The sequence below is a fragment of the Aminobacter sp. 01T433 genome (assembly GCF_056398585.1).
This window is the reverse complement of record NZ_JBFTPR010000006.1, coordinates 57,398-171,985: the sequence shown is the minus strand read 5'-3', so window position 1 is coordinate 171,985 and position 114,588 is coordinate 57,398. Positions and strand designations below refer to the sequence as shown.

The 114,588-nt window shown below is 62.5% G+C and carries 103 protein-coding genes (2 of these 103 only partly in view); 45 read left to right on the top strand and 58 right to left on the bottom strand.

Annotated features, from left to right (window positions below; genetic code table 11):
* On the top strand, positions 1-1,214 hold the end of the coding sequence (locus tag AC1DLV_RS13055) for a DNA translocase FtsK (RefSeq protein WP_476799977.1). 1,258 nt of this gene lie to the left of the window's left edge; 1,214 of the gene's 2,472 nt are visible here — the last part of the coding sequence; its start codon lies off the left edge, out of view; the stop codon is at positions 1,212-1,214.
* Positions 1,215-1,223: 9 nt separating this feature from the next.
* Here the strand turns inward: AC1DLV_RS13055 and pta are convergent, their stop codons facing one another.
* The 7 genes from pta to tauA all read right to left on the bottom strand — a co-directional run bounded on the left by pta (position 1,224) and on the right by tauA (position 8,815).
* Entirely contained in the window at positions 1,224-2,222 is a 999-nt protein-coding gene (pta, locus tag AC1DLV_RS13050; protein WP_476799976.1) for a phosphate acetyltransferase, read from the bottom strand.
* A 76-nt stretch (positions 2,223-2,298) separates the two neighbouring features.
* Positions 2,299-4,074 (bottom strand): sulfoacetaldehyde acetyltransferase, encoded by a 1,776-nt coding sequence (xsc, locus tag AC1DLV_RS13045; RefSeq protein WP_476799975.1) that lies wholly within the window; start codon positions 4,072-4,074, stop codon positions 2,299-2,301.
* A gap of 47 nt (positions 4,075-4,121) precedes the next feature.
* Entirely contained in the window at positions 4,122-5,522 is a 1,401-nt protein-coding gene (locus AC1DLV_RS13040) for an NAD(P)/FAD-dependent oxidoreductase (RefSeq protein WP_476799974.1), read from the bottom strand.
* A 21-nt stretch (positions 5,523-5,543) separates the two neighbouring features.
* Positions 5,544-5,936: a nuclear transport factor 2 family protein gene (locus AC1DLV_RS13035; protein WP_476799973.1), complete on the bottom strand. Its 393-nt coding sequence runs from the start codon at positions 5,934-5,936 to the stop codon at positions 5,544-5,546.
* A 142-nt stretch (positions 5,937-6,078) separates the two neighbouring features.
* On the bottom strand, positions 6,079-6,906 hold the full coding sequence (locus tag AC1DLV_RS13030; RefSeq protein ID WP_476784014.1) for an ABC transporter permease subunit: 828 nt from the start codon (positions 6,904-6,906) through the stop codon (positions 6,079-6,081).
* Positions 6,899-7,711 (bottom strand): taurine ABC transporter ATP-binding protein, encoded by an 813-nt coding sequence (locus tag AC1DLV_RS13025; protein ID WP_476784015.1) that lies wholly within the window; start codon positions 7,709-7,711, stop codon positions 6,899-6,901. Before AC1DLV_RS13025 ends, AC1DLV_RS13030 begins: the two co-directional genes overlap by 8 nt.
* A gap of 84 nt (positions 7,712-7,795) precedes the next feature.
* Positions 7,796-8,815 carry a taurine ABC transporter substrate-binding protein gene (tauA, locus tag AC1DLV_RS13020; protein ID WP_476799972.1) on the bottom strand — a complete coding sequence of 340 codons (1,020 nt, stop codon included), beginning with the start codon at positions 8,813-8,815 and terminating at the stop codon, positions 7,796-7,798.
* A 160-nt stretch (positions 8,816-8,975) separates the two neighbouring features.
* On the opposite strand from tauA, the gene pdxR reads away from it, so the two are divergent.
* Positions 8,976-10,454, top strand: coding sequence for a MocR-like pyridoxine biosynthesis transcription factor PdxR (gene pdxR / locus AC1DLV_RS13015; protein WP_476799971.1), 1,479 nt, complete (start codon positions 8,976-8,978; stop codon positions 10,452-10,454).
* A gap of 8 nt (positions 10,455-10,462) precedes the next feature.
* Here pdxR and AC1DLV_RS13010 read toward each other — a convergent pair whose 3' ends face one another.
* From AC1DLV_RS13010 to AC1DLV_RS13000, 3 genes are read right to left on the bottom strand one after another with little or no spacing between them, the layout of a single operon-like run.
* Positions 10,463-11,377 (bottom strand): DMT family transporter, encoded by a 915-nt coding sequence (locus AC1DLV_RS13010; protein ID WP_476799970.1) that lies wholly within the window; start codon positions 11,375-11,377, stop codon positions 10,463-10,465.
* Positions 11,361-13,766: a PIG-L family deacetylase gene (locus AC1DLV_RS13005; protein WP_476799969.1), complete on the bottom strand. Its 2,406-nt coding sequence runs from the start codon at positions 13,764-13,766 to the stop codon at positions 11,361-11,363. The genes AC1DLV_RS13010 and AC1DLV_RS13005 overlap by 17 nt, the downstream gene beginning before the upstream one ends.
* 25 nt (positions 13,767-13,791) lie before the next feature.
* Positions 13,792-15,006 (bottom strand): ROK family protein, encoded by a 1,215-nt coding sequence (locus AC1DLV_RS13000; RefSeq protein ID WP_476799968.1) that lies wholly within the window; start codon positions 15,004-15,006, stop codon positions 13,792-13,794.
* 288 nt (positions 15,007-15,294) lie between these two features.
* On the opposite strand from AC1DLV_RS13000, the gene AC1DLV_RS12995 reads away from it, so the two are divergent.
* Genes AC1DLV_RS12995 through AC1DLV_RS12970 form a run of 6 tightly spaced genes read left to right on the top strand, consistent with a single transcriptional unit; the run spans position 15,295 to position 21,834 of the window.
* Positions 15,295-16,563, top strand: coding sequence for an extracellular solute-binding protein (locus tag AC1DLV_RS12995; RefSeq protein ID WP_476788926.1), 1,269 nt, complete (start codon positions 15,295-15,297; stop codon positions 16,561-16,563).
* An 18-nt stretch (positions 16,564-16,581) separates the two neighbouring features.
* Positions 16,582-17,520 (top strand): carbohydrate ABC transporter permease, encoded by a 939-nt coding sequence (locus AC1DLV_RS12990; protein ID WP_476800081.1) that lies wholly within the window; start codon positions 16,582-16,584, stop codon positions 17,518-17,520.
* Positions 17,517-18,368 carry a carbohydrate ABC transporter permease gene (locus tag AC1DLV_RS12985; protein WP_476799967.1) on the top strand — a complete coding sequence of 284 codons (852 nt, stop codon included), beginning with the start codon at positions 17,517-17,519 and terminating at the stop codon, positions 18,366-18,368. The genes AC1DLV_RS12990 and AC1DLV_RS12985 overlap by 4 nt, the downstream gene beginning before the upstream one ends.
* 3 nt (positions 18,369-18,371) lie before the next feature.
* A complete protein-coding gene (gene argH / locus AC1DLV_RS12980) occupies positions 18,372-19,886 on the top strand; it encodes an argininosuccinate lyase (protein ID WP_476799966.1) in 1,515 nt (504 codons plus the stop codon).
* Positions 19,886-20,923, top strand: coding sequence for an ABC transporter ATP-binding protein (locus AC1DLV_RS12975; protein ID WP_476799965.1), 1,038 nt, complete (start codon positions 19,886-19,888; stop codon positions 20,921-20,923). Before argH ends, AC1DLV_RS12975 begins: the two co-directional genes overlap by 1 nt.
* Positions 20,920-21,834 carry a carbohydrate kinase family protein gene (locus tag AC1DLV_RS12970; protein ID WP_476799964.1) on the top strand — a complete coding sequence of 305 codons (915 nt, stop codon included), beginning with the start codon at positions 20,920-20,922 and terminating at the stop codon, positions 21,832-21,834. The genes AC1DLV_RS12975 and AC1DLV_RS12970 overlap by 4 nt, the downstream gene beginning before the upstream one ends.
* A 33-nt stretch (positions 21,835-21,867) precedes the next feature.
* Here AC1DLV_RS12970 and pcaF read toward each other — a convergent pair whose 3' ends face one another.
* The 10 genes from pcaF to AC1DLV_RS12920 form a co-directional block, all read right to left on the bottom strand.
* Complete coding sequence (gene pcaF / locus AC1DLV_RS12965) at positions 21,868-23,070, bottom strand: 3-oxoadipyl-CoA thiolase (RefSeq protein ID WP_476799963.1); 1,203 nt, start codon at positions 23,068-23,070, stop codon at positions 21,868-21,870.
* A complete protein-coding gene (locus tag AC1DLV_RS12960; RefSeq protein WP_476799962.1) occupies positions 23,067-25,046 on the bottom strand; it encodes a 3-hydroxyacyl-CoA dehydrogenase NAD-binding domain-containing protein in 1,980 nt (659 codons plus the stop codon). Before AC1DLV_RS12960 ends, pcaF begins: the two co-directional genes overlap by 4 nt.
* Before the next feature lie 5 nt (positions 25,047-25,051).
* Positions 25,052-25,447: a RidA family protein gene (locus AC1DLV_RS12955; protein ID WP_476788930.1), complete on the bottom strand. Its 396-nt coding sequence runs from the start codon at positions 25,445-25,447 to the stop codon at positions 25,052-25,054.
* Positions 25,440-25,856, bottom strand: a complete 417-nt coding sequence (locus AC1DLV_RS12950) for an acyl-CoA thioesterase (protein ID WP_476799961.1) — start codon at positions 25,854-25,856, stop codon at positions 25,440-25,442. The genes AC1DLV_RS12955 and AC1DLV_RS12950 overlap by 8 nt, the downstream gene beginning before the upstream one ends.
* Before the next feature lie 11 nt (positions 25,857-25,867).
* Complete coding sequence (locus AC1DLV_RS12945) at positions 25,868-27,061, bottom strand: acyl-CoA dehydrogenase family protein (RefSeq protein WP_476799960.1); 1,194 nt, start codon at positions 27,059-27,061, stop codon at positions 25,868-25,870.
* A 3-nt stretch (positions 27,062-27,064) separates the two neighbouring features.
* A complete protein-coding gene (locus tag AC1DLV_RS12940; RefSeq protein WP_476800080.1) occupies positions 27,065-27,895 on the bottom strand; it encodes an enoyl-CoA hydratase family protein in 831 nt (276 codons plus the stop codon).
* 42 nt (positions 27,896-27,937) lie between these two features.
* Positions 27,938-28,390 carry a cupin domain-containing protein gene (locus AC1DLV_RS12935; protein ID WP_476799959.1) on the bottom strand — a complete coding sequence of 151 codons (453 nt, stop codon included), beginning with the start codon at positions 28,388-28,390 and terminating at the stop codon, positions 27,938-27,940.
* A 101-nt stretch (positions 28,391-28,491) separates the two neighbouring features.
* Positions 28,492-29,283, bottom strand: coding sequence for an SDR family NAD(P)-dependent oxidoreductase (locus AC1DLV_RS12930; protein WP_476799958.1), 792 nt, complete (start codon positions 29,281-29,283; stop codon positions 28,492-28,494).
* Entirely contained in the window at positions 29,280-31,607 is a 2,328-nt protein-coding gene (locus AC1DLV_RS12925) for a bifunctional salicylyl-CoA 5-hydroxylase/oxidoreductase (RefSeq protein WP_476799957.1), read from the bottom strand. The genes AC1DLV_RS12930 and AC1DLV_RS12925 overlap by 4 nt, the downstream gene beginning before the upstream one ends.
* Positions 31,608-31,793: 186 nt before the next feature.
* Positions 31,794-32,342: a cysteine hydrolase family protein gene (locus AC1DLV_RS12920; protein ID WP_476799956.1), complete on the bottom strand. Its 549-nt coding sequence runs from the start codon at positions 32,340-32,342 to the stop codon at positions 31,794-31,796.
* Between the two features lie 104 nt (positions 32,343-32,446).
* Here AC1DLV_RS12920 and AC1DLV_RS12915 point away from each other — a divergent pair, with 104 nt between their 5' ends.
* Entirely contained in the window at positions 32,447-33,421 is a 975-nt protein-coding gene (locus AC1DLV_RS12915) for a GlxA family transcriptional regulator (RefSeq protein WP_476799955.1), read from the top strand.
* Between the two features lie 15 nt (positions 33,422-33,436).
* Here AC1DLV_RS12915 and AC1DLV_RS12910 read toward each other — a convergent pair whose 3' ends face one another.
* The 3 genes from AC1DLV_RS12910 to AC1DLV_RS12900 form a co-directional block, all read right to left on the bottom strand.
* Positions 33,437-33,961, bottom strand: a complete 525-nt coding sequence (locus AC1DLV_RS12910) for a MarR family winged helix-turn-helix transcriptional regulator (RefSeq protein WP_476799954.1) — start codon at positions 33,959-33,961, stop codon at positions 33,437-33,439.
* A 97-nt stretch (positions 33,962-34,058) separates the two neighbouring features.
* Positions 34,059-35,027: a pyridoxal-phosphate dependent enzyme gene (locus tag AC1DLV_RS12905; protein ID WP_476799953.1), complete on the bottom strand. Its 969-nt coding sequence runs from the start codon at positions 35,025-35,027 to the stop codon at positions 34,059-34,061.
* Entirely contained in the window at positions 35,024-35,800 is a 777-nt protein-coding gene (locus tag AC1DLV_RS12900; protein ID WP_476799952.1) for a GntR family transcriptional regulator, read from the bottom strand. The genes AC1DLV_RS12905 and AC1DLV_RS12900 overlap by 4 nt, the downstream gene beginning before the upstream one ends.
* 151 nt (positions 35,801-35,951) lie before the next feature.
* Here AC1DLV_RS12900 and AC1DLV_RS12895 point away from each other — a divergent pair, with 151 nt between their 5' ends.
* From AC1DLV_RS12895 to kynU, 4 genes are all read left to right on the top strand, one after another.
* Complete coding sequence (locus AC1DLV_RS12895; RefSeq protein ID WP_476799951.1) at positions 35,952-36,938, top strand: ABC transporter substrate-binding protein; 987 nt, start codon at positions 35,952-35,954, stop codon at positions 36,936-36,938.
* Positions 36,939-37,003: 65 nt separating this feature from the next.
* Positions 37,004-37,783, top strand: a complete 780-nt coding sequence (locus AC1DLV_RS12890; RefSeq protein ID WP_476799950.1) for an ABC transporter ATP-binding protein — start codon at positions 37,004-37,006, stop codon at positions 37,781-37,783.
* A gap of 5 nt (positions 37,784-37,788) precedes the next feature.
* Positions 37,789-38,712, top strand: a complete 924-nt coding sequence (locus tag AC1DLV_RS12885) for an ABC transporter permease (RefSeq protein ID WP_476799949.1) — start codon at positions 37,789-37,791, stop codon at positions 38,710-38,712.
* A gap of 18 nt (positions 38,713-38,730) precedes the next feature.
* A complete protein-coding gene (gene kynU, locus AC1DLV_RS12880; RefSeq protein WP_476799948.1) occupies positions 38,731-39,978 on the top strand; it encodes a kynureninase in 1,248 nt (415 codons plus the stop codon).
* A 48-nt stretch (positions 39,979-40,026) separates the two neighbouring features.
* Here kynU and AC1DLV_RS12875 read toward each other — a convergent pair whose 3' ends face one another.
* The 7 genes from AC1DLV_RS12875 to AC1DLV_RS12845 all read right to left on the bottom strand — a co-directional run bounded on the left by AC1DLV_RS12875 (position 40,027) and on the right by AC1DLV_RS12845 (position 47,156).
* Positions 40,027-40,713, bottom strand: a complete 687-nt coding sequence (locus tag AC1DLV_RS12875) for an ABC transporter ATP-binding protein (protein WP_476799947.1) — start codon at positions 40,711-40,713, stop codon at positions 40,027-40,029.
* Positions 40,710-41,459, bottom strand: a complete 750-nt coding sequence (locus tag AC1DLV_RS12870) for an ABC transporter ATP-binding protein (protein ID WP_476799946.1) — start codon at positions 41,457-41,459, stop codon at positions 40,710-40,712. The genes AC1DLV_RS12875 and AC1DLV_RS12870 overlap by 4 nt, the downstream gene beginning before the upstream one ends.
* The gene (locus AC1DLV_RS12865) at positions 41,452-42,423 is read right to left on the bottom strand and encodes a branched-chain amino acid ABC transporter permease (RefSeq protein ID WP_476799945.1); all 972 of its coding nucleotides are present in this window, start codon (positions 42,421-42,423) and stop codon (positions 41,452-41,454) included. Before AC1DLV_RS12865 ends, AC1DLV_RS12870 begins: the two co-directional genes overlap by 8 nt.
* 8 nt (positions 42,424-42,431) lie before the next feature.
* Positions 42,432-43,352, bottom strand: a complete 921-nt coding sequence (locus tag AC1DLV_RS12860; protein WP_476799944.1) for a branched-chain amino acid ABC transporter permease — start codon at positions 43,350-43,352, stop codon at positions 42,432-42,434.
* A gap of 166 nt (positions 43,353-43,518) precedes the next feature.
* Positions 43,519-44,655, bottom strand: coding sequence for an ABC transporter substrate-binding protein (locus AC1DLV_RS12855; RefSeq protein ID WP_476799943.1), 1,137 nt, complete (start codon positions 44,653-44,655; stop codon positions 43,519-43,521).
* 42 nt (positions 44,656-44,697) lie between these two features.
* The gene (gene kynA / locus AC1DLV_RS12850; protein WP_476799942.1) at positions 44,698-45,534 is read right to left on the bottom strand and encodes a tryptophan 2,3-dioxygenase; all 837 of its coding nucleotides are present in this window, start codon (positions 45,532-45,534) and stop codon (positions 44,698-44,700) included.
* Positions 45,531-47,156, bottom strand: coding sequence for an AMP-binding protein (locus AC1DLV_RS12845; RefSeq protein ID WP_476799941.1), 1,626 nt, complete (start codon positions 47,154-47,156; stop codon positions 45,531-45,533). Before AC1DLV_RS12845 ends, kynA begins: the two co-directional genes overlap by 4 nt.
* Positions 47,157-47,655: 499 nt before the next feature.
* On the opposite strand from AC1DLV_RS12845, the gene AC1DLV_RS12840 reads away from it, so the two are divergent.
* Positions 47,656-48,294, top strand: coding sequence for an alpha/beta hydrolase (locus AC1DLV_RS12840; RefSeq protein WP_476800079.1), 639 nt, complete (start codon positions 47,656-47,658; stop codon positions 48,292-48,294).
* Positions 48,295-48,404: 110 nt separating this feature from the next.
* On the opposite strand, the gene ftsZ is transcribed toward AC1DLV_RS12840, so the two are convergent.
* Entirely contained in the window at positions 48,405-49,433 is a 1,029-nt protein-coding gene (ftsZ, locus tag AC1DLV_RS12835; protein WP_476799940.1) for a cell division protein FtsZ, read from the bottom strand.
* A gap of 203 nt (positions 49,434-49,636) precedes the next feature.
* Positions 49,637-50,326: an alpha/beta fold hydrolase gene (locus AC1DLV_RS12830; protein ID WP_476799939.1), complete on the bottom strand. Its 690-nt coding sequence runs from the start codon at positions 50,324-50,326 to the stop codon at positions 49,637-49,639.
* Positions 50,327-50,632: 306 nt separating this feature from the next.
* Between AC1DLV_RS12830 and AC1DLV_RS12825 the strand changes: the two genes are divergently transcribed.
* The gene (locus tag AC1DLV_RS12825) at positions 50,633-52,018 is read left to right on the top strand and encodes an aminotransferase-like domain-containing protein (RefSeq protein ID WP_476799938.1); all 1,386 of its coding nucleotides are present in this window, start codon (positions 50,633-50,635) and stop codon (positions 52,016-52,018) included.
* Positions 52,019-52,033: 15 nt separating this feature from the next.
* Here AC1DLV_RS12825 and AC1DLV_RS12820 read toward each other — a convergent pair whose 3' ends face one another.
* Genes AC1DLV_RS12820 through AC1DLV_RS12800 form a run of 5 tightly spaced genes read right to left on the bottom strand, consistent with a single transcriptional unit; the run spans position 52,034 to position 56,150 of the window.
* Entirely contained in the window at positions 52,034-52,582 is a 549-nt protein-coding gene (locus tag AC1DLV_RS12820; protein ID WP_476799937.1) for a GNAT family N-acetyltransferase, read from the bottom strand.
* 30 nt (positions 52,583-52,612) lie between these two features.
* Complete coding sequence (locus AC1DLV_RS12815; protein WP_476799936.1) at positions 52,613-53,536, bottom strand: hypothetical protein; 924 nt, start codon at positions 53,534-53,536, stop codon at positions 52,613-52,615.
* Between the two features lie 22 nt (positions 53,537-53,558).
* Entirely contained in the window at positions 53,559-53,702 is a 144-nt protein-coding gene (locus tag AC1DLV_RS12810; RefSeq protein WP_476799935.1) for a DUF2474 domain-containing protein, read from the bottom strand.
* Positions 53,702-54,709 carry a cytochrome d ubiquinol oxidase subunit II gene (gene cydB, locus AC1DLV_RS12805; protein WP_476799934.1) on the bottom strand — a complete coding sequence of 336 codons (1,008 nt, stop codon included), beginning with the start codon at positions 54,707-54,709 and terminating at the stop codon, positions 53,702-53,704. The genes AC1DLV_RS12810 and cydB overlap by 1 nt, the downstream gene beginning before the upstream one ends.
* 4 nt (positions 54,710-54,713) lie before the next feature.
* Positions 54,714-56,150, bottom strand: coding sequence for a cytochrome ubiquinol oxidase subunit I (locus AC1DLV_RS12800; RefSeq protein WP_476799933.1), 1,437 nt, complete (start codon positions 56,148-56,150; stop codon positions 54,714-54,716).
* A gap of 345 nt (positions 56,151-56,495) precedes the next feature.
* On the opposite strand from AC1DLV_RS12800, the gene AC1DLV_RS12795 reads away from it, so the two are divergent.
* A complete protein-coding gene (locus AC1DLV_RS12795) occupies positions 56,496-56,942 on the top strand; it encodes a DUF983 domain-containing protein (protein ID WP_476799932.1) in 447 nt (148 codons plus the stop codon).
* Here AC1DLV_RS12795 and AC1DLV_RS12790 read toward each other — a convergent pair whose 3' ends face one another.
* Positions 56,943-57,635 (bottom strand): TetR/AcrR family transcriptional regulator, encoded by a 693-nt coding sequence (locus AC1DLV_RS12790; protein ID WP_476799931.1) that lies wholly within the window; start codon positions 57,633-57,635, stop codon positions 56,943-56,945.
* 133 nt (positions 57,636-57,768) lie between these two features.
* Here AC1DLV_RS12790 and AC1DLV_RS12785 point away from each other — a divergent pair, with 133 nt between their 5' ends.
* Genes AC1DLV_RS12785 through AC1DLV_RS12775 form a run of 3 tightly spaced genes read left to right on the top strand, consistent with a single transcriptional unit; the run spans position 57,769 to position 60,784 of the window.
* Positions 57,769-58,518, top strand: a complete 750-nt coding sequence (locus AC1DLV_RS12785) for an SDR family NAD(P)-dependent oxidoreductase (protein WP_476799930.1) — start codon at positions 57,769-57,771, stop codon at positions 58,516-58,518.
* Positions 58,519-58,526: 8 nt separating this feature from the next.
* Positions 58,527-59,744, top strand: a complete 1,218-nt coding sequence (locus AC1DLV_RS12780) for an acyl-CoA dehydrogenase family protein (RefSeq protein ID WP_476799929.1) — start codon at positions 58,527-58,529, stop codon at positions 59,742-59,744.
* Positions 59,744-60,784 (top strand): phosphotransferase family protein, encoded by a 1,041-nt coding sequence (locus AC1DLV_RS12775; RefSeq protein ID WP_476799928.1) that lies wholly within the window; start codon positions 59,744-59,746, stop codon positions 60,782-60,784. The genes AC1DLV_RS12780 and AC1DLV_RS12775 overlap by 1 nt, the downstream gene beginning before the upstream one ends.
* Before the next feature lie 67 nt (positions 60,785-60,851).
* On the opposite strand, the gene AC1DLV_RS12770 is transcribed toward AC1DLV_RS12775, so the two are convergent.
* Both AC1DLV_RS12770 and AC1DLV_RS12765 read right to left on the bottom strand, forming a co-directional pair.
* A complete protein-coding gene (locus AC1DLV_RS12770; RefSeq protein ID WP_476799927.1) occupies positions 60,852-62,102 on the bottom strand; it encodes a D-amino acid dehydrogenase in 1,251 nt (416 codons plus the stop codon).
* Positions 62,103-62,134: 32 nt separating this feature from the next.
* Positions 62,135-62,488, bottom strand: a complete 354-nt coding sequence (locus tag AC1DLV_RS12765; protein WP_476799926.1) for a RidA family protein — start codon at positions 62,486-62,488, stop codon at positions 62,135-62,137.
* Positions 62,489-62,652: 164 nt separating this feature from the next.
* On the opposite strand from AC1DLV_RS12765, the gene AC1DLV_RS12760 reads away from it, so the two are divergent.
* The 3 genes from AC1DLV_RS12760 (at position 62,653) to secD (ending at position 66,530) form a co-directional block, all read left to right on the top strand.
* Positions 62,653-63,357: a GntR family transcriptional regulator gene (locus tag AC1DLV_RS12760; RefSeq protein WP_476799925.1), complete on the top strand. Its 705-nt coding sequence runs from the start codon at positions 62,653-62,655 to the stop codon at positions 63,355-63,357.
* 256 nt (positions 63,358-63,613) lie between these two features.
* Positions 63,614-63,895 carry a hypothetical protein gene (locus tag AC1DLV_RS12755; RefSeq protein ID WP_476799924.1) on the top strand — a complete coding sequence of 94 codons (282 nt, stop codon included), beginning with the start codon at positions 63,614-63,616 and terminating at the stop codon, positions 63,893-63,895.
* 103 nt (positions 63,896-63,998) lie between these two features.
* Entirely contained in the window at positions 63,999-66,530 is a 2,532-nt protein-coding gene (gene secD / locus AC1DLV_RS12750) for a protein translocase subunit SecD (RefSeq protein ID WP_476799923.1), read from the top strand.
* Positions 66,531-66,594: 64 nt separating this feature from the next.
* Here secD and AC1DLV_RS12745 read toward each other — a convergent pair whose 3' ends face one another.
* Together AC1DLV_RS12745 and AC1DLV_RS12740 are read right to left on the bottom strand one after the other, a co-directional pair.
* Positions 66,595-66,858, bottom strand: coding sequence for a DUF1488 family protein (locus AC1DLV_RS12745; protein ID WP_476799922.1), 264 nt, complete (start codon positions 66,856-66,858; stop codon positions 66,595-66,597).
* Between the two features lie 148 nt (positions 66,859-67,006).
* Complete coding sequence (locus AC1DLV_RS12740; protein ID WP_476799921.1) at positions 67,007-67,396, bottom strand: hypothetical protein; 390 nt, start codon at positions 67,394-67,396, stop codon at positions 67,007-67,009.
* Between the two features lie 223 nt (positions 67,397-67,619).
* Between AC1DLV_RS12740 and AC1DLV_RS12735 the strand changes: the two genes are divergently transcribed.
* On the top strand, positions 67,620-68,939 hold the full coding sequence (locus tag AC1DLV_RS12735) for a glucoamylase family protein (protein ID WP_476799920.1): 1,320 nt from the start codon (positions 67,620-67,622) through the stop codon (positions 68,937-68,939).
* On the opposite strand, the gene AC1DLV_RS12730 is transcribed toward AC1DLV_RS12735, so the two are convergent.
* From AC1DLV_RS12730 to AC1DLV_RS12720, 3 genes are read right to left on the bottom strand one after another with little or no spacing between them, the layout of a single operon-like run.
* On the bottom strand, positions 68,936-70,033 hold the full coding sequence (locus tag AC1DLV_RS12730) for a pyridoxal phosphate-dependent aminotransferase (RefSeq protein WP_476799919.1): 1,098 nt from the start codon (positions 70,031-70,033) through the stop codon (positions 68,936-68,938). The two genes, AC1DLV_RS12735 and AC1DLV_RS12730, sit on opposite strands and share 4 nt — an antisense overlap.
* A 34-nt stretch (positions 70,034-70,067) precedes the next feature.
* On the bottom strand, positions 70,068-70,661 hold the full coding sequence (locus AC1DLV_RS12725) for a TetR/AcrR family transcriptional regulator (RefSeq protein WP_476799918.1): 594 nt from the start codon (positions 70,659-70,661) through the stop codon (positions 70,068-70,070).
* Positions 70,662-70,675: 14 nt separating this feature from the next.
* The gene (locus AC1DLV_RS12720; RefSeq protein WP_476799917.1) at positions 70,676-71,617 is read right to left on the bottom strand and encodes a nucleoside hydrolase; all 942 of its coding nucleotides are present in this window, start codon (positions 71,615-71,617) and stop codon (positions 70,676-70,678) included.
* A 134-nt stretch (positions 71,618-71,751) separates the two neighbouring features.
* On the opposite strand from AC1DLV_RS12720, the gene AC1DLV_RS12715 reads away from it, so the two are divergent.
* Positions 71,752-73,077, top strand: coding sequence for an NAD(P)/FAD-dependent oxidoreductase (locus tag AC1DLV_RS12715; RefSeq protein ID WP_476799916.1), 1,326 nt, complete (start codon positions 71,752-71,754; stop codon positions 73,075-73,077).
* 15 nt (positions 73,078-73,092) lie between these two features.
* On the opposite strand, the gene AC1DLV_RS12710 is transcribed toward AC1DLV_RS12715, so the two are convergent.
* Positions 73,093-74,295 (bottom strand): S41 family peptidase, encoded by a 1,203-nt coding sequence (locus AC1DLV_RS12710; RefSeq protein WP_476800078.1) that lies wholly within the window; start codon positions 74,293-74,295, stop codon positions 73,093-73,095.
* Positions 74,296-74,627: 332 nt separating this feature from the next.
* On the opposite strand from AC1DLV_RS12710, the gene AC1DLV_RS12705 reads away from it, so the two are divergent.
* The 7 genes from AC1DLV_RS12705 (at position 74,628) to AC1DLV_RS12675 (ending at position 82,241) form a co-directional block, all read left to right on the top strand.
* On the top strand, positions 74,628-75,818 hold the full coding sequence (locus AC1DLV_RS12705) for an aminotransferase class V-fold PLP-dependent enzyme (protein WP_476799915.1): 1,191 nt from the start codon (positions 74,628-74,630) through the stop codon (positions 75,816-75,818).
* A 21-nt stretch (positions 75,819-75,839) separates the two neighbouring features.
* A complete protein-coding gene (locus AC1DLV_RS12700) occupies positions 75,840-76,805 on the top strand; it encodes an HpcH/HpaI aldolase/citrate lyase family protein (RefSeq protein ID WP_476799914.1) in 966 nt (321 codons plus the stop codon).
* Positions 76,806-76,818: 13 nt separating this feature from the next.
* Positions 76,819-78,003, top strand: coding sequence for a malate--CoA ligase subunit beta (locus AC1DLV_RS12695; RefSeq protein ID WP_476799913.1), 1,185 nt, complete (start codon positions 76,819-76,821; stop codon positions 78,001-78,003).
* Between the two features lie 11 nt (positions 78,004-78,014).
* Complete coding sequence (gene sucD / locus AC1DLV_RS12690) at positions 78,015-78,914, top strand: succinate--CoA ligase subunit alpha (RefSeq protein ID WP_476789144.1); 900 nt, start codon at positions 78,015-78,017, stop codon at positions 78,912-78,914.
* A gap of 156 nt (positions 78,915-79,070) precedes the next feature.
* Positions 79,071-80,039 (top strand): 2-hydroxyacid dehydrogenase, encoded by a 969-nt coding sequence (locus tag AC1DLV_RS12685; RefSeq protein WP_476799912.1) that lies wholly within the window; start codon positions 79,071-79,073, stop codon positions 80,037-80,039.
* A gap of 26 nt (positions 80,040-80,065) precedes the next feature.
* On the top strand, positions 80,066-81,337 hold the full coding sequence (locus AC1DLV_RS12680; protein WP_476799911.1) for a glycerate kinase type-2 family protein: 1,272 nt from the start codon (positions 80,066-80,068) through the stop codon (positions 81,335-81,337).
* A gap of 166 nt (positions 81,338-81,503) precedes the next feature.
* Positions 81,504-82,241 carry a helix-turn-helix domain-containing protein gene (locus tag AC1DLV_RS12675; protein ID WP_476799910.1) on the top strand — a complete coding sequence of 246 codons (738 nt, stop codon included), beginning with the start codon at positions 81,504-81,506 and terminating at the stop codon, positions 82,239-82,241.
* Positions 82,242-82,287: 46 nt separating this feature from the next.
* Here the strand turns inward: AC1DLV_RS12675 and AC1DLV_RS12670 are convergent, their stop codons facing one another.
* Together AC1DLV_RS12670 and AC1DLV_RS12665 are read right to left on the bottom strand one after the other, a co-directional pair.
* On the bottom strand, positions 82,288-82,740 hold the full coding sequence (locus tag AC1DLV_RS12670) for a YcbK family protein (protein WP_476800077.1): 453 nt from the start codon (positions 82,738-82,740) through the stop codon (positions 82,288-82,290).
* A gap of 344 nt (positions 82,741-83,084) precedes the next feature.
* Positions 83,085-83,306 (bottom strand): hypothetical protein, encoded by a 222-nt coding sequence (locus AC1DLV_RS12665; protein ID WP_476799909.1) that lies wholly within the window; start codon positions 83,304-83,306, stop codon positions 83,085-83,087.
* 1,616 nt (positions 83,307-84,922) lie between these two features.
* Between AC1DLV_RS12665 and AC1DLV_RS12660 the strand changes: the two genes are divergently transcribed.
* The 8 genes from AC1DLV_RS12660 (at position 84,923) to AC1DLV_RS12625 (ending at position 94,623) form a co-directional block, all read left to right on the top strand.
* Entirely contained in the window at positions 84,923-85,819 is an 897-nt protein-coding gene (locus AC1DLV_RS12660; RefSeq protein ID WP_476799908.1) for a class II glutamine amidotransferase, read from the top strand.
* Positions 85,820-85,823: 4 nt separating this feature from the next.
* Positions 85,824-86,561, top strand: a complete 738-nt coding sequence (locus AC1DLV_RS12655; RefSeq protein WP_476788059.1) for a GltB/FmdC/FwdC-like GXGXG domain-containing protein — start codon at positions 85,824-85,826, stop codon at positions 86,559-86,561.
* Positions 86,562-86,569: 8 nt separating this feature from the next.
* Positions 86,570-87,898, top strand: a complete 1,329-nt coding sequence (locus AC1DLV_RS12650; RefSeq protein ID WP_476799907.1) for an FMN-binding glutamate synthase family protein — start codon at positions 86,570-86,572, stop codon at positions 87,896-87,898.
* A gap of 29 nt (positions 87,899-87,927) precedes the next feature.
* Positions 87,928-89,271, top strand: a complete 1,344-nt coding sequence (gene glnT, locus AC1DLV_RS12645; protein WP_476799906.1) for a type III glutamate--ammonia ligase — start codon at positions 87,928-87,930, stop codon at positions 89,269-89,271.
* A gap of 83 nt (positions 89,272-89,354) precedes the next feature.
* Positions 89,355-90,608 (top strand): sarcosine oxidase subunit beta family protein, encoded by a 1,254-nt coding sequence (locus AC1DLV_RS12640; protein WP_476799905.1) that lies wholly within the window; start codon positions 89,355-89,357, stop codon positions 90,606-90,608.
* A gap of 16 nt (positions 90,609-90,624) precedes the next feature.
* Positions 90,625-90,933, top strand: a complete 309-nt coding sequence (locus AC1DLV_RS12635) for a sarcosine oxidase subunit delta (protein WP_476786934.1) — start codon at positions 90,625-90,627, stop codon at positions 90,931-90,933.
* Positions 90,934-90,935: 2 nt separating this feature from the next.
* Complete coding sequence (locus AC1DLV_RS12630) at positions 90,936-93,998, top strand: sarcosine oxidase subunit alpha family protein (protein ID WP_476799904.1); 3,063 nt, start codon at positions 90,936-90,938, stop codon at positions 93,996-93,998.
* A complete protein-coding gene (locus AC1DLV_RS12625; protein ID WP_476799903.1) occupies positions 93,991-94,623 on the top strand; it encodes a sarcosine oxidase subunit gamma in 633 nt (210 codons plus the stop codon). Before AC1DLV_RS12630 ends, AC1DLV_RS12625 begins: the two co-directional genes overlap by 8 nt.
* Positions 94,624-94,783: 160 nt before the next feature.
* Here the strand turns inward: AC1DLV_RS12625 and AC1DLV_RS12620 are convergent, their stop codons facing one another.
* A complete protein-coding gene (locus tag AC1DLV_RS12620) occupies positions 94,784-95,164 on the bottom strand; it encodes a BRA0787 family protein (RefSeq protein WP_476799902.1) in 381 nt (126 codons plus the stop codon).
* A gap of 360 nt (positions 95,165-95,524) precedes the next feature.
* On the opposite strand from AC1DLV_RS12620, the gene AC1DLV_RS12615 reads away from it, so the two are divergent.
* The 3 genes from AC1DLV_RS12615 (at position 95,525) to AC1DLV_RS12605 (ending at position 100,313) form a co-directional block, all read left to right on the top strand.
* Positions 95,525-98,233 (top strand): phosphoenolpyruvate carboxylase, encoded by a 2,709-nt coding sequence (locus AC1DLV_RS12615; protein ID WP_476836170.1) that lies wholly within the window; start codon positions 95,525-95,527, stop codon positions 98,231-98,233.
* Positions 98,234-98,276: 43 nt separating this feature from the next.
* Entirely contained in the window at positions 98,277-99,581 is a 1,305-nt protein-coding gene (gene glyA / locus AC1DLV_RS12610) for a serine hydroxymethyltransferase (RefSeq protein WP_476799900.1), read from the top strand.
* A gap of 84 nt (positions 99,582-99,665) precedes the next feature.
* Positions 99,666-100,313: a LuxR C-terminal-related transcriptional regulator gene (locus tag AC1DLV_RS12605; RefSeq protein ID WP_476788053.1), complete on the top strand. Its 648-nt coding sequence runs from the start codon at positions 99,666-99,668 to the stop codon at positions 100,311-100,313.
* Between the two features lie 6 nt (positions 100,314-100,319).
* On the opposite strand, the gene AC1DLV_RS12600 is transcribed toward AC1DLV_RS12605, so the two are convergent.
* Together AC1DLV_RS12600 and AC1DLV_RS12595 are read right to left on the bottom strand one after the other, a co-directional pair.
* The gene (locus AC1DLV_RS12600) at positions 100,320-101,105 is read right to left on the bottom strand and encodes an anti-sigma factor family protein (protein WP_476799899.1); all 786 of its coding nucleotides are present in this window, start codon (positions 101,103-101,105) and stop codon (positions 100,320-100,322) included.
* Positions 101,102-101,641, bottom strand: a complete 540-nt coding sequence (locus AC1DLV_RS12595; protein ID WP_476799898.1) for an RNA polymerase sigma factor — start codon at positions 101,639-101,641, stop codon at positions 101,102-101,104. The genes AC1DLV_RS12600 and AC1DLV_RS12595 overlap by 4 nt, the downstream gene beginning before the upstream one ends.
* A gap of 181 nt (positions 101,642-101,822) precedes the next feature.
* On the opposite strand from AC1DLV_RS12595, the gene AC1DLV_RS12590 reads away from it, so the two are divergent.
* Positions 101,823-103,205 (top strand): S8 family serine peptidase, encoded by a 1,383-nt coding sequence (locus AC1DLV_RS12590; RefSeq protein WP_476799897.1) that lies wholly within the window; start codon positions 101,823-101,825, stop codon positions 103,203-103,205.
* Positions 103,206-103,262: 57 nt separating this feature from the next.
* Here AC1DLV_RS12590 and AC1DLV_RS12585 read toward each other — a convergent pair whose 3' ends face one another.
* Both AC1DLV_RS12585 and AC1DLV_RS12580 read right to left on the bottom strand, forming a co-directional pair.
* Entirely contained in the window at positions 103,263-104,486 is a 1,224-nt protein-coding gene (locus AC1DLV_RS12585; protein ID WP_476799896.1) for a glycerate kinase family protein, read from the bottom strand.
* A gap of 160 nt (positions 104,487-104,646) precedes the next feature.
* The gene (locus AC1DLV_RS12580; RefSeq protein ID WP_476799895.1) at positions 104,647-106,113 is read right to left on the bottom strand and encodes an SLC13 family permease; all 1,467 of its coding nucleotides are present in this window, start codon (positions 106,111-106,113) and stop codon (positions 104,647-104,649) included.
* Positions 106,114-106,533: 420 nt separating this feature from the next.
* On the opposite strand from AC1DLV_RS12580, the gene AC1DLV_RS12575 reads away from it, so the two are divergent.
* Positions 106,534-107,004: a histidine kinase gene (locus AC1DLV_RS12575; protein ID WP_476800076.1), complete on the top strand. Its 471-nt coding sequence runs from the start codon at positions 106,534-106,536 to the stop codon at positions 107,002-107,004.
* On the opposite strand, the gene ppk2 is transcribed toward AC1DLV_RS12575, so the two are convergent.
* The 4 genes from ppk2 to AC1DLV_RS12555 form a co-directional block, all read right to left on the bottom strand.
* Positions 106,997-107,869 carry a polyphosphate kinase 2 gene (gene ppk2, locus AC1DLV_RS12570; RefSeq protein ID WP_476799894.1) on the bottom strand — a complete coding sequence of 291 codons (873 nt, stop codon included), beginning with the start codon at positions 107,867-107,869 and terminating at the stop codon, positions 106,997-106,999. The two genes, AC1DLV_RS12575 and ppk2, sit on opposite strands and share 8 nt — an antisense overlap.
* Before the next feature lie 21 nt (positions 107,870-107,890).
* Positions 107,891-109,591 (bottom strand): SulP family inorganic anion transporter, encoded by a 1,701-nt coding sequence (locus AC1DLV_RS12565; protein ID WP_476799893.1) that lies wholly within the window; start codon positions 109,589-109,591, stop codon positions 107,891-107,893.
* A gap of 240 nt (positions 109,592-109,831) precedes the next feature.
* Positions 109,832-110,833, bottom strand: coding sequence for a DUF2950 domain-containing protein (locus tag AC1DLV_RS12560; protein WP_476799892.1), 1,002 nt, complete (start codon positions 110,831-110,833; stop codon positions 109,832-109,834).
* Positions 110,834-110,854: 21 nt separating this feature from the next.
* On the bottom strand, positions 110,855-112,306 hold the full coding sequence (locus AC1DLV_RS12555) for a DUF3300 domain-containing protein (protein WP_476799891.1): 1,452 nt from the start codon (positions 112,304-112,306) through the stop codon (positions 110,855-110,857).
* A gap of 666 nt (positions 112,307-112,972) precedes the next feature.
* Between AC1DLV_RS12555 and ydiK the strand changes: the two genes are divergently transcribed.
* Positions 112,973-114,043 (top strand): AI-2E family transporter YdiK, encoded by a 1,071-nt coding sequence (gene ydiK / locus AC1DLV_RS12550; protein ID WP_476799890.1) that lies wholly within the window; start codon positions 112,973-112,975, stop codon positions 114,041-114,043.
* A gap of 215 nt (positions 114,044-114,258) precedes the next feature.
* Here the strand turns inward: ydiK and cax are convergent, their stop codons facing one another.
* Positions 114,259-114,588, bottom strand: the end of a protein-coding gene (gene cax / locus AC1DLV_RS12545) for a calcium/proton exchanger (protein WP_476800075.1). 762 nt of this gene lie beyond the right edge of the window; 330 of the gene's 1,092 nt are visible here — the last part of the coding sequence; its start codon lies beyond the right edge, outside the window — the gene reads right to left on this strand; the stop codon is at positions 114,259-114,261.

Sequence of the window (114,588 nt, the reverse complement as noted above, 5' to 3'; positions counted from 1 at the left end):
AGACGGTCTATTTCCGCGAGCTGATCGAGTCGGACGGCTTCCGCAACACCAGCTGCAAGCTGGCGCTGTGCCTGGGCAAGACGATCGGCGGCGAGCCTGTCATCGCCGAGCTTGCCAAGATGCCGCATCTGCTGGTCGCCGGCACCACCGGCTCGGGCAAGTCGGTGGCCATCAACACCATGATCCTGTCGCTGCTCTACCGGCTGAAGCCTGAAGAGTGCCGTCTCATCATGGTCGATCCCAAAATGCTCGAACTCTCCATCTATGACGGCATCCCGCATCTTTTGACGCCCGTCGTCACCGATCCCAAGAAGGCGGTGACCGCGCTCAAATGGGCGGTGCGCGAGATGGAGGACCGCTACCGCAAGATGGCGCGGCTCGGCGTGCGCAGCATCGACGGCTATAACGAACGCGCCGCCGTCGCCCGCGAAAAGGGCGAGACCGTCGTCATGACGGTGCAGACCGGTTTCGAAAAAGGCACCGGCGAGCCGCTCTTTGAGGAGCAGGAGATCGATCTCGCGCCGATGCCCTATATCGTCGTCATCGTCGACGAGATGGCCGACCTGATGATGGTCGCCGGCAAGGAAATCGAAGGCGCCATCCAGCGCCTGGCGCAGATGGCGCGTGCCGCCGGCATCCATCTGATCATGGCGACGCAGCGACCTTCGGTCGACGTCATCACCGGCACGATCAAGGCCAACTTCCCGACCCGTATCTCCTTCCAGGTGACGTCGAAGATCGACAGCCGCACCATCCTTGGCGAACAGGGCGCCGAGCAGCTGCTCGGCCAGGGCGACATGCTGCACATGGCAGGCGGCGGGCGCATTTCGCGCGTGCACGGCCCCTTTGTCTCCGACATCGAGGTCGAGCATGTCGTGGCGCATCTGAAGGCGCAGGGGCGTCCCGAATATCTCGAAACCGTGACCGCCGACGAAGAGGACGAAGAGCCCGACCAGGGTCCCGTCTTCGACAAGGGCGCGGTCGCTGCCGAAGACGGCGATACGATCTATGACGAAGCGGTCAAGGTGGTGCAGCGCGACAAGAAGTGCTCGACCTCCTACATCCAACGCCGCCTTGGCATTGGCTACAACCGTGCCGCCTCGCTGGTTGAACGCATGGAGAAGGAGGGCCTTGTCGGCGCTCCCAACCACGTTGGCAAGCGCGAGATCATGGCAGGCCGGCGCGATCTGCCCGACGGGCCCGACATGGATTGATCGCCGGCCCTAGCCCTGGGCCGCCTGGACCACGGTAACGGCGATCATGTGAAACGCGTCGTCCGCACTGCAGCCGCGCGACAGGTCGTTTGCCGGCTTGGCAAGGCCTTGCAGGATCGGCCCGATGGCGGTGGCGCCACCGATGCGCTGGGCGATCTTGTAGCCGATATTGGCGGCGTCGAGATTGGGGAAGACAAAAACATTGGCTTCGCCATGCAGCGTTGAGTTCGGCGCCTTGGAGGCGCTGACCGCCTCGACAAAGGCAGTGTCGAACTGCAGCTCGCCGTCGATGACAAGGTTCGGGTCGGCGGCATGGGCGAGCCGGGTCGCCTCGACCACCTTCGATACCCGCTCGTGCGCAGCACTGCCATTGGTCGAAAACGACAGCATCGCCACCTTGGCGGCAGCGCCGGCCAGCGCCTCATAGGAGCGCGCCGACATGCGTGCGATGTCGGCGAGGCCAGCCGCATCGGGATCGACGACCAGGCCGCAATCGGCGAAGACGAAAGCGCCTTTGCGGGCATGGTAGGGCTCGCACAACATCATCAGGAAGAAGCTGGAGACCAGCCCGACACCAGGCGCGCGGCCGATGACCTGGAGGGCTGCCCGCACCGTGTCGGCGGTTGTGGCGACGGCCCCGCCGACAGTGCCGTCCGCCTCACCCTCGCGCACCATCATGGCGGCGAAGATGAGGGGCGAACAAACAGCCTCCAGTGACTGGATTTCATTGACGCCCTTGGCCTTGCGCAAATCATGATAGGCGGCCGCAAAACGCGGGGTCAGGGGTGAGCGAGCCGGGTCCTCGATACGAATGTGTTCAAGACCGGCACCGGCATCGGCCAGCCTTTGCGCGATCACCTGATGGTTGCCGATCAGGGTGATCTCGGCGATGCCTTCTCGCAGAGCCCGCACGGCAGCCGCAACGATGCGCGGATCCTCGCCCTCGGCCAGCACAATGCGTTTGGGCGCATGCCTTGCGGCTGCGATGATGCGGTCGAGCGGTTTCATCAACATGTCCTGGAGAGATGGATGCCGGCCCGGACGCAAATGTTCCGAGCCGGTATTGGCGCGATGTAGCCGCTTGTCAGCTGCGTGGCTGCGGACGCATGTCGGCGCGGTCGATGCCGGCGACCGGCACCGGCTTTTTCATCGCATCGCGGCGGAAGGGTTCGCCGAGTTCCTGGTTGAGAATGACCTCGACGAAGGTGGTCACGCCCTTGGCCTGGTCCTCGACCGCCTTTTGCAACGCGGCCGTGAGCGCAGCCGGCGTGTCGGCCACCACACCCTTCAATCCGCAACCTTCGGCCACCTTGGCGTAGCTGAGGTTGGGGTTGAGCTCGGTGCCGACGAAGTTGTTGTCGTACCACAGCGTCGTGTTGCGCTTTTCAGCACCCCACTGGTAGTTGCGGAAGATCACCATGGTGATCGCCGGCCAGCCTTTGCGGCCGATCGCGCCCATCTCGTTCATCGAGATGCCGAAGGCCCCGTCGCCGGCAAAGCCGACCACCGGCACGTCGGGTCTGCCGATCTTGGCGCCGACAATCGAGGGGAAGCCGTAGCCGCAGGGGCCGAACATGCCCGGCGCGAGATATTTGCGGCCGTGTTCGAAGCTCGGATAGGCGTTGCCGATGGCGCAGTTGTTGCCAATGTCGGTGGAGATGATCGCTTCCTTTGGCAGTGCCGCCTGGATTGCCCGCCAGGCCTGGCGCGGCGACATGCGGTCGGCCTCGCGACGGCGCACCGAGGCGTTCCATTCTGTGCCGGCATCGTCATCCTCATGATCCATCGACGACAGCTGCTGCAGCCAGGCCGAACGGGTCTGGTGGATCGCGGCCTTGCGCTCCTCGCGGCCAACATTGCCGGCAGCCGGCGTCAGCTGATCGAGGATCTGGCGCGCCACCTGCTTGGCGTCGCCGCAGATGCCGACCGAGACCTTCTTGGTCAGGCCAATGCGGTCGGCGTTGATGTCGACCTGGATGATCGCGGCGTTCTTCGGCCAGTAGTCGATGCCGTAGCCGGGCAGGGTCGAGAACGGGTTGAGGCGGGTGCCGAGCGCCAGCACCACGTCCGCCCTGGCGATCAGCTCCATCGCCGCCTTCGAGCCATTGTAGCCCAGCGGGCCGGCGGCAAGGCGATGGCTGCCGGGGAAGGCGTCATTGTGCTGGTAACCGCAGCAGACGGGCGCGTCGAGGCGCTCGGCCAGCGCTATGGATTCCGGGATCGCTTCGCCGATGACCACGCCAGCACCGTTGAGGATAACAGGGAATTTCGCTTCGGAGAGCAGCCTTGCCGCCTCCGCTATTGCCTGCTTTCCGCCCGAGGGCCGTTCAAGCCTGACGATGCTCGGCAGGTCGACGTCGATGACATGGGTCCAGTAGTCGCGCGGGATGTTGATCTGCGCCGGTGCGCAGCCGCGCCAGGCCTTTTCGATGACACGATTGAGGACTTCGGGAATGCGCGATGGGTCGCGGACCTCTTCTTGATAGCAGACCATTTCCTCAAACATCGCCATCTGGTCGACCTCCTGGAAGCCGCCCTGGCCGATGGTCTTGTTGGCCGCCTGGGGGGTGACCATCAGCATCGGCGTGTGGTTCCAATAAGCGGTTTTCATCGCGGTGATGAAGCCGGTGACGCCCGGGCCGTTCTGGCCGATCGCCATCGCCATGGTGCCGGTGACGCGGCTGAAGCCGTCGCACATCATGCCGGCATTGGTCTCGTGCGCGCAGTCCCAGAAGCTGATGCCGGCCTTAGGGAAAAGGTCGGATACGGGCATCATGGCCGAGCCGATGATGCCGAATGCATGCTCGATGCCATGCATCTGGAGAACCTTCACGAATGCTTCTTCGGTGGTCATTTTCATGGTTTTGTTCCTTTCGATTTCGGGGGCGGAGTCCGGCCTTGGGAGGGCTAGAGGATTTCGTCCTTGAGATAATACCAGCGGTACATGCCCCACTGGCCAAGGCGCCTGAACGGCGTCAGAAGCCCATGGCTCGGCAGTGGTGAGGTGAAGATCGGCAGGTCGAGCTCGCCGCCCTTGCCCGCGACCATCTGGGCCATGCGGCGGCCGGCCTGGGCCGAATACATGACGCCGTTGCCGCCATAGCCCATGGCATAGAACAGCTGCTGTTTGGGGTCGGGCCGGAAGATGCGCGGCATCATGTCGTGGCTGACATCGACCCAGCCCCACCATGAGTAGTCGACCTCGATGCCGCGCAGGACCGGAAACTTGCGGTAGAGCCCTTCGAGCAGGCGCTCGAGATGCTTGCCATTGACCGCGTCGCGGCCGGTGATGGCGCTGCGGCTGCCGATCTGCACGCGGCCATCGGGCAGCATGCGATAGTAGTGACGCAAGGTACGCGTATCGGTGAGCGGAATGCGCGTATTGAAATTCAGCGTCTCGTGTTCGCCAGGGGTAAGCGGGCGGGTGACGATGGAATTGGACAGGATCGGCATCAGCCGGTGCCTGGTCAGGTCGTGCAGGCCAGGCGAGGTGTAACCGGCGGTGGCGATGCAGACCGCGCGGGCGCGAACGGTGCCGCCCGGCGTGCGCAGATGGTGGACGCCGCCCTTCAGCTCGCTATCCAGCACCGGACTGGAGGTGTGTACCCTGGCGCCGAGTTTGCGGGCCAGTCTGAGATAGCCGAAGGCGAGCTTGGCTGCATGGATGCCCATGCCGTCCGGCTCATATACGCCCCCCTTGGCTTCGGCGTCGCGGACGAAATCCCGGTGGATTTCGTCGCGTCCGACGATCCGGGTCGGATAGCCGAAAACCTCGTTGAGCAGCCGCGATTCCTTCTCCAGTGCTGGCATCATCTTGTCGCGATGGGCGATGTAGAGATGGCCGCCATCCTGCGGGTCGCAGTCGATTTCCGGCGAACGGATCAGGTCGCGAAACAGGTCAAAGGCCTCGCTGATCTCGGCATGCAGCCTTCTGGCGACATCGACGCCCCAGCGTTCGATCCATTGCGAACGCTTGAGCCGCCCTGCAGAAATCTGCGCCTGTCCGCCATTGCGCGTGCTGCAACCCCACGCGACGCCATTGGCCTCGAGCACCGTCGCCTTGATGCCATGCTCCTTGGCCAGATGGATGGCGCAGGAGAGGCCAGTATAGCCCGAACCGATAATGGCGACATCGACATCGATATCCTGCGTGACTGGGCCGTCGTCTTCGGGCGGCGTGCCGGCGGTGGCGATCCAGTAGGTCGGCGCATAGTCCTTGCCTTCGCCGGGATTGGGCGCATGAACCGGATCGTAGGCCGGGTCGAAGGGCTTGCGCTGCGCACTGGGCCTTGTGAGCTGATGTTGCATTGGCCTGTTCTCCCGAACCTCTCAGCCCTTGGGCTGAGCCGCAACCAGCGGCCGGTTCTTGCGGAATGCCTGCTTGCGTACGATCTTGCCGTCCTTCAGCGTGAACAGATCGCAGCCTTCGGCCTCGATGCGGCTGCCGTCCGAATTGGTGCCGGAGAAGGTCCATTCGGAGACGGCGCGGTCGCCATGGACGAAATGTCCGTGATGGGCCCAATGCGCGTCCGGCATGGCTTTCCAGACGCCGCTGAAAGCCGCGGCGATCTGCTCCGTGCCTTCGAAACGTGTGCCGTAGACCTCTGAGCCGGCGACGCCATTGAAGACGCAATCCTTGGCGAAGAAGCGCATAACACCATCGATGTCGTGCCGGTTGAAGGCATCGAACAGGTGGGCAAGATCGTCGGCGGTAACAGGCATTTCACAGTCCTCGTGTCGTGGCGGCTGTGCCTTCCAGGCATAGCTTCGCCGTGGCCGGACAAGCCGGCCGAATGGTCTTGGTGTGATGAGTGTTGAAGGCTTCAGCCGGGTGGCGCGGTCGCCATGTGGATCATTGCTGGCATCAGATCTTGCCCTTCCAGGGGATCAGCGTCTTTTCGAGATAGCGGATCAAAAGGTCGAAGGCGAAAGCGAATATGCCGATGACGATGATGCCCATGATGACCGTGTCGCTGGCGAGATATTCAGCGGCATTCAGCACCATGAAGCCCAGGCCGCGATGGGCGGCGACCATTTCGGCCGCCACAAGCGTGGTCCAGCCGACGCCGATGCCGATCCGCATGCCGGTGAATATCTCCGGCAAGGCAGCCTTGAGGATGACGTGACGGATGACCTGGCCACGGCTCGCGCCCATCGCATAAGCGGCGTGAATCTGCTCGATCGAGACGGAGCGGACGCCGGCGCGGGCGGCGATGGCCATCGGCGCGAAGATGGCGAGGTAGATCAGGAATACCTTGGGCAATTCGTCGATGCCGAGCCAGATGATGATCAGCGGCAGATAGGCAAGCGGCGGCAGCGGCCGGTAGAACTCGATGATCGGATCAAACAGGCCGCGCACCACGCGGTTGGTGCCCATCAGGATGCCGACGGGTACCGCCGTCACGAGCGCCAGCACAAATGCGCCGAGCACGCGGCCAAGGCTCGCCAGCGTGTGCTGGGTAAGCGTCGAATTGGACACGCCTTCCGTCATTGCCGTGACGAATTTGGCCCATACGGCGAGTGGCGAGGGCAGGAACAAAGGCTTGACCCAGCCCATCTCGGTGACCAGCAGCCACAGGCCGAAGATCACCAGGGCCGTGATCAGGCTGATATGCCCGCTCATGCCATCGCCGGGCGCGCCATAGATCTTGCCCGGTCGCGCGGGCTTGGCCTTGGAGAGGCGCTCAAGCATGGGCGAGTTCCGGGTTTCCGGATTGGAGTTCGTCGCCATAGATGATGCTGAGGATCTGTTCGCGCATGTCGATGAAATCGCGGCTGGACTTGATGGCACGGGCATTGCCCTCTTCAAGGAAGCGTCGGTTGAAATCGAGTTCGTAGGTGTGGGTGATGCGGCCTGGCCGCGGCGACATGACGATCAGCCGCGAGCCCAAAAACAGCGCCTCCTCGACGCTGTGGGTGATGAAGAAGAACATCTTGTTGGTGAGCTGCCAGACCTTGAGCAGCAGTTCCTGGATGGTCTCGCGGGTCAGCGCGTCGAGGGCGGCCATCGGTTCGTCCATCAACAGCATCGCCGGATCGCAGGTCAGCGCGCGGGCAACGCCGACGCGCTGCTGCATGCCGCCGGAGAGGTGGTAGATCATGTGGCGGTGGAAATCCTGTAGCCCGACCAGTGCGAGGTTCTTGGTGGCAATCTCACGCCGCGTGGCCTTGTCCACGCCGCGCAGCTTGAGGCCGAACTCGGTGTTGTCGATGACGTTGAGCCAGGGCAAAAGCGCGTGCTTCTGGAACACGACGCCACGGTCGGCCCCGGGGCCCGTGATGCGGCGTCCGCCCAATGTGATGTCGCCGGCGGTCGGCGCCATGAAACCGGCCATCAGATTGAGCAATGTGGTCTTGCCGCAGCCCGAAGCACCGAGCGCCACGACGAAATCGCCGCTGTTGATTTCAAGATTCACGCCCTTCAGCGCAACGACCGCCTGATCGGTATACAGACCCGGATAGGTCAGGCTGACATTGCTGACGTTTAAGGCTTCCATTTCGCCGACCTTTCGTAACGAATGCGCAGTCGAGGTGGGAAGTCGCCGCCGGCCGACAAATGCGGCCAGCGGCTTTGTCGAGGCTTATTTGGACGCCTCCTTGGCATAGCCACTGTTGACGAAGGGGGCGTAGTCGTCGAGTGCCTTGTCGATCTGTTTTTGGGCGACAAGGAACTTCGCACTTTCGTTCAGCGCACGCGTTGCACCCCCGCCGAGCCAGGTGTCGGACGCCTGTTCGGCGGCATTGGGGAAGGACAAGAGCTTCAGCGCTTCGACAGCACCAGCGCCATCGCCGCCGATCAGCTTGACGATGCCCTGGACCTGCGGCGAGTCCGCTGTCCAGGCTGCCTTGTTGGTGTTGTAGTCGGCATAGGCATCGGCAAGAACCTTGGTGAACGCCGCCATGAACTTGGGGTTCTCAGCCGCCCATTTCTTGTCAGCGACAAGGCCGTCGAAGGTCGGCACGGAGGCCGCGCCGATGACTTCGGAATCGGCGATCACCTTGCCGTTCTTGAGCAGTTCAGACAGCGCCGGTGGCCAGACATAGGCGGCATCGATGTCGCCGCGCTGCCATGCGGCGATGATCTGCGGCGGCTTCATGTTGAGGATATTGACCTCGCGCGGATCGATCTTCCACACCTGCTCGAGGCCTACGAGCAGATGGAAATGCGAGGTCGACACGAAGGGCACGCCGACATTCTTGCCCTTGAGGTCCTCGGGCTTTTCGATGCCAGAGCCGTTGCGCACCACGAGCGCTTCGGACTTGCCGATATTGTCGAGGATCCAGAACAGTTCGAGGTCGACGCCGCGGGTCGCGGCGGCGGTGGTGCCGGTGGAGCCGATCACGCCGATCGGCACCGTGCCCGAGGCGAGCGCGGTCGAGATGTCGCCGCCCGAGCTGAATTGGCGCCAGTCGATGGTGTAGCCCGCTTCCTTGGCGGCGGCGTCGAAGCGGCCGTCGGCAATGGCGGTGACGAACGGACCGACGATCTGCTGGTAGCCGACGACGACCGACGTTTGAGCGTAGGCAACGCAGGACGTGAACAGGCCGGCAGCGATGGTTGCTGCGCCGGCCAAATGCTTCAGAGACTTAAAGTGTATCATCGTTTCCCTCTTTGTTTTGCTTGCCACCGGTTGTCCCGGGATCTTGCCAGCTTTGATGCCGGTCTTGGTTCTGCCTTAAAGGGATAATTGAGCACATCCGATTGCCTTATATCCAGATAGGAAGTTGAATGACTCCAGTCTGGGCATGCAGGCAGGTTTCATGGCGCACGCGACCATTTCGGAATCGATCTTCTTTCTCGACCGGGCGAGCCGGATCGGGCTGCAGACGCAGATCCGCGAGACGATTGTTTCGTCGGTGCTTGCGGGCCGGCTGCCGCCTGGCGCGCAGCTGCCATCGACACGCAAGCTCGCCGACTACCTCAACATCTCGCGCATCACGGTGACGCTGGCCTATCAGGAACTGGCGTCACAGGGTTACGTCGAGACGGCGAGCCGCAGCGCCTATCGTGTCGCCGACAACCCCCCGATAAGCGGACTGGAGGCAAGCACGTCCGAGGAGGAGCCTGACGTCATCGACTGGTCGGCCAAGCTGGGCAGGAGCTTCATCGTCGCCAAGCAGATGCGCAAGCCGCTCGACTGGCGGCGCTATCCCTATCCGTTCCTCTACGGACAGATGGACCCCTCGCTGTTTGACCTGACCGCCTGGCGCGATTGCGCCCGGCGCGCCTTGGCGCGCGAGGATTTTGAACTGATGGCGGGCGATTTCGCCGCCGCCGACGACGTGCAGCTGGTCAACTACATCTGCTCGCGGACGCTGCCCAGTCGCGGCATTCGTGCTGGCCCAGACGAAATCCTGGTCACCGTTGGCGCGCAGAATGCGCTGTGGATCGTTATCCAGCTTTTGCTCCGCCAGGGCGCGCACGCCATCTGCGAAAATCCCTGCCACCCAGACATGAGCGCATCGCTCAGGCTGAGCGGGGCGCAGGTGACCGCGGTCGATGTTGACAAGGAGGGCCTGCCGCCTGCCGCCTTGCCGCCAAAGGTCGATGCGGTTTTCGTGACGCCCAGCCATCACTCGCCGACGGGCGCGACCATGCCGCTCGACCGGCGCGCGGCTCTGCTCGAAGCAGCGGCTTCGAAGGATTTCATTATCGTCGAGGACGACTATGAGTTCGAGATGAGCTTTCTGGCGCCGCCGTCACCGGCCCTGAAATCCTTCGACCGCAGCGGACGCGTCTTTTACATTGGCAGCTTCTCGAAATCGCTGTTTCCAGGCCTGCGACTTGGCTATCTGGTCGCGCCGGCCCCCGTCATCCGCGAAGCCCGTGCCTTGCGTGCGCTCATGCTGCGTCATCCGCCCGGACATTTGCAGCGGACCGCCGCCTACTTCCTGGCGCTTGGGCACCATGACGCGGTGCTGCACCGGATGCGCGCCGAATATCACCGACGCCACATCGTCATGGCCGATGCCTTGCGTAGCGAAGGTTTCACCATCGCCGGCTCGTCGACATTCGGCGGCACGTCGTTCTGGATCGAGGGGCCCAAGGGGCTCGACGCCGATGTTTTGATGAACGAACTGCGCCAGGACGGGGTCTTGATCGAATCGGGCTCGCCCTTCTTCCCCGCCGATGACGGCCCATGCCGGTTCTTTCGGATGGGTTATTCGTCGATCCCGCGCAGCCTTATCGTCGAAGGTGTCATGCGGACCGCCGCGCGGATGCGCCTGCTTGCCTCTTGACCCCGAGTCTATCGCCGCTTCTTGTTGGCACGGCGTTCAAGATAGGCCGTTGTCTGGAGTGCTATCAGGACAACGATCGCGCCGATGATGATGCGCTGGTCGGGCACTTCGCCGAAAAAGATGTAGCCCGCCGCTGTGGTCACAACGATGGAGAGATAGCCGATGGGCGCGAGCACACTGGCGTCGGCGAGGCGATAGGCGCGCAAAAAGCAATATTGGCCAGCCTGTGCCAGAAGCCCGATGCCAAGCAAGGGCACCCAGTCGAAGGTCTTGACCGGCTGCCAGACAAAGATCGCAGGAACAGCGGTGATGACGGCAAGCCCTACGGTGTAGAAAACCATCATCACGGTGGTGTTTTCATCGCGCAACATGCGGGTCTGGATGATGGCGAGCGAGCCGAAGACGACTGTGGCGAACACCGCGAGCAGGCCGAGGTTCCATTCGACACCGCCAGGCGCCAGCATGACGAGCACGCCAGCAAAGGCGAAGGCGGCACCGACCCAGCGCAGCCGAGACACCGTCTCGCCCAAAAAGGCGACCGCCATGGCCATGGTGATCAGCGGCCTGGAAAAACTCAGCGCGTTGACCACCGCCAAGGGCAGCAGCGTGTAGGCCATGAACTGGCTGGTGAGCGCAATTGCGTTGCAGCTGATGCGCGAGATGTTCTGCCACGGATGCTTGGTGTGGCGGATGTGATGGCGGTGCCGCCAGATCAAAGGCAGGATGAACAGCAGGCCGATCATCGCCCGGATGAAGACGAGCTGGAAGGCCGGATAGATCAGCCCCTGCGCCTTGACGAGCGCCGTCATGCCGCCGGAAACTAGCAGCATGTCTGCGAGCACCCAGACCACGCCCTCGCGGTTGGCTTTGTGACGCTCCTCCCCCGCTTCGGGCGTCACCGTGCTGTCAGGCGGGCTGGACAAGATTTGCCATCAGGCGGAATGCTCCAGGTACAAGTTTGTCCATCTGGTGATGCAGGACGAGGCTGGTGTGCGTATGGCGGCCCTTGCCGATCTGAGCCGACACCAGCGCGCCCATCAGCGGCTGCTCATTGGCATCGTGCATGGCCAGCAGAGGCTGGTAGGCCTCGTCCCAGCGCGCGGCGAAATGGAGCCCGCGCTCCTTGTTCCAGCCGGACCAGTCCTGCGGGCCGATAATATTCGGCCCCTTGAGCAGGACGTGGTCCGGCGCCAGCACCGTGACCTCGGCGTTCGGATCCGTTACGCGCCAGCGTAAAGACGGCGAGCCGATCTCGAGTTTCCTCGGCGGCGTCGCTAGTGGATCCCAACCGTCGGTCGGGCGGTGGTAAAGGGTGACAAGGTGGCCGCCATTTTCGACGAAGCGGTGCAGCTTCTCGGTCGCTGCTGCCAGATCCTTGCGGATGCCGAAGGCAAAGATGCCAACGACGATGGTGGTGTATTGCGTGAGGTCGCCGGCAAGCGCCTTGGCGTCCAGTTCGGTGACATCGAGCCCCATGCGCGACAGCCACAGGCTGACGCGGTCGGCACCTGCGCCGACATAACCGACGCGCGCGCCTTGCGGCAGCTTGAGGTCGAGCGTGAGTACGCGCAGCGCTTCCGGCTGGCGATGGGTGACACGGCCGATATGCGGATAGGCGATCGGGGTTAGCCTGAGTGCCGGCCTGCCGCCGACCAGCGGGGTGATGGTGGCAAGCCCGGCGACACGTGTTTCGGGCGCGCGGATGAGCTGGCTGCCTTCTGCCTGCGCCAGCGACCAGCCGCCATCCATGTTGAGCGAGACGGACGCATTCTTGCCCGCAACGGCAGGCTTGATCGGCCATTCCTGTCTTGTGCCGTCGAGCGGCACGATGATCGCTTCGGGCTCCATGACAACCGAGCTTGCCGGCAGGACGGCAAAAGCTTCTTCGAAATCATAGGTGGCGCGGGCGGTGTGATCGCCGAACTTGGTCGAGATGACGACATGGGCATCGCCATTGCCGCCAAGCGCCGACCATGACGGCGGATAAAGCTTCGAGTAGGCAGCATTTGCCGAGGCCGAAATTTCCAGGCTGCGCCGGTGTCCGGTGCTGGTTTCAGCTTTTGCCGCGATGGCCTCGGGCAAGATCGCCTCGACCGCGACCGAGCGGCTGTCGCTGCCAGGGGCGAGATCGACCGTGAGCTCAGCTGTTTCGCCCGGCGACAAGGTCGGCGGCGACAATGTCGCGCGGTCGAAGATGCCGGCGGCTTCGATCAAGGCGGCGTCGATCTCGCGTGCCTTGCGCTCCAGACGGTGGCGGTGAAGCGCGAGGAACGCCGGCGACGCCTCAGCACGCGCGGTGGCGAGCTGACGAGCAGCTTCGATGAGATGGGCGATGATCGCTTCACCGCTGGGGAAGGCGGCGATCGCCTTGTCGACGGCCCGGGAGGCGGCGGCCAGGGCTGCCGCAGCTTCGCCAGACAGGTCCTTCGACCTGGCCAAGGCGGCGAGCGTCGCCGGCAGGGCGTCGAGCACCGACGTTTCGGCCTTCACGCCATTTGCGGCGAGCAGCAGGTGCAGTGGCCAGCGCGTCTCCGCCACGTCGGGCCAATGACCCATGCCCTGCGAGGCGTGGTAGTAGCGCGACCATTCGCCGATGCGGTCATATTCCGCGCCTGTCGCCGGTTCACGGCCGGGTGCGTCCACAATGACGGTGGCATCAGGTGGCGGCACTTCATCGTCATAGGTGTCGCCGCCGCCCGACCATGCCGGCAGGTAATATTTCGCAACCTGCCAGGGGCTCATGCCTTCCTTGAAATGCTCGGGGAAGGCTTCCGGGTCGGCGGCAAGCTTGATCGCCATTTCAGCGGCGCGGGTCATGGCGCGGTGATGGCCATGCTGGCCGGGGACATCGAGGAAGGTCGGGATGACGATGTCGGGCCGTTCGCTGCGATAGGCGCGCACCAGCCGCTCGACGGTGCGCATCTCGCCCCAGCGGGTAAAGGTCTGGTCGCCGTCCTTGGAGAAGCCGAAATCATGCACCTCGTCGTCGGGGCCATGGCCGAGCCAGACGACGTCGGCATCAAGCTCGCGCGCAGCCTCTTCCATCTCGCGCGTGCGCATCATGCCGAGCACGCCCAAGCGCTCGGGTCCGAGCGAATTCTGCCCGCCTTCGCCGCGCGTCGAGCAGGCGACGATGACGCGCATGCCAAGGCCCAGGCGGAACCAGGCGAGCATGCCGCTCTGCTCGTCGTCGGGATGCGCGCCGGTATTCATCATGGTGACGGTGGAATTCAGACGGCTGAGAGCCCGGTGAAGCCTGACCAGCGACGGGTTGGCCTTTTGTCTTTCAATACGTTCGCGAGCGCTCAGCATTCGGGTCCTCCGGTATTTCAGTCTGCTATTCGGTATGTGCGGTAGCGGCTGTTTCGAGCTTGGGCGTGACCACCTCGAACAGCGGCAGTGCAGCGGCACCGAGTGCCGCCGTGTATTGCCCGGTCTGGCCACGCATGACGCGGGGCAGGGCGCGGGTTCTCCGGCTGGCGACCGAGATCGGCAGCGGTCCCATGCGCTCGATCAACTCATCAATGATCGCGTCGGGCAGCATGCCGCCAAGGATCACCGTTTCGGGATCGAGGATGTTTTCGATCATCGCGATCATCGGCGCGAGATAGGTCGCGGTCTCGTCCATCCACTCCAAAAGCACCGGATGGCGCTTGGCATGGAGCTCCCCGAAGTCGGCGAAATCGCAGTCGGGCATGCCGGCGTCGCAAAGCTTTTCACGCAGCGCATGGACCGAGGCGTAGCGCTCGAGGCAGCCACTTTGGCCACACGGGCAGGCCCTGCCGCGCGGGACGACGACGACATGGCCGATTTCGCCGGCATTGCCGAAGGCGCCACGGAACGGGGTGCCGTCCTGGATCATGCCAAGGCCGAGGCCGGCGCCGAAATAGACCATGCAGAAACTGGAAATCGCATGGCCAGCGCCGAAGAAGCGCTCGCCGACGGCTGCGGCGTTGGCGTCGTTTTCCACGGTCACCGGCTCGCCGCAGGCCTCGCTGAGCAGGCTCGCCGCGTCGATATTGGCCCAGCCCGGCAGCGTTGTCGGACCCACCGACGTCATGCCTTCGATCTCGAACGGACCGGGCATGACCACGCCTATACCGAGCAGCCGCGACTTGAACGTCGACCTGACGGTTTCGAGTTCGGCGCGCAGATGGGCGATGACCTGGCTCGGACTGGTGTCGCTGACCGGCGTGATTCGCCTGGAGCGCGGCTGCCCCGACAGGTCGAGCACCGTCGCCACCATATGATCGGAGGCCATCTCGATGCCCATGGTCATGGCGCCATCGGGGTTGACGGCGAACTGGATCGGCGGCTGGCCGCGACCCGAACGCAGGCGCCCGGTCTCCATCAACAGGTTTTCGCTGACCAGCTCGTCGACGATATTGGCGATGGCCTGCGCTGTGAGATGCGTAAGCCGGGCGATGTGCATGCGCCCCAGCGCGCCATTGCGGCGAACGACATCGAGCACCACGCGACGGTTATGGTCGCGGCTGCGCTCGGGATTGTTACCCAAAGTGACCTGATGCGTGCTGCCCGGCTGAAACGCCATTTCGCTCATCCTGACCTCAGTTGCAAAATTGATAACGCGGAAGCCCCGAACCCCGCAACAGATTAATTCAAGTAAATTATCTTATTGACAAATGGCCTGCGGCAGGAAAGCGTATAGGCAGTGTGCGGGGAGGATCCGCAGCTTTGCTGGTGCCCGTTTTTTGTCGAGCGTGATCCGCTCGCGTCTGGCGGCATCGGATTCATGAGATGGCCGGGGCCTCGATTGCATGCGAGGCACGGTCCATGGGGATAATCACCGCCCGTAGCCCGGATTTTCCGGCGGGCGCAGATGGAGGTTTACATGCGTAGAGCAACCCTGTTTGCCGGACTGATCGCAGGATTCAGCACGCTGGCAATCAATGCGGCCCAGGCCGTCGAGATCGAATATTGGCAGTATGTCTTCGACTCGCGCGTCAAGGCGATGGACCAGCTCATCGAGAATTTCGAGAAGGCCAATCCAGACATCACAGTCAAGCAGACGACCTTCCCCTACGCCGACTACCAGACGCGCGTCATCGCCGCGAAGATGGGCGGACAGGGTCCTGACGTGATGCAGCTGTTCTACGGCTGGCTCGACAAGTTCGTTGCCGGTGGCCTGCTGCAGCCGCTGCCGACCGATGCGTTCCCGCACGACAAGATCGAAGCCGATTTCTTCCCGATCGTCAGCGCCATGAAGCGCGGCGAGGATTATTACGGCCTGCCGACCGCAGTGCGTTCGCTGGCGCTGTTCTACAACAAGAAGCTGTTCACCGAAGCTGGCCTTGACCCGGCAAACCCGCCCAAGACGCTCGAAGAGTTCGTCGCGGCCGCCGAAAAGATCACCAAGCGCGACGGCAACGGCAACCTCGTGGTCGCCGGCTCGACCCTCGACATGGCCGGCCAGGATCACCAGTGGTGGCGTGAAGTGCTGGTTCGCCAGTTCGGCGGCGAGCCCTACACAGACGGCGACCGCAAGGTGGCCTACAACACCGAAGCCGGTGAAAAGGCGCTGAAGTTCTACACCGACCTGCAGACGGTTCAGAAGATCGGCCAGTCGAGCTTCATGGACGAAGGCCAGGCGGCATTCCGCGCCGGCATGGCGGGCATGACCATCGACGGCACCTTCCGTCTCGGCGCGTTCAAGTCGATCGAAGGCTTCGAATGGGGCGTGACCGAACTGCCGGCCAACGCCGACGGCACCCGTTCCAACTATGCTAGCTACTTCGCCAACGGCATCTCGGCGACGACAAGCGGCGAGAAGCTCGAAGCCTCGAAGAAGTTCCTGGCCTACATCTCCTCGCCCGAGGCAATGGACGTCTGGCTGAAGACGGTCGGCGAACTGCCGGCGCGTCGCACGGCTGCGATGACCGAGGCCAACCTTGCGGACCCGATCTACGGTCCGTTCCTCAAGGGTCTCGATTACGCCCGCACCACCATGTTCGTTGACGAGGCAGCCCAGCGCCAGACCACGATCGACATGGCCAACCGCGTGCTGCTCGAAGGCCAGTCGGTGAAGGATTCGCTCGCACAGGCCGCAGCGGCCGAGCAGGCGATCATCGACGCAGCAGCACCCAAGTAAGGCGAAGGCTTGATGTCTGTGACAGCGGATCAACAGGGGGCGGCGCTGAGCCGCCCCAGCGGAACCTTCTGGAACCGCCGTTCCATGCGGACGAGGCGGCTGGTTTGGGTGTGGAGTTTCCTCGCTCTGCCGATCCTGTTCTATTCGGTGATCCGCTTTTACCCGACAATCGAAGCCTTCTGGCTTTCCCTGACAAACTGGGACCTTTTGAAGCCGCCGCAGTTCATCGGCCTGGCCAACTACGAAAGGCTTTTCGCCGACCCGCAATTCTGGAAGGTGTTCAAGAACACCTTCGCCTATCTGCTCGTCGGCACGCCGATCAGCCTATTGCTGTCGTTCGTCATCGCCTATCACCTCGACCGCGTGCGTTTCATGCACGGGTTGATCCGCGGCCTGTATTTCCTGCCCTATCTGACCACCGCAGCCGCCATGGCCTGGGTGTGGCGCTGGTTCTACCAGCCTGCGCCGATCGGTGTGATCAACAATGCGCTCGGCACGCTCGGCATCCCGCAGCAGCCATTCATCCGCTCGGTCGACCAGGCCTTGCCGTCGATCATGTTCACGGCGATCTGGGCCGGCCTCGGCTTCCAGATCATCATCTTCATGGCCGGTCTGCGGTCGATCCCCAACACCTTCTATGAGGCAGCGCGCATCGATGGCCTCGGCGATTGGGCGATCCTGCGCAAGATCACGCTGCCGCTGCTCAAGCCGACGACCGTGTTCCTCGTCGTGTTCTCGTCGATCGGCTTCCTGCGCATCTTCGACCAGGTCTACAACATGACCACTAACGATCCGGGCGGCCCGCTCGGTTCGACTAAGCCTCTGGTGCTGATGATCTACCAGACGGCGTTTTCGTCCTATGCGATGGGCTATGCGGCGGCACAAACGGTCGTGCTGTTCACCATCTTGCTGTTCGTGTCGCTGTTGCAGCTCTGGATCCTGAGGGAAAAGAAATGAGTGCCGTCACCCAAACGCCGGCGCTTTCCCACGCCAATCTTCGACCCGGCCGCATTCTCACCTGGACGCTGCTGTTCATCGGCGGCCTGATCATGGTGACGCCGCTGGCCTTCATGTTCTCGACGTCGTTCAAGACGGCGGGCCAGGTCTATGACCTCAGGCTCATCCCGGCGGCACCGACGCTTGCCAACTACATCGCCATCCTGGCTGACGGGCGCTTCATGCGCTGGTTCTTCAACTCGATGTTCGTTGCGGTCATGGTGACGCTGTCGAACGTCTTCTTCGACAGCCTTGTCGGCTACACGCTGGCCAAGTTCGAATTCCGCGGCCGCTATTTCATCTTCATCGCTATCCTGTCGACGCTGATGATCCCGACCGAGATGCTGGTTATCCCGTGGTACCTGATGTCGAGCAAGCTCGGCTGGCTGGACAGCTATTGGGGCATCATGTTCCCCGGCATGATGACGGCCTTCGGCACCTTCTTGATGAAGCAGTTCTTCGAAGGCGTGCCCAACGACTTCCTCGAAGCCGCGCGCGTCGATGGCCTGAACGAGTTCCAGATCTTCTGGAAGGTGGCGATGCCGCTGGTGACGCCGGCGCTGTCCGCGCTCGCCATCTTCACCTTCCTCGGCAACTGGACCGCGTTCTTCTGGCCGCTCATCGTGACCACCAGCCGCGAGCTCTACACGCTGCCGGTGGGGCTATCGAGCTTCGCGGTGGAACAGTCCATCCAGTGGGAAATGATCATGACCGGTGCAGCGATCGCCACGCTGCCGACCCTGATCGTCTTCATCGTCCTGCAGCGCTACATCGTCCGCGGCGTCATGCTGGCAGGGCTCAAAGGATAAGACATGCCTGAACTTAACCCCAAGCTCGCCGACAAGAGCGTCTTCCCCGATCCTGTCTACAAGGAAACGGTGCTGAGGCCGCTATTCGACGGCGCCAAGACCCACCATGTCGACGGCTTCCGCGCCATCGACCGGGCGCATCTGGTGATGCTGACCGAGACCGGCATTCTCGAAGCCAAACAGGCCTCGGCGATTGCTGGCGCGCTCGAAGCCATCGACCGCGAAGTCGATCCATCCACGCTCGTTTATACCGGCGAAGTGGAGGACTTCTTCTTCCTCATCGAAAAGGAACTGAAGGCCCGCCTCGGCGCCGACGTCGCCGGACGCCTGCACACCGCACGCTCGCGCAACGACATCGACCACACGCTGTTCAAGCTTGGCCTCAAGCAGCGCATCGACGCGCTCATGGTCAAGGCGCGGCATCTGCTGGGCGCGATGATCGACGCGGCCGAGCGCGAAAAGGCGACGTTGATCGTTGCCTATACGCACGGCCAGCCGGCACAACCTTCTACCTTCGGGCATTATCTCGCAGCAGCTATCGAAGTGCTGGTCCGCGACATCGAGCGCTTCGAAGAGGCGCGGAAAATCGTCGACCTGTCGCCGATGGGGGCTGCTGCCATCACCACGTCGGGCTTTCCGATCGACCGTCAGCGCGTCGCCGATCTGCTCGGCTTTGCAGCACCCTTGCGCAATTCCTACAGCTGCATCGCGGCGTCGGACTACATCACCTCGACCTATTCGGCGATCGAGCTGATGTTCCTGCATCTCGGACGCCTGATCCAGGACTTCCAGTTCTGGACGAGCTTCGAGGTTGGCCAGGTCTATGTGCCGAACGCCTTCGTGCAGATCTCCTCGATCATGCCGCAAAAGCGCAACCCCGTGCCGATCGAGCATATGCGCCTTTTGGCCAGTCAGACGATGGGCCGGGCCCGCACGGTGCTTGGCGTCATCCACAACACGCCGTTCACCGACATGAACGACAGCGAGGGCGAGACACAGTCCATGGGCTACGAGGCCTTCACCGCGGCTTCGCGCGTGCTCGACCTGCTTGCAGCCTTCGTCGATGCGATCCGCATCGATCCCGAGCGGGTGGCCGAAAACATCCGCCGTTCCTGCATCACCATCACCGAACTTGCCGACTCGCTCGTTCGCATCGAAGGCTTGTCCTTCCGCGAGGCGCACGAGATCGCAGCAACGGTTGCCAAGTCGGTGGTTGCGGCGGGCGGCGGGCTTGCCAAGGACGGCTACGGCCCGTTCCTCGATGCTTTCAGGCATTCGACCGGACGCGAGCCGAGCTTTGGCCGCGACAAGTTCGAAGAGATCGTCTCGCCAGAGCATTTCGTTGCCGTGCGCGACCGCTTCGGCGGCCCAGCACCAGCACCGATGGCCGAGGCGATTGGCGTCTACAGGAAGAAGGCAGCGGCATTTGAGGCCGTTGCAAAGGAACATGCCGGGCACGAGGCGAAAGCCGCAAAAGAACTCGGTGAGAAATTCAAGGCACTGGCAGGGGCGCTCTGATGGCGACGATCGAACTTGAAAAGCTGGTCAAGCGCTACGGCAAGGTAGACGTCGTCCAGGGCATCGACCTTGAAATCGCCGATGGCGAATTCGTTGTCTTCGTCGGGCCTTCGGGCTGCGGCAAGTCGACGACCTTGCGCATGATCGCCGGCCTCGAAGACATCTCCGGCGGCACGCTGAAGATCGGCGGCGAGGTAGTCAACGAGCGCGACCCCAAGCAGCGCAACATCGCCATGGTGTTTCAGAACTACGCCATCTATCCGCACCTGACCGTGCGCCAGAACATCGGCTTCGGGCTCTACACCTCGAAACTGTCCAAGGCGGAGAAGGACAAGCGGATCGAAGAGGCAGGTCGTATCCTTGGCCTTGAAAAATATCTCGACCGGCGCCCTGCGGCCTTGTCGGGCGGCCAGCGCCAGCGCGTCGCCATCGGCCGCGCCATGGTGCGCAACCCCTCGGCCTTCCTGTTCGACGAGCCGTTGTCCAACCTCGACGCCCAGCTGCGAGCCCAGATGCGCATCGAGATCAAGCGGCTGCATCAGAAGCTGAAGACGACGACCGTCTATGTCACCCACGACCAGGTCGAGGCGATGACCATGGCCGACCGCATCGTTGTCATGAAGGACGGCCACATCCTGCAGGTGGGTACGCCGACCGATCTCTACGAAAATCCGGTCGATGTCTTTACCGCCCGCTTCATCGGCAGCCCGTCGATGAACCTGGTGCCGGGCCGCAAGAACGGCAAGGGCATCGAGCCCGCTGCCGGCGGCGACATCTTGATCGGCGTGCGCCCGCATCAACTGACGGCAGCTATCGAGAAAGCCGAAGGCGGCCTCGAACTCACCGGCACAGTGACGGCGGTCGAACCGCTGGGACCCGAAACGCTGGTCCATCTCGATGTCGAGGGCAATGCTGTGATTGCCACCGCACCGAGCAAGTTCATTCCGGCAACGGGCAGCAAGCTGACCTGCCGCGCGGCACCGGGCAGCCTCTATCTCTTCGACGCCAAGACCGAGAAGAGCCTGGGCCGGCAATGACTTCTGGAAATGCCAAGCATCCGGCGGTGCTCAGCATCGGGCGGATTTACTGCGACCTCATTTTCACCGGACTGGCATCGCTGCCTGAGCCGGGACGTGAAGTGTTTGCTCAAGACATGAAGATGGCTGCCGGTGGCGGTGCGTTCATCGCGGCTGCCCACATGGCCCATGCCGGCCGAAAGGTGGCGCTAGTGGCGCGCCTTGGCACCGACTCGCTGTCTTCAGGGATCGAGGCCGAGCTTGGCGCAAGCAATGTCGATCTTCGCTTTGTCGAGCATTCGCCTGGTGCCGGGCCGCAGGTCACTGTTGCCTCGGTGATCGGCAACGACCGTGCGTTCCTGTCGCGGCGCGCCGGCACGGCACTTCCGGCGACACTTGAGGCTGCGCTCGACTGGAGCGATGCCGGCCATCTGCACATCGCCGAATACGCGACATTGCACGAGATCCCCGATCTCGTCACACGCGCCAAGGCGAAAGGGCTGACCGTGTCGCTTGATCCAAGCTGGGACGAGACGCTGATCTACGAGGCCGAGCTGCTCGAACGCTGTGTCGATGTCGACATCTTCCTGCCCAATATGGAAGAGGCGACAGCGATCACACGCGAGAACGATCCGATCGCGGCGATCGAGCTCCTGTCCAAGGCCTTCCCCGTTGTTGCCCTCAAAGCAGGTGGCGAAGGCGCATGGCTGAAGGCCAACGGCCAGTTGCTGCACCGGAGAGCGGAAGAGGTTCCGGTCATCGACACGACGGGTGCGGGCGACGCCTTCAACGCCGGCTTCATCGATGCCTGGCTTTCCAGCCAGTCCGAGGAAGCCTGCCTTGCCGCCGGCATCACCTATGGCAGCCTTGCAGTCCAGGCGGCAGGTGGCTCGGCGATCCTGCGCCAGCCGCAGCGTCGGGCTGCGGGCTGACGACGCCAAATCGCCGTAGCGAGGAACAACTCGCTACGGTCGGCTGATCAGCAGTGAAATGCCCTGGCCGACGCCGATGCACATGGTGGCGAGCGCGCGCTTGGTGCCCTGCAAATCAAGCTCCAACGCCGCCGTCAGCGCGAGGCGTGCACCCGACATGCCGAGCGGGTGGCCGAGCGCTATGGCGCCGCCATTCACATTTACATGGGCCGCGTCGTCGGCGAGGCCAAGCTCGCGCATGCAGGCCAGCGACTGCGCCGCGAAAGCCTCGTTGAGCTCGACGATGTCGATGTCGGCGATGGTCAGGCCGGTGCGCTCCAGAAGCTTGCGCGTCGAGGCGACCGGACCGATGCCCATGATGCGCGGCGCGACACCAGCGGTGGCCATGCCGTCGATCTTGGCGAGCGGTGTCAGGCCGTAGCGTTCGACGGCGCGGGCGGACGCGACGATCACTGCCGCGGCCCCATCGTTGACGCCCGAAGCATTGCCGGCAGTGACAGTGCCGCCGGCGCGGAACGGTGTCGAAAGGCTGGCCAGCTTTTCGATGGTTGTTTCGCGCGGATGCTCGTCATGCTCGACAATTGTCGCTTCGCCCTTGCGGCCCTTGATGATGACAGGAGCGATTTCACGGGCAAACCGCCCACTCTTTTGGGCGGCGGCGGCGCGCGCCTGGCTGCGCAGTGCGAAATGGTCCTGGTCGTCGCGCGAAATGGCAAACTCCGCCGCGACGTTCTCGGCCGTCTCCGGCATGGAGTCGATGCCGTATTGCTTTTCCATCAGCGGGTTGACGAAACGCCAGCCGATGGTGGTGTCGAAAATCTCAGCGCTGCGCTGGAAGGCGCTCGTCGCCTTCGGCATGACGAAGGGCGCGCGCGACATGCTTTCGACACCGCCGGCAATGATGATATCCGCTTCGCCGAGCTTGATGGCACGCGCGGCATAACCGACCGCGTCGAGGCCGGAACCGCAGAGCCGGTTGATCGTCGTTCCAGCCACCGTCTCCGGCAGGCCGGCAAGCAAGGCAGCCATGCGGGCGACATTGCGGTTGTCTTCGCCGGCCTGGTTGGCGCAGCCGAGCACGACTTCGTCGATCTGGTCAGTGGGAATGCCAGGCAGGCGCGCCAATGCCTCGCGGATGGCATGGGCAGCGAGATCGTCCGGGCGCACGGATGCAAGCGCGCCGCCATAGCGGCCGATCGGGGTGCGGACGCCGCCGACGATATAGGCTTCGCTCATGGCTTCGCGTCCTTGTGCGTTTCGGCCGCAAACATCGGCCCGCCCTTGTGGGAGGGGAAGCCGTAGCCGTTGATCATCACCAGATCGACATCGCTCGAACGCGCCGCAATGCCTTCAGCGAGCAAGGCCGTACCTTCGTCGGCCATCGCTTTGAGCAGGCGCACGACGATTTCGTCCGAGGTGAAGTTGCGCGGCGCAATGTTCTTGGATGCTCGCGCGTCATCGATCAGTGCCGTGACCTCAGGATCGACGGCGCGTTCGCCACTGGAATAGTCATACCAGCCGCGCCCTGTCTTACGGCCGAAGCGGCCGGCTTCGCAGAGACGGTCGGCAATCTCGACGTAACGCGCCTCGGCATCGCGGGTCGCCGCCTGGCGCTTGCGCCGTGCCCAGGCGATCTCGAGGCCCGCCATGTCGTAGACGGCGAAGATGCCCATCGGAAAGCCGTAGGCTTCGAGCGCGGCGTCGATTTCGTGCGGCGCAGCCCCGTCCTCGACCATGAACTCGGCCTCGCGGCGGTAGGCGGAAAAGATGCGGTTGCCGATGAAACCTTCTGTGACGCCGCAAACGACAGGCAATTTGCCCAGCTTCTTGGCGAAGGCCAGCGCGGAAGCGAGCACGTCGGGTGCGGTTGCCTTGCAGTCGACGACCTCGACGAGGCGCATGATGTTGGCCGGCGAGAAGAAGTGCAGGCCGACAACGCGCGCGGGATGAGCGGTCGCGGCGGCGATTTCGTCGGGGTTGAGGTAGCTGGTGTTGGTGGCGAGGATCGCATCCTGCCTGACGATGCCGTCGAGCCGCTGGAACAGCTCGGTCTTGACGGTAAAATCGTCGAACACAGCCTCGATGACAAGGTCGGCGGCTGCGAGTTCGCCGGCGTTCTCGGTCACCATGAGCCGGCCTAGGCATTCGTCGCGAACTGTCGCCGCAAGACGCCCCGACTGGACCGATTTGTCGAGAATGCCCGCGATGCGCTCGCGGCCCTTTTCGGCGGCTTCGACCGTCTGCTCGACGCCGATGACACGATAGCCCGAGGTGAGTGCCGCAACGGCGATGCCCGCGCCCATCAGGCCGGTGCCGACGATGCCGACGGTGTCGATCTTGCGCGGCGTGATGTTGTCGAGCTTTTCGACCTTGCCGGCCGAACGTTCGGCGAAGAATACATGGCGGAGTGCCGCGGCTTCCGCGGAATCGCGCAGCCGAACGAAGGTCACGCGCTCGTCGGCGAGACCTTGCTTGAGGTCGAGCTGTGCGGCTGCCTTGACGAGGCGGACGGCCTCGGCGGGTGCGGCCTGGCCGCGTGCCTTGGACAGGATTTTTTTCGCTGCCGCATCGACAGCCGCCGGTTCGATGGCTGGGACTTCCAACATGCCGGTGCGGCGCAGGGGCTCGCTGGCGAGATCGTGGATGAGGCTGAGTGCTGCGTCGAGATGATCGTTCGAAACGCCATCGACAAGACCAAGTGTCAGCGCTTCGGTCGCCTTGACCGCACGGCCGCTGCCGATCAGGTCGATGGCGGCGACGGTGCCGATCAGGCGGGGCAGGCGCTGCGTGCCGCCGGCACCCGGCACGATGCCAAGCTTCACCTCGGGCATGCCGAATGTCGCTTTGTCGCTGGCGATGCGGCCATGGCAGGCGAGCGCGATTTCGCAGCCGCCGCCGAGTGCTGCCCCATTGACCGCAGCGACGACAGGCTTGCCGTAGGACTCGATACGCTCGATCACTTCGGGCAGCGTCGGCTCGACCGGGGGCTTGCCGAACTCCTTGATGTCGGCACCGCCGACAAAGGTGCGGCCCGCGCCGGTGACCACGACGCCGACGACCATTTTCAGTGCTGCGGCATGTTCGAGCGCCTTGACCAGCCCCTGCCGGACATGCGCCGAGATCGCATTGACGGGCGGATTGTCGATGGTGACGACGAGCACGCCGTCACTCAAGGCGCCCGTAACGCTCTCGGAAAATCGCGTCGCGCTCATGTGGCCTACTCGGGAATGACGGCGGTGGCCTGGATCTCGATCTTGGCGCGGTCCTCGACCAGCGCCACGACCTGCATTGCGGCCATGGCCGGGAAGTGCCGGCCAATGACGTCGCGATAGGCCTGTCCGAGGCCGCGCAGGTTTTCGGTGTATTCCTTCTTGTCGGTAAAATACCAGGTCATCGTGGTGATGTGGTGCGGCTCGGCACCGCCGGCGCGCAGCACTGCGACGACGTTTTCAAGGGTTTGACGCACCTGGCCGACGAAGTCGTCGGTCTCGAATTCGCAATTGCCATTCCAGCCGATCTGGCCGCCGACGAAGACCGTGCGACCGCTGGCTGCGACGCCGTTGGAGTAGCCGATCGGCTTCGCCCATCCCTCGGGCTGCAGGATTTCATGCATCTGATGTCTCCAGAAGTTTTTCGAGCGCGGCACGGATGTCGTCCGGCCAGGCGAGCGATTTGTGGGTGTCGAGCGATGTCGCAACGACGCTGTGGCGAGCGCTCCAGAGCAGGGTGCCTGCCGCCGAAATTCTATGTTCAAGGTCAAGCGAGGAGCGCCCGATCCTGAGAACCGACAGCTCGAAATCGAGCGTGTCGCCGTGGAAACCGGGATGGACGAAGGTGAGATCGAGCCGCACTGTCGGCGTGCCGATGCGCCGCTCAGTGATCAGCTCTTTCCACGGCGCGCCGACCGAGCCGAAAAACTCCTCCAGAACCCCCACGAGGATGTTCAGGTAGGACGGGAAATAGGCGATCCCGGAAGGGTCGCAGTCCCCGAAACGCAGCGGCCGGCTGGTGCGGAAGGTCAAGGTTGCGCCCTCTACTTCGCGGCCTTCATCAGCTCGCGGCCGATGATCAGCTTTTGCACTTCGGTTGCGCCCTCATAGATGCGCAGCGCGCGGATCTCGCGGTAGAGCCGCTCGGTGATCTCGCCGACGCGCACGCCGCGCCCGCCAAACATCTGCAGCGCCTGGTCGATGACCCATTGGGCGTTTTCCGTCGCCGTCATCTTGGCCATGGCGGCCTCGCGGGTGATCGGCAGCTTCTGCACGTCGCGTCTCCAGGCGGTGCGCACTGTCAAAAGCGAGGCGGCGTCGATTGCGGTTGCCATCTCGCCCAGCGTGCTCTGCGCGGTCGGCAGGTCGGCCAGTGTCGCGCCAAACATCTTTCGCGACTTGGCGTGTGCGACCGCTTCATCGAGCGCGCGGCGGGCGAAGCCGAGCGCTGCCGCGGCCACAGAAGGACGAAATATATCGAGCGTGCGCATGGCGATCTTGAAACCTTCGCCCGGCGCGCCCAAAAGCTGCGACGCAGGGATACGGCAGTTGTCGAAGCGCACCCGAGCGAGCGGATGCGGCGCGATGGTTTCGATGCGCTCGACGATCGAGAAGCCCGGCGTGTCGGCGAAGACGACGAAGGCCGAAATGCCGCGTGTGCCCGGCGCTTCGCCGGTGCGGGCGAAGACCGTATAGACATCGGCGATGCCGCCATTGGAAATGAAGATCTTTTCGCCGTCGAGCACATAGTCGTTGCCGTCGCGGGCAGCACTGGTGCTCATCGCCGCGACGTCCGAGCCGGCGTCTGGCTCGGTCAGCGCGAAGGCCGAGATCAGCTCACCCCGAGCGATCTTTGGCAGGATCGCCTGTTTGAGTTCGTCCGATCCCGACAGGCTGATGGCGCCGGTACCCAGGCCCTGCATGGCGAATGCGAAGTCGGCAAGGCCGTCGGCATAAGCGAGTGTTTCGCGGATCAGGCAGAGCGAGCGGCTGTCGATTTGCTCCGACGCACCGCCAAATGCCGCCGGCACGCAATGCCTAAGGATGCCGGCAGCTCCCAGTGCAGGAACCAGCTTCTTGCAGGCCGCATAAGCGTCGGCATGGTCGATGTCACCAAGTCCGCCGCCCGTGACAAAACCGTCGAGTTCTACCGCGAGCGCGCGGTGGCTGTCGGCGAAAAACGGCCAGTCGAGGTGATCGCGGGTCGGATTTCCCACCGGCGCCGAATGCGAAGCCATGGCTCAGTTCCCCTTGAATTCCGGCTTGGTCTTGGCGGCGAAGGCCTCGAAGGCGCGGCGGAAATCGCCTGTCGCCATGCAGATCGCCTGGGCCTGCGCTTCGGACTCGATCAGCTGGTCGATGCCCATCGCCCATTCCTGGTCAAGCATCTTCTTGGTCATGGCGTGCGCGAACCACGGACCGTCGGCGACGGTACGAGCGAACTTCTGCGCCTCGGCAAGCAGGTTCGGGCGCTCGTGCAGAGCGTTGTAGAAGCCCCAGTTGTGACCTTCGGTGGCGGACATCGAACGGCCGGTGAACAAAAGCTCGGCGGCGCGGCCCTGGCCGATGATACGCGGAAGGATGCCGCAGGCGCCCATGTCGGCACCGGCAAGACCAACCCTGGTAAACAGGAAAGCGGTCTTGGCCTCGGGCGTGGCGACGCGGAAGTCGGCCGACATGGCAAGGATCGCACCCGCACCAGCACAGATGCCGTCGACGGCAGCGATGACCGGCTGCGGACAGGTGCGGATCTGGCGGACCAGATCGCCGGTCATGCGGGTGAAATCGAGCAGGTCGGGCATCGACATGCGCGTCAGCGGCTCGATGATGTCGAAGACATCGCCGCCGGAGGAGAAGTTGTTTTCGGCCCCGGTCAGAACGACGGCACGCACGTCGCTGGCGCGTGCCAGCGAACGGAACAGATCGGTGAGTTCCTCGTAGCTTTCGAAGGTCAGCGGGTTCTTCTTCTCCGGACGATTGAGCGTGATCGTGGCGACCCGGCCGTCGGCATCGGTCTCAAACAGGAAGTGCTTGGCCTTGTGGTCCTTGAACGGACGCTTCTTGTCCTGCATCGGGTTGGTCACGGATCGCTCCTGTCGCTATCTTTGGCTTGCTTAGTCGTTCGCTGACGGTGGAAGGAAATCCACTTCATGCGCGGCAGAAATTTTCACGACCTCTTCTGGATCGCCGAGGTTGTCGAGCTTGCTGAACAATTCCTCGAGCATCCCTGCCGGAGAAACCCAGAAAAGCGCCCGCGTCGGCTTGTCGGACTTGTTGAAATAGCCATGCGGAATACCGCGCGGCATCCGCACCAGATCTCCAGCCTTGGCTTTGAACCATTGGCCGTCGAGCTTCAGATCGAGTTCGCCTTCCTGCACCAGGATAAATTCATCCTGCGTCGGATGGATATGCACGGGAACGAACTGCCCAGGCGCGCTGTTTGTTTCAAAGGCGAAAGTCGCGTCGCAAACCGCTTTCGGAAAATAGATCTGACCGAGAATGTTCCACTGCTTACCCTCAAAGCCGTGACCGTCGCGCGTAATTCCCTTTTCGAGATTTCCTGCCATGTCTACCTCCCCGTTGATTAGGTTTGCCTGGTATCAATTCCTGTTTGCCGGACCTGCAAGGATGCGAGCGGCGTCAGCACCATTTCCCGTAGCCTGCCTGCTTACCCTCCCAGAACTTCGCCGCCGGCGACCGGGATCGCCTGGCCAGTGATGGCGGTTGCCTTTTCGGAGGCGAGCCAAAGCACCGTGTCGGCAACTTCCTGCGGCGTGACCAGTCGTCCTTGCGGGTTTGACCGGGCAAGGCTGGCACGAGCTTCATCTGCCGTGCGGCCTGTCTTGCCGCTGATCGTTTCGACGGCACCGTCGAGCAGTGGTGTGTCGGTGAACCCAGGGCAGACGGCGTTGACGGTCACGTCGGTGCGGGCGAGTTCAAGCGCCAAGGCACGCGTCATGCCGATCACGCCATGCTTGGAGGCGCAGTAAGCGGAGACGTAAGCATAGCCGGTCAGACCGGCAGTGCTGGCGACGTTGACGATGCGGCCATTGCCGGCGCGTTTGACCGAGGCAAGTGCTGCCTGTGTGACCAGGAACGTGCCGGTCAGATTGATGCCGATGACGCGGTTCCACATCGCAAGGTCGGTCTTGTCGAACGGTGCCGAAGGCGCTTCGCCGGCACAGTTGACCAACACGGCTATGTCACCCGCCTGGGTCACGGCCCTGGCGATGCCTGCCTCAACCGACTGCGCGTCGGTGACGTCAAAACCATCGAGTACAAAGGCTTCGCCGCCGGCGTCAGCGATTTCCGCACGGACAGCTTCAAGTGGGGCTGCGCGTCGCCCGCACAGGCTCACGCGCAGGCCATTGGCCGCCAAAGCCAGCGCGATGGCGCGGCCTATGCCGCTGCCTGCGCCGGTGACAACAGCGTGACGCACGTTCTTGCCCGGATTGCTCATGCCTTGCCTGTGGGTGCGGCTGCCGCAGCGCGGGCGAGGTTGTTCACATATTGCGCGCGGGCCGAATGATACTGCTTCGGCCAGGCCTGTTCAGCGTAACCGATCTTCGCCGCTTCATGCATGACGAAGGATGGGTCGGCGAGATGCGGACGGGCGACAGCGCAAAGATCGGCGCGGCCGGCGGCGATGATCGAATTGGCGTGGTCGGCCTCCGAGATCGCACCGACCGCAATCGTCGGCACCTGGATCTCATTGCGGATCTTGTCGGAGAATGGTGTCTGGAACAGGCGGCCATAGACCGGCTGCTCTTCCTTCACCACCTGGCCCGACGAGCAGTCGATCATGTCGGCACCGGCTTCCTTGAACATGCGCGCGAATATCGCTGCGTCCTCGGGCGTGTTGCCACCTTCGTACCAGTCGTGCGTGGAGAGACGCACCGAGATCGGCTTGTCCTCAGGCCACGCCGCGCGGACAGCGCGGAACACTTCGAGCGGGAAGCGGGCACGGTTTTCGTGGCTGCCGCCATATTCGTCGTCGCGCAGATTGGTCAGCGGCGACAGGAAGCTCGACAAGAGATAGCCGTGGGCTGCGTGCAGCTCGAGAATGTCGAATCCGAGTTCAGCTGCCATCTCGGTGGAGCGGACGAAATCGGCAGTGACACGGTCCATGTCCTCGCGCGTCATCTCGCGCGGCATGTCGGAATGCTTGAGGTAGGGCAGGGCGGATGCCGAAATCAAAGGCCATCCGCCTTCGGTGACCGGCTGGTCGATGCCTTCCCAGGCAAGCTTGGTCGCGCCCTTGCGCCCGGCATGGCCGATCTGGATGCCGATCTTGGCCGGGGTCTGGTGATGGACGAAATCGACAATGCGCTTGAAGGCTTGCGCTTGCTCGTCATTCCACAGGCCAAGGCAGCCGGGGGTGATGCGGGCATCAGGCGACACGCAGGTCATCTCGGGGAACACAAGGGCGGCGCCACCCATGGCGCGCGAGCCCATATGGACGAGATGGAAGTCGTTGGGCAGGCCGTCGGTTGCCGAATACATCGCCATCGGCGACATCACGATACGGTTTTTCAGCGTCAGGCCGCGAATTGTGAAGGGTGTGAACATCGGCGGCGGCACCGAGCCGTTAGGCGCGGGATCGACACCGGCACGCTCGGCGAACCAGCGCTCGTAGCCCTCGAGCCAGTCCTTGTCGCGCAGGCGTAAGTTTTCGTGGCTGATGCGCTGCGAGCGCGTCAGCATCGAATACATGAACTGCTCGGGCTCCAGCGTGTCGGCATAACGCGTGCCGACCACCTCGAACCACTCCATCGCATTGCGTGCGGCGTTCTGGATGCGGGCAACGTCGACGCGACGCACCTCCTCATAGGCTTCGAGCACGGCCGGAATGCTGGCCTTGTCATGGCCGAAGATGTCGAATTGGCGGGTCAGTTCGATGGCGTCGTCGATGGCGAGCTTGGTGCCCGAACCGATGGCGAAATGTGCGGTATGGGCGCTGTCGCCCATCAGAACGACATGGCTTTGGCCATTGAAATGGCTCCACTTGTCGCAGATCAGGCGGCCGAAATTCAGCCATGCCGAGCCGCGCAGATGGCGCGCATTGGTCATCAATTTGTGGCCTTCGAGCGTGCCGGCAAACAGCTTCTCGCAGAATTCGATGGACTGGTCCTGGTCCATCTCGCCAAGGCCGTGCGCCTGGAACACGTCGTCGGTGGTCTCGACGATGAAGGTCGAGGTGTTCTCGTCAAAGCGATAGATGTGAGCCTGGAACCAGCCATGCTCGGTCTTTTGGAAATCGAAGGTGAAGGCGTCGAAACGCTTGTCGGTGCCGAGCCAGATATAGCGGTTGGGCCGCATCACCATGTCGGGCTTGAAGATGTCAGCGTATTTGTGGCGGATGCGCGAATTGATGCCATCTGCGGAAATGATCAGGTCGGCGTCGGGAAAATCCTGGTCGCCCTGAACGTCGGTTTCGAAGACCAGCTCGACGCCCAGTTCCAGGCAACGCTCCTGCAGGATGTTGAGCATCTTCTTGCGGCCGATGCCGACAAAGCCATGGCCGGTGGTGCGGATCTTGCGGCCCTTGAACACCAGCTCGATGTCGTCCCAGTGGTTGAAGGCGACCTCGATCGTCTCGGCGGTTGCCGGATCCCACTGGCGCATCGACTGCATGGTGGCATCGGAGAAGACCACGCCCCAGCCGAAGGTGTCGAAGGGGCGGTTGCGCTCGACAACGGTTACCTGATGCTCGGGGTGCTGCTTCTTCATCAGGAGTGCGAAGTAGAGACCAGCCGGCCCGCCACCAATACAGACAATGCGCATGCCGTTCTCCTCCGCAAACCGTGCGGTCCTGGCGGGCGCGGCTCGCCCAACCTTGACCATGGAGCCAGCATGGACTCGTTTGAAAAAAACTTCAAGCTTAAAGTTATTTTCGAACAGGACGGTCCCGGCCGCTGGCGAAGCGCCGGCGACCGGGGTCGAAAGGTTCAGGGCCAAGCGCTGCTGATGCTACCGGGTAAGGAAGGTGGCAGTGTCGACGATCTCGCCATAGGCAAAGGCCAGCGCAGCCATGACAGCGGCGTGAACCTGCACTGCCGGCACGGTCGCGCCGCCGAATTCCAGGTCACGCGTGGCGCAAGCATCGTGAACGACAGTTGCTTTGAAGCCGAAATCCGAGGCTGCCCGGGTCGCGCCTTCGATGCACATGTGGCTCATGGCGCCGACGATCACCACTTCCTCGACCCCGCCGGCGTCGAGTGTCTCTTTCAGGTCGGTGCCGCGAAACGAGTTGACGAAGTTCTTGGTGATGACCTTCTCGCCGTCGGCCGGGCGCACGGCGACATTGATCTCGATGCCGGGGGTTCCTGGCGCAAAGATGGGGGCATCTTCAGACAGCGACAGGTGACGAACATGGATGACCGCATCGCCCTTGGCGCGCGCCGCCGCGATGACGCGGGCGGCGTTTGCCGTTGCCTGCTCTATGCCAACGAGCGGAAATCTGCCGGCTGGAAAATATTCGTTCTGGATGTCGATGGCGATGATCGCGCGCTTGCTCATGTCCCGTTGCCTTTGCTGTTGGGGAAGATGTTGCGTGAAAGATGCTATGGATTATGGTGCCGGCCTATTGGCGATATCGACATAACCAGGGGCGATTCCGACAAATGGCTGAAGGCGACGTGATCGAGATCGGGCTGCTGCTTTATCCCGGCGCACAGATGTCTGCGGTGCTCGGCATGACCGACCTTTTCGACCTCGCCAACCGCACTGCCCGGCGCAAGAGCCGCGATACGCAGCCGCCTACTCTCCGCGTGTGCCACTGGCAGGCCGAACAACCGGGGATGCCGCCTGCGAGGGTGTTCGATACCCATCCCGACGCATCCAGCGTTCCTGCCGTCTTTGTCGTACCACCGGCGCTCGGCGACCCGATATCACCCGAACTCGCCGCACCGCTGGCGCACTGGCTGCGCGATCGCCACGGCGCGGGCGGAGTGCTGGCGTCGGTCTGCGCGGGGGCTTTCCTGCTTGGCGAGACCGGTCTTTTGGCGGGGCGGGCAGTGACCACCAACTGGGTCTATGACGACGCATTCCGTCTGCGCTTTCCCAAGGCAAAGCTCGACACAGACAGGCTGGTCATCGACGATGGCGACATCATCACCGCCGGCAGCCTCATGGCCTGGACCGACCTCGGCCTCAAGCTCGTTGATCGCTTCCTCGGTCCGACCGTGATGATCGACACCGCTCGCGTGCTGGCGCTCGATCCGCCCGGCCGCGAACAGCGTTATTACAGTGCCTTCGCGCCGCGATTGAGCCATGGCGACGCAGCCATCCTCAAGGTGCAGCACTGGTTGCAGGCGACCGAAGCCAAGGACCTGGGCCTTGCAACGCTTGCTGCTCTCGCGGGACTCGAGGAGCGGACCTTCCTGCGCCGTTTCCAAAAGGCGACCGGACTGACGACGACGGATTACGGCCAGCGGGTGCGCGTCGGCAAGGCGCGCGAATTGCTCCAGTTCACCACGCAGTCCGTCGACAAGGTCGCCTGGGAGGTCGGCTACGGCGACCCTGGTGCATTTCGCAAGGTCTTCACGCGCATCGTCGGGCTGACGCCAAGCGACTACCGTGCCAGGTTCCGTGCTTAGGTTAGCGTTGTTGGGTCAGCCACCCTTGGCGAGCGAGGCGACGACAGAGCGCTTGAGCTTGGCAAGTTCGTCGAGCAGAACCGCCCCGTCCTTTGGCGCCAGGTTGCCGAACAGGTCGGCGATCCAGTCGGCATGGGCTGCCGCCATCTTTTCGAATTCGGCGCGGCCGAAGGGCGTGAGCGCGATGATCTGCACGCGGCGGTCGGTCGGCGACGTCGTGCGGCTGATATGGCCGCTTTCGGCAAGCCGCTCGACGAGCACGGTGATGTTGCCGGGCGACACCATCATGCGCTTGGACACTTCGCCAAGCACCATGCCGTCCTGGGCGCGTTCGAGCTGGGCCATCAGGTCGAAGCGGGGCAAGGTGGAATCGAATTCTTCGCGCAGGCGCCGGCGTATCTCGGTTTCAACCAGCGTCGAGCATGTCAGCAGGCGCAGCCACAGCCGAAGTTCGGTACCGTGATCGGCGGGCGCTTCCTGCACCTTGGTCTCGCCGTCGACCCATGCGGTGGCGTTCGCCGCTTCTTTGCGTTCGTCCATCTCTGCCCGGTCTTTCCTCAGCTTGCGAACCAGATAACAGGCCGGTCCGGACAGGCTTTGTAGTGCCGTTTCGCTGGGTCTTACAAGCTTGAAAGATTCAAGGTGCGGGAATGCCGCCGGCCAGCACCTTGGCGTAGGCTCGGGCGTCGATGTTGCCGCCGGAAATGACACAAACGACGTTGCCTTTCGCATGCTCGCTCGAAAGGGCTGCAGCGAGCGAGGCGGCACCAGCGCCTTCGGCGACGATCTTGCCCTTGGAAAATAGCAGCCGCATGGCCTCCGTCACCTGTTCGAGGCTGACGGTGACCGCGCCATCGATCAACTCGCTTGCCACAGGCCATAGTTGCGGCACCAGCGACGGCCCCCCGATGCTCTTGATGAAGGAGGGGCGGGTTTCGATTTCAACGATGTGCCCGGCTCCAAGGGCTGCCGTCACGGGTGCTGCGTTTTCGTCTTCGACAGCAAGCACTTTTGCCTTGGGCAGCAACGCCTTGACGGCACTGGCGACACCAGTGGTCATGCTGCCGCCGCCATAAGGGGTGAGCACGACGTCGACCTCAGGCAAATCCTCGATGATCTCCATCCCTATCGAGCCGTTGCCAGCCAAAACGGCCTGGTCGGTCACTGGATTGATCAGCAGTTCAGGAAAATCCGGACGGTCAGCGCCGATGATGTATTGCCACCAGGTTTCCATAGAAATGAACCTGACGTTGCCGCCGAGGCGGCGCACGCCGTCGATCTTGGTCTGCGGCGCGCCGGCATACATGTAGGCAGCCATAGGCACGCCAAGCTTGTTTGCCGCCCAGGCCATGCCATAGGCCATGTTGCCGGAACTGGTGGTCGCAACCCCATTGCGCAAGGTATCAGGACCACGCGACAAAAGCGCATTCAACGCGGGCCTGAGCTTGAAAGCGCCAATCGGCGACAGCGTTTCAAGCTTGAGAAAGATTTGCCGGTCAGGCAGGCCGAGATCGAGCCGCACAAGCGGCGTACGCGGAACGTATGGCGCAATCCGCGCACGTGCGGCGGCGATGTCGTCGAGGCTCGGGCGATAGGGAACGTTCATTCGGCCGCCGACCTTCTCAGGCTGCCGGCGCGCGCGGCATGCTTGTTTCCGCTGTAATCCTCGGTGTGGACATAGACATGCAGCGTGTAGCCGATGTGGTCGATCATCAGGGCCTTCGCCTTTTCCAGGTTGCGGTCGAGTGCTGCTTCCATCAGTGCAGTGTGGGGGCCGATCGACTGCGCTTCGCCAAGGGCTGCCATGGCTTCTTCATAGCCCTGCTTCTGGCCCTCGGCTGCACGCAATGTCGGTGCTAGCCCAAGAAAACGATGATGGCGGCGCAGCTGGTCGGAAATGGTCGAGCGGAAGTGCAGCAACCAGTTGGACGTCGCCGCACTCAAGAGTGCCGAGTGGAACGCCTGGTGCTTTTCATCCCAGTCGTCGACGGCAGCATCGGAAGGGTCTTCGGCTGCCGTCTTGCAGCGCGACAGCCTGTAGTGAGCTGTGACCACGGCCTCTTCCCAGTCGCTATCGCCCTTTTCGATCGATTCCAGCAGTAGCGGCAGCTCGACCACCATTCTGGCGCGAGCAAGGTCTTCGAGCTCTGCCCGCGAGACTTGTGCGACGGCGAAACCGCGATTGGAAATCGCCGTCACCAGGCGTTCGGCTTCCAGCCGCGACAGCGCCTCGCGCAACGGCGTCCAGCCGACGCCATAGGCGGTGCGCAGTGCGCTCAGCTTCAGCGGCGCGCCGGGCATCAGTCGGGTGGTCAGGATATCGCGCCGCAGCAGCCGGTAGGCCGCTTCCGTCTTGGTGGAGTGCTCGTCGTCCTGCATCGCTGTCCATCCGTGTCTGCCGCAAAAATTATATATCATGGGAGCGTGTGGCAAGAATTATATATAATGTTTGACAGACCTCTTGCGACTGCTCATGATTGCCCCATGCCGCCGTTCCGTGAGCGGTGCTTATCAAATCTGGGAGGAATAGATGAGAAACTTGAAGTCCGGTCTGCTGTCGGGTCTGGTATTTGCCGGTGCGCTCGCCGTCAGCCTTGGCGCCGCCGTCGCCGATCCGATCAAGATCGGCATTGCCAATTTTGGCGAGCACCCACAGCTGAACGCAGCCATCGCCGGCTTCAAGAAGTCGCTGGCTGACAACGGTTTCGTCGACGGCAAGGATGTCGTCTACACCGAAAGCCACACCAATTTCGACGCGTCGCTGGTGCCCCAGATGATCGCCAAGCTGCAGGCTGAACAGCCCAAGCTGATGTACACCATCACCACCCCGGTTTCGCAGATCGCCAAGAAGGCGCTCGCTGGCTCGGGCATTCCGGTCGTCTTCGCAGCCGTGACCGATCCGGTCGCAGCCAAGCTCGTGCCCTCGTGGGACGCCGGCGATGACGGCATGACCGGCGCGACCGATCTGCAGGACGTCGCTGCTGTCATGGCGTTCACCAAGAAACTGCTGCCCAATGCCAAGCGCTTTGGCGTGCCTTACAATCCGGGCGAAGCCAATGACGTCGCCCTGGTCGAGAAGATCAAGGAAGCCGCACCTGCCGCGGGCTTCGAAGTGGTTGAAGTCGGTATCGACAACGTCAACGACATCCAGCAGCGCATCGCTTCGCTGGCCGGCAAGGTCGACGTGATCTACGGCCCGACCTCGAACCTGATCCAGCCGGCAATCCCGGCAGTGTCGGCAGCAGCGCGCCAGGCCGGCATTCCGGTCGTCAATGCCGACGACAACGCCGTGCGCGAGGGCGTCGTTCCGGCAAGCTTTGCGGTGAACTACGAGCAGGTCGGCGTCAACGCCGGCAAGATCGCTGCCGAAATCCTGAAGGGCAAGGACCCCAAGGCCATCGCGCCTTCGCGCCCTGCCTATGAGGACCATGCCGCGATGATCTCGAAGAAGGCGATGGCGGCATTCGGCATCGAAATCCCAGCTTCGCTGGCCGATTGCGGCTGCATCGTCGAGTAATCTTCGACTTCGTCAAAAACAGGTGGCGGCGTCTTTGACGCCGTTACCTCTTTCGGGAGGGACGGATGCTCGAAATCCGATCTGCACGTAAAGTTTTCTACAAGGGCCAGGCCGACGAGAAGGTCGCGCTGGACGGCCTCAGCCTCAAGCTCGCCACCGGGGAATTCGGCGTCGTCATCGGCTCCAACGGTGCCGGCAAGAGCAGCATGCTCAATGCCATTTCGGGCGCACTGGTGCTTGATTCCGGCCAGATCCTCATCAATGGCGACGATGTCTCGGATATGCCGGTGCACAAGCGGGCGATCCGTCTGGCGCGCGTCTTCCAGGACCCGATGAAGGGCACGGCCGCCTCGATGACGGTTGCCGAAAACATGCTGCTCGCTGATCTTCGCTCCAAGAAGCGCACCTTGCGCCAGGGCCTCAACCCAACCCGCCTGGCCACCTACAAGGAACGTCTCGAGCTCCTCGGGCTCGGCCTTGAAAATCGCCTCGACACCCGCGTCGAACTGCTTTCGGGCGGCCAGCGCCAGTCACTGTCGCTGATCATGGCGGTTGGCGGCTCACCGGACCTGCTGTTGCTCGACGAGCATACCGCAGCCCTTGATCCGCGCACCGCCGACATTGTCATGAAGGCGACCGTGCGTGCCGTGGAAGCGCTTAAGCTCACCACTTTGATGGTGACCCACAACATGCAGCATGCCGTCGATTACGGTCACAGCGTCATCATGCTCGACGCCGGCAAGCTCCGCCTCGAAATCTCCGGCGAGGAAAAGGCCAAGGTCACCGTCGTCGACCTGATCGGCCATTTCTCCGTGAAAACCGACCGCATGTTGCTGGCGAGCTGATCATCATGGACCTTATCCAGACTGTTTTCACGAGCTTCGTCTCGCTCATTCCCGTCACCCTGGCGCAGAGCTTGATCCTGGCATTCGTCGTGCTCGGCATCATGATCCCGTTCCGTACGCTCAACTTCCCCGACCTCACCAGCGAAGGTGCGTTTCCGCTCGGAGGCTGCGTCTGCGGCGTGCTTCTGGCGTCTGGCGCTTCACCGCTGACGGCGATTGCAGTTGCGCTGATCGCCGGCTTCCTCGCCGGCTGCTGCACCGCCTTCATCCATCTGCGTTTCCGCATCCACACGCTGCTCGCCGGCATCTTGATGATGACGATGCTCTACAGCATCAATCTGCGCATCATGGGCAAGTCGAACCTTTCGGTTTTCGGCGCGCCCACAGTGTTCGACTGGGCACCGTTCGTCCAGCCGGGCTTCCCGGCTGCCAAGATCATCGTGGCTGGCTTGATCGGGGCCATCGTCTTCATCCTGCTCAACATGTTCTTCAAGACCGAGAAGGGCACGGCGATCCGCGCGGTCGGTGCCAACCCCGACATGGCCGAAGCACAGGGCATCAATGTCTGGGTCGCCACCATCGGCGGCGTTGGCCTCGCCAGCGCGTTTTCGGCAACCAGCGGTGCGCTGATGGTGCAGAGCCAAGGCTTTGCCGACGTCAATATGGGCCTCGGCATCCTGATCAACGGCCTTGCCGCGCTGATGATCGGCGAAGCCATCGTCGGCAAGCAGACTGTGCTGCGCCAGCTCGCCGCCCCGTTTGTCGGTGCTGTGGTCTACTACCAGCTCGTGTCGTTCTGCCTCGCCGCCGGCATGCCGCCCCCCGACCTGAAGCTCGCCACCGGCCTGTTCGTGCTTGCCATGCTTGCTCTGCCGAGCCTGCGTCGCAGCCGGGGACCGGCACAAGCACGCGAAACCATTCGCGAATAATCAAGGATAGCCCGCATCATGACTGCAATTCCTGATCTCGCCGCGATCGAGGCGATGGACGCTGCCGATCCGCTGCGCTCGATGCGCGACCGCTTCATCCTGCCGGAAGGAGTGATCTATCTCGACGGCAATTCGCTGGGGGCTGCTTCGCACGCCGCCTTCTCCGAGCTCCAGGCGGCTGCGTCCAAGGAGTGGGCGCAGGACCTGATCCGCGCCTGGAACACTGCCAGCTGGTTCGACATGCCAACCGAGCTCGGCGACAGGATCGGCCGCCTGATCGGCGCCGCACCCGGCCAGACGGTTGTCTGCGACACCACTTCGACCAACATCTACAAGGTGCTGCATGCAGCACTGGCGATGCGGCCGAACCGCTCGGTCATCGTCGCCGAGGGCAACAGCTTCCCGACGGACCTGTACATGGCCGAGGGCGTCGCTTCGACGCGGGCTGGTGCCGTGCTGCGTCTCGAAGGCGTCGATGCGCCCGGCATCGAAGAGCTGATCGACGAGAGTGTCGCTGTGGTCCTGGTCAACCACGTCAACTACAAGTCGGGCGAACTGCGCGACATGGCGGCACTGACCCGGAAAGCGCACGCCGCAGGCGCGCTGATCGTCTGGGATCTCTGCCACACGGCAGGCGCCCTGCCGGTCGACCTCGACGGCGCCAATGTCGACTTCGCCGTCGGCTGCACCTACAAATACATCAATGGCGGCCCCGGCGCGCCGGCCTTCATCTACGCAGCAACCCGCCATCTGGCCGATGTCCGCCAGCCATTGAGCGGCTGGTGGGGCCATGCCCGGCCCTTCGCTTTCGAGCAGGGTTATGCGGCCGATGCGGGCATCCGCCGGTTCTTGTGCGGCACCCAGCCGATCCTGACGATGCGCGCGCTCAAGGGCGCGCTCGACATCTGGGACGACGTCGACATGACGGCGCTCAGGACAAAAAGCATCGCCTTGACCGATTTGTTCATCCAGCTGGTTGAAGCGAAATGCGGCGCCTATGGCCTCGAGCTCGAAAGCCCGCGCGACGGCGCCAAGCGCGGCAGCCAGGTTTCGTTCGTCCATCCGCATGCCTATCAGGTCATGCGGGCGCTGATCGAGCGAGGCGTGATCGGCGATTTCCGGGCGCCGGCAACGGTCCGCTTCGGCTTCACGCCGCTCTATGTCGGCTACAAGGATGTCTGGCAGGCGGTGGAAGTGCTTGAGGACATCATGCGCACCGGCGCGTGGAAGGACGAACGTTTCGCCGTCAAATCTGCGGTGACCTGAGCGAGCCGGCTAGAGAGATTGTAAAAAGGGCGGCTGAGCCGCCCTTTTTCACACCCCGAGATAGCGGTCCTGGACCTCAGGCGTCAGCGCCTCTGGCGCGCCGGAAAAGACCGTTACGCCCTTTTCAAGAACAAAGCAGCGGTCGGCCACCGGCAGCAGTTCGGCAAGCGTCTTGTCGACGACAAGGATCGACTGTCCGCTCGCCTTGAGCTTGCGGATCGCCGCCCAGATGTCGTGGCGGATGACGGGGGCAAGTCCCTCTGTCGCCTCATCGAGAATGAGCAGGCTCGGATTGGTCATCAGCGCGCGGCCGATCGCCAGCATCTGCTGCTCGCCGCCTGACAGCGTGTTGGCATATTGATCGCGGCGTTCACCGAGGCGCGGAAACAGCTCGACCACTTTTTCCAATGTCCACTCGCTGCCGCGTGCTGCGGCAAGCAGGTTCTCCAGCACCGTCAGATTGGGAAAGCAGCGCCTGCCCTCCGGCACCAGGCCGAGGCCGAGGCGTGCGATGCGGTGCGGGCGCATGCCGGCGACCTGGCGGCCGCCAAAGCTGATCGAGCCCGAGCGCGGTTTCGCAAGACCGAGGATCGAATTGATCGTCGTCGTCTTGCCCATGCCATTGCGGCCCATTAGCGCCACGACCTCACCCTCGTTGACGTCGAGCGAGACGCCAAACAGCGCCTGCGATGCGCCGTAGAAGGTTTCGACTCCTTTGAGTTCGAGCAGGCTCACGCGGCTTCTCCGAGATAGGCCCGGCGCACTTCGGGATCGTTGCGGATTTCGTCCACCGTGCCGGTGGCGATGACGCGGCCATAGACAAGGACCGAAATGCGGTCGGCGAGCGCGAAGACGGCATCCATGTCGTGCTCGACCAGAAGGATCGGCGCTTCGTGGCGCAGGCCGTTGAGGAATTTCGTCAGGCTCTTCGAGCCTTCGGGCCCCATGCCAGCCATAGGCTCGTCGAACAGAAAGGCCTTCGACCCAAGCGCCAGCGCAATGGCGATTTCAAGCTGTCGGCGTTCGCCATGCGACAGCTCGGCGGCTGGCACATAAGCGCGCCCGGCGAGGCCGACCCGCTCCAGCATCGCCATAGCCGGTTCGGTCAGGCTCTTGTCGCTCATGACTGGACGAAAGAAACGAAAGCTCGTTCCCTGGCGTGCCTGCACCGCCAGCATGACGTTACGCAGGGCGGAAAACTCCTGCGCCAGCGACGAAATCTGGAAGCTGCGGCCGAGGCCGAACCGCGCACGCGCCGCCATATCGAGTCCGGCCATATCCTGGCCAAGGAAACGAATGCTGCCGCTGTCGGGCCGCAGCGATCCCGAGATCTGGTGGATCAGCGTGCTTTTGCCCGCGCCATTGGGCCCGATCAGCGCATGGATTTCGCCCGGCCTGAGATCGAGGCTAACGCCGTCTGTGGCCTTCAACGCGCCGAAGGTTTTCTTGAGGTCGCGGATTTCGAGGACCGGCTCAGCCATGACGTGCCTTTCCAGCCAGCAGGCCAAGCAGGCCACCGCGCGCAAACAAAACGACGCCGAGCAGGATCAGGCCAAGGAAGAACTGCCAACGCTCGGTGATGCCGCCGAGCGCGAATTCGAACAACACGTAGAGCATGGCACCCGCGACCGGGCCGAACAGTCGGCCCTTGCCGCCGAGGATGATCAAAACGATGAGCTCGCCCGACATGTGCCAGGACAGCATCGAGGGGCTGACGAAGCGGTTGAGGTCGGCAAACAGCGCACCGGCCAACCCGGTGACCATGGCCGAAATGGCGAAGGCAACGAGCCTGATGTTGAAGGGCGCGATGCCGACGGCGGAAAGCCTGGTCGCGTTCTGCCGCGCTGCCTGCAATGCGGCGCCGAAGCGCGAGCCACGCAGAAGCCAAAACAGGCCAAGTGCTGCCATCAGCACGACATAGCAGATCAGGAAATAGGGCAGGGGCTGTGCCGTGTTGATGCCGGGAAAGGTGTTGCGGACATAGATCGACAGCCCGTCCTCGCCGCCATAGGCCGGCCAGGAAATGGCGAAGTAGTAGATCATCTGCGCGAAGGCGAGGGTGATCATGATGAAATAAACGCCCGTCGTGCGCAGGCTGATCACCCCGATCGGCAAGGCGACAAGACCGCAGACCATGATCGCCACCAGCCAGATCACCGGCATCGACGTCGAGCCTTGGAGGCCGAAGAATAGCGGTTCGGCGTTGAAGGCGTGGGTCGCAAGGATGCCGGCAGCATAGCCGCCAAGACCGAAGAAGGCGGCGTGGCCGAAGGACACCAGCCCACCGAGACCGAGGGCGATGTTGAGCCCGACGGCGGCGAGCGCGAGGATGGCGATACGCGTGGCAAGCGTGACGTAGAATTGCTCGCCCATGGCTGTCGCACCGAGCGGGATTGCCAGCAACAGGAGCGCCAGCAGAATGTTGACGATGGTTTCGCGGCTCATGGCGACCCTCACGACTGTGCTGCAAACAGGCCGCTCGGCCTGAAAGCGAGGATCAGGGCCATGACGATGTAGATCAGCATGGAGGCGAGCGAGGCACCGATCAGTCCGGCCTGTGCCGCCGGCATCATCAACGCCAGCGCCTTGGGCAACAGGAAACGGCCCATCGTGTCGACGAGGCCGACGAGGATGGCGCCAAACAGCGCGCCCTTGATCGAGCCGATGCCACCGATGACGATGACGACGAAGGCGAGGATGAGCGCTGGCTCGCCCATGCCGACCTGCACCGATTGCAGCGCGCCGACAAGAGCGCCGGCAAGGCCGGCAAGGGCGGCACCAAGCGCGAAAACGACGGTGTAGAGGGTGCGGATGTCGACACCAAGGGCCGCGATCATCTCGCGGTCCGATTCACCCGCGCGGATGCGCATGCCGAGCCGGGTACGAGAGATCAGCAGATAGAGCCCGACAGCAACCACGATGCCCACACCGATGATGGCGAGACGATAGAGCTGGTACTGGCCGCCGCCGGGCAGGGGCACAGCACCTTGCAGCAGCGGCGGGATGTCGAGATAGAGCGGGAACGAGCCGAACAGCCAGCGCGTGCCTTCCGAAAAGATCAGGATCAACGCAAAGGTCGCCAGCACCTGGTCGAGATGGTCGCGCTCATAAAGCCTGCGGATGACCAGAATTTCCATGATCGCGCCGGCGGCTGCCGCAGCTATCAGGCTCGCCACAAGGCCGATCCAGAACGAGCCGGTGGCAGCAGCGACGGCGGCACAGGCAAAGGCGCCGACCATATAGAGCGAGCCATGGGCGAGGTTGATCAGGCCCATGACGCCGAAGATCAGCGTCAGGCCGGCGGCCATCAGGAACAGCATCACCCCGAGCTGCAGCCCGTTGAGAATTTGCTCGAGGAGCAGTGCTATGGACAAAGGTACACTTTCGCGGGCTGGATTTAAGGATGCGACGAAGGCGCCTCCCTCTCCCCGTTTTCGGGGAGAGGGTAAGGGTGAGGGGCAGCTCTGGACTTGTGGACGTATCCACGACCCCTCATCCGCCTGCCTGCACCTTCTCCCCGCATGCGGGGAGTAAGGAAGCTCACATCTTGCACTGGTCGGCGTAGGCGTCCTTGTGGTCTTCGAAGGCGGTGGCGATGATCTTGTTGGTCAAGACGTCGCCTTCCTTCACCACTTCGCGAACATAGATGTTCTGGACCGGGTGGTTGTTGGTGTTGAAGGTGAACTCGCCGCGTACCGACTTGAAGTCGGCGGTCTTGAGGGCCGCGCGGAACGCGTCCTTGTCCTTGACGCTTGCCTTGGACAGCGCCGACAGGATCAGGTTCGCGGTATCCCAGCTCTGGGCGGCATAGATCGAGGGCAGGCGGTTGTACTCTGCCTTGAAGGCTTCGACGAACTGCTTGTTGGCCTCGTTGTCGAGGTCCTTGGACCAGCTTGCCGAGTTCTTGACGCCAAGCGCCGCGTCGCCAACCGCAGGCAGAATGTCCTGGTCGAAGGAGAAGCCTGGGCCCATGACCGGGGTGTTCACGCCCGACTGGGCATACTGCTTCATGAAGGAGATGCCCATGCCGCCGGGCAGGAAGAAGAACACCGAATCGGCGCCGGAATCGCGGATCTGGGCGATCTCGGCGGCGTAGTCGGTCTGGCCGACCTGGGTGTAGACCTCACCCGCCAGCTCGCCCTTGTAGTAGCGCTTGAAGCCTGTCAGCGAATCCTTGCCGGCGGGATAGTTCGGGGCGAGGATGAAGGTCTTCTTGTAGTCCTTGTTGGCGTACTGACCCATCGCCTCGTGGAAGTTGTCGTTCTGGTAGGCGACGTTGAAATAGTTCTTGTTGCATTTGGCACCGGCCAGCGCCGAGGGGCCGGCATTGGGCGACAGGTAGATGACGTCCTGTGCCACGGCGTTGGGCACCACGGCCATGGCGAGGTTCGACCAGATGATGCCGGTGAGCAGGTCGACCTTGTCGCTCTGGATCATCTTTTCGGCGAGCTGCACCGCGATCTCGGGCTTCTGGGCATCGTCTTCGATGACCAGCTCGACATCCTTGTTGCCGGATTGCTTCATGGCCAGCGTAAAGGCATCGCGCATGTCGACGCCGAGGCCCGCGCCCCCGCCAGAAAGCGTGGTGATGACGCCGATCTTGACCGGCTCGGCATAGGCCAGGCCGGACGCTGCCAGCGACAAGGCAAACATGCTGGCTGCCAGAATATTCTTCATTTCTCTCTCCCTCCCAGTGTTTTCAATATAGATAAAATAGCTTTAGAGCCGGGTACGAACTTTCCAGAGTTCAGGAAACAGTTCAACCTCCAGCATCTTCTTTAGATACGAAGCGCCCGACGTGCCGCCCGTGCCGCGTTTCATGCCGATGATGCGTTCGACCGTGGTGACGTGGTTGAAGCGCCAGCGCCGGAAGTAATCCTCGAAATCGACCAGCTTCTCGGCCAGTTCGTAAAACATCCAGTAGCGCTGCGGATCGCGGTAGACGGCCTGCCAGGCGACCAGCACTTCTTCGCTTTCGGTACGGGTTTCGCGCCAGTCGGCGCGCTTGGCGTCCGCCCCGACATCGAAGCCGTTGCGGCCAAGCAGCAGGATCGCTTCGTCATAGAGCGATGGCTGGGCGAGCACCGCTTCCAGCTTGGCGCTGAGCTCAGGCTGGTGTGCATGCGGGCGCAGCATGGCCAGGTTGCGGTTGCCGGCCATGAATTCGATGGCGCGATATTGCCACGACTGGAAGCCGGAGGACTGGCCGAGCGAGTCGCGGAACTCGGTGTACTCGCTGGGCGTCATTGTCCTCAGCACGTCCCAGGCACTGTTGAGCTGCTCGAAGATGCGCGATACGCGCGTCAGCATCTTGAACGAAGGCTCGAGCTTGTCGGCGCGGATCGAGCGGATCGCCGAGCCGATCTCGTGCAGGGCCAGCTTCATCCACAGCTCGGAGGTCTGATGCTGGATGATGAACAGCATCTCGTCGTGAGCGGTCGAAAGCGGCGCCTGGGCGTCGAGGATTTTTTCGAGGTGCAAATAGTCGCTGTAGGACATGCGGTCCTTGAACGACATCTGCGCGCCCTCGGTGGAGGGATCGTATGGCTTGCTCAATTCATCTTCTCCGCGCGCAGCCGGAAGCGCTGGATCTTGCCGGTCTGGGTCTTGGGCAGGGCGTCGATGAACTTCACCGATCGGGGGTACTTATAGGGCGCGATCGTTGCTTTGACATGGTCCTGCAGGCGTTTGATGGTCTCGGCATCCGCGGCCACGCCTTGCACCAGCACGACATAGGCTTCGACGATCTGGCCGCGCTCGCCATCCTCGGCACCGATGACTGCGCATTCGGCGACTTCAGGATGCGCAAACAGCGCCGCCTCGACCTCTGGACCGGCGATATTGTAGCCGGCACTGACGATCATGTCGTCGGAACGGGCGGCAAAATGGAAAAAGCCGTCCGCGTCCTGGTAGAAGGCGTCGCCTGTCACGTTCCAGCCATCGCGGACATATTCAAGCTGACGGTCGTCGGCCATGTAGCGACAGCCGGTTGGACCGCGCACGGCGAGCTTGCCAACCGTGCCGCGCGGCACCTCGTTCATGTCGCTGTCTACGACGCGCGCCTCGTAGCCGCCGACCGGCTTGCCGGTCGAGGCAGGTTTCATGTCCTCGAAGCGGTTGGAGATGAAGATGTGCAGCATCTCGGTTGCGCCGATGCCGTCGAGGATCGGCTTGCCGGTCTTTGCCAGCCACTCCTCGTACACCGGTGCCGGCAAGGTTTCGCCGGCCGAGACTGCGACGCGCAGCGACGAAAGGTCCGCACCTTCATCCATCGCCTTCAGCATCGCCCGATAGGCGGTCGGAGCGGTAAACGAAATCGTCGCCTTATAGGTCTCGATGATATGGACCATGTTCGGCGGCGTCGCCTGCTCGAGCAAGGTCGCTGCCGCACCAAAGCGCAGCGGGAAGATGGCAAGGCCGCCGAGACCGAAGGTGAAGGCCAGCGGTGGCGAGCCGACGAAAACATCGTCCGACGTGACCGCAAGCACTTCCTTGGCATAGGCGTCGGCGATGATCAGCAGATCGCGATGGAAATGCATCGTCGCCTTCGGCACGCCCGTCGTGCCCGAGGTGAAGCCAAGCAGGGCGACATCGTCACGGCCGGTCTTGACCGCTTCGAAGATCACGGACTTGTCGAGCGCTACGCGATCAAGTTCGGCATCGTGGTTGGCGGTGCCGTCGAAACCGATGACCTTTGTGAGGAACGGGCTGTCCTTGGCGCAGGCGATCATCTCGTCCATCAGACGCGTGTCGCAGAGCGCGATGGTGATCTCGGCCTTGTCGACGATCTTGGTGAGTTCGCCGGCGCGCAGCATCGGCATGGTATTTACGACCACAGCACCGGCCTTGGTGGCGGCGAGCCAGCAAGCGACCATGGCCGGGTTGTTGGCTGAGCGGATCAGCACGCGGTTGCCCGGCTTGACGCCGTAATTCTCGACCAGCGCATGGGCGAGGCGGTTGGTCCAGTCGGACAGTTCCTTGTAGGTGCGGCGGCGGCCGTTGCCGATCAGGGCGGTGTGGTCGCCCAGGCCTTTTTCGACCAGCCTGTCGGTCAGTTCGACGCCAGCATTGAGGTATTCTGGATACTCGAAGCCGCCGAGCAGGAAATCCGGCCACTGCTCCTCAGGCGGAAGGTTGTCGCGCGTGAAAGTGTCGATATGCGCTGACGGTCCAAGCATTCTGCAGCTGTCCCCTAGATGCTCATCGCCACGGCGTTGTCGCCATGGGTGTGTTGGAATGCGTAACTTGCGGGGAGGCTTTGCGCCGACGCCGGGCTGGCCGTCCAGCATATGCTGCGGCACCCGTTGCGATCGAAGATGCGACCGCCATTTGGCACAGCGAGACCTCCCACGCTCTCGACTGATGGCGTGAGAATTGCACCAGACTAAAATTATTTCAAGCATAAAGTTTTTAGCCCAGACCCATTGACGGCATCAAGCGTGCTGGCCATTGCTATGGCCCTGAACGTGCCGCCAGGGAGGGTGCAGAGTGCTCGAACATCACATCGCCAATTGGGACAACGCCTACACCAATGGCGCAAACATCGCCGGCGGCGAGCGTTGGCCAGCGGCGTGGGTCGAACCGGCGCAGGCATTTCGTGATGAGCTGTCGGCGGCAGGTCGGGCAAAGCTCGACATCGCCTATGGCGACAAGCTTCGCAACCGTCTCGACCTGTTCATGCCGGAAGGTGCGCCCAAGGGGCTCGTGGTGTTCGTCCATGGCGGCTACTGGATGGCGCTCGACAAGAGCTTCTGGTCACACCTTGCTGCGGGCTCGGTTGCCAGCGGCTATGCTGTAGCGATGCCGTCTTACACGCTGTGCCCGGAAGTCGGCATCAGCAACATCGTCAAGGAAATCGGCGCCGCCATTGCCAAGGCCGCGGAGATGGTCGATGGCCCGATCGTGCTGACAGGCCATTCCGCCGGCGGGCACCTTGTCAGCCGGATGATTTGCGCCAACACGCCGCTTGCGCCCAACGTTCAGCGCCGCATTCGCCATGTCGTGTCGCTCTCAGGCCTGCACGATCTGCGCCCGCTGATGCGAACGGGCATGAACGCGACGCTCAAGGTCGATGAGGCCGAGGCGTTGACCGAGAGCCCCGCACTGCTGCGGCCGATGGACAATGCCCGCATTACTTGCTGGGTCGGCGGCGGCGAGCGTGCGGAATTCCTGCGCCAGAACGCGCTTCTCGCCAATATCTGGACCGGGCTTGGGGCTGCGACCAATGCCGTGGTCGAGCCCGACCGTCACCATTTCAACGTCATTGACGGCCTGGCTGACAAGAACCACGCGCTGACGCGGACCTTGCTCGGCTAACTCTCAACCTCGGACAGGCGAAGTTGCGTGCGGGCGACAAGGTGCGCCCGCCTTGTTCAGATTCCAAGTGTTAGAGCGTCGTTTGCGCGTCCATTCGGACGCACGGCGCTTTAGTGCATGGACTGATACGGGGCGGGTTCGCCGCGCATGTTGACGACCGGCTCGCCTTGCGAGTTCTGCGCAGCCAATCCGGTCGCGACAACCGACACCTTGAACTGGCCTTCGAGCGAGTTGTCGAAAATGGCACCGACGATGATATCGGCATCGTCGCCGACCTCTTCGCGAATGCGGGTGGCTGCTTCATCGACCTCAAACAGCGTCATGTCCATGCCGCCCGAAATCGAGACCAGAACACCCCTGGCGCCCTTCATCGAGTTTTCGTCGAGCAACGGATTGGCGATCGAGGCCTCGGCTGCCTTCCTGGCCCGGTCTTGGCCGCTGCCCACGCCGGTGCCCATCATGGCGCGGCCCATGTCGCGCATCACCGTCTTCACGTCGGCGAAGTCGAGATTGATCAGGCCTTCCTTGGTGATCAGGTTGGTGATGCAGCTGACGCCGGAATAAAGAACCCGGTCGGCCATGCCGAACGCATCCTCAAAGGTCGTCTTTTCCGTCGCGATGCGGAACAGGTTCTGGTTCGGAATGACGATGACCGTATCGGCGGCCTGGCGCAAAAGCTCGATGCCTTGCTCGGCCATCTGCATGCGGCGCTTGCCTTCGAAGGTGAAGGGTTTTGTGACGATCGCAACCGTGAGGATACCGGCTGCACGCGCCGCGCGCGCGATCACAGGTGCAGCACCGGTTCCGGTGCCGCCGCCCATGCCGGCGGTGACGAAGCACATGTGCGTGCCGGCAAGCTGGTCCATGATCTCGTGGATCGATTCTTCAGCCGCGGCCTGGCCGATCTCGGGCAACGAGCCCGCACCCAGGCCTTCGGTCGCCACAGCGCCCAGTTGGACCAACCTTGTGGCCTTCGACATCGTCAGCGCCTGGGCATCGGTATTGGCGGCGATGAACTCGGTGCCTTCCAGGCCCTCGGCGATCATGTTGTTGACGGCGTTGCCGCCGCCGCCACCGACGCCGATAACGGTCAGCTTCGGCCTCATTTCCGAGATTTCAGGTTTCTTGGAAGTGCTCATGGTTCCGTTTCCTGCGCAGCGCCCCTGCCCGAATCGGACTGGCTCAGGGAATCAGATTGATCGGGAAGCTGCAAGGAATAGCCTGCGGATTGCGGCTTTAAACCGGCAAACTCAGATTTTGCAGTGGAAAGGCATGATCGCGGGGTGCGGCACTTTTGGCCGCCCGCACGGCTACGCGGCAGCGCAGCCGTGCGGGCCATCACCTAAAACGACTTTGCCGCCTCATCGATCAGCGCTGCAACCTCTTTGGGATGCGAAGCCAGCGAGGCGTGGCTCGCGTCAAGCGTGATGGTCTTGCGCGTCTTCATGCGGTCGGCCATCCACTGCTCGGTCTCGGGCGGGATCATGTGGTCGCGGCTCGAGACCTGATACCAGCTCGGCTTGCTGTGCCATGCCGCCGGCCCTGACTTGTCCTCAAAGCAGCGCCCCGATATCGGCTTTTGCGTCACCGCCATCACCAAGGCGTCTGTCTCGCTGAGATCCTGGCCGAAGCTCTGGCGGAAGGTGTCTTGGGCGAGCCACAGGAAGCCATCCTTGTCGGGGCGGATGCTGGCGGCACCCGACGGTGGCTCGCGCCGGGCAAAGATGCTACCCAGGCTATCGCCTTCATCGGGTGCGAAAGCGGCGATATAGACCAGCCCGGCAACGTTTGGCGCATGACCGGCACCGGTGATCACCGCTCCGCCATAGGAGTGGCCGACCAGCAGCGTCGGGCCGTCCTGGGCGGCGGCGAGCTTGGTGGTGCGTTCGATGTCGTCGGCCAGCGAGGTCAGCGGGTTCTGTACCGCGGCGAGCTTGTAGCCCTTGGCGTGGAGCAGCGGAATGACGTGACGCCAGTGCGAGGCATCGCCCCATGCGCCGTGGACCAGAACGACATTCTTTACCGATGGCATGACCAGTCTCCTTCTTCGATTGAATTCGAGCCGTTTGCGTCCGGTGGCAGGTCGTCTTTGATGGAAGGACCAAGGCGGCCGTTGCAGCGAGCATCGGCTAATCTGAGCTTGCCTTGTGACGACCAAGCGACACCGAGCCTATTCCCGCGCGATCCCGGCGTCGATGCATTGTCTGGCGCGAGACCGAAACAAAAAAGTGATGCGATCGACGCAGACGGTACCTGTCTGCCTGACAGGCCAAGGTAGTGGTCATTACCATACATTGTGCATATATATGGAGCAAACGGTGATGGAGCCTGCGACGTCATGACAACAACCTGGTCCCCCTCTGTCTCGAAGGCCGGCGGGCCGCTCTATCTGGCAATTGCAGACGCCCTTTCGACTGATATCGCGGCGGGCCGGCTGCCTGCCGGGTTTCGGTTGCCGCCCCAGCGCACGCTCGCCGACCAGCTCGGCATCGACTTCACTACGGTAAGCCGTGCCTATGCCGAGGCGCGCAAGCGCGGGCTGGTCGAGGGACGCGTCGGCCAGGGCACCTATGTCCGGGCACAACGTCCGGTAGGTGCGTCGGCTGCGGTCACCGGCATCATCGACATGAGCATGAACCTGCCACCGCGTTTCAATGATCCCGAACTTGCGGCGAAGATGTGGGACGGCATCACTGAACTCAGAGCCGGCGACGGGCTCGACCTTCTGATGCGTTACCAGGAGGCCGGGGGCACGTCGCGCGACAGAGCTGCCGGGGCCATGTGGCTCGCGCCGCGCCTGGGCGACATCGGCCCCGGCCGCTTGATGGTCTGTCCCGGCGCCCAAGGCGCGCTGCTGGCGCTGATCGGGGCGCTGGCGGCCCCTGGCGAGACGATCTGTGCCGAGGCACTGACCTATCCCGGCCTGCTGGCCGTTGCCGAACATCAGCGTATCGCTGTCGCCGCTGTCGCGATGGACGCGCAAGGCCTTGTTCCAGACGCGTTTGAGGAAATCTGCCGCGAACGCGCGCCGAAACTGCTTTATTGCACACCGACGCTGCACAACCCGACAACAGCGACGCTATCGCTTGCCCGGCGCGAGCGCATCGTTTCGATCGCGCGCCAGTACAATGTGCTGATCGTCGAGGACGACGCCTACGGCGCCCTGCCAGTCCATCCGGTGGCCACCTTGGCGGCACTTGCGCCCGACATCGTCTACCACATCGCTGGCCTCGCCAAATGCGTGGCGCCGGCGTTGCGCATTGCCTATGTGGTGGTCCCGCAAGGGCGCACCACAGCCCATCTGGCGGGCGCGATCCGCGCCACGGCTGGCATGGCCTCGCCGCTGACTGCGGCTGTCGCCACGCGTTGGATAGAAAGTGGCGTTGCCCTCTCCGTCCTGGCAGCGATCAGGGCCGAGGCAAGGCAGCGCCAGGCCATAGTCTCGAAAGTTCTGCCGGCAAAGCTGGTCCAGGCCAACCCCGAGGGCTTTCACGTTTGGCTCAAGCTTCCCGGTCATTGGAATCGCAGCGATTTTGCCGCGCGCTTGCGCTCGGCCGGGATTGGCGTCGTCACCAGCGACGCCTTTTCAGTCGCAGGTCCGGCGCCTGAAGCCGTGCGGCTTGGGCTGGGCGCTGCCCCCGATCACGCGTCGCTTTCAGCAAGCCTGGAGATCGTCGCCGATCTGCTTTCTCAGCAGTCGACCATGTCGCCCATGGTGGTGTAGCGCTGGCCAAAATGATCAGCGTTTAACCTGCAGCTCGTAGGTGAATTCATCGCTTGATCGTCCTTTGAAATGATCCGCATTTCTTTTCAGTCCGATCTGTCGGAAATGCAGGGATTCCAGGAGCTTTCTGGAAGCTACATTGAGCGTATCGATCTCCGCCACGAACCGCGCGAGGTTGTGGACTAAGACGAGATGATCCATGACGGCAATGCACGCCTCCCGTGCGATGCCTTGCCGACGGTTTGGCGCGAAGGTCTGATAGGCGAGCATGGCCGAACGCTCGGTGATGTCGATGGTGGCCTGGACCGAACAGACCAGAGCGCCATCCTTTTGGGCCCTTCCGAACCAGTTCAGCCATATCTGATTGACAGGGGCGTTGGTCAGGACATGACGGTAACGTTCAGCCAGTTTTTCGATACTGGCCGGAGGATCTTGCGGTACATGGACATAAAGTTCGGGGTCATTGAGGTGCTCAAAGCAAAGCTCGGCATGCTCGATCCGTAGTGGCTCAAGAATGAGCCGTGACGTCTCGATCACGATCCCCGCATCTGGATGCTCGTTCAACCTCTGTCCTCCGGTACACTGCGCTATTCTTTAAAGCGCAGGGACCCTACTGGCCGGCATCGGCCCGCCGAAACGCTCGATCCGGCCCATCCCAAGGATTTCACTGAGCGAGGTCTCATCGCTGACACGACGGAACATGCCTGGCGACATCCATGGGGCGTGTCCGTCGACATTCGGTGCGCCGCGCCCGGTGCGGACGTCGTCGATCCACAGCGTACGGGTTTCAAGCGAGATGCGGGTCAGGCCGGTCGAGTTCGGCACGCCGGCATGGGCATGCGCGCTGGAAAACGCGATGATCTCGCCCGGTGAAATGACCACGGGCGTCGCGTCTGTGACTTCCAGCTCTTCGGTCAGATGCGGGATCGCCGAATCCGCATCGACGGCGTTGCGCCCGCCGGCTTTTGATCGCTCCAACAGCGCGGCAAGGTCGAAGTCGGCGCTGGTGTTGGCCACCGGACGATCCCAGAGCGACGGATAGATCGCAAAGGTGCGGCCTTCGGTGATGTCGTAGATCGGCGCCCACCAGTTGGTCTGGGCGTAAAGATTTGAGCCCCAGGTATCGCGGTGGAAGGCGATGGTCGCGGTGGTGCGCGCACGCGGAACAACAGCCCCGCGGTCCTGATGCGGCTGGAACCTGAGATAGAGGCTGTCGCGGGCAAGCCCGTCCGCATCCAGGCCGATTGCCTCAAACAGCTCGCGCCACAGGCGCTTGACCTCGGGCGAACGCGCGAAGTCGCGTTGGCGTTGCGCAAAGCTCTCGGTCTGCTCCTGATGCGACAGGTGCTTGTGGATCTCGATCGGCACGAAGGGCGCGAACGCGTCTTCGAGGAATGCCTGGGTGAACGCTGCGAGCTCGCGCATCGGCTTCAGCTGGCCGAAGCGAAGCACATCGCCGGCATAGATCTTGTCATGAAAAACGCGCTGGTCGAGCGCCCGGGCGACATCGGTGTACATGCTATTTTCCATAATCGGGGGTTCAGACGGTCAGGCCAGCGATGCCCATCAGGAAGCGGAACAGATAAGCGATCACGCCAAGCCCCAGCACGCTGGCGGCCCAGATGAGGACCAGCCAGCCGACCCGCTTCGGCCAGGAAGGCGGCGCTTCGGAGGGGATTGCCATCAGTGATAACCCTCACCTGCTTTCACCTTGCCGCGGAACACGTAGTAGGACCAGGCGGTGTAGGCCAAGATGAAGGGAATGATGAACAGCGCGCCGACCAGCGTGAAGCCCATGCTTTGGGCCGGTGCCGCTGCCTCGCGGATCGTGATGTCCGGCGGGATGATGTTCGGCCACAGGCTGATGCCAAGCCCGCTATAGCCGAGAAACAGCACGAACAAAGCAAGCAGGAACGGCGCGACATGTGGCGTACCTTGCAGCGAGCGCAGGATCAGCCAGCTGCTGACCAGCACAAGCACCGGCACCGGCGAGAAGAAGACGATGTTGGGGAAGCTGAACCAACGCTCGGCGATGTCTGGGTGGGCAAAAGGTGTCCACAGGCTGACGATGCCGATGACGGCGAGCAGGATGAGCGTGATCGGCCGCGCCAGTGCCACCATGCGATCGTAGAGCGCGCCTTCGGTCTTGATGATCAGCCAGGTGCTGCCGAGCAGCGCGTAGGCGACGATCAAGCCGAGCCCGGTGAATAGGCTGAAAGGTGTGATCCAGTCCAGTGCGCCGCCCGTATAGGAGCCATTTTCCATCGGAAAACCGTTGAGGAACGCGCCGAGCGACACGCCCTGGAAGAAGGTCGCGACATAAGAGCCGCCGGTAAAGGCCTTGTCCCAGAACGGCTTGTGGTGCTCGTCGGCCTTGAAGCGGAACTCGAAGGCGACGCCGCGCCAGATCAGACCGAGCAGCATCAGCACCAGCGGCAGATAAAGTGCGCTGAGGATGGTGGCATAGGCGAGCGGGAAGACCGCCATCATCGCGGCCCCGCCGAGCACCAGCCAGGTCTCGTTGCCGTCCCACACCGGGGCGACGGTGTTGACCATGGTGTCGCGGTCCTCGCGGTCGCGGACGAAGGGGAACAGGATGCCGATGCCGAGATCGAAACCGTCCATGATGACATACATCATTAGGCCGAAGGCAATGATGACAGCCCAGATTACGGGAAGATCGATGCCCATGGTTTCAGCCTTTCCTGTGCTGGTGGGTCGGCGCAGACATGTCCATGTGCTCCGACGCGGCGGACAGCGGACGCGAGGGGCGTCCTGAGCCAAGTGGTTCGCCTTCGATGGGCTCGCCTTCGTCGTCTTCCGGACCTTTGGCGACCAGCTTCAGCATGTAGCTGGTGCCGATGCCGAAGACGAAAAAGTAGACCACGATGAAGACGATGAGCGTGGTGCTCATGGCCAGTGCAGAATGGTTCGACACGGCGTCCTTGGTGCGCATCACACCGTAGACGATCCAGGGTTGGCGGCCGATTTCGGTGGTGAACCAGCCAGCAAGAATGGCGATCAAGCCCGTTGGCCCCATCACGGCGGCGAAGCGAAGGAACCGGGTCGTCTCAAACATCTTGCCCCGCCACCTGAGCCACAGCCCCCAGACGCTGAGCAGCAGCATCAGCATGCCGAGGCCCACCATGATGCGGAAGCTCCAGAACACGATCGTCGCGTTCGGCCGGTCTTCCTTGGCGAACTCCTTGAGGCCGGGGAACTGGCCGTTCAAATCGTGGGTAAGGATAAGGCTGCCAAGATACGGGACCTTCACCGCAAAACGCGTCGTCTCGGCTTCCATGTCCGGCCAGCCAAACAGTGTCAGCGGTATGGATTCGCCCGGCTTGTTTTCCCAATGGCCCTCAAGGGCTGCGATCTTGGCGGGCTGGTGCTTCAGCGTGTTGAGGCCGTGCAGATCGCCGATGAAGATCTGGATGGGTGCTGAGACGAGCAGCATCCACATCGCCATCGACAGCATTGTGCGGACGCGACGATTGTCATTGCCGCGCAGCAGATGCCAGGCGCCCGAGGCGCCGACGAACAGTGCGGTCGCAAGGAATGCAGCTACCGTCATGTGCGCCAGGCGGTAGGGGAAGGATGGATTGAAGATCACCTCGAACCAGTTCACTGGCACGACGATGCCATTGATGATCTCAAAGCCCTGCGGGGTCTGCATCCAGCTGTTGGAAGCGAGAATCCATGTCGCCGAGATCAGCGTGCCAAGCGCCACCATCAGTGTCGCGAAAAAATGCAGTCCTGGCCCGACCTTGTTCCAGCCAAACAGCATGACGCCGAGAAAGCCGGCCTCGAGGAAGAAGGCGGTGAGCACTTCATAGGCGAGCAAGGGGCCTGTGACGGAGCCGGCAAAAGCCGAGAAATAACTCCAGTTGGTGCCGAACTGGTAGGCCATGACCAGGCCCGAGACGACGCCCATGGCGAAGTTGACGGCGAAGATCTTCGACCAGAAATGGTAGAGGTCGCGATAGACCGTGTCGCGCTTCCACAACCACAGACCTTCCAGCACAGCGAGGTAACTTGCGAGGCCGATGGTGATTGCGGGGAAGATGATGTGGAAGGAGATGGTAAAGCCGAACTGTATGCGGGCCAGTTCGAGTGCTGTCAGGCCGAACATTGAAGACCTCTCTTGCATGCACAATCGGCTTGCGCGCGATTGGTGGTCTAGGCTGATACTCGTCAGGTATTGCTCACGCCCTGCAATAGACGCCCATCTTGATCCGCGCAGCGCGCAAAGTCGACGCACCCCCACTGACATTTTGCCCCATGCGGCGGACCGGCACAGGATGAGCGACCTGTTTCCATACAATTCGTCCATTCAATGATAATTGATAGGAGTGTATGCGGATTATATGCATATCTGTCTTGCCGACAAGGGAGAAGCGCCCTATGTGTGAGCACGATAGAGCGCCTTGCCTTGTGGCGCTGCCCGCGTGTTCGCGACCCGCCAAAGGAGGCGCGTATGTCACAGTCCAGATATAAGGCGGAAGGGTTCACCCCGACCGACAACCCGATGAAAACCGGCATTCAGGGACTTTGCCCTCGCTGCCAGATGGGTCATCTGTTCTCAGGGTTTCTGAAGCTCGCGCCGAGCTGCGAAGTCTGCGGTCTAGACTATTCTTTCGCCGACCCCGCCGACGGTCCGGCCTTCTTCGCCATGACCATTGCTGCTGTGCCCGCACTCGCTTTCGGGGTCTGGCTCCAGATGGAATTTGGCCTGCCGCTTTGGGGACATCTGTTCATCACCTTGCCGCTCACCGTGCTGAGCTGCATGGCTTTGCTTCGGCCGCTCAAGGGCTGGCTGGTGTGCTCGCAATATTTCCACAAGGCCGAGGAAGGCTCGATCGACTTCGATTGGCACGCCAAGGCCAAGGGCAAGCAGCAGAACGGCGAGACGCCGGCTGCCTGATCAGGCGCCTGGCCGTATGGCCGCCTCGACGAAAGCCGAGACGGCCTCGACATAGTGCTCGATGGTCGTGCCGCGCTTGCGGTACTTGGCCCGCTTCACATACCAGTCCTGCAATAGCGGCTTGATCAGCGACGCCGTCAGCTCGATGTCGGCGACGGCGAACTGGCCGCTGGCCATCCCTTGCCGCAGCACTGCGGCAAATATCTCCTCGGTCGCGGCCTCGCTGTCGACCGCCATCCGGCGTTCGGCGGCCGGGAACGACTTCGCTTCCATATAGGCAAAGACGAACCAGGGCTGCATCGCCTCGGTCAGGCGGATATGTGTCTCGATCAGCCATTTGAGATGGCCAAGCGGATCGTCGGCGATCCCCTCCGGCACAGTCCCCAGCACCTCATTCACCGTTGTCGACACCTCGCCCAGGATCATCGACAGCAGCGTCGTCTTGTTGTCGAAGTAGGAATAGAGCCCGCCCATGCTGAGACCGGACGCTTGCGCCAGGTCGCGCAGGCTGGTGGCGTGGAAGCCCTGCTTGTTCGACAGCTTCAGCGTAGCCTCGATGATGCGCGCGAGATTGGCAACGGCGACATGCGGCTTCTGCACGCGCACGGTGTCGCGATGCCGTTCGAGGATGCGCGCGCATAGCGCCTCCGTCGAAAATGCCGCCGTCCACTGTCTGTGCCCTGCGAAGTTCAATCTGGCTCCTGTCGTCCGCGACATGCTTGTGCCGCATCATCCGTGCCGAGATATCAGCAAATGCACAGTTGCAAAAGGGGAGGCGGGCGAATAAAGAAAACGAGCGCTCGCTCGATTTCTGAGGTAATCACTGATGCTGTTCGACGATCTCAAGGGGAAATCCGCCCTCATCACCGGAGCCTCCGGCGGGCTCGGCCTGCATTTCGCCGAACTGCTCGCAAGCCAAGGTGTTGCCGTCACGCTCGCGGCGCGCCGCAGCGAGGCGCTGAACGAAGCTTGTAGGAGCATCGTTGCATCAGGCGGCCAAGCCAGCGCCATCCAGATGGACGTGACCGACAGCACGTCCGTGGCTGCAGCACTTGCGGGCTTAAGCTTCGACATACTGATCAACAATGCCGGCATTTCAGGCGCATCCCGCGCGCTCGATCTCGATGAGGCCGAATGGGACCGGGTGCTCGACACCAACCTCAAGGGTGTGTTTGTCGTTGCCCAGGCGGTCGCGCGCGGCATGAAGGCTTCGGGTCGGGGCGGCGCGGTCGTCAATATCGCCTCGATCCTCGGCCACCGTGTCGCCGGCAGTCTCAGCGCCTATGCCGCCTCCAAGGCAGGCGTGATCCAGCTGACCAAGGCTTTGGCGCTCGAATGGGCGCGCGAGGGCATTCGCGTCAACGCGCTGTGCCCCGGCTATATCGAGACCGACATCAACCGCGAGTTCTTTACCTCTGCTGCTGGGCTTGACCTCATCAAGCGCATCCCGCAGCGCCGGCTCGGCCAGCCGGGAGAGCTCGACGGCGCTTTGCTTTTACTCGCTTCCGCCGCCGGCAGCTACATCACCGGCTCGTCGATCGAGGTCGATGGCGGCCATCTCGTTTCATCCCTGTGAGTGCCGTCATGAATTTCGACATCCCCGCCCGCGTTGAAGACTATCGCTACCGCATCGCCGATTTTGTGGCGCGCGAGATCCTGCCGGTGGAGGCCGACAAGGCGTCCTATGACGAGCATGGCAACATCGCCCTGCCGCTGCTCGAGACACTTCGGGCCAAGGCCAGGGCCGCCGGCCTGTGGTGCCTCCAGCTCAAGCCGGAGACCGGTGGTGCTGGCCTCGGCAAGATGGGCATGGCAGTCTGCTACGAGGAGATGAACCGCTCGATCTTCGGCCCGGTCGTCTTCAATTCGGCAGCACCCGACGACGGCAACATGATGGTGCTGGAAGCGCTCGGAACGCCTGAGCAAAAGGAAAAATGGCTGAAGCCTATCGTCGAAGGCAAGGTGCGCTCGGCCTTCGCCATGACCGAGCCGCATCCCGGCGGCGGCTCCGATCCGTCGATGATGCTGACACGGGCTGAAAAGCGCGGCGACAAATATGTCGTCACTGGCCGCAAGTGGTTCATCACAGGGGCGGAAGACGCCAGCCACTTCATCCTGATCGCCCGGACCTCCGATGATCCGCGCAACGGACTTTCGGCGCTGATGTTCCACAAGGATCAGCCCGGCTGGCAGATCACGCGCCGCATCGAGATCATGGGCCCGGAGGAACATGGCGGCCATTGCGAGCTGGAGTTCGACGGGCTCGAAATCCCCGTCGGAAACCTGCTTGCCGGCGAGGGCAGGGGCATGAAGGTCACCCAGGTCCGTCTCGGACCGGCACGCCTGACCCATTGCATGCGCTGGCTCGGCCTCTCCAAGCGCTGCGTTGAGATCGCGCGCGCCTATGCCGCCGAACGCTACGGCTTTGGTATCAGGCTTGCCGACCGCGAAAGCATCCAGCTCAAGCTCGGCGATCTCGCCATGCGCATCGAGATTGGTCGCATGCTGGTGATGAAGGCGGCGTGGGAACTCGATCGTGGCGGCTTCGCCCGCAAGGAAGTGTCGATGGCCAAGGTGCAGGTCGCCAACGTGCTGCATGACGCCGCCGACGTGGCGATCCAGATCAATGGTGCGCGCGGCTATTCCAAGGACACGGTGCTCGAATGGATCTACCGTTATGCGCGTCAGGCGCGGCTGGTCGATGGTGCCGATGAAGTGCACAAGATGGTGCTGAACCGTTTCCTCAACGAAGAAGGCTCGGACTTCTGGCACTGGAATGTCGAAGGCGAGGCGAAGTCTTGATGGCTGGGGACGACAAGGTTCAGGGCAATGCGGACTTCGATCCGGCGGCGCTGGCAGATTTCCTTGCGGAACGCTTCGGCGCGGGGGAGATGACGTTCGAACGGATTGGCGGCGGCCAGTCCAACCCGACCTATTTCGTCGATTTCGGCGCGCGCCGCATGGTGCTGCGCAAGAAGCCGGCGGGGCCGATCCTGCGCGGCGCGCACGCCATCGACCGCGAATTCCGCGTGCTCGAAGCGCTGGCGCCGACCAACGTGCCGGTGCCGAAGCCGGTGCTCTATCATGACGGCGACACCCCGCTTGGCACGCCATTCTACCTGATGGAACGCCTCGAAGGCCGCGTCTTCCATGACTGCTCGCTTCCAGGCCTGTCGCCCGACGAGCGGCGCGGCATTTATCTCGGCATGGCCGAGGCGATGGCCAAGCTGCATGCGGTGCGCCCGGACGATGTCGGCCTTGGCGACTATGGCAAGCCGGGCAATTATTTCGAACGCCAGATCGGCCGTTGGACCAGACAACTCAGGGAATCACCGAGTGACCGCATCCCGGCACTGGAGGCCGTTGCCGATTGGCTGCCCCAGAACATGCCGGTGGACGATGGGCGCGTGTCGATCGCGCATGGCGATTTCCGGCTCGGCAATCTGTTGTTTCATCCTGAAAAGCCTGAGGTGATCGGCATCCTCGACTGGGAATTGTCGACGCTTGGCCACCCGCTCGCCGATCTCGGCTTCTGCTCGATGACCTGGCATTCCTCGCCCAACGAATATGGCGGCATCCTTGGCCTCGATATTCAGGCGCTTGGCATTCCGAGCCAGCGCGAATTCCTTGACCATTATTTCGCCCATGCGACTCCCACCGCATCGCTCGAACGCTTCCATCTGGTCTTTTCGCTGTTTCGTTTTGCCGTGATCTTTGTCGGCATCGCCGATCGGGCGCGCGCCGGCAACGCGGCTGCAACCGATGCCGCCGATGTTGCGCCTTTGGCTGGCCGATTTGCTGCGCGTGCCATGGAAATCATCGACGGCGCCCGCCCCTGGTGAGGCACCATTGAAACGAAAAAAGCCCGCGATTTCGCGGGCTTTTTTGTAGATTTGGCTTGGCTATGCCTTACTGCACCAGCATTCCGGCCGGATCGAAGCCGGGTTTTGCCCGCCTGACGATGTCGGCGGTGATGCGTGCCGAGCCGGCTGACATGGTCCAGCCCATATGGCCATGTCCGACATTAAACACCATGTTGGCAAAGCGTCCGCCGCGACCGAAGATCGGCGTGCCCTCGGGGGTCATTGGCCTGAGGCCGGCCCAATATTGCGGTCGGGCGTAGTCGGCGCCGTTGGGGAAAATGTCGCGAATGGCCGCCAGCATGTGGCGGAAATCCTCGGGCTTGTGCGAGCGGTCGAAGCCGGCGAATTCGGCGGTCGCGGTCACACGCATCCGGTCGCCGAAGCGGGCATAGGCGACGAGATTGTCCTCATCGACGCCACCCACGGTGGGCGGAAGATTGGTGGCCTCGACCGGCATCGTCACCGAATAGCCCTTGATCGGGTAGACCGGCAGCGACACCCCAAGCCGGCGGGCGAAATCGGGCGCAAAGACACCAAGGCAAAGCACGAATTCATCCGCGGCCACCGAGCCTTTGGAGGTGGTGACGCGGGCGATGCGGTCGCCGCTGGTCTCGAAACCCTTGACCTCGGTGTCGAACATGAACTTGACGCCGAGCTTTTCGGCACAATGGCGGGCGAGGTTTTGGGTGAAGACATGCGCATCGCCGCTGCCGTCGGATGGGCAGTAGACCGCACCGGCGAATTTGTCTTTCACCTTGGCCAATGCCGGGTCGATGCGGGCAGCTTCATCGGGCGAGACGGCGCGCAGTTCCAGCCCTTCCTCAGACAGAATGCGCGTGTTGGCCGAACCCCGCGCGAAGGATTCAGGCTTGCGGTAGAGATAGAGCAGGCCGCCGTCGAGGCCATGATAGTTGACCCCGGTGTCGGTGACGATGCCTTGCAGGCGCTCCTGCGAGTAGCGGCACAGGCGCACCTTGCGCTTGGTGTTGGTGCGCGCCTTTTCGGCCGTGCAATTCATCAGGAATTTCCACGACCACGACCAAAGCCGGGGATCGAGGCTCGGCTTGAAACGCAGCGCCTGGCTGTCGTCGAACAGCGAGCGGAGAAGGATGCGCGGCGCCTTGGGCGACGACCAGGTGTAGGCGTGACCGGGTGCGATAAGCCCGGCATTGGCAAAGCTGGTCTCCCCCGCCGCCTTGGAAAGCCGGTCGATGACCGTCACTTCGTGCCCGTCGCGGGCAAGCTCATAGGCGGTGGTGACGCCGACAACTCCGGCGCCGAGCACGGCAACGCGCATCCCAATAATCTCCGTGATTATGCCGTTGCCGCTCAGAGAGCGGCGATGACGGCGATCTCGACCGTGAACTGCGGCGCGGCGAGCTTGGATTCGACGGTTGCGCGGGCGGGAGCGTTGTCCTTGGCGACCCAGGCGTCCCACACGGCGTTCATCTCGGCAAAGCCTGCGATGTCGGCGAGCCAGATGGAAGCAGAGAGAACCTTGGTCTTGTCGGTACCGGCCTTGGCCAGCACGGCGTCGATGCGGTCGAGGATGTTCTTGGTCTGGGCGGTGACACTTTCGCCGGCGGCGTCGAGCGCGACCTGTCCCGATACATAGACGGTGTTGCCGTGCACGACGGCCTGGCTCATGCGCGGGCCAACGTCAATTCGGGTGATGTTGCTCATAGTCTCATACTCCAGGTTTGGTTCGATTGCGTCGGCACTATATGTCGACACAAGTGTATCCACAAGAGGATTGTGGACTGCACTTTGTCATGGCATTAGTTCGCCAATGCGAGCCCGCCACGCGGACTCAACCAACAGACAGCCCGACCGAAGACGGAGCGCAGGTGCAAAAGACAGCCAAGCCGAAGAAGACGGGACGCGCCGCCGACAGCGTCGAAAAGGTCTATGACGCAGTCAAGGAACTGGCGGTCGAGTACCGCTTCAAGCCAGGCGAGCGTGTCAATGAGGTCGAGCTGGCGACCAAGCTTGGTGTGTCGCGCACGCCGGTGCGTGAAGCGCTCAACCGGCTGGCACGTGACGGTTTCATGAGTTTTGTGCCCAATCGTGGCTTCTATGCCCGCGACATCACGCCTGAAGGGGTGCGGGAACTGTACGAATTGCGCGCGGCGATCGAACGGGCGGCATTCCGGCTTGCCTGCGAGCGGGGCACCGATGCCGAGCTCGGCGAGACCATCGCGATTTGGCAAAACAACAGCAATCTCGGTCCGACAACCGACTGGGCCAAGGTGGCCGAGGCCGACGAGGCGTTTCACATCGCCATCGTCACCCTGTCCAAGAACGGGCGGATGCTGAACGCGCTGGAAGGCGTCAACTCGCTGATCCGCTTCTTTCGCCGCATCGATCTCGAGAGCAACCGCCGCCGCGGCGGCACCTATGACGAGCACGCGGCGATCATCGACTGCCTCAGGCGCCGCGACGGCGAGGCCGGCGGCGAACTCATCGAACGCCACATCACGTTAAGCTCGGCGCATGCGGTCGAGGTGACCAAGGAGGGGCTGGCCCGGATCTTCTTCGGCCGGCCCGAGTAGCTTTCCGCGGCTTGCATCTGTTGCCGCGAAGCGCTGGAAATGCGCGGCCCAGCAACGAGACTTGCTTGGCGTATTCATCAAAATGCCGTAGTGGGAGGCTCATAAGGCAATTCAGCCCCAACCGTTCGGACCTTTGCGCCAACACGAGATGCAGCAAACCAAGGCACATAGAAAGCCTGCTCCCGGCATTTTGACGGTCGCATTTCTATGCCTGGCCGTGGCATTTGCCATGGTTTGTAGCCCGTTGGCCGATGGCATGGCTGTCGCGTCCGAAATGGCCAAGCCGAGTTCCGGTGGCATGGACGTCCGCGAGCGGCATAGCGCTCCGGCCATTCCCGAGCGCTCATTTGTCGTCGTCGATTGGCGCAGCGTCAAAGCAGTACCCCTTCACGATGATGGCAACTCGGCCTTGTTGCCGCGCAGCATCGAAGTTCCCGAAGCGGTCTTAGACAAGCCGCGAAATGAACTGGTTCTCCAGCTCGTTCTCCGCCCCTCAGGGCCAGGCTACACAGCCCGCGCGCCTCCGGCATTCTCCTGAATTTTATGAATGGCGCGGGCCTCAGGGTCTCGTGCCGCCCGGACTAACAACCATCTTTCGCGCGCCATGACGCCGCGGTGATGGTTTTTGCAGGATCAGATATATGCGGACCTCCCGATGGGTGGTGGTGACATACACCATCATCATTTTGGCCGGCATCATTGCCGCGCTTCCCAACGTTCTGACGGCTAATCAACTGGCGGCCTTGCCGAACTGGTTCCCGAAAAAGCAGGTCACGCTCGGCCTCGACCTCCAGGGCGGTTCGCATCTGGTGCTCGAAGTCGATGCGGCGGCCTTGAAGACCGACCGCTTGCGCTCTTTGCTCGACGACGTCCGCGGCGCCCTGCGCAAGGAGCGGATCAACGCGTCGTCGGCCCGGCTCGCCGGCGATGCCATCGTCATCAACATTGCCGACGATGCCCAGCGCGCGAAAGCGCTGGCCACGCTGCAGTCGCTGGCTGTTCCAGTCAGTGGCCTCGGTCTTGGCGCAGGCAAGCCTGACATTGAGGTCACGACAGCCGACAAGCAGATCAAGGTCGTACTGACCGAGGCTGGCCAGCGCGACAAGCTCGATGCAGCGCTCCAGCAGAGCCTCGAGATCGTTCGCCAGCGCGTCGACCAGGTCGGCGTCGCCGAACCAACGATCCAGCGTGTCGGCAGCGACCGTATGCTCGTGCAGCTCCCGGGCCTGCAAGACCCGACCCGGTTGCGCGAACTGCTTGGCAGCACCGCCAAGATGACGTTCCACATGGTGGCCAACGTCGCCAATGGCGAACCGCTTCCGCGCGGCGTTACCATGATGCCCGACGCCAAGTCTGGCGCTCAATATCCTGTCGAGGACCGCGTCGCGCTCGACGGCGCACGCCTCACCGACGCTCGCGCAGGCTTCGACCAGCGCACCCAGGAACCGCTGGTTTCCTTCCGCTTCGACAGTGTCGGCGCGCGTCAGTTCGCCGAGATCACCGCCGCCAATGTCGGCAAGCCCTTTGCCATCGTGCTCGACGGCAAGGTGCTGTCGGCACCGAACATCCGCGAGCCGATCACTGGTGGTTCGGGCCAGATCAGCGGCAGCTTCAGCGTTGAAGAAACTGTGACGCTTTCAGCACTCCTGCGCGCCGGTGCACTGCCGGCACCGCTGACCGTCATTGAAGAACGCACCGTCGGTCCCGACCTCGGCGGCGACGTCATCAAGATGGGCATCTACACAGGCGTCGCCGGCTTCGTGGCGGTCGTGCTGTTCATGGTCGCGCTCTACGGCACTTGGGGCATGATCGCGAATTTCGCGCTGTTGCTGCACCTGATCCTGACCTTCGGTGTCCTGACCCTGATCGGCGGCACGCTCACGCTGCCTGGCATCGCCGGCATCATCCTGGGCATCGGCTTCGGCGTCGACGCCAACATCCTGATCAACGAACGCATCAGGGAAGAGTCGAAGAAGGGGCTCAGCGCCTTCGCTGCCTTGGACAATGGCTTCAAGCGTGCTTATTCGACCATTGTCGACGCCAACGTGACGTCGCTCATCGCCACCGGCCTGCTGTTCATGTTCGGCTCCGGTCCGGTGCGCGGCTTCGCCATCACCATGTTCCTCGGCACCTGTCTGTCGATGTTCACCGCCGTTTCGGTGACGCGCATCCTGATGGCCGCGGTTGTGCGCCGCAAGCGCTTGAAGACCATCACGATCGAACCGCTGGTCCGCTTCTTCCCGGAGAAGACCTCGATCTCGTTCATGAAGGCCCGGTACCTCGGCATCGGCATGTCGATCTTCCTGTCGCTCGCCTCCATTGGCTTGTTTATCAAGCCGGGCCTCAACTACGGCATCGACTTCAAGGGCGGCATCCAGGTCGAGATCGCGACGTCGACACCGGCTGACCTCGCACAACTGCGCAGCACGCTGGGCGGCTTGAACATCGGCGAGGTGGCGCTGCAAGAGATCGGCAGCGACGGCAACGTGCTGATCCGCGTACAGCGTCAGGAAGGCGGCGAGACGGCGCAGACCGCAGCCGTCGACACCATCAAGGCTGCCGTGCAGAAGCTCGATCCAGGCGTGAAATTCGAACGCACCGAAGTGGTGGGTCCGAAGGTCAGCGGCGAGCTGGCGCAGTCCGGCATCCTGGCCGTGGTGCTGGCAGCACTTGCCATGCTGGTCTACATCTGGTGGCGGTTCGAATGGAACTTCGCCATCGGCGCCATTGCCACGCTGGTGCTCGATACCACCAAGATGGTTGGCTTCTTTGCGCTGTTCGGGCTGGACTTCAACCTAACGGCGATCGCGGCCCTGCTGACGATCATCGGCTATTCGGTGAACGACAAGGTGGTGGTCTATGACCGCATGCGCGAGAATTTGCGCCTGTACAAGAAGATGCCGCTGCGCGAGATCATCGACATGAGCATCAACCAGGTGTTCGCGCGTTGTATCTACACCTCTGTCGCCATCCTGCTTTCGATGCTGCCGATGGCGATCTGGGGCGGCAGTGCGGTGGAGAACTTCGCCATTCCGATGGTGTTCGGCGTGTTCATTGCAACGACCTCGTCGATCTTCATCGCAGCACCGATCCTGCTCCTGCTCGGTGACTGGTGGCAGCACCGTCACGCCGGCCGCGACCCCTCGACCGAGGTGGCTGCAAGCAAGGCTTGAACTATTTACCGGAGCCGTTTCATAGCGGCTCCGGTAAAGACCTGCTGGACGCGACGAGAAATCGTCACTTAAAATCGTATGCCGTCAGCACATACAAATTTTTACGCGCGTGGGAGTATGCCTCCCGCGCGACATCCTGGATCGAAACGCGGGCCGCGTCGAAGGCGGCAAGATACCGCGTTTCATTGTCAGCCGTCGCGTGGCTGGCTTCGAGCGCCTGAACCTCGACGAAAAACGAAACCTCGAACGTCCCATCATATCCAAGGAAGCGTATGGCCTTTCTCGCGGCGTCATAGCTGCGGCTTCTGTTCGGGAAAGCGAGGGTCACCAGTTGCTCCAGTGCAGGATCGTTGTGAGGATCGCGTTGCCGAAGGGCGCCAGACACCGGCTGGTCACCGGCGCCTGTTTCATTCCGATTGAAATGGAATGGGGCTCTATTTCTTTGTCTTGAGCAGGAATTCCGAAAGCCGATTGCTCTAGATGAGGCGATTGCGTTCGTGGATATCTCTTGCGCGCCGCCGCTTGCCGACGGTGTCGTTGATATGTCGCCGATCAGCTTCGTCCCTTGGAGGCCGAAGCGGCTTCATCGCCGTTTTCAGGCGCATCACATGGTCCTGATTTGGTGAAGGCGCCTTGAGGGCACCACCCTCGTTGTCCCATCGATCGATAGCCCGATCCATGGTCGTGCGCTGGCGCGCATATCTCGTGAGCCTCTTGCGAAGACTATCGACAGTTGTTGTTCCGTTCTGAAATCGTGCTGTCGCAGTTCCCCGGTCGGGGTCAGGCTGAGAGCCACGTTGCCGGATTTCGGCAAGTAGCCGCCTGATCATGCTCATGTTTTCGGAAGTCAGATAGTTGGAAGACACGGTGTCCTCCTTTCAGTTGGGGCTAGGGCACGATGGCCGCCCTCAATCAGCCGCGCCCTAAGACGAGCGGCCGACAATTGACCCTGCGCCTTTATCCAGGCCGCGTCTACACCGGTCGGCTCACCACAGGTATTTTACCGGATCAGGATCGAAAGCATGACCGGCGGGTCTGACTGGTTTGCGCGAATGGCCGTCTCAATGACGAATTTGGCGGCATACTGGCATGATGATTCTTGCCTCGCCTCCGACATCCGAGCTGCCAAAAGATCCGTTCGAACTCGCCGATGAGGCGTTGCTGGATATCGTCCAGCGGCAGACGATCCGCTATTTCTGGGAAGGTGCTCATCCAGTCAGCGGCCTTGCCCGCGACCGCCAGAAGACCACAGGCGATCGGCCGAATGATCTCGTGGCGATCGGCGGCTCCGGCTTCGGAATCATGGCCATCATCGTTGCGGTGGAGCGGGGCTGGGTCGATCGCGCTGAAGCCCTGCACCGACTGCATCGGATGCTCGACTTGCTCGAGCGTTCGCCGCGCTACCACGGCATGTTCCCGCATTTCATCCACGGCGCTACAGGCGATACGATCCCGTTCCGGCGCAAGGATGACGGGGCCGATCTTGTCGAAACGACGTTCCTGTTTCAGGGGTTGATTTGCGCGCGTGAATATCTGGACGGCCTCGCGGCCGAGGAACAGCGTTTTTGCGATCGGGTGAACGCCCTTCTGGCGCAGGCCGAGTGGGGCTGGTTTGCGCGGAAAGGCAAACTCTACTGGCACTGGAGCCCCAGGCATGGTTGGGCGATGAACAGCCCGATCGAAGGCTGGAACGAGTGCCTGCTTGCATTCGTCTTAGGAGCAGGAGCGTCGCGGCACGCCATTGATCCGGATTGCTACCACGACGGCTTTTCTGGTGGCCCAGCTTTTCATAACGGGCGCGACCACTACGGCATCGCCTTGCCGCTTGGAACGGACTTTGGTGGCCCGCTCTTTTTCGCGCATTATTCCTTTTGCGGGCTCGATCCCAACGGCCTCAATGACCGCTATGCCGACTATTGGGAGCAAAATGTTCGTCACGCGCGGATCAACCATCGCCATTGCGAGCTCAATCCCCATAACCACCAAGGCTACGGCGCCGATTGCTGGGGACTTACCGCATCGCACGGGCCGACGGGCTATATCGCGCATGCTCCGGATAGGGACGTCGGTGTCATCACGCCGAGTGCCGCTCTATCCAGTTTTCCTTATGTACCCGAACAGGCGATGTCGGCTTTGCGCGGTTTCCTGGGCAAGCCAAGGAAACGCATCTGGGGTCGCTTCGGCTTTGTCGACGCGTTTTGCGAAAACCGCAACTGGTACGCCCGGACCTATCTGTCCATCAACCAAGGCCCCATTGTCGCAATGATCGAAAACCATCGAACTGGGCTTTTGTGGAGGCTGTTCATGGGCGCACCGGAAGTTCGTCTTGGCCTGGCCAGGCTGGGTTTCACCGGGCCAGCAACCAAGCGTCCGAGGCGTGAGGCTGCGGGTTTGCTCGCGGTTTCCTAGCCGTTGGCGGCGCGGACCTCGACGTGCAACAGGGCGAGCATTTCATCGAGGTCGGCCCGGTCGGCGATCGAGATGCGCAGCCATTCCGGCAGGCCGTAGTCCTCGTTCGAGCGGATGATGAAGCCCTGCCTGGCAAGCCGCGCCACAGTCGCCTGGGCCCAGCCGGCATAAGCACCGGGCAGGCGAACGAAGGCGAAGTTGGCAGCGCTTGGCGAAATCTCGAAACCGAGCTTGCGCAGTTCGCCTTCGAGATATTCGCGCTCCTCGGCCGTGCGGGCGCGCACGTGCTGGACGAAATCCTGCTCGCCGACAGCAACCGTCGCCGCCACCTGCGCCAGGCCGTTGACGTTGCCGATGCCGCGCACATTGTTCAGCGCCGAGACCACCTCCGGATAGGCATAAGCCCAGCCGGCGCGCGCGGACGCGAGGCCGTAGGCCTTGGAGAAGGTACGTGTGACGATGACGTTGGGATGGCGATCGGCGATCTCGAAGGTAGCGACCGCCTCGGCCGGGTCGACATATTCGGCGTACGCAGCGTCGAGGACCAGAACGATATGCGACGGCAGTTCGCGCGCCAGCCGCGCCACCTCGTCCATCGGCACAACCGAGCCTGTGGGGTTGTTGGGATTGGCGAGGAAAACGACGCGCGTTGCAGGCGTGACGGCGGCCAGAAGCGCGTCGACATCGACGGAGAAGTCGGGCCCAAGCGGTGCTTCGACTGCCTTGGCGCCGAGGCGATAGGCAACGATGGCGAATTGCAGGAAGGAATAGGCGGGAAACAGGATCTCGTCGCCGGCGCGCGCATAGACGCGGCCGACAGCATCCAGAAGTTCCTCCGAGCCGTTGCCGCAAACGATGCGGGCGGGATCGAGATTGAACTGCTTGCCGATGGCCGCACGCATCGTTCCGCAGTTCGGATCGGCATAACGGTAGACATTAGGCGCGGCCTCACGGATTGCCTCGACCACGCCCGGTGCCGATCCGAGCCAGCTTTCGTTGAGCCCGAGATTGACGATGCGTGGCGCACCCGTGGTGTCGATCTTCTTGACGACGGTCAGCGTACGGGCGGACAGGTAAGGCACAGGCAGGGACATTTCATTTCCTCGAAAATAGATCATGAGGGGGCGCTTAGTCGGAGCCGATAAGGATCTTGGTGTAGAGCGAGCGGAAGCGCTTGCGGTCCGCCGGCGGCTCCTTGAAGTGGGTGGCGTAGTAGCCGATCTGCTGGAAATAGGTGATGCGGGCGCGGATCAGGCTTTCGTCCTGGTCGTAGCCCATCACGGCAAAAGCCCTGACGAGCAGCGCCATGCGAAAATCGTCTTGCGCCTGCACCTTGCGGGCAATCAGCGCCGAGCTGCGCGCCCAGTCCCTGATCGCGAGATCGAGCCGGGGGCTGAACGGATCCTCCCTGATCCACACCCCGGTCACCGCATCGAAGAATGCCGGACCGTCAATGACCTCCTGGTCGATGAGTGCTTCAAACGGCTTGCAATTGCGCTGGCGCCATTCCTCGAGCAGGCTGTCGAGCAGGTCCTTCAGGTTCTTGAAGTGGAAGTAGAAACTCCCGCGCGTGACCTTCAGCTGCTTCGACAGGTGGTCGATCTTGACGTTGGCGATGCCCTTCTTTTCCAGCGTCGCTATGGCAGCCGCGATCCACGCCTCGCGTGACAGCGTCTTTCGCGCTGCGGGCTTGCGTTCGGGAACAGGGGCACCAGTTTTCATCGCCGATCGCCCTCTCAGGGAAGGTTGCCAAAGCGCTCCAGCATCAGCGCGAAGAAGCCATCGGCGTCGATACGGCGCAGCACGTTGCAGTTCTTGCGCCGACCGGTGACGTGCCACCAATCGACGACGGTCATGCCGATGGTCTCGGGCGACATCAGCTCGATGGTGACGTTGCACTGCTTCTGTTCGTACAGATGCGGCGCAAGCAGATAGCCGGTGACGCAGGCGTCATGGATCGGGCGGGCTTCGGTGGGGAATTTGTGCGAGCCGTACTGGCGGTAGAAATCGGCCATGTTGGCGGCTTCGATGGCCGAGCGTGTGCCGAGCGCGCGCAGCTTTTGCAGCCATTCCGGCGTCATCTGGGCGGTGTAGGTGCAGTCGATGCCGGCCATGGTGACCGGCACGCCGGAATCGAACACGACCGCCGCCGCATGCGGGTCGACCCAGATGTTGAACTCGGCGGCGGGCGTGGCATTGCCGCCTTCGAAGAAACCGCCGCCCATCAGCACCACTTCACGAATGCGCGGGATGATGCGCGGCTCCATCACCATCGCCATGCCGAGATTGGTCATGGGTCCGAGCGTGCATACGGTGATTTCGCCTTCAGGTGCCGCCATCAGCGTGTCGACCAGGAAATTGACGGCATGCTTGTCCTGCAGCGGCTTTGTCGGCTCGGGCAGAACACAGCCGTCGATGCCGGTCGGGCCATGGACATATTCGGCGGTCTTGAGCGCCTTGACCATCGGACGCGAGCAGCCGGAATAGACCGGCACGTCGGAGCGGCCGGCGAGCTCGGCGATCTGCAGCGCGTTGCGCGAGGTCAGCGCCAGCGGAACGTTGCCGCCGACGGTGGTCAGCGCCACCACTTCGAGTTCGGGCGAACCAAGCGCAAACAAGATGGCAAAGGCGTCGTCCTGGCCAGGATCGGTGTCGATGATGATCTTGCGTGGCGACATGGCACTTTCCCCCGGTTCGATCGCCGGGTAGTTTCCGGCGGCATTGCAAGAATTCTAGTGTCATGCATACAGTACTGTATGTTATTTTCAAGACGGGTTGGGACACCTCCCGTTGGCACATTGGGGAGAAATGAATGGGGCCTCCAGTCGATCCGGTTCCCGCTGGCGACATCCAGCCGAAGAGTGCCGACGTCGTCATCGTCGGTGGCGGCATCATCGGCGTCAGCGCAGCGCTGTTCCTGGCCAGGAAGGGCATCTCGGTCGTCGTCTGCGAGAAGGGCCACGTTGCGGGCGAGCAGTCGAGCCGCAACTGGGGCTGGTGCCGGCGCATGGGCCGCGACCCGCGCGAGCTACCGCTGATCGTTGAGGCGATGAAGATGTGGGGCGGCATCGAGGAGCTGGTCGGCGAAGATGTCGGCTTCCGGCGCACAGGCATCCTTTATCTGTGCCAGGACCAAAGCGATGTCGAACATCATGCCGAGTGGGTGAAAAGTGCCGGCGACTACGCGCTCGACACGAAGATGATCGAGGGCAGGGCGCTGGCCGAGCTGATGCCCGGCGCGCAGAAGACGTTTAGGGCTGCACTGCACACGCCAAGCGACGGCCGCGCCGAGCCGCAGAAGGCCGCGCCCGCGATCGCTCGGGCCGCCCAGCGCGCCGGTGCCCGCATCCTGTTGCGCTGTGCCGTGCGCGAGATCGAGACCGAAGGCGGCCGCGTCTCAGGTGTCGTCACCGAAAATGGCTTGATCCGCGCCAGCACTGTCGTGGTGGCCGGCGGCGCATGGTCAAGCCAGTTGTGCCGTTCCGTTGGTGTCAGGCTGCCGCAGCTTGCCGTGCGCTCGTCGGTGATGCGTACCGGCCCGGTTCAAGGTGGGCCTGATGGCGCTGCCTGGACCGAGGGCTTTGCCTACCGCAAGCGGCTCGACGACGGCTACACCATCGCCAACGGCACCATCAGCTATCATCATGTGAACCCGGACAGCTTCCGCTATTTCACCGATTTCCTGCCGATGCTGTCGCGCGAATGGCGCTCGGTTGGCCTGCGCTTCGGCGATTTGCTCAGTGGTCCCTTCGGGCTTTCACCCAAGCTGGAAGGCGAGGGCAGTGTCTACGAGCGGCATCGCACGCTCGACCCCGCTCCGGCTGCTGGCCCGCTGCAAGCAGCCCGCGCCAATATGGAGAAGGTTTTTCCGGTGTTGAAAGGTGTTCCGACCCTGCAGCGCTGGGCCGGCTTCATCGACGCCACGCCAGATGCAGTGCCGGTAATTTCGCCTGTGAAGTCGCTGCCTGGGCTGGTGATCGCGACTGGCTTTTCCGGTCATGGTTTTGGCATCGGCCCGGCCGCAGGCAGGCTGACAGCCGATCTGGTCACCGGCAACACGCCGCTCGTCGATCCCCAGGCCTTCCGCTACGAGCGCTTCATCGACGGCACCAGGCACCGGCCGACAACAGGGGTGTAGACAGGGCGGAAAGTCTCAGCCGCCGCTGAGGATACGGCTCATCTCTGCCACGGCGGCATCGCGCTGCGGGTCGCTGCCCGCGGCATAAGGCAGGCTGAAGGCCACCGGAATGTCCGGCTCGACGCCATGTCCTTCCAGTCGCACATCGTCGCCGATCACAGCGTCGGAGACCGCCACTTCGAGCAGGCTGTCATCAGGCAGCAGATAGGCACGTCCGGCCAGCAGCGCACCGGCGGTCCGGGAACCTACAAGCGGAATGCCGTTGGTCTTCAGCGCATAGGCGAACAGCTCCAGCCCGCTGCGTGCGCCTCCATCTATGATGCCAACGACAGGCCGCTGCCAGCGTACATTGGCAAGTGTCGCCTCGCCGTCGCGCTGGATGAGCCGGAATGTCGGGGTGTCGCCGACAAAAAGCTCCGCCGCATCGGAGGGGCCGCCACCCCAACGCCCGCGCAGGTCAACGACCATGCCATCTGCGTCCTTGAGCCGACCGTCGCCCAGTTCGCGGGCAACGATGTCGAGGCCCTCAGGTGCCGAAAGGGTCCACAGCCTGACATAGCCGATCCGTTTTCCGTCGCGCTCGGTCACGCTGACGCTGGCTTCGATCGCCTTTTCGAATGTCTTGAGTGGACGCAACTGCTCCACCGCGACCTTGACGGTGATGGGCTCGGCGCCCGCGTTTCGGCGGAGCTTTACCTCGACGGTCTGGCCGACCTTGCCGCGGAACGATGTGATCTCGTGATAGGGCGCGCCATCCACGGCGAGGATTTCGTCGCCGACAAGGATGCCAGCTCGCGCCGCCGGCGACCCGTCATAGACGTCATTGATGAACAGCGAGCCTCTGCCCGGCTGTGCGATCATGCCGATGCCGGGATAAGAAACTTCGCCTTCGGGTGGAAACAGCCGCCGCAAATCGTTGCGGATGGCAAAGCGGAAAATGTCGGCAAGCTCGAAATAGGCGATGGTGTCAGGCTGGAAGCGGCCGGTGTGGGAGGCGCCAAGGCTGGCGAGAACCGTATCGATCGCCTTGCTGACCCGTTCATTGGAGCTGCTGGCATTGAGCGGCGCATCGGCGTCCTCGATTTCATGCCTGACCGCCGTTCCGAACCGCCCAAGCGCCGATGTGTCATGGAAATGGTCGAACACCAGTTCGACGGCGCGATCGAACACCGGCTGGCCCGAACGGGGAGGGTCCTGCGCCATCGCCTGCGCAGGCATGAAAAAGAGCAACGCTGCCAATGCGAAGGAACCGAAGATCCTCATGTCGATTAGCCGTTTCGTTCGCCGATCTGGCCATTATCGCCCGAACCGTTGGCGGAACGAGTCCCTCGGCTCACAACATTCCGTGAGTGCCTCCGTTGATGGGCGCCGGGTAGGTTCCGCCCTATCCGACAGGGCGCCGGCGCATCTGAAAGAGTGGGCCCGGTCCAATGCCCAAAGGTCCGCGTTTCTATCCCGGCAGGTGTTGTGAGCCGGCAGAGCAAAACCGATCATCCTCCCGAAAGCCACAGACAGGGCACCACGCCGCAACAGTTTCGGGAGGACTTTTCATGGCCGGCTTCAATCAGCTCTTCGTTCCAGGACCGACCAACGTTCCGGAGATTGTCCGGCAGGCGATGAACATGCCGATGGAGGACATGCGCGCGCCGGATTATCCTGCCTTCACGCGCGGCCTCTTTACCGATCTGATGAAGGTGTTCCGCAATGAGACCGGCCGCGCATTCATCTTTCCGTCCTCGGGCACCGGTGCCTGGGAGTCGGCGATCACCAACACCTTGAACCCTGGCGACCGCGTGCTGATGTCGCGCTTCGGCCAGTTCTCGCATCTGTGGGTCGACATGGCCGAGCGCTTCGGCCTCGATGTCGACGTCGTCGATGCCGAATGGGGCACGGGCGTTCCGGTCGAGATCTATGCCGAGCGTCTCGCCAAGGACAAGGAACACCGTATCAAGGCGGTCTTCGTCACTCACAATGAAACCGCTACCGGCGTCACCAGCGACGTCGGCGCGGTGCGTGCGGCGCTTACTGCCGCCAAGCACCCCGCACTGCTGTTCGTCGACGGCGTGTCCTCGGTCGGATCGATCGACTTCCGCCAGGAAGAATGGGGCGTCGACTGCGCCGTCTCAGGTTCGCAGAAGGGCTTCATGCTGCCGCCCGGCCTTGGCTTCCTGTCGGTCAGCCAGAAGGCGCTCGCCGCAGCCAAGACCGCCAAGTTCAACCGCTGCTACTTCTCCTTCGAGGACCAAATCCGCGCCAACGATACCGGCTATTTCCCCTACACGCCGGCCGTCCAGCTGCTGCGCGGCCTGCGCGCGGCACTCGACCTGATCCAGGAAGAAGGCCTCGACAACATCTTCGAGCGTCACAATCGGCTGGCAACGGGAGTGCGCAAGGCGGTCGACGCTTGGGGCCTGCGTGTCTGCGCCAAGGAAGCGAAGTGGAACTCCGACACGGTCAGCGCGATCGTGGTTCCCGAGGGCATCGACAGTGCTGAAGTCGTCCGCCGCGCCTTCCACGGCTACCAGACCTCGCTCGGCGTCGGCCTCAACAAGGTTGCCGGCAAGGTCTTCCGCATCGGCCATCTTGGCTGGGTCAACGAAGTGATGATGTGCGGCGCGATCTCGGCGGCTGAAATGTCGCTGCGCGACTGCGGCGTCAAGGTCCAGCCGGGCTCCGGCGTGGGTGCCGCACTAGAGCACTACCGCCTCTCGGCCCAGCCGGCCGTCGCCAAAGCAGCCTGAAGCAGAACAGGGAGGAAACAGATGAGCCATACACTCCACCACCTGCGCAAGCTTCGCCTGCAGCGTAGCGAACTCGCCGTGCCGGGCTCCAACCCGGAGATGATCCGCAAGGCCGCCGATGGTGACGCCGACTACATCTTCCTCGACATCGAGGATGCTGTGGCGCCACCGGACAAGGAGCGCGCACGCAAGAACATCATCCAGGCGCTCAACGAGATCGACTGGCGCGCCAAGGGCAAGACCATTTCGGTCCGCATCAACGGCCTCGACACCCATTACATGTACCGCGACGTGGTCGATGTGATGGAGCAGGCGGGCGACAAGCTCGACACCATCCTGGTGCCCAAGGTCGGCGTTCCCGCCGACCTCTATATGGTCGACGCCATGGTCACCCAGATCGAGACGGCCAAGGGTTTCAAGAACCGCGTCGGTCTGGAAGCCCTGATCGAGACCGCACTCGGCATGGCGAATGTCGAAGCCATTGCCGCCTATGGCGGGCGGCTCGAGGCGATGCATTTCGGCGTCGCCGACTATGCCGCGAGCTGCAAGGCGCGCACCGTCAGCATCGGCGGCCTCAACCCCGACTATCCCGGCGACCAGTGGCATGCAGCCCTGTCGCGGATGACGGTCGCCTGCCGCGCCTACGGCCTGCGCCCGATCGACGGTCCGTTCGGCGATTTCTCCGATCCTGAAGGTTACATCGCCGGCGCAAAACGGGCGGCGGCGCTGGGCATCGAAGGCAAGTGGGCGATCCATCCCTCGCAGATCGAACTGGCGAATGCCGTGTTTTCGCCGCCGGAAAAGGAAGTCACCCGCGCTCGCCGCATCATCGAAGTGCTCAAGGAAGCCGAGGAGCAGGGCAAGGGCGCCGCGGCCCTCGACGGCAAGATGATCGACGCCGCATCCGAACGCATGGCCCGCAACGTGCTGGTCATGCATGACGCAATCGAGCAGTCGGCGCGCTCGCGCACCGGCCTGCCGAACTGAGGAGGAGTTCGACATGGATATTCATGAATATCAGGCCAAAGAGCTGCTCGCGCGCTATTCGGTGCAGATCCCGCGCGGCGGCCTGGCTTACAGCCCCGAACAGGCGACCTATCGCGCCAGCGAAATCGGCGGCGGCAAATGGGTGGTCAAGGCGCAGATCCATTCCGGCGCGCGTGGCAAGGCCGGCGGCATCCGCATCTGCACCACCGACAACGAGGTCTCCGACGCCGCTGAAGCCATGCTCGGCCGCAAGCTGGTGACGCACCAGACCGGTCCCAAGGGCAAGCTGGTGTCGCGGCTTTATGTCGAAGAAACCGTCGACATCCGCCAGGAGCTCTACCTCGGCATCGTGCTCGATCGTAAGTCGGAGCGCGTCATGATCGTGGCGTCAGCTTCCGGCGGCATGGAGATCGAGGAGATCGCCGAAAAGCAGCCCGACTCGATCATCCGCGCCATCGTCGATCCCGGTGCCGGCATGCAGCAGTTCCAGGCCCGCGAGATCGCCTTTGGCCTTGGCCTCGACAACAGCCTGATCGGCAAGGCCGTCGACACGCTGCTCGGCTGTTACCGCGTCTTCCGCGATTTCGACGCCTCGATGCTGGAGATCAACCCGCTTGTCATCACCAAGGACGGCAATCTGATCGCGCTCGACGCCAAGATGTCGTTCGACGAGAACGCACTTTTCCGCCGTGCCGAGATTTCCGAACTGCGCGACAAGTCGCAGGAAGATCCGCGCGAAACTTTCGCCAGCGACCGTGGCCTGTCTTACGTCGGCCTCGAAGGCAACATTGGCTGCATCATCAACGGTGCCGGTCTCGCCATGGCAACGATGGACATGATCAAGATCGCCGGTGGTGAGCCTGCGAACTTCCTCGACATCGGCGGTGGTGCGTCGCCGGAACGCGTGGCCAAGGCATTCCGTGCCGTCTTGGCCGACAAGAACATCGAGACGATCCTGGTCAACATCTTCGCCGGTATCAACCGCTGCGACTGGGTGGCAGAGGGTGTCATCAAGGCGATCCGCGAGGTTGGCGTCAACGTGCCATTGGTCGTGCGGCTTGCGGGAACCAATGTCGAGGAGGGACGGCGGATCCTCGCCGAGTCGGGCGAAAAGGTGATTGTCGCCGATACGCTCGCCGAGGCAGCCGAGAAATCGGTCGAAGCGATGCGCGCCTACTCGAAATCAAAAAAGAACTAAGGGAGGTCAAAATGGCAGTTCTCTTGAATCGCCGGACGCGCGTCATCGTCCAGGGTCTGACCGGCAAGATCGGCAGTTTCCACGCCGACGACATGAAGCGCTACGGCACCAACGTTGTCGGCGGTGTCACCCCCGGCAAGGGCGGGCTCGTCCACCAGGGCATCCCGGTGTTCAATACGGTCAGGGGCGCTGTGCGCGAGACCGGAGCCGAAGCCTCCATCGTGTTCGTGCCGCCCCCCTTTGCGGCGGACTCGATCATGGAAGCAGCAGAAGCTGGCCTCAAGCTCTGCGTCTGCATCACCGACGGCATCCCCTCGCAGGACATGATGCGGGTCAAGCGCTACATGCGCCGCTTCCGCTATGAAGACCGCATGCGCCTTGTCGGCCCGAACTGCGCCGGTGTCATCACGCCCGGGCAGGCCCTGATGGGCATCATGCCAGGCAACATCTACCTGCCGGGCCGGGTCGGCATCGTCGGCCGCTCGGGCACGCTTGGCTACGAGGCTGCCTCGCAGATGAAGGCGCTCGGCATCGGTGTTTCGACCTCGGTCGGCATCGGCGGCGACCCGATCAACGGCTCGTCCTTCAAGGACATCCTCAAGCTGTTCGAGGACGATCCCGATACGGACGCGGTGGTGATGATCGGCGAGATCGGGGGTCCGCAGGAAGCCGAAGCCGCAGAATGGGCCAGGCACAACATGCGCAAGCCGCTTATCGCCTACATCGCCGGTCTTTCGGCGCCCAAGGGCAAGCGCATGGGCCATGCTGGCGCCATCATTTCGGCATTCGGCGAATCCGCCCAGGAAAAGGTCGAGATCCTGCGCGAGGCAGGCGTGACCATCGTGCAGACGCCGGCAGCCTTCGGCCCGACAGTCGCGGGTGTGCTGGAACAGCAAAAGAAGGCCGCCTGACCTGGCCTTCGGGGAGCCGGCGCCGACCGGCTCCCCACTGCCCGACCATCCGATTATCGATGATCCATCACATGATGTGTCGTTTCGAACTGCTAGAGTGCTTGTTGCGCGTCCGTTTTGGGCGTGTGGCATTGCAAGCATGATCAAGGAATTGAAATGAAACCTCGCGTTATCGTCACGCGGCGCTGGCCCGCGGCAGTCGAACAGATCCTGGCAGAGCGCTTCGACACGACCTTCAATCAGGGCGATGCGCCGCTCGGCCCGACTGAGCTCAAGGCGGCGTTCCTGAACTTTGACGCGATCCTGCCGACCGTCAGCGACAAGCTGCCGGCGGCGGTGTTTCCTGACGCTGATGTCCGCACCAAAATCCTTGCCAATTTTGGCGTTGGTTTCAGCCATATCGACACGGATGCGGCGCGTGCCCGTGGCATCGTGGTGACCAACACGCCTGGCGTGTTGACCGACTGCACCGCTGACATCGGCATGAGCCTTTTGCTCTCCGTCGCCAGGCGCGCGGGTGAGGGCGAGCGTCAGTTACGCGCCGGCCAATGGGCCGGCTGGTGCCCGACCCACATGATCGGCACCAAGGTGACCGGCAAGACACTCGGCATTATCGGCATGGGTCGCATCGGCAAGGCCATGGCCAAGCGCGCGCATTTCGGCTTCGACATGGATGTCGTCTTCTATAACCGCTCGAAGGTCGATGACGAGGAAACCCGCGCCATGGGTGCGCGCCAGCTCGCGACCATCGAGGACGTGCTGGCGCAATCGGATTTCGTCTCGCTGCATTGCCCCGGCGGTGCCGAGAACCGCCACCTGATCAATGCGGAGCGTCTGGCCGCGATGAGGCGCGGCGCGTACCTCATCAACACGGCGCGCGGCGATGTGGTCGACCAGAAGGCGCTGATCGCAGCGCTCGACCGCGGCACGATCGCCGGTGCTGGTCTCGACGTCTATGACGGCGAGCCGGATGTGCCCGGTGCGCTGATGCGCATGGAAAATGTGGTGCTGTTGCCGCATCTGGGCAGCGCCACCGAAGAAACCCGTGTGGCCATGGGCATGAAAGCGGTCGACAATCTGACCGCGTTCTTCGAAGGCCGCGCCTTACCCGACAAGGTGGTGTGATGATCCCCGACCGCTTGGCTCCCGCCGTGACCGTACTCCGTGAACAGGCAATCACCTTGTTTCGCGAAGGCGTCGCGGCGTCGGACCCCGAGCGGGCGGTTATTGCGGCGCTCAAAAGTCGTGCCCGCGAAATCGCGGCGGCAAAGCGCGTCATTCTCATCGCCTTCGGCAAGGCCGCATGCCCGATGGCGCGCGCGGCTTTGCCCTTTGTCGCCGACAAGTTGCACATTGCCTGCGCGGTCACCAACAGTGAAAACTTGATCGGTATCGACGGCGTCGATGTCATTGCCGGCGGCCACCCGTTGCCCGACGAGGGCAGCATCGCAGGCGCGTACGCCATTGAGCGCGCCGCCCGTTCTGCCGCTCCGGGCGATCTGGTTCTGGTTCTCGTCAGTGGTGGCGGTTCGGCGCTGATTTGCGCGCCAGCACCCGGTGTTTCGCTCGCCGACAAGATCGCTCTCAACAGTGCGCTCATCCGCTGCGGTGCGGAGATCAACGAGATCAATGCGGTGCGCCAGCAGTTCTCGCGACTGAAGGGCGGGCGGCTAGCCAAGCTCGCCTCGGGCGCGAAGATGCTGTCGCTGATCCTGTCCGACGTGCCGGGCAACGATGTCGGCATCATCGCCAGCGGGCCAACCGCGCGGCCTTCTGCAAGCGTTGCCGACGCGCATAGTATCATCTCGCGCTACGGCCTGTACGACAGGCTGCCCGCCACGCTTCGTGGCCATATCGACAACCTCTCGCTGAGCGGCCCTGAAACGAGCTTCGACCATGTCGAAAATGTTATTATCGGCTCCAACAGCATCAGTCTGAAGCAGGTGATGGACTGTGCCGGCGTATCCTATCCGCTCGTCGTCAAGGCCGATGACTGGCTGAGCGGCGATGTCGCCAATGTCGCCGAGACCTTGCACCGCATGGCGATCTTTGCTTCCAGCCAGCGCGGCCCGGTCGCCATAGTGGCTGGCGGGGAGCCGACCGTTCGGGTCGCTGGAACCGGCATCGGCGGCCGCAACCAGGAACTGGCGCTGCGCTTTGCACTGCTCAACGAATGGACTTCTATCAGGCGTCCTTGGGTTTTCCTGAGCGGCGGCACCGATGGTCGCGACGGCCCAACCGACGCGGCCGGTGCCGTCGTCGATGCGGGCTCCACCACATCGATGCGCAAGCTGGGCTGCAATCCCGTGGCGCTGTTGCAAAACAACGACTCCTACCATGCGCTGGCGTCGTCGGGCGACCTGCTGATGACCGGCGCCACCGGCACCAATGTCGCCGATCTGCAAATACTGCTGATGCAGTAGTAGCGGAACCTGTCCGTCTGTAGTCGGGCGAAGTTGAGTTCCCGGCTAACTACTGTTGCGCCAGCATCGTTCGCTCCGCGCCTTTATTCACAGCTGTTGTTTCTTTTGCTGAAAATGTTTACTCTCGGTGAAATAGATTCAACGAGCAGAGGCAGGCGGCAACGATATGGCGAAAGCGAAGGCAGCGGAAAAGCAGGCGCCGTCGAAAAAGAACGGCAAGGCTATGCACGCAGCCGTTGCGGCTGCAGCCGGCAAGTCCGCTCTGTCGCGCGTTTCCCCGCTGTCCCAGGACCCGCATGCCGTTCGCGATACCCGCGAAAAAGTGCTGGAAGTGGCGATCGGCCACGAGGTCCGCGCCTTCCGCAAGAAGCTCGGTATCACCGTCGCCGACCTTGCTTCGGCCACCGACATTTCGCTTGGCATGCTGTCGAAGATCGAAAATGGCATCACCTCGCCATCGCTGACGACGCTGCAGTCCCTGTCGCGGGCGCTCGGCGTGCCGGTCACCGCGTTTTTCCGCCGCTTCGAAGAGGAGCGCAATGCTGTCTTCGTCAAATCGGGCGAGGGTGTAGATGTCGAACGCCGGGGCACGCGCGCGGGACACCAATATACTCTGCTTGGCCATATCGGCTCCGACACGTCAGGCGTGACGGTCGAACCTTATTTGATTACGCTGTCGGAAGACTCCGACGTCTTCCCGACCTTCCAGCATGACGGCATGGAGTTCCTCTACATGCTGGAGGGCGAGGTGGTTTACCGCCACAGCAACAACCTCTACCGCATGACGGCGGGCGACAGCCTCTTTTTCGATGCCGACGCACCGCATGGCCCGGAGGAACTGACCCGGCTGCCGATCAAGTATCTGTCGATCATCTCCTACCCGCGCGGCCGCGGCGGCGACTGAGGGCGGCGAGGCAAGATTGAGGTTCTTGCTCGCTCGTCCAGGCTGATCATTCTAAAGGTCGCAACGACGCAACCTTCGCTCGCGAGCAGTAGTGCCAGTCGCGCCGGGGTCCCACATCGACGTGGACGATCCCCGTGCTGCAGTAGGTGCCGACGCCGCCTATTCCATCCAGGCTACGAGCGTAGCTGGCGATCTGGCCCGGTTTCACGCCGGGGATTCTGATATCGGCGGCTTTGCACTTTGCATGCATGGAGCGACCCGACCTCGGACGATAGCCTGAGGTCACGACAGGCCGTTTTCCAAATCTTCGATGCAAGATTGCCAGCACAGCGCTGAGCTGGGCTGGAAAGCAGTTGATTGTGACATTGTCGGTCTGCTTGGTGTAGGCGACTTCAAGCTTACTCTCGAAATCGGAAGTGAGATCCTGAAGGCCTCTTGGGTGGTGAGGCTCCGGAGCCTGGCTTGCGTATAGCGAAGCCACGGACAGACTGCAGATCATGGCGCCAGTAGCAAGGGTTGTAGCTGTCGACATAGGCATTGGGGAAACTCCGGATCGAGTTGCCATTCCAAAGTGCCAGAAAGTCAGGAAACACCCTCATTAGTTGCATCAAATTGGGCTCAATTGTGGCAACATCCGCCGAGGATATGAACCTTCTGGTACTCATTCGCGGGAAAAGTCGGGCAGGCTCAGTGCTGTTGCAGTGACTAGGAGCCTTTTGATGGCGCCCCGACGACCAGCATCTTGAAGGTTCAGCAATTCGGCTAAATTGGGAGAGCGTCTGCAAGACAGACCTCGGCAAATCCTGAAGGATGAAGCGCGAGGCTATGCCGTCGGTAGCGACATCAAGGGGCGGCCAGCCGATTCGGATTATCCTTGGAATATTGCTGGAGTTCGGCAGCAGCCAGTATCATGAGGGCGTAGGCGACTTCCTTCGGTTCCCATCCTGCTCTAAAGGCATTCTTGGCGAGGCCGAGGAAAGACGGCTCTAAGGCAAACCTGCAATCAGCCTGATACTGTGGGTCCGTAACCTGACAGACGGGCGGATTGATCACCGCTTTGGCCATACTGCTACCTCGTGCACCGCCTACGCTTTGTCCCGTTCTGATTAGGTGCCGATGCGAATAGGAGGTCAATACCGACCCGAATTCACCTTCAGATTGAGGCGACAGACGGAAGTGGTACGACGCATGGGGGTGGGTCGAAAGTCCGCAGGGATCGCGGCCAGGACCCGTGTCCCCCACCGCGGCGGCATGCGACGCGCTGGACAAGCTCGTTCGGCGGCGTGAAGCGCGGCCAAGGTGGCAAGCGCAATCTGGCGTTCAGCGAGTTCGCCATGACGCGGCGCTGAGACGACTTGTCGCCGGAGAACCGCTACGGTGCGTACACGGTGACGATCTCCTACGAGGGCTTCGGGTAGGCAGTCATCTACACTGACGTCTTCTGGCTGCGATGAGGGCGGCTTGGTCTTGGTGCAACTGGTCGATCTTGGCGGTTTGCCTGGTCTTGATTGCCGAGACGGCCTTAGCGCCTCCCGGTGCCCAGAACGGAATGTTCCACTGGCTAACCTTGCCGCGATTGATTGCCGTCGCTGAAATGCTCGCCGAGGTTTTGCCTATGGCGTTGTTGAGATCGTCGCACGAAGTTGCTGCGTATTGCGATGGGTCGACTCGGCCAGAAGAAGCTTGCGACGCGCAACCCGTCGCCGAAGCTAGGGCGAGGCACAGTGCAGTCCCTCTAGACCTAAGAGCTTTCACCTTCATCGGTGCAGCCTAACAAGCCCATCTAACAATTGGAACCATCCCCGGTCATCCGGGTAAGCGGCCTCGCATTTGCGGGGCCTTTCCACAGTGCAAATGTCGATGCTCGATGCTCGATGCTCGATTTGGCCGAGCGTGTCCAGTGGTCTATGGACGAGGCCGCATGAGATAAGAGCCATCTCCTGCACGGGCATTATACACTTGCGGCGACAATTTCGAGCGGTTGGGGGGGCACCCGGAATCCCTGATCTTTCCGTGCCCCAGGATCGCCAGTTGAGCGAACGAGCGGTGGACGCTCAGGCAATGGTTCTCATTACTAGCTTCCAGGGTCTGCAATATGGGAGCCTTGGCGGGCTTGCACGACAACTGCGGGTCCGCGCTCGCAGCGGCAACCGGGGCAGCTGGGCTTCAGGAAAGACTCCGCAAGTTCCCCACTCCAGCGTTTTGCAAGGGTTCCCTCCGATCGCGCAAAGCCACCCTGTATTGGAATTACTTCTTCAGGAACTGTTCACTCGCTGTCCTGCGAAAAGCCTTGAGGGAATTCGGGCGTCCCCATTTGCTCGATTTCATTTATGGCCACCCCAGCGTTGCCGAAAAGACCGACGCGGCTTCGGCCCTTGGATGGGCTCACTACAGCTGCGCAAAAAAAGCTTCGTCGTCGATCGCGATGCCCGAATGTAGGCATCGGGCTGATGCTGCACGCAGCTGCAGCTCCCGAGATATCTGCCATCCACATGGCTGCTCTCTGCAAAGTTGAGGCCCGGCCGCGGAGTGCCGCGCCCGGGTGGGGCAGCGTTGGACGCAATGCGATTGTCAGCTGCGCGTTTGTTTTTCTACAGGAATAAAAAATTCATCACAGTTGAACTGACATCGGGAACCTGCTAGCTTTTGTCACAGGCAGCCAATCAGGTGAGGAAACTGGGATGTGCGGAATTGTAGGACTCTTTCTCAAGGACAAGTCGCTGGAGCCCCAGTTGGGCGCGCTGCTGTCCGAGATGCTTGTAACCATGACTGATCGCGGCCCCGACAGCGCGGGCATCGCCATCTACGGCGGCGGCTCCAAGGGGCACGCCAAGATCACCATCCAGACAGCAACGCCGGAGACGGATTTCAAAGGTCTCGACATCGAGCTCGGCAAGAAGATCGGCGCCAAGGTTTCGGCGACGGTGAAGTCCACCCATGCGGTGCTGGACGTGCCTGCCGACAAGGTCGAGGAAGCGCGCGCGGCAATCGCCGAACTGCGACCCAACGTCCGCATCATGGGCGCTGGCGAAGCCATCGAAATCTACAAGGAAGTCGGTCTGCCGATCGAAGTGCTCAAGCGTTTCGACATTGCCTCGATGGGCGGTAGCCATGGCATCGGCCATACCCGCATGGCCACCGAATCCGCTGTCACCACGCTCGGCGCGCACCCGTTTTCGACCGGTCCCGACCAGTGCCTGGTGCACAATGGCTCGCTGTCGAACCACAATAATCTGCGCCGCGAGCTGATCCGCGACGGCATGCGCTTCGAAACCGAAAACGACACCGAAGTGGCCGCTGCCTACCTGTCGTCGAAGATTGCGCATGGTCAGAATCTCGGCGAGGCGCTCGAAAGCAGCCTCAACGACCTCGACGGCTTCTTCACCTTCGTGGTCGGCACCAAGGATGGCTTCGGCGTCGTGCGCGATCCGATCTCCTGCAAGCCCGCCGTCATGGCCGAAACCGACCAGTACGTCGCCTTCGGTTCCGAATATCGCGCGCTCGCCAATCTGCCCGGCATCGAAGACGCCAAGATCTGGGAGCCTGAGCCGTCCACCGTCTATTTCTGGGAGCACTGAGATTATGCATTCAACAAATCTTGCGACCGCGCCTTTGCACCAGGCGAACTACGCGCCGAAGACCTTCGATCTTTCGAAGATCACTTTGCGCGAGTTCAACCAGGCTCTTCATGAAGTGAAGGATGCCGCGGCAGAATCGAACTGGGAGGTTCTCAACCCCAAGGGCAGCCACGCCGTTGCCGTCGGCGCCGAGCACGCGATCTCGATCGATGTGCAAGGCTCAGTCGGCTACTATTGCGGCGGCATGAACCAGAACAGCACGATCACCGTGCATGGTTCGGCAGGCCCCGGCGTCGGTGAAAACATGATGTCGGGCACGATCATCGTGAAGGGCGACGCCAGCCAGTATGCGGGCGCCACCGGTCGCGGCGGTTTGCTGGTCATCGAAGGCAACGCCTCGTCGCGCTGCGGCATCTCGATGAAGGGCATCAACATCGTCGTGCGCGGCAATATCGGCCACATGTCGGCCTTCATGGCTCAGTCCGGCAATCTCGTTGTCCTCGGCGATGCCGGAGATGCGCTCGGCGACTCGATCTACGAAGCGCGCCTGTTCGTGCGCGGCTCGGTCAAGAGCCTGGGCGCTGACTGCATCAAGAAGGAAATGCGCCCCGAGCACATCGCCATCCTGAAGGACCTGCTTGATCGCGCCGGCATCGCCGACGTCAAGCCGGAAGAGTTCTCGCGCTACGGTTCCGCGCGTACGCTCTACAACTTCAACATCGACAACGCCGACGCTTACTGAGGAACAAAATGAGCTATCACAATCCTCCGACGACGCCACGCAAGTCGGCCACGTTCGATGAATATGCGATGTCCGAAATCCGTCGCGCCGCCGCGACCGGTATCTATGACATTCGCGGCTCCGGTGCGAAGCGCAAGGTCCCGCATTTCGACGACCTTCTGTTCCTCGGCGCTTCGATTTCGCGCTATCCGCTCGAAGGCTATCGTGAAAAGTGCGACACTTCGGTGGTGCTCGGCTCGCGTTACGCCAAGAAGCCGATCGAACTGAAGATCCCGATCACCGTTGCCGGCATGAGCTTCGGCTCGCTGTCGGGCCCGGCCAAGGAAGCACTCGGCCGCGGCGCAACGATTGCCGGAACCTCCACGACCACCGGCGACGGCGGCATGACCGAGGAAGAGCGCGGCCATTCCAAGCAGCTGGTCTACCAGTACCTGCCGTCGCGCTACGGCATGAACCCGCGCGATCTCCGTCGTGCTGACGCCATCGAAATCGTTGTCGGCCAGGGCGCAAAGCCGGGCGGCGGCGGCATGCTCTTGGGTCAGAAGATCTCCGACCGCGTCGCCGAGATGCGCACGCTGCCCAAGGGCATCGACCAGCGCTCTGCCTGCCGTCACCCCGACTGGACCGGTCCGGACGATCTCGAGATCAAGATCCTCGAAATCCGCGAGATCACCGATTGGGAAAAGCCGATCTACGTCAAGATTGGTGGCGCACGCCCCTATTATGACACCGCACTTGCAGTGAAGGCCGGCGCCGACGTCGTCGTGCTCGACGGCATGCAGGGCGGCACGGCTGCGACCCAGGAAGTGTTCATCGAGCATGTCGGCCAGCCGATCCTGGCTTGTATCCGTCCTGCGGTTCAGGCGCTCCAGGACCTCGGCATGCACCGCAAGGTTCAGCTGATTGTCTCCGGTGGCATACGCAATGGTGCCGATGTGGCCAAAGCGCTTGCACTCGGCGCCGATGCAGTATCGATTGGCACCGCGGCACTAATCGCACTCGGCGACAACGACCCGCGTTGGGAGGACGAATACCAGAAGCTCGGCACGACTGCCGGCGCTTACGACGATTGGCACGAGGGCAAGGACCCTGCCGGCATCACCACGCAGGATCCCGAGCTGATGAAGCGCGTCGATCCGATCGCGGCTGGTCGCCGTCTGGCGAATTATCTGAAAGTCATGACGCTAGAGGCACAGACGATCGCCCGTGCCTGCGGCAAGAATCACCTGCACAATCTCGAGCCTGAGGATCTCTGCGCTCTTTCGATCGAAGCTGCCGCCATGGCTGGTGTGCCGCTAGCGGGAACGAGCTGGGTGCCTGGTAAGGGTCCCTTTTAAAACCACAAGGATTGGGAGGAGCAATTCACATGGGTACGGCCTTTGAAGCCAAAATCGATCAGTCGGAGGTGACTGATCTCAAAGAGTTCGCAAGGGCTCGCAACATCCGCTACTTCATGGTCTCGTATACGGACCTCTTTGGAGGTCAGCGCGCCAAGCTGGTGCCGGCGCAGGCCATTTCGGACATGCAAAAGGACGGAGCCGGCTTTGCCGGCTTCGCGACCTGGCTGGACCTGACCCCGGCACATCCAGACATGCTGGCTGTGCCGGATCCGCTTTCGGTGATCCAGTTGCCGTGGCGCCCGGAAGTCGCCTGGCTCGCATCTGACTGCCTGATGGAAGGCAAGGGTGTCGCCCAGGCCCCGCGCAACACGCTGAAGCGCCTCGTCGCCGAAGCCGCCAAGGAAGGCATGCGGGTCAAGACCGGCGTCGAGCCGGAGTTCTTCCTCACCACGCCGGATGGCAACCAGATTGCCGACGAGTACGATACGGCGGCAAAGTCCTGCTACGACCAGCAGGCTGTCATGCGCCGCTTCGACGTCATCGCCGAAATCTGCGATGCCATGCTCGACCTCGGTTGGAAGCCCTACCAGAACGACCATGAGGACGCGAACGGCCAGTTCGAAATGAACTGGGAGTATGACGACGTTCTCCAGACCGCCGACAAGCACTCCTTCTTCAAGTTCATGGTTCGCTCGATCGCCGAAAAGCACGGCCTGCGCGCGACCTTCATGCCGAAGCCCTTCCAGGGTCTCACCGGCTCCGGCTGCCATGCCCATATTTCGGTGTGGGATCTTGCCGGCAAGTCGAATGCCTTTGCCGACAAGAACATGGAACTCGGTCTTTCCGAGAAGGGCCGCCACTTCCTCGGCGGCATCATGAAGCACGCCTCAGCACTTGCTGCGATCTGCAACCCGACCGTCAACTCCTACAAGCGCATCAACGCACCGCGTACCCTTTCGGGTGCGACCTGGGCGCCGAACACGGTGACCTGGACCGGCAACAACCGCACCCACATGGTGCGTGTGCCCGGCCCCGGCCGCTTCGAACTGCGCCTGCCCGACGGCGCTGCGAACCCCTACCTGATGCAGGCGATCATCATCGCCGCCGGCCTCAGCGGCATTCGCTCCAAGGCCGATCCTGGCCCGCGCAGCGACGTCGACATGTACCGTGAAGGCCACACCGTCACGCATGGCGCCAAGCTGCCGCTCAACCTGCTTGATGCACTGCGCGCCTATGACGAAGACAGCGAGCTGAAGGCTGCGATGGGCGAAGAGTTCTCCGCCGCCTACGTCAAGCTCAAGCACCAGGAGTGGAACTCCTACGCTTCCCACTTCACCCAGTGGGAACGCGACCACACGCTGGACGTCTGAGGCACCCAAACAGGCATAGCGCCCGGTCTTCCAGATCGGGCGCGGGCCTCGGACACACCTCACATTTCGCCGGAACACATGCGATGAAATATTCGATCTTCTCACTCGCCAAGGAAGCCTTGTCCGGCCACAAGGGCTGGACCCGCGCCTGGCGCGATCCGGCACCCAAGAGCCACTACGACGTGATCATCATCGGCGGGGGCGGCCACGGGCTCGCCACGGCCTATTTCCTCGCCAACGAGTACGGCATCCGCAATGTCGCGGTGCTTGAAAAGGGCTGGATCGGCTCCGGCAATGCCGGCCGCAACACCACGATCATCCGCTCCAACTACGGACTTCCCGGCAATACCGGCTTCTACGAGATGTCGATGAAGCTGTGGGAGCGCATGGAGCAGGACCTCAACTACAACGCGATGGTCTCCCAGCGCGGCATCATCAACCTCTATCACTCCGACGCCCAGCGCGACGCCTTTGCCCGCCGTGGCAACACCATGCGCATCAACGGCATCGACGCCGAATTGCTCGACGCCGTGCAGATCCGCAAGGAACTGCCGTTCCTCAATTACGACAGCCCGCGCTTCCCGATCATGGGTGGCCTCATGCAGCGCCGCGGCGGCACCGCCCGCCACGATGCGGTGGTTTGGGGTTATGCGCGCGCCGCCGATAAGCGCGGCGTTGACATCATCCAGAATTGCGAAGTCACCGGCTTTGTCCGCGACCAGAATGGCAAGGTCACGGGTGTCGAGACATCGCGTGGCAAGATCAGCGCCGGCAAGGTCGGCATGGCGGTCGCCGGCAGCACCTCGCGCGTCGCCGCGATGGCCGGCATGAAGCTGCCGATCGAAAGCCATGTGCTCCAGGCCTTCGTTTCCGAGGCGATCAAGCCGCTCATCCCAGGTGTCATCACCTTTGGCGCCGGCCACTTCTACATCAGCCAGTCCGACAAGGGCGGCCTCGTCTTTGGTGGCGACCTCGACGGCTACAATTCTTACGCCCAGCGCGGCAACATGCCGGTGGTCGAGGACGTCTGCGAAGGTGGCATGGCGGTCATGCCGATGATCGGCCGCGTCCGCATGCTGCGCCAGTGGGGCGGCATCATGGACATGTCGATGGACGGTACCCCGATCATCGACAAGACCCCGGTCGATGGCCTCTATCTCAACGCCGGCTGGTGCTATGGCGGCTTCAAGGCGACGCCGGCTTCGGGCCTCGTCTTTGCCCATTTGCTGGCGCGTGACGAACCGCACCCCGAGGCTGCACGCTTCCGGCTCGACCGGTTCCGCCGCGGCGCGATGATCGATGAAAAGGGCCAAGGCGCCCAACCCAACCTGCACTGAAAGCGAGACTGGCGGAATGCGTATTGCATGTCCTTTCTGCGGCGAACGCGAGAACGGCGAGTTCACCTATCTCGGCGACGCCTCGCCCAAGCGGCCCAACTTCGCAATCGATAGCGGCGAAAGCCCCGATCGCGTCGAGGACGCTTTCCACGACTATGTCTATCTGCGCGACAACGTCGCCGGCTACATGCGCGAATATTGGTACCACGGCGGCGGCTGCCGCTCCTGGTTGATAGCCGAGCGCAACACGGTGACGCATGAATTCAGATCGGTGACGGCGGCCCCCGGCGTGGGTGCGTCCAAGCCGGTGCAGGCAGGAGAATAAAGATGTCGGGCTATTCCGGATCTGAACCGCTCGACAGGACGGCCGCACTTGAGGGCAGCACCCCCAGCGCGCGCAGCCAGGCAGCATCCGCCAGCCAGTCGCACCGGCTGCGCAGCGGCGGCCTGATCGACCGCCAGGCACCACTGCAGTTCTCCTTCGACGGCAAGGTCATGTCCGGCTTCGCCGGCGATACGCTGGCCTCGGCGCTTGTTGCCAATGGCGTCAAGCTGGTGGCGCGCTCGTTCAAATATCACCGCCCGCGCGGCATCATCACTGCAGGCTCGGAAGAGCCAAGCGCGCTCGTCGAGATGCGCACCGGTGCGCGCAAGGAACCAAACACCCGCGCCACCACCCAAGAGCTTTATGACGGGCTGGTCGCCCAAAGCCAGAACCGCTGGCCCTCGCTGCGCCGCGACTTCATGTCGATCAACCAGCTGTTTTCGCCGATCTTCGTCGCCGGCTTCTACTACAAGACCTTCATGTGGCCGGCGAAGTTCTGGGAGGCGATCTACGAGCCGATCATCCGCCGTGCCGCCGGCCTCGGCAAGAGTGCCGAACTGCCCGATCCCGATCACTACGACAAGGCCTGGGCCCATTGCGACGTGCTCGTCGTTGGTGGCGGGGCAGCTGGTCTTTCGGCCGCATTGGCCGCTGGCCGGGCCGGTTCGCGTGTCATTCTTGTTGAAGAAGACGTCCGTGTCGGTGGCCGCCTGCTCAGCGATGGCGGCGAGATCGATGGCATGCATGCGGACGAATGGGTGCGGCGCACGGCTGCCGAGCTCGCTTCGCTGCCAAATGTCCGCGTCATGGTCCGCACTGCACTGTTCGGCGTCTATGACGGTGGTGTCCATACAGCGCTCGAACGCGTCAACGACCATGTCCCGGTGCCTGGTCCGCATCAGGTCCGTCAGCGTCTCTGGCGCATCGTCGCCAAGCGCTCGGTCGTTACCGCCGGCGCCATCGAGCGGCCGATCGCCTTCCCGGGCAACGACCGTCCGGGCGTGATGATGGCCTCGGCCGTCCGCACCTATGTCAACCGCTTCGCAGCCATGCCGGGCAAGCGCGTTGCGCTGTTCACCAATAATGACGATGGCTGGCGCACGGTCGAGGCGATCCAGCAGGCCGGTGGCGACATCGCCGCTGTGATCGATCCGCGGGGCAAGGTGCCGGCGGAATACCAGGCGCTCGCCGAGCTCTCGGATCTGCGCGTGCTCTCGGGCGGTGTGTCTGACGTCAAGGGCGGCGTCGACGGTGTGCGCGGCGTCATCGTTACCGACAACAACGGTCGCAAGCAGCAGATCGACGCCGACTGCCTCGCTGTTTCGGGCGGTTGGAACCCCAATGTCGGCCTGTCCTGCTTCCATCGCGGCAAGCCTGTGTGGCGTGACGATATCGCTGCCTTCATCCCCGGCGAGGCCCCCAAGGGCATGGTCATGGCGGGTGCGGCGCGTGGCGAATTTTCCCTCGGCGCCTGCCTGCGTGACGGTCATGCAGCCGGTGCGGCAGCCGCCGCCGAATGCGGCGCTTCAGGCAATGCCGGTGAGGCATCGGAAGCCGGCGATGAGTCCTACGCGATCTCGCCACTCTGGCAGGTCAAGGCCAAGGGCAAGGCATTCGTCGACTTCCAGCACGACGTCACCGTCTCCGACGTGACGCTGGCGCAGCGCGAAGGCTTCGAGAGCGTCGAGCATCTCAAGCGCTACACCACCCTTGGCATGGCGACCGACCAGGGCAAGACCTCCAATATCACCGGCCTCGCCATTATGGCCGATGCGACCGGCCGCACCATCCCGCAGACTGGCACCACGATCTATCGTCCACCCTATGCGCCAGTGGCGATCGGCGCGCTCGCCGGCCATCACCGCGACGAGAGCTTCCACGCCTGGCGCCTGACGCCGTCGCATCACTGGGCAGCTGCACGCGGCGCGACATTCGTCGACACCGGCCTGTGGAAGCGCGCGCAATGGTATCCGCAACCGGGCGAAAAGGACTGGATTGAATCGGTCACGCGTGAAGTGCTCGCGGTGCGCAACGGCGTCGGCTTCTGCGACGTCTCCACGCTCGGCAAGGTCGACGTGCGTGGTGCCGACGCAGGCACCTTCCTCGACCGCGTCTACATCAACGCCTTCTCCTCGCTCGCCGTTGGCAAAGCCCGTTACGGCCTGATGCTGCGTGAGGATGGCATCGTCATGGACGACGGCACGACCTCGCGTATCGCCGAAGACCACTACTTCCTGACCACGACCACGGCCAAGGCCGGACCTGTCATGGCGCATCTCGAATTCTGCCGCCAGGTGCTCTGGCCCGAACTCGACGTGCAGCTGTCATCCGCCACCGACCAGTGGGCGCAGTTCTCCATCGCTGGGCCCAACACCCGCAAGCTGTTGCAGGAACTTGTCGATCCATCGGAAGACATGACCAACGAGGGCTTCCCGTTCATGGGGGCGCGCGAGGTCAAGCTGCGCGGCGGGGTCACGGCACGGCTGTTCCGCATCTCGTTCTCCGGTGAAATCGCTTTCGAGATCTCGGTTCCGGCCCGTTATGGTGCTGCCATGGCGCAAAACCTGATGATTGCTGGCCGTGATCTGGGCGTCACGCCCTATGGCACCGAAGCACTTGGCGTCATGCGTATCGAAAAGGGCCACGTCGCTGGTCCCGAGCTCAATGGCACTACGACCGCCGACGATCTCGGCCTTGGCAAGATGATGTCGAAGAAGAAGGACTTCATCGGCCGCGTCATGGCGGGTCGTGAAGGACTGACCGCGCCCGACCGTCAGGTCGTCGTCGGTATCAAGCCGCTCGACCCAAAGCGCCGCTTGCGCTCCGGTGCCCATGTCGTTCCCAAGGGTGCGATCCCGGGTCCGCAGACGGACCAGGGCTACGTCACCTCGGTCTGCTACTCGCCGATGCTGGAACAGTGGATCGGACTTGGTCTGGTCGAACGCGGCCGCGAGCGCTTTGGCGAAATCGTGCGCATCCACGACCCGCTACGCAGCGAGGACTACGAAGCCGAAATCTGCAACCCAGTCTTCTACGATCCAGAAGGAGCGCGCCAGCGTGGTTGATTATCTCTGGAACACCCAATCGCCGCTGCAGAAGGCACTCGTTCCGGGCCGTCACGGTGCGTCCGGAGCACATGCCGGCGTGACGCTCAACGAAGTGCGCGACATCGTGCTGGTGCAGGTCATGGCGCGGCGCGGCAAGGCGGCGGAAACCGCCAAGGCAGCCAAGAAGCTGTTCGGCGTCGAGGCACCTAGCACGCCCAAGGCTGTCATCGGCAAGACAGCGACGCTGATCTGGTCTGGTCCCAACCAGTTCACGGTCATTGCGCCACGCACCGACGAGGCATCGCAGCTTGTAGCCATGACCCAGGTTTTCGCTGGTTCGGCATCACTGTCCGACCAGTCGGACGGCCGCTGCCTGATCCGCGTTTCAGGTCCGCGTGGCCGTGATGCGATCGCCAAATTCTCGTCGCTCGACTTGCATGACGCGGCCTTTCCGGTCGGCACCGCGGCGAACACGTCGGTCGACCACACGGCGGTCAATTTCTGGCGCGAGGCCAATGGCGCTGACGGGCATCCGGTCTACAACATGCTGGTCTTCACAAGCTTTTCCGACAGCCTGTGGCACACAATAGTGGATTCGTCGCTGGAGTATGGCGTCGAAGCATCGAGCGCCCGCGCAGCCTAAGAAGCGTTGCACATCAACCAAACAGGAAAGCCCCGTTCGACTGGACGGGGCTTCTTCTTTTGGCACGCGGGCTTACGAACCATGCTTACATTCACCCATGAAAAAGCTCTGCCGCAAGCGCGGGGGCGCTTACGGCAGAGCTCGGTGGGATCTGACTGGATTAGGCCTCGACGCAGGCCTTGCGCAGTTGGATCAGCGAGGCCGTCGGGCGCAGCAACGACAAGGTCATGCGCTCGACGCAGAGCGGCATCACCAGCTTGGCACCATCGGCATAGAACGACCCGCCGGTCGCCCGGAACGAGCCCTTGTCGATGATGGTTTCAAGCACGTCGCGCGTGCGCAGCGGCAACAGATCGGTGCAGGTGCTCATGCGGGCGAAGATATGGCTAATGGGGACGTTGAAGCTGTCGACCGCTACGAGCGGTTCCTCGCTTCCTTCCTTCCACTCCTCAAGCGCCTCGAGCGCGTCATGAAAGGCATTCTGGAGGGTGATGGGCGCGTGGCCCTCGAAAAGTTCCGGCAGCACTTTCTGCATTGGCATGTTCCTCTTCAAGCTCGGTTGGATCGTGCTGCGGGGATGCGGATTTCGGTAGCTGACCTCACTTTCATGCGCCTCCCCAACTTGCCCTGTATGCAACATACTTGCACATGAGTTAAATGTCGTCCACTGCAAAACGCGCTGGACCAATGCTCACGAAGTTCCTGATTTTCTGCCCCGACCGGTAGTCCGATTTGTGCCAGTCAATCATCGTTCGGCCAGTGCCGGCACCACCCGAACGAATAGGAAATCTACCCGTACGGGGCGTTTTCAACGGGCGGGAAAACCGATCTGCTTGCTTTCGGGAAAACAGCATTTTCGGGATAGCCGGCTCAACGGTTCGGCGCCCCGGAACAACACGAGATGAATGGGTGCCGCTTGGAGGAGAGCAGACCACTCAGCTTTCGCGAAGACGTCCGTAGCCTGCTTTTCAGGCTGCTCCTGGCCGTCGTCAGCGAACGCGAGCCCGATATGGCGGAGGTGCTTACCGGCCGTGTGAGCCTCGATGCGCTGGCCAGCGAGCAACGCATCGCAGCGTTACAGGCCACCGGCATCTGGTTCCAGCTTGTCGCAATCGCCAATGAGCTGCTTGCCATGCGCTCGCGCCGTGAGCTTGAGCAGATGGGCGGTGCCGACGAGGTGATCGGCTCGTTTGCCAATGTCATGGGCGAAATAGCAGCCGGCGGCTACCCGGCCGAGCAGATCCAGGCCACCCTCGACGAGCTCTGCGTCGGCCCAACCATGACGGCGCATCCCACCGAGGCCAAGCGCGTCACCGTGCTTGAGATCCACCGCCGCATCTATCGCAAGCTGACCGAACTCGAACAGCAGCGCTGGGCGCCGCGCGAGCGCGAGCAGCATATCAGCGACCTCAAATGCGAGATCGAGCTATTGTGGATGTCGGGCGAGCTGCGGCTTGAGCGGCCATCTGTCGAACGCGAGATAGCCTGGGGCCTGCATTTCTTCCGCGAAGTGATCTTCGAGGCGACGCCCAAGCTTTATGACAGCGTCGAAGAAGCGCTGGCGCGCCACTATCCGGAATATGACCTCAAGGTGCCGTCCTTTATGCGCTATGCCTCCTGGATCGGCGGCGACCGCGACGGCAATCCGAATGTCACCGCCAAGACCACGTCCTATGCGCTCAATGAATGCCGCCAGGCGATCGTCGGCTGGTATATCGGCCAGGTGCGCAAGCTGGTCACCGTGCTCAGCATCAGCGCCAATGTCGTCGATATCCCTGATGCCTTCATCAAGGCGCTGGGGCATGCGCTGCACCGCAGCGGCAATGCCTCGGAGATCGTCGCGCGCAATCCCGAAGAGCCGCTGCGCCAGTTCGCCGCCGCGATGCTCGACCGCCTGGAAGCGATGCGCGGCGAGGCATCGGCCAAGCCCTATGCCCGCTCCGATGCCTTCAAGGCGGATCTGCGCGAGCTTGAGAAGGTGCTGGCCCAGCTCGGCGGCAAGCTGATTGCCAGACGCTTCGTCCGGCCCTTGCGCCAGCAGGTCGAGACTTTCGGCTTCCGCACCGTCTCGCTCGACATTCGACAGAACTCCACCGTCGTCAATCGCGTGCTGGCCGAGTTGTTCAAGCTCGCCGATCCGGCAGCCGCACCAGCACCTGACACGCCGCAATGGACCCAGCGTATCCGCGCGGCGCTGAATTCCGGCGAACAGCTGGAGGTCGACCGCCTCGCACTCTCCGAAGAAGCGCAGGAGCTGCTCGACCTTTTCGATGTCATCCGCAAGGCTTCTGCTGGCCTCAACGGTGGCGCTGTCGGTGCCTTCATCTTGTCGATGACGCGGTCGAGCGACGATCTTTTGGCCGTTTATCTGCTCGCTCAATATTCCGGCCTGGCGACTGTCATGGACGGCAGCGGAACCATCGCACTCCGCGTCGTGCCGTTGTTTGAAACCATCGGCGATCTGCGCGCCGCGCCAGAAATTCTCGACCAGCTGTTTGGCGTCTCTATCGTCCGCCGCTCGGTGCGCGATTTCGGCAACGCCCAAGAAGTGATGCTCGGCTACTCCGACTCCAACAAGGACGGCGGTTTCCTCGCCTCCAACTGGGAGTTGAACAAGGCGCAGCGGCGGATCACCGCGCTTGGCATCAAGCGCAAGGTCAAGATCAGCTTCTTCCATGGCAGAGGTGGTTCGGTCAGCCGCGGCGGTGCGCCGACGGGCCGGGCGATCGCCGCCCAGCCGGCCGGTACGATCGGTGGAGCGATGCGCGTCACCGAGCAGGGCGAGGTCGTTTCGTCGAAATTCGCCAATCGCGGAACCGGGCTCTACCAGCTCGAAATCCTCGCCGCGAGCGTCTTTGCCCATAGCGTCAAGTCGCCGAACGAAGCCGAGCTCAAGGATATCCCCGAGTTCAGTGAGGCGCTGGAAGCACTGACCGGCATGTCGCAGGCATCGTATTCCGGCCTCATCAACGAGCCGGGTTTCATCGACTATTTCCACCAGGCAAGCCCGGTCGAGGAATTGTCGCTGCTCAAGATCGGCTCGCGCCCGGCGCGGCGTTTCGGCGCCCGCGACATCTCCGACCTGCGCGCCATTCCTTGGGTTTTCGCCTGGAGCCAGAACCGTCATCTGTTGACCAACTGGTACGGCATCGGCAGCGCGTTGAACTCCTTCGTCAACGTGCGCGGCGATGCTGGTCTGGAACTGCTCAGGCAGATGTTCGAGCGCTCACGCTTCTTTCGCCTCGTCGTCGACGAGGTCGACAAGGGCCTCTACCAGTCCGACATGGATATTGGCTGTCTCTATGCCGGACTGGTGCAGGACCGTGAGGTCGGCGAGCGCATCTACCGCAAGATCTCGGCCGAATACGCGCTGACGCGGCGGATGATCTCCGAGGTCAATGGCGGGCTGAAGCTGTCCGAGCGCTTCCCGGCCTTCAAGCGGCATTTCGACCGCATCCGGCCGCAGATGGACTCGATCCACCGGCTGCAGGTGCAGCTCTTGCGAGAGGTTCGCGCCCAGGATGGCGCCACCGCCAACCCCAAGCGCGCGGTCAACGCGCTCTTGCTTTCGATCAACTGCATCTCCGCCGGCCTCGGCTGGACCGGATGACCACAAATTTGGGCGCCGCACGGCGCTAATAGGGAGGAGCCTCATGAATATTCCCACCAGACCCGGCATCGGCAGTGCCCGCCACTTCTTTCGCACTGGCGTCGCCCAGGCAGACCCCGCCGTCAGCGACGCGATGGGGCGCGAACTCCAGCGCCAGCGCGACGAGATCGAGCTGATCGCATCGGAAAACATCGTCTCCAAGGCAGTGCTTGAGGCGCAAGGTTCGGTTCTGACCAACAAATATGCCGAAGGTTACCCTGGTCGCCGCTACTATGGCGGCTGCGCCTATGTCGACGAGATCGAGGATCTGGCGCGCGAACGCGCCAAGGCGATGTTTGGCTGCAGCTTCGCCAACGTCCAGCCCAATTCGGGCAGCCAGGCCAACCAGTCGGTGTTTATGGCGCTGATGCAGCCCGGCGATACCTTCTTGGGCCTCAACCTTTCCGCAGGCGGGCACCTGACCCATGGCGCGCCGGTGAACCAGTCCGGCAAGTGGTTCAACGTCGTCTCTTATGGCGTCAAGCCAGACACCTGCCGCATTGACATGGACGAGGTGCGCGACCTCGCCAAGAAGCACCAGCCCAAGGTGATCCTCGCCGGCGGCTCGGCCTATCCGCGCATCATCGACTTCAAGGCGTTCCGTGAGATCGCCGACGAGGTTGGCGCCAAGCTGTTCGTCGACATGGCGCATTTCGCTGGCCTGGTCGCTGGTGGCGTCCATCCCAATCCGCTCGAACATGCCCATGTCGTGACCACCACGACGCACAAGACCTTGCGTGGGCCGCGTGGCGGCATGGTGCTGTCCAACGACGAAGAGATCGGCAAGAAGATCAATTCGGCGGTTTTCCCTGGTCTTCAGGGCGGACCGTTGATGCACGTTATTGCCGCAAAGGCGGTTGCCTTCGGCGAGGCGCTGACGCCCGACTTCAAGGTCTATGCCGCCAACGTCGTATCCAACGCCAAGGCGCTCGCCGAAACGCTGCAGGATGGTGGCGTCGACATCGTCTCAGGCGGTACCGACACGCATCTGATGCTGGTCGATCTCAGGCGCAAGAACCTCACCGGAAAGGCAGTCGAAGCAGCACTTGGCCGCGCCCACATCACCTGCAACAAGAACGGCATCCCGTTCGACCCGCAGGGACCGATGGTCACGTCTGGTGTTCGTCTTGGAACGCCCGCCTGCACGACGCGCGGTTTCCTCAATGAAGAGTTCCGCCAGGTCGGGCGCATGACGATGGCCGTCATCGACGGGCTTGCGGCCAATGGCGAGGAGGGCAACGCCAAGATCGAGGCCGCTGTTCGCGAAGAAACACGCGATTTGGTCGGTCGATTCCGAATCTACGACTGATTTCTGTCGTAGAAGAGCAGGCATTGCCTTGGCGAATTCGGTTGGAATGCGCCAAGGCACGATGCCGATGTCGATGGCGGGCTGATGGCGCAACAAAAGAAGCTGAATGTCCTGATCGCCGAGCGCAATCCGCTGGTGATTTCGGCTTTGCGCGACATGATCAGCCGCGACGAGCGCTTTGATTTCGCCGAGGGAGTCCAAAGCGGCGAGGCCTTCATTCGAGCCGTGGAGGAAGCGCGGCCGGCTTTCGACGTCGCCATCGTCGGCTGGAAGCTTTCCGACATGGATGCCGGCGAGGTGCTGGCCGAACTCCAGCGCCGGCAGCTTGTGGCGCGGCTGGTCATCTTTTCCAACGACCACGATGTCGGCATTCTGAAGCAATGCGTGCGGCTCGGCGCGCAGGGCTTCTGCTATCAGTTCGACGACCCGTGTATCCTGTTCGACACGCTGCTTGCGGTCGCCAATGGCCGCATCTGCATACCTTATGTCGATGTCGCCAAGATCAACGAGACGCCGCTGTCGCGCCTGACGACGCGCGAGCTCGAACTGCTCGGCGTTTTGGCCGATGGCTGGACCAATCTGCAGATCGCGACACGGACCGGGATCTCGGAGAACACGGTCAAATATCACCTGAAAAATCTTTACGACAAGCTGGGCGTGCGCAACCGCGCCATGGCGGTCGCGCTCTATGCAAGCGAGCGCAAGCGCGGCCCGCAGCCAAGCCCGAGATAGGGTTGGTCAGGGCAGGCCAAGCGCCTTTTTCTCTTCGGCTTCCGACAGCGGCGCTCCGGCCTGGGTCGTGGTCAGATAAGCATCGACAGTTTCGGAGGCCCCAGCCGGAACGTAGTCCTGGCCGGCCGCAGGTGCTGCTACGGCTAGCCTGACATCCCATTGCTGGTCGGTGCGACAAACAACCGAGACGAGCGACGACTTGGACGCGCGATGAAGCTCGAACTCACGGCAGAGCGCACCGGCTTCGTCGCGGAAACTCGAAACGAGTTTTACCATCGCGTCGCCGACCTTCACATCGGCGCCTGACGGTGTGGCGTCGAGCGCTCTGATGATGGCAGGGTCACTGATTGAGGCAACGGCAAGGCCATCCCGAAACGGCCCGCCGGCCTTGCCGGCGAGGTACCCGCCGGCACCGACGATGACGGCTGCGAGCGAGGCGGCCAGCGGCAGTGCCCAGCTCGAGCTGACCTTGCGTGGCGCCGTGCGCGGCTGGAAGATAACGACGTTGTCAGGGGCAGGCTGTTTGCTTGCGTCGACAGCTGCATTTTCACGCTGGCGCGCCTCGTCGATCAACTTTTGCACCGACCGGGTCAGCGCCTCTGGGACCGGCTCGTCGATCAGCGGCTTCAGTGCAGCCGATGCCAGGGCGCGGCTTTCCATGAAGGTGGCGACGCGGACAACGAATGCGTCGTCCGTGCCCATGGCTTCTTCGATCGCCGCAGTGGTTTCAGCGTCGAGTTCGCCATCGGCGAAGGCCATTAGGGTTTCGTCATCGAAATCGCGCCTGCTCATATCTTCCCACCTTTTACGGGTGAACGGTCGGCTGCAGGGTTTATTCCGGCTGCCTCTGCGAGATTCTTGCGGGCGCGGGCAAGCCTGCTCATGACCGTGCCGATGGGTATCGAAAGCACCTCGGCCGCTTCCTTGTAGGACAAATCCTCGATGCAGACGAGCAACAGCACCTCGCGCTGTTCGTCGACAAGCTCGTCGATCGCCACAGCCACGCTTTTCAACGTGAGCCGCGCTTCAACATCGCGTTCACCGCTTGAGCCGACGATGTCGTTGCGGTCGTCGATGTCCTCGCGCGGGCCTGCCGTCTTGGTGCGGCGAACATGGTCGATCCACAGGTTGCGCAGGATGCGGAACATCCATGCGTCGAAACGGCTGCCCGGTTCGAAACGCTCCTGTCCGGCGAGCGCCCGCTCGCAGGCCGCCTGCACCAAATCGTCGGCGAGATCGCGCGACCGGCATAGCGAGATGGCGAACCGTCGCAGATTGGGCAGGAAAGCGACCAGGCGATCGCTGACCGGAACATCGTCACCCTTCATGCAGTCGTACCCTGTCTCTCCCCCACGCAAAAAGACGAGCCCTCAGCGGAATAAGAAGGGGGTTCATCCGTTGGGCCCCAAAATGCACAAATGTAGTCAAAATGATATGGGATGCCGAAAGGCTTATGTGGATCGCTAACATTTGCAGTCGGTGCGCCATATCGCCAGGAAAGGATGAGCCATGCCCCTGAAGACCCCTTCGGGCTCACTTGCTGTTGTTTTCGCGCTGGCCTTGAGCGGGGCGACTTTTGGCGCCCCTGCGGCAACCCCGTTGCTGGCAAAGGTTTTTGGAATTGGCGTGGCGCTCGCCGATGACGACGATGATAGCGGCGGTGGTGGCGGCGGAAGCTCCTCTGGCAGGAGCAGGGATTCCGGCTCGTCGGCGCAAGGCGTTGGAAAGGGGCGCAATCCTTTCGACTATTTCCGCAAGTCCGAACCGCGCCGGAAGGCAGTTGCACGCCCAGTTCCCGCACTTGTGCGCCAGGCGCCGCAAGAGATCGTGGCACTCGGCCTGGATGGGGGCGCGATCGCGAACCTTGTCGCCGCTGGCTATTCGATCAGCGATCGCGCTTCCGTCACGCTGGTGGGGGCCGAAATCGTCAAGCTCAGTATTCCCAGCGGCACGACGCTCGAAGCGGCGAGGACGCAGGTAGCGGCGGCTGCACCCAACGCCGTGGTCGACTTCAACCATTTCTACCGGCCCGACCAGGACCGTGCCGACCCTTGCGGTGCGGACCAGTGCCTGGCTCGTCATTTCGTTGGCTGGCCCGCGACCGAGGCGATGCCGGAACGCTGCACGGCCCCGGTACGGATCGGCCTTGTCGACACGGCGATCAATGCCGAGCACCTCGCCTTTGCCGGCGGGCGTATCGAAACGATCAGGCTGGGGATGGGCGATTTGCCTGACTCCGCGCGCCAGCATGGCACTGCGGTGGCGGCACTTCTGGTCGGATCCGCCGAAAGCCGAACGCCCGGTCTTGTGCCCGGTGGCGAGCTCGTTGCCGTCGATGCGTTTCAGCGCACCGGCAATGACGACCGTTCCGCCGTCTACGATCTTGTGCGGGCGATCGATCTGTTGGCGGGAAAGGGCGTGCTCGTCATCAACATGAGCCTGACGGGCCCCGCGAACCTTCTGCTCGAACGAACCGTCGAGTTGGCTGCGCAGCGCGATATCGTGCTGGTTGCGGCTGCCGGCAATGGCGGCCCGCGAGCGGCCCCGCTCTATCCCGGCGCCTATGAGGAAGTGATTGCGGTGACCGCGATCGACCGGCGCAAGAATGCCTACCGGCGCGCGGGCGCGGGCGACCATATCGACATCGCGGCACCAGGCGTCCAGGTGTGGACGGCGGCCTCGGTCAAGGGTGCCTCGTCCAAGACGGGCACGTCTTTCGCAGCCCCCTTCGTCACGGCTGCTGCGGCGATGATCAAGGCTGCCAATCCGCAACTCAAGGCCGACGAAGTCGAAGCCTTGTTGCGTCAAGGTGCCGAAGACCTGGGCAAGCCCGGCAAGGACCCGGTGTTCGGCTGGGGCCTGCTCAACGCACGGTCGATCTGCCAGAGCTGACAGCAGCCTCACGAAAAGCCGCCACGAAATTCGTGGCGGCTTTTCGCTGCCGTTTCGTCAGGCGGCGGCGCGGGACGGGGTTTTCGCGCGCGAAGTCTGCTTTTGACTACGCCTGATAGCACTGGCCTGATTGAGGCGCATGCCGACCAGGATCATGCGCGAGGCGTCCTCGGCGGCGCGCACCAGCAACTTCGAGGCCGCCCCGATGGCTTCGTCGAGGCTGCACGGGCGCTTGAGGATCGAGGCGAAGGCGTCGATGCCATGCTCGAAATTGAGCGTCACGCCCTTGCCGATGGTGCCGGCAAGCGCGATCACCGGCAGGCCTGCTGCCTTGGCCCTGTGACCGACCTCCGCCGGCACCTTGCCGAATGGGGTCTGGCCATCGAGGCTGCCTTCGGCGGTGATGACAAGATTGGCACGGCCGATCAGACTGTCGAGGTCGAGATAGTTCATCACGATCTCGTAGCGCGGGTGAAGTTTCCCCGATAAAAGTCCAAGCACCGCAGCACCCAGCCCGCCCGACGCGCCAGCGCCTTCAGCCGCCCCAACGTCGATGCCGGTGGTGGCAAGGATATGCGCGGCGTAATTGTCCATGGCCTGCGCCAGAAGCTCGACCTGCTTAGGCGTTGCCCCTTTCTGCGGACCGAAGACCCGTGCAACGCCACGCGGGCCCAGCAGCATGTTGTGCCAGTTGACAGCGGCATCGATGCGTACGTCGTTGAGACGCGGGTCGCGGCCTGACATGTCGATGGTCGCGAGCCTTGCCAGTTCCGCGCCACCTGCGGCGAGCGGCCGGCCTTCATTGTCGAGGAACCGCACGCCAAGTGCTTCGGCCATGCCAGCGCCTCCGTCGTTGATGCCGCTGTCGCCGCAGCCAAGCAGGATGCGTTCAGCACCTGCGTCGAGTGCCGCCTTGATAAGTTCGCCAACGCCACGGCTTGTGGTGAGGCACGGATTGCGCCTATCGCGTGGCACCAGGCGCAGGCCGGCAGCTGCGGCCATTTCGATGACGGCGGTGCGTACCGGCGCCCCGCCCAGGAAGCCAAAGAAAGACGGCGCGGGGTCACCGACCGGCCCGGTCACTGTAAGGCAGTGCATGGTACCGCCGGTGGCCGCGATCAGTGCTTCGGTGAAGCCTTCGCCGCCGTCGACCATAGGTGCCTTCAGGATCTTTGCTTGCGGAAATGCACGCAACACGCCTTCGCCGATACAGTCGGCCACTTCGTTGGCGGACAGGCTTTCCTTGAAGCCGGAAGGCGCGACAAGAACGGTGAATGTCATGGAAATAACTCCTCGTCTTCATGTGAACGATGGAGGAGAAACGGAAGCCGGCCAGCGTTATTCCGTTCGAAAAATAAAAAAGATTACAATGGCTTAAATGAAAATAGCCAAGCCATCGCTGGCTTGGCCATATTAGGTCTGAACAACGCTTTTCCTAGCGTCAGAGCGGTATGCCGAGCATCGGCCAGGCGAAGATTGCGACGACCCCGAGCAAAGCGATGAAAGGCACAAAAAGCAGCGCTGAAAGCCACAGCAGATCGGCTGCCGAAAACGCCGGCGGCTCCATCCCGCCGAATAATGTCACTGGCTTGGCCGAGACCATCAGCGTCTGGCAAAAGCCGCTGCCGAGCGTGACGACCAGGATCATTGCGGCCGGGTTCACGCCGAGCCCGGCAAGCGGCAGCGCCAGTGCGGGGATGAGCACGGTGGCGCGCGCGGTGCGCGAGGTGATCACGATGTGGGCAAGCGCGGACACGGTTGCGGCAAAGGCAATCAGGATCCACGGTTGAGGGGCGACCGAGCCCTGGAAGGCTGCCATGACGCGGTCGACCACAAGCTTGGCAGCGCCGGTTTCGAGCAAGGCCTCGCCAATGACGAGCGTGGCAGCAAGAAACAGCAGCAGGTTCCACTCGACGCCCTTGAGCGCGGCCTTGAAGGTGATGCCCGAGACGGATTTCGAGGCGACAACAAGCGCGCCTACAAGTGCGACAATCGGCAGGCCGACACCGTGCAGGCTGCCGGTAGCCCACAGCGCGACGGTTATGCCAACGACGGTGAGAATGATCTTGTCGCGGCTGGAGAATGCTCCCGCTGCCCCGTCGGCATGTGTCACCAGCGCTTTGCGGTCTTCGCTTTTGAGGAACACAAACAGGATCAAGCCGCAGGCGATGAGGCTGGAGATCAGCGCGAAGGGCGCGCTCAGCATCGCCCAGGTGGCGAAGTCGACGGGCTCGCCCGAAACGCGCCTGATCGCATCAGCCGCCACGAGGTGAGCGCCGGCGCCGGTCAACGAGGCGGCGGCCGAAAGCAGGATCACTGAGGGAAACAGCAAGGCAAGCGCGCGCGTCACTGTCGGCCTGCCGATGGCCGCCGACAAGCTCAGGAAGATAGGCATCAGGATCGCCGCGCGCGCCGATGTCGACGGGACAAGGAAGGCTGTGAGGAAGATCGCTGCCGTCGTTGCCCAAAAGGTGCCTTGCACGGTTCGAAACGGCGCGAGTATGCGGAAAGCGCAACGCTCGGCAAGACCACTCTGCTTCAGCACAGCACCTATGACGAAGGCGGCGAGCATCAGGACAACGATCTCGCTACCGAGTGCTGCAAAAAGCGCCTGCTCGTCGACGGCACCTGCCAAAACCAGCGCCAGCGCACCGGCCAGCGCAACCGGTGTTTCCGGCAGGTCCATTACCGTCCAGGCAATCAGCGTGGCAGCGAAGACCGAGAGCGCGACGCGCATATCGGTCGACAGGCCATGCATGCTGGCAAAGATGGCGAAGGTCGCGAAAGCGATCAGCAAGACGCCGACGAGGATGCGCACCAAGCGCACGGATATCTGCCTTTCAGTGGCTATCGAAACGGCAGCAGCCAATGCGTGCGCGTCGGTGGGCAGCGCTGGGTTTTCCGACATCGGGCCTCTCTCCTTGGATACGCGCTGCGGCCAATGATCTTGAGCGCAGCGTGGCTGTCGTGGTGTCGGCAGGGAGAACGGCTTGCCAGGCGCCTTATTCCACGCCGGCAAATGATTTTTCGTGGCGATGGAGCGGAAAAGATCGGAGGGGGAGCGTGTTGGAGGGATCGTAATTTGCCCGGAGAGCACCTTACCGATGACGTTGCTCATGCCACGCGTTGGAACTCGGCTCGGCCTTCAAACGAGTGGCACTCCATATTGCTTATCTGGACATATGTTGAAGTCAGTGTTGCTACAAACTATGATGCCTGCTCCGCCGACAAAAGCTATTTAGCTGCGGATAGAGAGGCATAACGGAGGAACGAAACAGCCGTTACAGCCGGCGGGCCTGTCGGTTTCGATCTCTTGGTGGAGCAGAAAATGGCCAACATTAAAGACGTTGACGTGAACGCAACGCCTCCGAGTGCCGAGCAGCTTCGTTTGGCCCTCCTCGAAGAGCAAATGAAGGAGGCGGAGAAGCAGGAAAAGCTACGCGCGCAGGCAAACGACGAGCTTGCGAAATTCACCAACAGTTTCCTCAAGGACCAGGTGAGCGAAAATGAAATCGCCATGGTCCGGCGCCTCGTGGTGAATGCCGTCAAGAACGGAAAATTCGAGGCGATGGTATACAGCTTCCCATCAGACCTTTGCACTGACGGTGGACGCGGGATCAACAGTGCTGATCCCCAATGGCCTGAAACGCTCCAAGGTAAGGCCAAGCAGTTCTATGAACGCTATCTCAAGTTTGCCAAGCCGCAAGGCTACAAGCTCAAGGCCATGATCATCAATTTCCCCGGTGGCATCCCTGGGGATGTTGGCCTGTTCATCAACTGGGAGCCTGACGTTAAGTAGCCTCATCCATCGCCGGCTCGGAACGCTGCGGCACAACGGGTTGTCCAAACAGATCCGGCACCACGTTGTGCGGCGTTGGGTCGTCGACGAAGTCGTCGGGGCGCTTCTGGCGCTTGCCGAATTTGGGCACCTCGAACGCGAGGCGCTCGTAAGGAATCGAACTTAGAATGTGCGAAATGCAGTTGATGCGCGCGCGCTTCTTGTCGTTCGACGGCACGATCCACCAGGGCGCATGACGCGTATCGGTCATGCGGATCATTTCGTCATAGGCACGGGTGTAGTCCCACCAGCGATTGTACGATTCGATATCCATGGGGCTCAGCTTCCACTGCCGAAGCGGGTCTTCGACACGCTGCTTGAAGCGCTTTTCTTGTTCATCCTCGCTCACATCGAGGAAGTACTTGAGCAATGTTATTCCGCTTTCGACGAGGGCGGCTTCAAACCTCGGTGTCTGTTCGAGAAAGCGTCGCGCCGTCTTCTCGCTGCAAAAACCCATCACACGTTCGACGCCAGGGCGATTGTACCAAGAGCGGTCGAAGATCACGACCTCGCCTCCGGCCGGCAGGTGCTGAATATAGCGTTGCATGTAGATCTGGGTCTTCTCTCGGTCAGTCGGGGCAGGCAAAGCCACGACACGGAACACGCGCGGACTGACACGCTCGGTAAGGCGCTTGATCACGCCGCCTTTGCCGGCAGCATCGCGCCCCTCGAAGATGATCGCGATGCGCGCCCCAGATTTTTTCACCCACGCCTGGAGATAGGCAAGCTCGACCTGAAGCCGAGCGAGTTCTTTCGTGTAGCTTCTCCCTGAGTCCGCCTCGGCCTTTGCTACTTTGTCTTTGTCCTTGTCCTTGTTCTTACCCATCTTCTTCTCCTTTCCGCACGATCAGTGAAGCCTAGGTGACACTGAGGTCTGAGCCTCGAACGCCTGATAGGCGTCCTCCAGATTGTCGAAGACCATGTGGGGGCCGATGCGCTCGATCACGCCGGCCCGGCGCAGCAGTTCGCGCGCTTCGGCGTGCAGCTCCGCCATGGCAAGACTGATACCGCGACCGCGAAGCTCGTCGCAGAGTTCGCCCAGCATTTCCGCTGCCGAGCTGTCGATCTGGGCAATCGCGCTGGCATCTATCACCAGCCAGCGCGTATCGGCAGGCAGTCCAACGGCAATGGATCGCAGCCGGGTCTGGACATAGTCGGCATTGAAGAACAGCAGGCTGCCCTGGATGAGGCAGGCGGCGATGCCGGGCACCTGACGGGCTTCGGGCGCCCGATGCAGCTTGTAGAAGCCCTCATGGCCCGGGACCCGGCCCAGCATGGCATCGCGGGGGAACATCAGCTTGTGAAGAATGAAGACCAGCGACGCGCTGATCGCGATGACCACGCCATTGAGGACGCCAAGGCCGATCGGCCCCCACATGGCGATCAGCGCGAACACGAACTCGATGCGGCTGACACGCCAGACCTGCCTCAGCGCAGCAAGGTCGATAAGGTTGATGGCGGTCGCGGCAAGTATCGCGCCCAAGGCTGGAATAGGAATGATCCTGAGGGCCGGCCCGAGAAAGAGCAGCGCCGCAATCAACGCTGCCGCCGCAACAATGCTGGTCACCTGCGAGCGGCCGCCCACTGTCAGGTTGACGGCCGTACGCGAGTCGGAAGCGGTGACCGGAAAGGCGCCGAAAAGCCCGGCAGCCAGGTTGGCCGCGCCAAATCCGATGAGTTCGCGATTGGGATCGACCGGTTGGCCGGCTTTTGCTCCAAAACTGCGGGCCGTGATGATGCCCGAGCCGTAGCTCACGAGGAAGATAGCCGCGGCGCCAAGCGCCAACGTTTCGAAAGGAAGCCCGGCGGCATGTGGCAATGACAGGGACGGCAGGCCGGTAGGGATATCGCCGACCACGGCAATGCCGTGCCCTTGAAGATTGAAGACGGCTGAAAGCACCGCTGACAGCACCACCACCAGCACTGGCCCGGGCACCGGAAAGCGCGTGATCCGCACCACCTGCAACAGGCCGAACATCGCCAATGCCAGGAAGAGAGAGGGCCAATGGATCAGGTTCGCCTTGCTGAGAAGCTCGAGTATGGGCCTGAGCAGGCCTTCTGACTCGATGCTTACTCCGGTGAAACGTTTGATCTGCCCGATCAGGATCGAAAAGGAGACGCCGGTGAAGAAGCCGGTCAGGATGGGACGCGACAGGAATGTCGCCAGAACACCAAGCCGAAGCACCCACGCAGCCAGGCAATACAATCCGACGCCAAGCGCGAGCATTGCCGCAATCGCCGTGCGGTCCACTGCACTACCGGCTGGCATACTTGCTGTGACTGCGACCAAGGTCGCCGCAAGAACGGTCATCGTTGCCGCGTCTGGGCCGACGATGAGTTGGCGCGACGGGCCAAAGACCGCGTAGGCGACCAGTGGTGCGATGCTGGCGTAGATGCCGGTCTCTGGCGGCAGCCCCGCTATCGCCGGATAGGCGATGGCGCTGGGAAGCCCGACCGCCGCAACCGCGAGCCCAGCGGAGACATCACTGCGAATCCAGTCCCGCTTGTAGCCTGCGAGGCCAGCTGGCACGTGAAGGTTCAAGCCCACTCAAGGGATCCTTGTTGCCCGCAATATATTAGAAGATTTTCATATATTTAGCCAGTTTTCAATCTGTCTGCATTTACTGATAGATGCGCCATGTGCTGTGGCACGGGCGACGAGATCGAACGCCGGCATGGAGATGACCATCGATGTCAAGCTCATGCCGAGCGGCCTTCCGTTTGCGTCGCCTCGGCGGCCGCGTCGGCGACGGTTCCGGCATCGCTGCAGCAGCAATAGCCTGCCAGTTCAATCGTTGACGACGTCCCAGCTGTCATCAGGGTTGAAGCGGTCGATATACTTGACGATGTCCTCAGTGCTGGGACCGAGATCGACTTGATAGACGATGCCCTGTTGGTTCACGGCGAAAGTCTTCACGCCGGTCTCGGCATACTTGACTGGCCAAGCGATCAGGCCAAATCCGGCGATCATGTTGCCGTTGATGATATAATCATAAGCGCCTCCAGCAACCTTATCGCCCTGGCCAGTTAGGATGCGGAAACGATAGCCAAAATAACCTTCACCCTTGCTGGCGCTTTCGAGTTCCGCCTCCTTGACAAAGCCGCCCGCCGGACTGTCTCCGTCCCCTTGGGTAGCAGGCCAATACAGGCCATCGGTCGCGCCTTCGCTACTCACCAGTTTTTGTGCGAACTCATCTACGCCATCGCCGTCCCGGTCCTCCGAGGCGTAATCGTTTTGTGCGTCGACATAGGCGCGCATGGTCGAAATCGCTTCCAACTCGTTTTGGCCAACACGTCGGTTTACGATCTCCTCCAGGCCCGCTTCGGTATCGTAAGCCCACTTTCCGTCATCTCCTTTCAACAGGGGAAATGGCAGTGGCCAGAGTTTGTCGCCGAGCTGGAGGAGCTTGCCGCCGTCCGTATCGACGACGAGGATCTGCTTGGCCGCAGCGTCGCGAATCTGGGCGAAGGTGTCCATAGCCCCTTCAGCAGTCTTGAGCTTCTCTGCATCGAGGCCGAGCAGCTTTGCCACCCCGTCGAAATCATTGGCGGCCAAAGCGGCTTTCAAGGCGTCAACGGCCTGGGCTGACTCATCGAAGAGCGGCGCTTCCTGCTCCGACTCATAAGCAAAGATGCCGTAATCTTCGTCGGAGGGCGCCGCAGCCCCAGGAGCCGCGGGCGGAGATTGCTCCTGAGCACGCGTCGCGGCCGGTACCGTGGCGACAAAGCCAGAGACAAGAGCGGCCAGGCAAATCGAGCGTAGGAATTGATGATTGAGGATCGTGTTCATGGTCTTGTTCCTTTCCCGCTCTCAACGCCGCCCGCCACCACCACGCCCGCCGCCGCGGCCGCCGCCGCCGCTAAAGGATCGTCCGCCGCCGCCACTGAAGGAACGACCTCCGCCACCGCCATGATGCAGGTTTCGCCCGCCGCCGCCGCGATTTTGAATGGCCTTTCCACCACCGCGCTGGCCACCGCCCATGGCCTGTTGGCCACGCCTGGATTGCACTTGAGCAACCTTGCCGCGGTCGACATTGCCGAGCCCGGATGGCTTCTTGGGCCTGTTGTCAGGTCTTGCTGCAACCTTTGGCTTGCCGGCAGGGCGTTTGGCGTTGGCCGGCCGCTGGTTGTTCGCCTTTCCGATGTCACGGCCGCCGCTGCCTGGCCGCGCAGCCGGCCTCGGCATGTCGGGCCGGGCATTTGCCAAGTCGCCGCCAGGCCTGTTCTTCAGCCCTTCAAGAGTACTTTTGCGTATATCCGTGGCCTTGGCAGTTCGGTTGGAGAGGTTTGCGGACTGGCTCCTCTTGATGTCGGCCGCGCGGTTGCCGATCGAGTTTGCCCGGGTATTCTCAACCCTGTTCTTGATGTTCGTCCGATCGAATTTAGCAAGTTGGCTCTTGTCAAAATTGAGCTTCGAGCGGTCGACGTTCTTCCAGTCGACGTCCTTGAGGTTGAGCTTGCCGTTGATGTTGTTGAGGCAGTTATTGCAGTCGATATCGATGTCGCTGCCGTTCCAGTTACCACCCCAAATACCCCAATCATCCCAATTGACCGCCGCAGCCCATATCGCTCCGGTTGCCGCCGCCGCAAAGAAAGTCGCGGTGGGGTACCAGTAGCTTGGATAGGGATCGGGATAGTAGGAGATTGGCTGCGCAACGTAGCCCGGCTCGTACAGCATTTGCGGCTCGTAGCGCGGCACATAGATCTTTTCGCTGCTCGCCGACTGGATGATGATATTGTCGCCGGACGTCTCCACCTTCACCTTGTCATCGCTTTTGATGACGCCCTTCGCCACTGCTTCCTCCCGCAACTGCTGGATGGCGATGAGCACGTCCTTCTGCTGGTAGGCGAGAGCGTCGCCAAAGTCCTGTGTCCATTCGAGATCGTCGCTCATCATCTTGACGAGCTCTGGATAGTTGAGCAGCGAGATGACGCTGCCATCCCAACTCTCATTCGGTTTCAGGTTTTTGTCCTTGGCGTAGGCGGTGAGGTAGCGCTCTGCTTCGACGATCTGCAGAGGGTAGAGCGAGGCAGCGGAGATCACCGCGACGAGCTCGTCCGGGTAAAGCGCGATCCGCGCCACCAGCACCTCGAGTTCGTCGGCGCTCAGCGGCTCCGGCGTCTGCGCCGCGGGTGCCGGGGGCGCGGTTGGTGTGGCCGCCGTTTTTTCCTGCGCCAAAGCGGAGTACGACGAGGCAGCGGACATCAAGGTAAGAGCAACGGCGGACGTAATACCGGCTTTCATGATCTTGTTGATGATCATCGCAGTACCTCCAAATTTCGCTCAAGGGACAACCCCCCTACGCCAAGGCAAGTCTCGCTTATCGGGTGCTCATCCTCGCCTTCAACACTGGACGCGGCAAGCATGGCCAAAGCCTCAGCACCCCAGTCTTATGAAAACCTCGTATTGTGAGCAATCGACGCTGCCGAACCCAAACTGTAGCTCGCAATCGTCATCGCACACATGTTGCAGGATTACCCTCCAATGCATCATGCGCCTCTACACAGTTGGAATCAATCGACTACTTGGATGGCGGGGGACGCTCGCAACCTCCATGCTCAGCAAGCCGATGCGACACGCATGCGGCCATTGGGAACCCTATCAAACCCGCTAGCAATTGCCAGATGCCCTGGTCGCGCTTATTGGCGCAAAACCAGCTTTCAAATGGTGAATGACCACCCGCACGCGTTCATCGTCAGCCGGAGCTTTCAATCTGGGCAGCCGAAACGAGGGGCGATGCCACTAGTCCTAAATGCCTCCTGGAGGGGGGCCCAAATCGGCGTTAAACCTCCGTGCATTACCCTCTGCGGACCAAGCTAGCTGCTGTAGAGTATGTACTTGGCGGACCGTGATCAGTGCGACTTGACAACAACATGTCAGGGACTGCCTTCTTGTTGCAACTTGGCGGCGCTCAAGGGGACGGATGGTATGGCTCGAGTGCATGGGGATCTCACGCGCGCAACACTAGGCGTGCTGTTTATCGGCAGCATCCTTGTCGCCAGCATCTGGGTGATGCTTCCTTTTTTGCCAGCGATCATATGGGCCACGACGTTGGTGATCGCGACCTGGCCGCTGATGTTGTGGGTGCAGCGCCATGTCGGCAATCGCCGTGGCTGGGCCACGGCGATCATGACGCTGATCTTGCTGTTAGTCCTGATCGTGCCGTTTTGGCTGGCGGTCAGTGCCGTCGTCGCCAATACCGACAAAATTGGCGACTTGATCCGCACCGCCCTGTCCTTGCGGATGCCGCCGCCGCCGTCCTGGCTGGCCGATTTGCCGTTGGTGGGCTCACGGGCCGCAGAGGCCTGGACAAAGCTTTCGACAAGTCGCGTGGATGAATTGGCGTCCAAGCTTGCCCCTTATGCGGGGGCGATGACGAAATGGGTTGCATCCTTCGCAGGCAGTCTGGGTGGGATATTCTTCCACTTCCTCCTAACGACCCTGATAGCCGCTATCATGTACATGGGCGGCGAGCAGGCAGCTGCCACTGTCGTTCGTTTCGGCCGCCGACTGGGTGGTGATCGAGGAGAAATGGCCGTTCGTCTGGCTGGCCAGGCAATCCGAAGTGTTGCCCTGGGTGTCGTCGTGACCGCAGTAGCCCAGAGCGCTCTTGGGGGCATAGGTCTGTTGGTGGCTGGCGTGCCTTTCGCGCCGATGCTGGCAGCGGTGATGTTCTTGCTGTGCTTGATTCAGCTCGGCCCCGCGCTGGTGATGGTGCCAGCGGTGGTGTGGATGTACTATTCTGGCGAGGCGTTTTGGGCGACGGTGTTGCTACTCTTTGCCATCGTGGCTGGCACAATGGATCAGTTCATACGTCCGGCACTCATTCGAAGAGGCGCCGACCTTCCCATTCTTCTTATCCTTGCCGGCGTCATTGGGGGCTTGATATCGTTTGGTCTGTTGGGAATTTTCATCGGCCCTACTGTCCTTGCGGTGGCCTACACATTGTTGAATGCGTGGATGGCTGAGGGCGAAGCGAGATCGACATCGCGGCCATGACTCGACCAGAGGCGGTGCAATGCGCTCTCGACGGAGCCTGCGATCATACCCACGATTACCGTTCCCCAGGTGGTGAGCAGGATGTGGCCGATCCGCCGGTGTGTAGCCGAGCACGGCAACCGGACTGCCGGACCGGTCCTGGACAGCCGCCATGCGGCCGTCATGGTCTGCACCCCCGCCAATTCCCCCAACAGCAGTATGGGGTTCATGCGGAGCTAAATCTGCGGCGGCAGAAGGTACAGTGTCATGGCGAATACCAGGTAGACCATCAGAATAAACACCCCCACGAACCACGCCGAACGTCCGGTGCTTGTCATCAAAAAAGCCGTCATCGTCGAAACGAAAACCATGATCACCGCGCCTGGCCAGAACCACAGATCCATCGGCGTAGGGCCGATGACGTAGCTCAACAGGACCAGAACCGGCGCAACGAACAGTGCTATCTGGGATGCGCTTCCAAGTGCGATGCCCACGCTCAAATCCAGCCGGTTCTTGCGGGCGCCGGAAAAGGCCGAGGCCATCTCTGCAGCGCCTCCAACCAGCGC

Coding starts and splice junctions, on each gene's coding strand:
- AC1DLV_RS12560 (WP_476799892.1), bottom strand. CDS start 110,833: ATGAACACGATCCTCAATCATCAATTCCTACGCTCGATTTGCCTGGCC.
- AC1DLV_RS13035 (WP_476799973.1), bottom strand. CDS start 5,936: ATGCCTGTTACCGCCGACGATCTTGCCCACCTGTTCGATGCCTTCAAC.
- AC1DLV_RS12660 (WP_476799908.1), top strand. CDS start 84,923: ATGTGCGGAATTGTAGGACTCTTTCTCAAGGACAAGTCGCTGGAGCCC.
- AC1DLV_RS12595 (WP_476799898.1), bottom strand. CDS start 101,641: ATGAAGGGTGACGATGTTCCGGTCAGCGATCGCCTGGTCGCTTTCCTG.
- pcaF (WP_476799963.1), bottom strand. CDS start 23,070: ATGAGCGAAGCCTATATCGTCGGCGGCGTCCGCACCCCGATCGGCCGC.
- AC1DLV_RS13000 (WP_476799968.1), bottom strand. CDS start 15,006: ATGGCGTTTCAGCCGGGCAGCACGCATCAGGTCACTTTGGGTAACAAT.
- AC1DLV_RS12995 (WP_476788926.1), top strand. CDS start 15,295: ATGGAGGTTTACATGCGTAGAGCAACCCTGTTTGCCGGACTGATCGCA.
- AC1DLV_RS12890 (WP_476799950.1), top strand. CDS start 37,004: ATGCTCGAAATCCGATCTGCACGTAAAGTTTTCTACAAGGGCCAGGCC.
- AC1DLV_RS13025 (WP_476784015.1), bottom strand. CDS start 7,711: ATGGAAGCCTTAAACGTCAGCAATGTCAGCCTGACCTATCCGGGTCTG.
- AC1DLV_RS12795 (WP_476799932.1), top strand. CDS start 56,496: ATGTCACAGTCCAGATATAAGGCGGAAGGGTTCACCCCGACCGACAAC.
- AC1DLV_RS13040 (WP_476799974.1), bottom strand. CDS start 5,522: ATGCAACATCAGCTCACAAGGCCCAGTGCGCAGCGCAAGCCCTTCGAC.
- AC1DLV_RS12620 (WP_476799902.1), bottom strand. CDS start 95,164: ATGCCAATGCAGAAAGTGCTGCCGGAACTTTTCGAGGGCCACGCGCCC.
- AC1DLV_RS12925 (WP_476799957.1), bottom strand. CDS start 31,607: ATGCGCATTGTCTGTATTGGTGGCGGGCCGGCTGGTCTCTACTTCGCA.
- argH (WP_476799966.1), top strand. CDS start 18,372: ATGCCTGAACTTAACCCCAAGCTCGCCGACAAGAGCGTCTTCCCCGAT.
- ppk2 (WP_476799894.1), bottom strand. CDS start 107,869: ATGGGTAAGAACAAGGACAAGGACAAAGACAAAGTAGCAAAGGCCGAG.
- AC1DLV_RS12830 (WP_476799939.1), bottom strand. CDS start 50,326: ATGCCATCGGTAAAGAATGTCGTTCTGGTCCACGGCGCATGGGGCGAT.
- pdxR (WP_476799971.1), top strand. CDS start 8,976: ATGGCGCACGCGACCATTTCGGAATCGATCTTCTTTCTCGACCGGGCG.
- AC1DLV_RS12640 (WP_476799905.1), top strand. CDS start 89,355: ATGAAATATTCGATCTTCTCACTCGCCAAGGAAGCCTTGTCCGGCCAC.
- AC1DLV_RS12895 (WP_476799951.1), top strand. CDS start 35,952: ATGAGAAACTTGAAGTCCGGTCTGCTGTCGGGTCTGGTATTTGCCGGT.
- AC1DLV_RS12695 (WP_476799913.1), top strand. CDS start 76,819: ATGGATATTCATGAATATCAGGCCAAAGAGCTGCTCGCGCGCTATTCG.
- AC1DLV_RS12710 (WP_476800078.1), bottom strand. CDS start 74,295: ATGCCTGCGCAGGCGATGGCGCAGGACCCTCCCCGTTCGGGCCAGCCG.
- AC1DLV_RS12730 (WP_476799919.1), bottom strand. CDS start 70,033: ATGTCCCTGCCTGTGCCTTACCTGTCCGCCCGTACGCTGACCGTCGTC.
- AC1DLV_RS12725 (WP_476799918.1), bottom strand. CDS start 70,661: ATGAAAACTGGTGCCCCTGTTCCCGAACGCAAGCCCGCAGCGCGAAAG.
- AC1DLV_RS12920 (WP_476799956.1), bottom strand. CDS start 32,342: ATGAGCAAGCGCGCGATCATCGCCATCGACATCCAGAACGAATATTTT.
- AC1DLV_RS12615 (WP_476836170.1), top strand. CDS start 95,525: ATGAATGGGTGCCGCTTGGAGGAGAGCAGACCACTCAGCTTTCGCGAA.
- AC1DLV_RS12935 (WP_476799959.1), bottom strand. CDS start 28,390: ATGGCAGGAAATCTCGAAAAGGGAATTACGCGCGACGGTCACGGCTTT.
- AC1DLV_RS12810 (WP_476799935.1), bottom strand. CDS start 53,702: ATGGCAATCCCCTCCGAAGCGCCGCCTTCCTGGCCGAAGCGGGTCGGC.
- secD (WP_476799923.1), top strand. CDS start 63,999: ATGCGGACCTCCCGATGGGTGGTGGTGACATACACCATCATCATTTTG.
- AC1DLV_RS12765 (WP_476799926.1), bottom strand. CDS start 62,488: ATGAGCAACATCACCCGAATTGACGTTGGCCCGCGCATGAGCCAGGCC.
- kynU (WP_476799948.1), top strand. CDS start 38,731: ATGACTGCAATTCCTGATCTCGCCGCGATCGAGGCGATGGACGCTGCC.
- AC1DLV_RS12930 (WP_476799958.1), bottom strand. CDS start 29,283: ATGAGCAATCCGGGCAAGAACGTGCGTCACGCTGTTGTCACCGGCGCA.
- AC1DLV_RS12670 (WP_476800077.1), bottom strand. CDS start 82,740: ATGATCTGCAGTCTGTCCGTGGCTTCGCTATACGCAAGCCAGGCTCCG.
- AC1DLV_RS12855 (WP_476799943.1), bottom strand. CDS start 44,655: ATGAAGAATATTCTGGCAGCCAGCATGTTTGCCTTGTCGCTGGCAGCG.
- AC1DLV_RS12580 (WP_476799895.1), bottom strand. CDS start 106,113: ATGTCGGAAAACCCAGCGCTGCCCACCGACGCGCACGCATTGGCTGCT.
- AC1DLV_RS12735 (WP_476799920.1), top strand. CDS start 67,620: ATGATGATTCTTGCCTCGCCTCCGACATCCGAGCTGCCAAAAGATCCG.
- AC1DLV_RS12985 (WP_476799967.1), top strand. CDS start 17,517: ATGAGTGCCGTCACCCAAACGCCGGCGCTTTCCCACGCCAATCTTCGA.
- AC1DLV_RS12815 (WP_476799936.1), bottom strand. CDS start 53,536: ATGTACACCGATGTCGCCCGGGCGCTCGACCAGCGCGTTTTTCATGAC.
- AC1DLV_RS12650 (WP_476799907.1), top strand. CDS start 86,570: ATGAGCTATCACAATCCTCCGACGACGCCACGCAAGTCGGCCACGTTC.
- AC1DLV_RS13005 (WP_476799969.1), bottom strand. CDS start 13,766: ATGCTGAGCGCTCGCGAACGTATTGAAAGACAAAAGGCCAACCCGTCG.
- AC1DLV_RS12675 (WP_476799910.1), top strand. CDS start 81,504: ATGGCGAAAGCGAAGGCAGCGGAAAAGCAGGCGCCGTCGAAAAAGAAC.
- cydB (WP_476799934.1), bottom strand. CDS start 54,709: ATGGGCATCGATCTTCCCGTAATCTGGGCTGTCATCATTGCCTTCGGC.
- glnT (WP_476799906.1), top strand. CDS start 87,928: ATGGGTACGGCCTTTGAAGCCAAAATCGATCAGTCGGAGGTGACTGAT.
- AC1DLV_RS12655 (WP_476788059.1), top strand. CDS start 85,824: ATGCATTCAACAAATCTTGCGACCGCGCCTTTGCACCAGGCGAACTAC.
- AC1DLV_RS12720 (WP_476799917.1), bottom strand. CDS start 71,617: ATGTCGCCACGCAAGATCATCATCGACACCGATCCTGGCCAGGACGAC.
- glyA (WP_476799900.1), top strand. CDS start 98,277: ATGAATATTCCCACCAGACCCGGCATCGGCAGTGCCCGCCACTTCTTT.
- AC1DLV_RS12975 (WP_476799965.1), top strand. CDS start 19,886: ATGGCGACGATCGAACTTGAAAAGCTGGTCAAGCGCTACGGCAAGGTA.
- ftsZ (WP_476799940.1), bottom strand. CDS start 49,433: ATGAGCACTTCCAAGAAACCTGAAATCTCGGAAATGAGGCCGAAGCTG.
- AC1DLV_RS12945 (WP_476799960.1), bottom strand. CDS start 27,061: ATGGCTTCGCATTCGGCGCCGGTGGGAAATCCGACCCGCGATCACCTC.
- AC1DLV_RS12845 (WP_476799941.1), bottom strand. CDS start 47,156: ATGCTTGGACCGTCAGCGCATATCGACACTTTCACGCGCGACAACCTT.
- AC1DLV_RS12590 (WP_476799897.1), top strand. CDS start 101,823: ATGCCCCTGAAGACCCCTTCGGGCTCACTTGCTGTTGTTTTCGCGCTG.
- tauA (WP_476799972.1), bottom strand. CDS start 8,815: ATGATACACTTTAAGTCTCTGAAGCATTTGGCCGGCGCAGCAACCATC.
- AC1DLV_RS12630 (WP_476799904.1), top strand. CDS start 90,936: ATGTCGGGCTATTCCGGATCTGAACCGCTCGACAGGACGGCCGCACTT.
- AC1DLV_RS12700 (WP_476799914.1), top strand. CDS start 75,840: ATGAGCCATACACTCCACCACCTGCGCAAGCTTCGCCTGCAGCGTAGC.
- AC1DLV_RS12780 (WP_476799929.1), top strand. CDS start 58,527: ATGAATTTCGACATCCCCGCCCGCGTTGAAGACTATCGCTACCGCATC.
- AC1DLV_RS12910 (WP_476799954.1), bottom strand. CDS start 33,961: ATGGACGAACGCAAAGAAGCGGCGAACGCCACCGCATGGGTCGACGGC.
- AC1DLV_RS12605 (WP_476788053.1), top strand. CDS start 99,666: ATGGCGCAACAAAAGAAGCTGAATGTCCTGATCGCCGAGCGCAATCCG.
- AC1DLV_RS12915 (WP_476799955.1), top strand. CDS start 32,447: ATGGCTGAAGGCGACGTGATCGAGATCGGGCTGCTGCTTTATCCCGGC.
- AC1DLV_RS12600 (WP_476799899.1), bottom strand. CDS start 101,105: ATGAGCAGGCGCGATTTCGATGACGAAACCCTAATGGCCTTCGCCGAT.
- AC1DLV_RS12900 (WP_476799952.1), bottom strand. CDS start 35,800: ATGCAGGACGACGAGCACTCCACCAAGACGGAAGCGGCCTACCGGCTG.
- ydiK (WP_476799890.1), top strand. CDS start 112,973: ATGGCTCGAGTGCATGGGGATCTCACGCGCGCAACACTAGGCGTGCTG.
- AC1DLV_RS12870 (WP_476799946.1), bottom strand. CDS start 41,459: ATGGCTGAGCCGGTCCTCGAAATCCGCGACCTCAAGAAAACCTTCGGC.
- AC1DLV_RS12955 (WP_476788930.1), bottom strand. CDS start 25,447: ATGCATGAAATCCTGCAGCCCGAGGGATGGGCGAAGCCGATCGGCTAC.
- AC1DLV_RS12865 (WP_476799945.1), bottom strand. CDS start 42,423: ATGAGCCGCGAAACCATCGTCAACATTCTGCTGGCGCTCCTGTTGCTG.
- AC1DLV_RS12885 (WP_476799949.1), top strand. CDS start 37,789: ATGGACCTTATCCAGACTGTTTTCACGAGCTTCGTCTCGCTCATTCCC.
- sucD (WP_476789144.1), top strand. CDS start 78,015: ATGGCAGTTCTCTTGAATCGCCGGACGCGCGTCATCGTCCAGGGTCTG.
- AC1DLV_RS12800 (WP_476799933.1), bottom strand. CDS start 56,150: ATGTTCGGCCTGACAGCACTCGAACTGGCCCGCATACAGTTCGGCTTT.
- AC1DLV_RS12825 (WP_476799938.1), top strand. CDS start 50,633: ATGACAACAACCTGGTCCCCCTCTGTCTCGAAGGCCGGCGGGCCGCTC.
- AC1DLV_RS12705 (WP_476799915.1), top strand. CDS start 74,628: ATGGCCGGCTTCAATCAGCTCTTCGTTCCAGGACCGACCAACGTTCCG.
- AC1DLV_RS12665 (WP_476799909.1), bottom strand. CDS start 83,306: ATGGCCAAAGCGGTGATCAATCCGCCCGTCTGTCAGGTTACGGACCCA.
- AC1DLV_RS13030 (WP_476784014.1), bottom strand. CDS start 6,906: ATGCTTGAGCGCCTCTCCAAGGCCAAGCCCGCGCGACCGGGCAAGATC.
- AC1DLV_RS12555 (WP_476799891.1), bottom strand. CDS start 112,306: ATGATCATCAACAAGATCATGAAAGCCGGTATTACGTCCGCCGTTGCT.
- AC1DLV_RS12575 (WP_476800076.1), top strand. CDS start 106,534: ATGGCCAACATTAAAGACGTTGACGTGAACGCAACGCCTCCGAGTGCC.
- AC1DLV_RS12940 (WP_476800080.1), bottom strand. CDS start 27,895: ATGCAGGACAAGAAGCGTCCGTTCAAGGACCACAAGGCCAAGCACTTC.
- AC1DLV_RS12785 (WP_476799930.1), top strand. CDS start 57,769: ATGCTGTTCGACGATCTCAAGGGGAAATCCGCCCTCATCACCGGAGCC.
- AC1DLV_RS12970 (WP_476799964.1), top strand. CDS start 20,920: ATGACTTCTGGAAATGCCAAGCATCCGGCGGTGCTCAGCATCGGGCGG.
- AC1DLV_RS12840 (WP_476800079.1), top strand. CDS start 47,656: ATGCCGGAAGGTGCGCCCAAGGGGCTCGTGGTGTTCGTCCATGGCGGC.
- AC1DLV_RS12755 (WP_476799924.1), top strand. CDS start 63,614: ATGGCTGTCGCGTCCGAAATGGCCAAGCCGAGTTCCGGTGGCATGGAC.
- AC1DLV_RS12715 (WP_476799916.1), top strand. CDS start 71,752: ATGGGGCCTCCAGTCGATCCGGTTCCCGCTGGCGACATCCAGCCGAAG.
- AC1DLV_RS12770 (WP_476799927.1), bottom strand. CDS start 62,102: ATGCGCGTTGCCGTGCTCGGCGCCGGAGTTGTCGGCGTCACCACCGCC.
- AC1DLV_RS12635 (WP_476786934.1), top strand. CDS start 90,625: ATGCGTATTGCATGTCCTTTCTGCGGCGAACGCGAGAACGGCGAGTTC.
- pta (WP_476799976.1), bottom strand. CDS start 2,222: ATGAAACCGCTCGACCGCATCATCGCAGCCGCAAGGCATGCGCCCAAA.
- AC1DLV_RS12905 (WP_476799953.1), bottom strand. CDS start 35,027: ATGAACGTTCCCTATCGCCCGAGCCTCGACGACATCGCCGCCGCACGT.
- AC1DLV_RS12685 (WP_476799912.1), top strand. CDS start 79,071: ATGAAACCTCGCGTTATCGTCACGCGGCGCTGGCCCGCGGCAGTCGAA.
- AC1DLV_RS12585 (WP_476799896.1), bottom strand. CDS start 104,486: ATGACATTCACCGTTCTTGTCGCGCCTTCCGGCTTCAAGGAAAGCCTG.
- AC1DLV_RS12775 (WP_476799928.1), top strand. CDS start 59,744: ATGGCTGGGGACGACAAGGTTCAGGGCAATGCGGACTTCGATCCGGCG.
- xsc (WP_476799975.1), bottom strand. CDS start 4,074: ATGAAAATGACCACCGAAGAAGCATTCGTGAAGGTTCTCCAGATGCAT.
- AC1DLV_RS12960 (WP_476799962.1), bottom strand. CDS start 25,046: ATGAGCGCGACGCGATTTTCCGAGAGCGTTACGGGCGCCTTGAGTGAC.